Here is a 115,343-nt window from a genome sequence, read left to right on the forward strand (position 1 = left end):
AGTTTAGCCAGACGTTCAAAATCTTGTCTTAAAATGGGTTTGAGTAATTGATGAAATACGGTATTCTGATGTGACAAAACCTGAGTCCTTTATAGTTAAAGTGTTTGTTTGCACTCATATTTTAACTATTTAGACTCAGTTTTTTTATTTAGAGCAAACTATGGGACAGTAGTGGGCTTGACTCTAATACTTCAAGCATTTCTAAAAAGGTTGAGGGTTGTATTCCAATCAGTCGTTTAAACTGACTATTTGATAGCATCTTTACTTTTTCATATTTCATGTACTCATGATAGTAGAACATGACTTTTTAATGTGGATAAAAAACAAACAAAACGTTGATCGTTTTTTGATTTTTGCAAGAAGTCTACTGTTTGCCTTAAAACTAGCATTTAGTAAAAGATAATCAATCCAATAATGTATTTGTGGAACACACTCGACATAAAGCTAAATAGTTTCTAAAAACTTATTAATTTGTAACGCGACTTCATTGGCACATTTTTTTGCCAACTGATGATCACCACCCTCGACAATATATAAATTAGATTTTTCAATTAAATGATTTAGATACTTACCTACCTCAACGGGGCTAATTGGATCATGTTCACCCCAAATCAATAAGGTTTTGATATCTATCGAGGATATGAATTCCTCGTAATTGATGCTGGTTGTGATAAACCAGTTCGGATATTCTGCGTATTCTTGCTGATAAAATTCACGCCAATCTTGAACCTGAAACTGATCTAAATTGACCCCGCCCGAGGTTGCAATCAAGATTAAACCTTTTATTAAAGAGGTTTTTTCTAGTGCAGCTTTGATCGCAAAGATTCCACCCATTGACTGTGCAATTAAGATTGAAGGTTGTTGAATCTGCTCAACAACATAATCACTCAAATCATCAAAACTATTTATATCAGGATGTGCAGCCACACCATGGAAACTTGGATATGCAATCACTTGCTTTGTGTAAGTTTTGGGTAGTTGTGCAACTAAAGGATACCAAAATTGTGTATTACCTGAAGCGCCTGGAAGAAAAACCAAGTTATTCATTATTATCCTTGAGACTTATTATTCTTAGAGATAAACACCCTACTAAGTGCAAGGTGTTTATTTACCACTCAATTTAGCTTTGGAAATATCTTAAATCCAGACGCGCATCATAAACATGCGTGGTTGGACCTGTCATCCACACCACATCGCCTTCACGCCAAGCTATATGCAATTTCCCACCCGCTAACTGAACTTCAACTTCATTAGCGAGTAAACCACGGCGCATACCACTGACAGCAGCGGCACAAGCACCTGTACCACAAGCTAAAGTCTCACCTACACCACGTTCAAACACACGTAAGCGAATATGTTTTTCATCAACGATTTGCATAAAACCAGCATTTACTCTTGCTGGAAAACGAGCATGTGATTCAACTTGAGGACCGATTCCTGCAACATCAGCCGTTAATACATCTGGCACGATCGTAACCGCATGAGGATTTCCCATGTTAACGACATCAATGTTGATGCTTTTATTATCAGCAAGGCCCAGTTTGTAAAGACCTTCAGTGTCTTCGTGTTCATCCGTTAGGAATGGAATCTCAGCTGGAAGAAACTTCGGCGGACCCATGTTGACACGTACCCAACCATTTGCTCCCAATTCAGGCTCTACAATACCTGCTTTTGTTTGCACACGAATCTTAGTTTTAGTCGTCAGTTGGCGCTCATGTACAAATCGAGCGAAACAACGCACACCATTACCACACTGTTCAACTTCAGAACCATCTGCGTTAAAAATACGGTATTTAAAGTCAGCATCTGGAAAATCAGGCGGTTCAACGATAAGTAACTGATCAAAGCCCACGCCAAAATGACGATCAGCTAAACGCTGAATCGTGACTGTATCTAAATAAGCGCGTTGGGTGACAAGGTCAACAACCATAAAATCATTGCCCAAACCATGCATTTTGGTAAATTCTAAATACATCCAATTTACTCCTCAGGCAATAAACGTTCTTTTTCCCAAAGTGATTCGATGGTTTCACGCTCACGTATTAAATAAGCTTGATCACCACTGACCATCACTTCAGCAGCACGACCACGTGTATTATAGTTTGAGCTCATTACAAAACCATAAGCTCCAGCACCCAATACTGCTAAGACATCATTTTCTTGCAGCGCTAAATCACGCTGTTTCCCCAAGAAATCACCTGTTTCACAGATCGCACCAACCAAATCCCATGTTTTTACTTCAACATCTGAATGTGGGGCAACAGATTGGATATCCATCCATGCTTCATATAAAGCAGGACGAATCAAATCGTTCATTGCAGCGTCAATAATTGCAAAATTTCGATGATTCGTTGGTTTCAACAAATCAACCTTTGTTAATAATGCACCTGCATTTGCAGAAATACTACGACCAGGCTCCATATAAACTTTCAAACCTAGTTTTTCTAATACAGGGCGCATCGCATTTGCATATTCAGCAACGGTTGGCGGTATTTCATCTTTATAGCGCACACCTAAACCACCACCAATATCAATATGTTTGAGGTTGATGCCTAACTTTTTCAACTCTTCAATCATTAAAACCACACGATCAAGCGCATCAACGAATGGCTTGGTCTCAGTCAACTGTGATCCAATATGACAGTCGATCCCGACAATTTCTAAGTTTGGTAAAGACGCTGCGTATTGATAAGTTTCATACACTGTATCGCTTGGGATACCGAATTTATTTTCTTTCAAGCCTGTTGAAATATAAGGATGCGTCTTTGCATCAACATCTGGATTGACACGCAATGAAATCGGAGCTTTTTTTCCAAGTTTAGCTGCAACTTTCTGAATACGATCAAGTTCAGCATAAGATTCAACATTGAAACAAGCGATGCCAACATCTAATGCTTTTTCAATGTCTGCTTCTGACTTACCCAAGCCTGAAAAAACGATCTTCGCTGGATTACCACCAGCTGCAAGAACACGGGCAAGCTCTCCACCAGTCACAATATCAAAACCAGCACCTAGTTTTGCCAATACATTAAGAACAGCTAAGTTTGAGTTTGATTTCACCGCAAAACAGATTTGATGATCAATAAAATCAAAAGCACGATCCATATCTAGATAATGTTTTTCCAAAGTTGCTTTGGAATAAACATAGAGTGGCGTGCCGAATTGCTGCGCGAGCTGATCAAGTGAACATTGCTCAGCATGCAATACGCCATTAATGCGAGTGAAACTCATGAAGATGTCCTTATTTACAAACTTAAGGTGAGATGGTTTTGACTACTGTGATGATGATGTTGAGTTTTCAACTTGAGTATCATCATCCTTTTGATCAGATGAGCTTTGAGATTGCGATGCATCGTTTTTGTAAAGCAAATACTTTGCTCTTTTATCATGGTTTGGATCAGACGGTAACTGTAAAGCACCAGATTGACCACACGCTGTTAATACAATACTGCTAAACAATAAACTGATCGAACAAATGACTTTAAGCATCTGAGCACCTAATTTTTACAATTCGGAGCAGTATAGCGTGAACCTCAAATTGGCTAAAGTCCAAACATAAAAAAACGCCAACATAAGCTGACGTTTTCATATATCAAGGTTGATCTTATTTTTTCTTTGCGAAGAAATAACCAATGATCAGAATAATGAACCAAATTGGACTGACAATCAGAGATTTTCGAGTATCTTCATCCAATGCTAAAACGCCAATCGTGCATAAGAAGAAAATGATCACGATCCAGCATGTCACCACACCACCTGGCAATTTAAAAATTGACTGCTCATGAAGTTCAGGAGACCGTTTGCGGTAGTTCATATAACTCCACATAATGATGATCCAAACGCAAATAAACAAAATCGTAGATAAGGTCGTTGCCAAAACAAATGCTGTTACTTCATCGTTAGTTCCGCTTTGTAACTTATATACAAACTGAATCAATGCGCCGATGAAAATACAGATCGCTGAGAAAATCAATGCGTTTGCTGGAACAGCGGCTTTAGACAAACCTGCAAATAGTCGAGGTGCTTGTTTATCTGTTGATAAACCAAAAAGCATACGACTCGTTGAGAATACCCCACTGTTCATAGATGACATTACCGAAGATAACACCACCAAATTCATAATAATTGCAGCAGATGCAATACCAGCCTGAGAGAAAATATTCACAAATGGGCTGACTTTAGGATTGATCTGATCCCAAGGCGTGACACTCATGACGACGAAAAGAGCCAAGACATAGAAAATGATAATACGTATTGGAATCGAGTTAATCGCTTTGGGTAAGTTTCTCTGAGGGTCTTGAGTTTCAGCAGCCGTAGTTCCGACAAGCTCTACCCCAACAAATGCAAAAATTGCAATTTGGAATCCTGCAAGGAACCCTTCGAAGCCTTTAGGGAACATACCTCCATGCGTCCATAAGTTTGAAACGCTGGCTACAGTTCCCGATGTATTAGTAAAACCAGTGAAAATCATCCATAAACCTACAAGGATTAATACAATAATCGCTGTGATTTTCACCATTGCAAACCAGAATTCCATTTCACCAAATAACTTCACGGTAACGAGATTCAGACCCAATACGAATGCTATGGCAACGGTACTAATCAACAAACCACCTAAAGGCGTAAATGACTGTCCACCATTAAAAAATTCGAGGTAATAAATGATCGCGGACAAGTCAGCAATACCAATCGTGACCCAACATAACCAATACGTCCAGCCAACGAAATAACCTGCCCACGGACCAATCAAGTCAGTTGATAAATCAATAAATGATTTATAGTTTAGGTTTGAAAGCAATAATTCGCCCAATGCACGCATGACAAAGAACACCATCAAACCAATCAACATATAAATAAATAGAATTGATGGGCCAGCTAAACTAATCGTTTTACCTGAACCCATAAACAATCCTGTTCCAATTGCGCCACCAATTGCAATCAGTTGAAGATGTCGATTAGATAGACTACGGTGAAGCCCACTTTGCTCGTTGACCTCACCTAAATTTTGATTCGACATTTTTACAAAAACTCTCCAGTATCTTTCGTTCATTAGCTAATGATCAAATCAAAATGACAATTCGCACCATTTAATGGCATCTTCTTGCACTGTAAATTGTTTTGATGATGTTTTAGCTAACCAATTTTCTGTCTGTACAACTCAACATTTCAAGTTAAATACAAAAGGGCCTGATCATACGCACAAGGATGTACCAACTCAATGCACTTTTTTGACTCCATATTTTTCAATGGCTTAAAAATTAAGCAATAAAAAAGCAGCCTCTGAAGGCTGCTTTTTATCTAGATTTTTACTTTAATTTATTATGATATTACTTTTGTTTATTCTTAATACGATCTTCCCAGAACGTAGCATTACGAATACCAAGTTTTACTGGATCAAAAGTAAACTCTTTAACACCCGCTTTTTGCTGCTGTTCATAATCTCTTAATGCTTTAATCGTTGGTTTCCAAATGAAGTAAGTCACAATAATACCAATGATGTTAATCCAAGCCATTAAGCCCACACCGATATCACCAATTCCCCAAATATAGCCCGTCGCACTGATTACGCCATATGAAACAGAAAGAATGATGAAGCATTTGGTGATAAATAATAAAGATGGAGTTTTGGTAATATAACTTAAATAAGTAATGTTGGTTTCAGCGATATAGTAATAGGCAACAATCGTTGTAAATGCGAAGAAGAATACAGCTAACGCAACAAAGATTTGTCCAAAACCACCAAATACCGTGCTCACAGCCATTTGTGTAAATGCTGGCGAACCAATTTCAGCTGTAGCAGCAACGTTTTGTACAATAAATTGACCAGCTTCTAATGTACCTTGAACGTTATACATGCCCGTGATCAAAATCATAAACGCAGTTGCTGAACACACGAATAAAGTATCTACATAAATCGAGAATGCTTGTACTAAACCTTGTTGCGCAGGATGCTGTACCTCAGCTGCGGCAGCGGCATGTGGTCCTGTACCCTGTCCTGCTTCATTCGAATAGACACCACGTTTTACCCCCCAACCAATTGCAGCACCCAGACCTGCCATAGGAGAAAAGGCATCAGCAAAAATTAAGGAAATCACACCAGGTAACTTATCAATATTGATGAAGACAATAATTAAAGCCATCAAAATATAGCCTGCCGCCATAAATGGCACCACGAATTCAGCAAATTTTGCAATTCGTTTAATACCACCAAAGATAATGACCGCAAGTAATGCCACAATCACAACTAAAGCTAAAAGCTTATAAGTACCGACGTTTCCAAATACAATCGCACCTTCACCAGTAATTTGAGTGAATGCGTTACCAACCGCATTTGCTTGAATACCTGGTAAGAATAAACCACATGAAATAATTGCTGCGATTGCAAATAGAATCCCTAACCAACGTTGACCTAGACCACGGTCAAAATAGAATGCAGGTCCACCACGATATTGACCTTGATATTCAACTTTATAGATTTGACCCAAGGTTGATTCAACATATGCGGTACTTGCTCCTAGAAAGGCAACGACCCACATCCAGAAGACTGCACCTGGTCCACCAAAACCAATTGCGGCAGCAACGCCTGCAATATTACCTACACCAACACGACCTGACAGTGAAACAGCGAGTGCTTGAAACGAAGAAATACCTTGTGCTGATGAGCCTCCTTTAATGAGGAGCCTTATCATATCTTTGATCTGACGAACTTGAACAAACCTTGTTAGGACGGAGAAAAATAAACCTGCACCTAAACATAAATAGATCAGAGCTTTGCTCCAAATAATACTATTTATCCAATCAACAATTTCTGCTGCACTCATAAACACCAACCTTTTGTATAATTTAAAAATATATCAATTGATACATTTTCATTTGTCTGAGCATCAGCAATATTTATGCCATTCAATATAATTCTTATGACAACAAATGAGCAAATGCTCAAAGACCTTCCGTGGAAAAAGTGAATTTAAAGAATTTTTCGACTCAAAAACCTACTATATCTTACTTGTAAAAGTCTTATATCGTGTTATTTTTCTGAGCACTTCCCTTTAACCAGTCAATTACGAAAACACCGTTTACTCTTAAATCCTTATCAAGAAAATGAACGATATTGATCTTTTCCGTAATTACTCTACTTTTTAACTAATTTATCGCAAATTTTCAATTTTATATATGGCAAAAATTAAAACTGTTTATCGATGTGAACAATGTGGCGCCGATCATCCAAAATGGGCAGGACAATGCTCTGAATGTGGAGAATGGAATAGCCTCGTAGAAGTTCGCATAGAGCCAATCGTATCCCACAGAGCGCAATCAAAGATGGGAGGCGGTTATGCAGGTCAAGCAGCGAGCATCACAACTCTAAATAAAATTTCCGTTTCACATGAAACTCGTCTAGCTACTGGGATTGGCGAATTTGATCGCGTACTCGGTGGCGGTTTAGTGACTGGATCAGTCGTTTTAATCGGTGGTGATCCTGGTATCGGGAAATCTACCATCTTATTGCAAACAGCTACTCATATGGCAGCAGCTAAAAGTTCCGCGCTTTATGTCACAGGTGAAGAATCATTATCACAAGTCGCTTTACGTGCGCAGCGATTAGATTTACCTACTGACCAACTCAAAGTAATGGCTGAAACCTGTGTAGAAAGAATCTGTGAAGTATTGGCTCAAGAAAGACCAGCCGTTGCGATTTTAGACTCGATTCAGACCTTATATACAGAAACCTTACAATCTGCACCAGGTGGTGTCTCACAAATCCGTGAATCAGCCGCCCTGCTCACACGTTTTGCAAAAAATAGCGGAACAGCGTTATTTATCGTGGGGCATGTAACTAAAGAAGGTGCTTTAGCTGGACCACGTGTGCTTGAACATATGGTGGATTGCGTACTGTATTTCGAAGGTCAGTCGGATTCTCGATATCGTATGATTCGTGCCGTGAAAAACCGTTTCGGAGCAGTCAACGAGCTAAGTGTCTTTGGCATGACCGATAAAGGGCTACGAGAAGTCGCCAATCCCTCAGCTATTTTCCTCAGTCGTTATGATGAAGCCATTCCGGGTTCAATTGTGATGATTAGCCGTGAAGGTACTCGCCCATTACTCGTCGAAGTTCAAGCTCTTGTTGATGATGCACATGCTCAACCTCGGCGTGTTGCATTAGGACTTGAACAAAATCGTCTGAACATGCTGCTTGCAGTAATGCATCGACATGGTGGTGTTCAAACTGCGGGACAAGATGTTTATGTTAATGTCGTAGGTGGATTAAAGATCACGGAAACTGGTTCAGATCTAGCGGTATTACTCGCCTGCGCTTCAAGTTTGCGTGGTAAAGCATTACCACAACAACTGGCTGTTTTTGGTGAAGTTGGTTTATCGGGAGAAATACGCCCTGTTCCGAATGGTCAGGAACGCTTAAAAGAAGCGGCAAAACATGGTTTTAAATATGTGATTTTACCAAGAGCAAATGCGCCACAAAAAAGTATTGATGGTGTTCAAATCATTGCTGTAGCTCGTTTACATGAAGCATTGACTGAAGCAATGCAGCTTAGTGATGAACTGACATAAAAAAACATACTTTTTTAGTTGAAATTATCAACGAATACCTTCATAAATACACTTACATATTGGAATTAAATAGGAATTTTCGATGCAAGTACACCAGCGTGGCTTGATGGCAGCTTTATTGATGGCAACTTTGGTCGCAGCACCAGTTGCAGAAGCTAAACGTGCGGGCGGTGGCAAAAGTCATGGTATGACTCGTTCAACAACGACGACTCAATCTCAGCCAACTACAACTCAATCGTACCAACAACCTACAACTAAAACTACGACGACTCAAAAATCAGGTCCAGGCGTAGGTTCTATGGTTGCTGCTGGTGTAGCAGGTGCTGCTGTAGGTGCAGTTGCTGCAAATGCATTGGCAGATGACAACAATCCTACTTCTGCTGAGCAGCAAGCTGCGCAAGAAGAGGAAAAAGGTGGTATTCCAGGTTGGTTATGGGTACTCCTAGCTGCTGCAGTTGCATTCTTTGTATTCCGTAAATTCGGTGCAAAAAAAAAATTAGCCACAGCTAATCCATATGCTCCAAATAATAACGGTCAAAACAACTTTGGCCGTCCTGTAAGCCCACAACCAACTATGCGTCAAACTGCTGGTGACAACACCAATATTTTTGGTCAATCAGTTGGTGGTGGCGTTGCGACTCAGGCACCGTTTGGTGGTGCATCAATGAACAGTGGCAACCAATTACCTGATGGGACTGAACCTGCTGCTTTCCTTCGTATTGCACGCCAACGCTTCAATCACATTCAATCAGTAAATAGCGCAAGCAATATCGAAGAAATTCGTCGTTACTTGACTCCTGAGCTTTATAACTCAATGTATAGCGACATCATGGCTAACCAAGACCAAGATGTGGCTGAGTTTAGCAATCTTAATGCGATGGTTGCTGAAAGCACAACTGAAAATGGACAATATGTGGTTAGCGTTCGTTTCACCGGTACGGTAAGTGAAGATTTAAATAGCTTGCCACAACCATTTACTGAAATTTGGCACTTTGTTAAACCTGTTGGCTCGCAACAAGATTGGGTTGTGGCAGGAATCCAACAAGCATAATTGCTAATATCATTTAAAAAAGGAGCTATTCAATAGCTCCTTTTTTTTATTGGTGCAATTTTATGAGAAATAAAAAAAGCCACTCTCGATTTTTGAGAATGGCGGAGTGTAAACGAAATTTAAGTAAAACGTTGTTTACAATAAAGATAACCAAACATATAGGCATCTTCATAATAATTAATATTTATCAGGAAACATATTCCACATTTGGGGAATAGCCTTCACTTTCTTAATTTTTTTGATGCGCATGCTGTTGATTTAAATTTTATGGATAGTTTAGGTGCAAAGCTAAAATGACTAGTTACAACGTAAAAAAAAAGAGCTGAAATCAATGTTTAAAACAATCTATTGGTTCAGGTGACTAAGCCTTTGCTTAGCAACAGATATACTAATAGTGCAATCAGCTCAAAAGATTAAAGCAATAAAAAAGCCTTGCCGAAGCAAAGCTTTTATTTCTGTTCTAAATCTTCTAACTATACTTAAGACACAAACTGTAGGAATACCCAGTACAAACCACCTGACAAACAGATCGTTGCAGGTAAGGTAAATACCCAAGCTGAAAGTATGGTACGAACTGTTGCGAAATTCAAACCTGATTTATTTGCCACCATCGTACCTGCAACCGCACTGTTTAAAACGTGTGTTGTTGATACAGGCATACCTAAACCATCAGCAGCAGCAATCGTACTCATCGCAACTAATTCCGCTGACATACCTTGACCATATGTCATGTGGTTTTTACCGATACGCTCACCCACTGTAATCACGATACGTTTCCAACCCACCATCGTACCTAAACCAAGAGCAAGCGCGACTGCGACCTTCACCCAGTTTGGAATGTATTGTAAGAACGAATCTAAGTTACTACGATATTCTTTTACCAATTTTTCTTGGTCTTTATTCATTTCAGGCAAAGCATCTGCTTTATCTAAACGTTTAAATGTCGTTGTACTTAAATACATGTCATTACGAATTTCACTCACAGCAGCTTCAGGAATATCCTTTAAGTTGCCATAAGTCGCTACACGATCACCCAAATGAGAGGTCATGCTTGCAAGAGCAGGAACAACTTCTGGGGTTTGCTCTTTGGTTTGAATAAATTTCGTCAAAACTTCGCGAGCTTTTTCATCAGATAATTCATTCTGATTGACATTCAATACTGTCGCTGTTTGAGCCGAAAGCTGTTCGAATGATTGTAGATGTTGAGCATCTAAGTTTTTATTCAATGAATAAGCCAAAGGAACTAAACCAATCAAAATCAACATGATTAAGCCCATGCCTTTTTGACCATCATTTGAACCGTGCGCAAAACTTACACCCGTACAGGTAAAGATTAAAATCGCACGAATAAGTGGTGGTGGTGGTTTGTTACCAACAGGAGGTTGGAACAATTCCAATTGGCGCTTAAAAATTGTTTTAACCAGTAAGAATACAATTGCTGCAAATGCAAAACCGATCAAAGGTGAAAATAACAATGCCTTTCCGACTTTGATGACTTGATCCATATCAATGCCGCTGGTTGCGCCAGTTGATGCATTTAACAAGTGATTCATGATCCCCACACCCAAGATCGAACCGATCAAAGTATGAGAACTTGATGCAGGAATACCTAAGAACCAAGTTCCTAAGTTCCACAGAATCGCTGCAATCAACAGTGCAAAAACCATAGCAAAGCCAGCACCACTGCCGACATTCATGATCATTTCAACTGGAAGTAATGCAATAATTCCGTAAGCAACTGCTCCACTTGCCACCATAACTCCAAGAAAGTTACAGAAGCCAGCCCACATCACTGCAACAGGTGCAGGTAAGGCATTGGTGTAAATTACGGTTGCTACAGCATTCGCTGTATCGTGAAAACCATTTACAAACTCAAAACCTAAGGCAATGAATAATGCCGTAGACAAAAGAATAACTGAATATAAACTCAAAGGTGGTACATGCGCTAAATCAGCACTCACCTGAAATCCAATATATATAAGTGTTGAAACAATGATCGTCAAAAACACCGGCATAAAGAATTTCGGTGTAGGTACATGTACATTCGTCGATTTTGCCGAAGAGTTGGCAAGCGGTGAATCCGAAACAGGAGGAATATTAGAATTCATGTAGACGGTTAGAGGATAAAAAAATCCCCTGTATTGTTTAATTAAATTATGACAATTATATGACAAAGAGATGTCATATAAAGCTGATATTTCATCATTTCAGCTCATTTTGTGATGTTTTTTGTTCTAATCTTTAATCTATTAAATTAAATATCCCTTTAAATACAATATGATATAAAAACAAAAAGTCTTAAAAACTGTTTGTCTGATTTTGCAACAAATGCTACAAAATATGACATCAATTTGTCATATTTCAGTTCATTCGCTGGTTTTTGGAGCATTATTCCTCATAATTATTACAAATTAATGAAGGTTTTGTGACACATCAAAATTGAACTGAAGAATCAGTGCTCTGTGTTGTTGAAAATACGCGCTTTCTGTTCGCTTCTGTTACAATGCCTCAGCTTTTTATATTTGCCATATACTGGGGTTCCTTATGTCCACGCTTGCCACCCTGAAATCTCTTCTCGCCCAACGCATCTTGATTATTGATGGTGCAATGGGAACCATGATTCAACGCCATAAATTAGAAGAAGAAGATTATCGTGGTGAACGTTTCGCAGATTGGGCTTCTGATCTCAAAGGTAATAATGACCTTTTAGTACTGACTCAACCGCAGATTATTCAGGGTATCCATGAAGCTTATTTGGATGCTGGTGCAGACATTATTGAAACCAACAGCTTCAATGGTACACGTGTTTCAATGTCAGATTATCACATGGAAGATCTTGTACCTGAGATCAACCGTGAAGCAGCACGTCTTGCGAGAGCGGCTTGTGACAAATACTCTACCCCAGATAAGCCACGATTCGTGGCAGGTGTACTCGGTCCTACATCACGTACATGTTCGATCTCACCGAACGTCAATGATCCAGCATTCCGTAATATTACTTTCGATGAACTAAAAGAAAATTATATCGAAGCAACACACGCCTTAATTGAAGGTGGTGCTGACATTCTATTAATCGAAACAGTTTTCGATACATTGAACTGTAAAGCGGCAATCTTTGCGGTCAAAGAAGTCTTTAAGCAAATCGGTTATGAACTTCCATTGATGATTTCAGGTACGATCACAGATGCCTCAGGTCGTACATTGACAGGTCAAACTGCTGAAGCATTCTGGAACTCAGTGCGTCATGGTGATTTGCTATCAATTGGTTTTAACTGTGCATTGGGTGCAGATGCAATGCGCCCTCACGTTAAAACGATTTCTGACGTTGCAGATACCTTTGTTTCAGCCCATCCTAATGCTGGTTTACCGAATGCATTTGGTGAGTATGATGAAACCCCAGAACAAACCGCAGCCTTTATTAAAGAATTTGCTGAGAGTGGTTTGATCAATATTACTGGTGGTTGCTGTGGTACCACACCAGACCATATCCGTGCGATCTACCAAGCTGTTAAAGATATTCCACCACGTAAAATTCCTGAGACTGTTCATGCTTGCCGTTTGAGTGGTTTAGAACCATTTAATATTTATGATGATTCTTTATTCGTAAACGTTGGTGAACGTACTAACGTTACAGGATCAAAAAAGTTCCTTCGTCTCATCCGTGAAGAAAATTTTGCAGAAGCTTTAGAAGTCGCTCAGCAACAAGTTGAAGCTGGTGCGCAGATCATTGATATCAACATGGATGAAGGGATGCTCGATTCGCAAGGTGCGATGGTGCATTTCCTGAACCTTGTCGCTTCAGAACCTGATATTTCGCGTGTGCCGATCATGATTGACTCATCGAAATGGGAAATCATTGAAGCAGGTCTAAAATGTGTTCAAGGTAAACCTGTTGTAAACTCGATTTCCTTAAAAGAAGGTTATGACGAGTTTGTCGAAAAAGCTCGCCTCTGCCGTCAGTACGGCGCAGCAGTTATTGTCATGGCTTTTGACGAAGTTGGTCAGGCAGATACCGCTGAACGTAAACGTGAAATTTGTAAACGCTCTTATGACATTTTAGTCAATGAGGTTGGCTATCCAGCTGAAGATATTATTTTCGATCCAAACGTGTTTGCAGTAGCAACAGGGATCGAAGAACACAATAACTATGCCGTAGACTTTATTGAAGCGACTGGTTGGATCAAACAAAACTTACCACATGCCATGATTTCTGGTGGTGTCTCTAACGTTTCGTTCTCATTCCGTGGTAATGAACCTGTACGCGAAGCGATTCACTCAGTATTCCTCTATCATGCCATCAAACAAGGCATGACTATGGGTATCGTAAACGCTGGTCAGATGGCGATTTATGACGATATTCCAAAAGAACTGAAAGATGCGGTTGAAGACGTTATCCTCAATCAAAATCAGGGAGAAAGTGGACAGGAAGCCACTGAAAAATTACTTGAAGTTGCAGAAAAATATCGTAGTCATGGTGGCGCAGCCAAAGAAGCTGAAAATCTTGAATGGCGTAATGAGTCTGTCGAAAAACGTCTTGAATACGCTTTAGTTAAAGGTATTACCACGTATATCGATCAAGATACTGAAGAAGCACGTTTAAAATCAAAACGTCCGCTTGATGTGATCGAAGGCCCATTAATGGACGGCATGAACGTTGTGGGTGACTTGTTTGGTTCAGGAAAAATGTTCCTTCCTCAAGTCGTTAAATCTGCACGCGTCATGAAACAAGCTGTAGCATGGCTCAACCCATACATTGAAGCTGAAAAGTCAGAAGGACAATCTAAAGGTAAAGTCCTGATGGCAACGGTAAAAGGTGACGTACACGATATTGGTAAAAATATTGTGGGTGTTGTCTTGGGTTGTAATGGTTATGACATCGTTGACCTTGGCGTGATGGTACCTGCAGAAAAAATTCTGCAAACAGCAATAGATGAGAAATGTGACATCATTGGTTTGTCAGGTTTGATCACCCCTTCTTTGGATGAAATGGTCTTTGTTGCCAAAGAAATGCAACGTAAAGGTTTTAATATTCCTTTATTGATCGGCGGTGCAACCACATCAAAAGCACACACCGCAGTTAAAATTGATCCTCAATATTCAAATGATGCAGTAATTTACGTCGCGGATGCTTCACGTGCAGTGGGTGTCGCAACCACCCTACTTTCTCCTGAAATGCGCGGTAACTTTATTGCAGAGCATCGTGCTGAATATGCCAAGATTCGTGAACGTTTAGCAAATAAACAACCGAAAGCTGCAAAATTGAGTTATGCAGAATCAGTCGAAAACGGTTTTAAAATTGATAATAACTATGTACCACCAAAACCAAATGCTTTGGGTACACAAGTTATTAAGAATTATCCGCTTGAAACCTTAGTTGAATATTTTGACTGGACACCATTCTTTATCTCTTGGAGTTTGGCGGGTAAATTCCCGAAAATTTTAGAAGATGAAGTGGTCGGTGAAGCAGCGACTGATCTTTATAATCAAGCTCAAGCGATGCTGAAAGACATCATTGAAAATAAACGTTTCGATGCCCGTGCTGTATTTGGCTTATACCCTGCTCAGCGTACTGGTGCAGATACCGTCAGCGTATTTGATGAATCAGGTCAAAATCGTACTCACACCTTTGAGCACGTACGTCAACAATCAGACAAAGTGACAGGTAAACCAAACTTGTCTTTAGCGGATTATATTAAGCCTTCTGAACAACCTGAAGATTATCTCGGTGGTTTCACGGTGTCGATCTTTGGTGCTGAAGAATTGGCCAATGAATATAAAGCCAAAGGTGATGACTATTCAGCAATTTTGGTTCAGTCTTTAGCGGATCGTTTTGCAGAAGCATTTGCTGAGCATTTACATGAACGTATTCGTAAAGAGTTCTGGGGCTATAAAGCAGATGAAACGTTGAGTAATGAAGAACTGATCAAAGAGAAATATGTCGGTATTCGTCCTGCGCCAGGTTATCCTGCTTGCCCGGAGCATTCTGAAAAAGCAGTGCTATTTGATTGGTTAGGTTCGGAAGCGAAGATTGGTACGAAGTTGACTGAACACTTTGCGATGATGCCGCCATCTTCTGTAAGTGGTTTCTATTATTCGCATCCTCAAAGTGAATACTTTAATGTGGGCAAAATCTCTCAAGATCAACTTGAGGATTATGCAAAACGTAAAGGCTGGACACTCGATGAAGCAAAACGCTGGTTAGCACCGAATTTAGATGATTCGATTGGTTAAACTTTTGTAATAAAAAATCCCCCCGATTGAGGGGGATTTTTTGAATTGGATCTCGTTTGCCTTCTTTAAAAAGAGAGAGATATCATATGATTAATCGAATTAGGTGACTGCTCCTCCCTTTTCAAAGGGAGGTTGGGAGGGATTGAATTGATATTACAAAAACATATACTTAGAATATACACATCCTTGAAAATTAAAGTAAATGATGGCAATAATTAAAAATATTGATCTTGGTAGTCTAGAAAGTATTTGTAAAATTTTAGGTGATACATATCACGGGATTTCAGGAACTGAAATTTCCAAATATCTTGCTGAAACAAATATCAAAGACCCACAATTAAACTCTACAAAATGGAAGCGTTTGTATGATGCTCTTAGTATCAAGCAAAGTGAAGATCGCTGTTCTAACAATGTTCTAGCTTTTATCAAATATGTACTACGTCCATCCCGCAACATCCATAGAAAAGAATGGTTTAAAAATATAAGAACCGAACTAAATTATGTATTGTCATTTGAAGGCTTAGAACTAACTGAAAGTGGTGATATTAGAACAACAGCTAAAGTAAACACTTTTTCTGAGGCTGAGGAGCGAGCTCAAAATTTAAGAAAAACATTATTAGACCGAAAAATTCATTCTGACGTCCTTACTTTTTGTAAAGCTGAATTACTTGTCGATAATTATTTTCATGCTGTATTTGAAGCAACTAAAAGTATTGCAGAAAAAATTAGAATAAAAACAGACTTAACTACAGACGGTTCAGAATTAGTAGATCAAGCTTTTTCATATAGAGGTAAGATTCCTTATTTAGCACTAAATAATCTAACAAGTGAAAGTCATGAAAGTGAGCAGAAAGGATTCATGAATTTATTAAAAGGAGTTTTTGGAACTTTTAGAAACACTACAGCGCATGCTCCAAAAATAGCATGGGAAATCAATGAACAAGATGCTCTTGATATTTTATCAATGATTTCTCTTATTCATCGAAAACTAGATAAAGCAGTAGAAGCTAAAAAAATATACGAAGGAAGTTTTTAATCCTCCCCAACCCTCCTTTAAAAAGGAGGGAGTAGCACGAATCCGCGGTATTCATCCAATTCACACTAAAGTCCCCTTTTATCAAAGGGAGATTCTAATCTTTGCTCAGCAATACAATAAACCTGCTCTACTACTGCATCTATTTCGGTCAAAATCAGATGATTACTAAACCTTAATGTCACAAGTTCAAGCTCGTTTAAAGCACGGTCTCGACTTCTGTCTGCTTCCAACCCATCTTGGGTATAGTGTTGTCCACCATCACATTCAATAACTAAATTCACTGCTGGACAATAAAAATCCACAATATAATTTAATAAAGGTTTCTGTCGATAGAACTGTAACCCTAAAATCTGTTTACGGCGCAATCTTGACCATAGCAATTGTTCTGCATCAGTCATGTTGCTTCGTAAATCTCGTGATGGAAGTTTTAAGTTCTTATTGTAAGGCTTCATTATTAATTTAACTTCTAAGCACTCAAACGCTCTACAAACAACACACCATCTAAATGATCAACTTCATGTTGAACAATACGTGCAGGAAAACCATCAAATGTTGTTTCAATCACCTCACCTTGTAAAGTGTGATAACGGACTTTGATACTCTGTGCTCGTTGCACTTGCCCACGCTCATCAGGAACACTTAAACATCCCTCTTCCCCCAAACAAGTCGCATGAGAAAATTCCAAAATCTCAGGATTAACCATCACCACAGCATCCATTTCAGGGGCATCGGGATAACGAGAATTTGGACGAGATGCCACGATAATCACACGCTTGGAGATATAAACCTGTGGCGCAGCAATTCCAACACCATTACGCTCCAACATCGTCGCATGCATCGCAGAAGCCAGTTGCAACAACCATTCACTATTAAACTCTGCATCTGAGACTAAAGCTGCTTTAATTTTTAAAATCTCTTCACCGCGTTGCGCTATTGGCAAAATTACACTCATCATAGAACCTTATAATTTTTTAAATCGAACTTAGATTGATACTATTGGATAATGAATTTGGCTTCTATCATTTTCATTTAAGAATCTTGTCATAATATTTTCTTATTAAAAAACATAGGGAATTGGCATGAATGCACTACCACTTTATTTGAGTGTTCTTTTTAGTTCGATTGGCTTAGGCTATTTTATATATGGTAAGAGACAGAAAATGACTGTGCCTCTGATCTGTGGCTTATTGCTTATGCTATTTACTTATTTTATTGAGAGTACAACTATGATCAGTATGATTGGGCTAATACTTTCCATAGTTCCTTATTTTCTGCGCTTCTAGACAATAAAAAAACTCTCCTTCATCAAACCTTTCTTCGTTAGATCAGTCGATTCAGGGGAGTTTTATTTTCAGCTTAAATTAAAGTTGTTTCTTTAACTCATCTTCTACGATTTCAATTTCAAGTTGGCTAAATTTACGAATTTCGCCTTCAGCGTGCTTTTCAAGCATACCACCAATCAAAGGTACTTTTACTTTCACATTCCAAGTCAATGAAATATCTACTTTTTCACTATTACCTGTAACTTTGCGTTCAGCTTTTGCCTCTAAAGGAAGGTTTGCGCCAAGTTCAACAGTCGAAGTTAGATTTTTAAGATTAGTGATATCTGAACGTTTTAAGCGGAATGCATTTTTTAATAATTTTTTAGCAACATCTGGAATGCTGACGTCAAGATTATATTCACGACGCAAAGTATAAATGTCGCCATTTACATTTGACTCAAGAATTTCGAGGTTATCCCCAGGGATACGTTTACACACTGCTTCATGCAATGAGGTTTGAGCAACTAATCGTGTAAAATCTTCAATTGAAACACCGTGAATTGTTTCATTAACCGTAAATTGATGCGCCATTTTAAAATTTCCGTTTCGTTTTATTTGGGATTTCATCTCTGCTCGGAAGTATAACATTGAGATAAAAATCGCAAAGGCTGTTTACTCTAAAATAGATGACTGTTCGGATTAGTTATTTTTATTGTAGTCATGTCGCATGCCAAGTTTTACCGTGACCTTTTCAGTTCGACTGATATATAGATAGTGTCGCCCATACTCTATGATGGCGTAAAATTGCTCTGCCCCATCATCTAAGCCTGTCGCTGACCACGTCGTACCTTGCGGAAACTCATCCAACCATTCTGCTTTATAAAAATCCGAAACAGAATCAAATCCCAAATATTGATCAGGATCAGCCATGATTTTCGCAGCAACCTGATCAAACTTCTGCTGTTTAAATGCTTCTAAATTGAGTAACACTGAGATTCCTTTAGGTTAAAGTTTGATTGATAAAAAGAAGCAAACAGTCATGTGAGTTTTAAAGTAAATTACAAAAATACCGATATTTTGTTATATCTCTATTTTGCTGTGGAATTTACTGTATTGCAGCAATATTTTCAGTTTTATCATACATTTTTGATCATGGTCTAATTTGCTAGACGACGTTCAATATGCTATCTACATAATATAACTTTATCTTTTTACAACGATAAACAATAAGGAGCAAATATGTCTTATCAAAATATTTTAGTTGCAGTTGATGACTCTCCAATTTCTTATGCAGCCGTTGAGCATGCACTGTCTTTAGCTAAATTATCTGGGGCAAAGGTCACTGTATTGAGTGTTGTTGCGGTTGATCCATATGTGGGCGTGGATTTCTATCAAGTTGCACCCGCAATTACAGAGCATTTTATGCAAGCAGAGGCGCATGCTAAAACACAGTTGCAAGATATCGCTCAGTCATTTACCCGTGATGGAATTCAAGTAACCACCAAAATACATCATGGTCCTGCTAGCGAAGGGATTATCTTTGTCGCAGAGGAAGTCGGCGCTGACTTAATTATTATGGGTTCTCATGGTCGTACTGGCGTTAAACGTTTATTACTCGGTAGCGTAGCACGTGCTGTATTGACCGAATCACATATCCCTGTGTTGATCGTCAAACAGTAATAAACAAAGCTTCGAAAAAAAACCTTGTGATTTTGCACAAGGTTTTTTCATTTTTTAAATTTATTAAGGCTATTTGCATTACATGGTTGAAATCAATACATAATGATATTATTTTCACAATGAAATTGCTTATTAGGTGTAGTGTGCAAAGCAAGAAACAGAAAACAACTGAGTTTGGGCAATTTTATATCCTTAAAATTGGGACTAAATATATTCATGCTGAATTGCTTGGCAGTACCCAAAATTACCATGCTCAACTTGTTAAAAATTTAGTTGTAGCCGATGTAAAAATTGGGGAAACCATTTACTTACGCGTCAAAGATGAATCCATTCATAGCAAATATGGTATTGAAGTTAAATTTGAGCCAATTGAACGATTGACTGATCTAGCTGATATTGAAAACCACATCTTAGCGGATAGAAAACGAGTGGCTGACATCTATGTCAAGGCTGCACAGGATAATTTGGCTAAAGGTTGGCACAGCGGTGATGCTATTGAAAAAGCTCTATTCTTTAGTGCAAGTCATCCTGACTACAAGCAAATTAATCAGCAAATACGTCTCGGTCGATTAAAAAATATCATCCAAAGTTGCTGTAAGTATGAATGGAAGATGACCCAGCAATTTATGATTTTAAGTCGTTCTGCTTTGCAAATGTTCAATGAAGAAAAGAATCTAGGAGATTTGGATTTAACTCACTTTGAAAAAAATGTTAAAGCAATTCAATCTGATCTAAGTAAAGCGGAAAAAAATGTGGAGCAAAATGCACAACAATATTTGAATCAGCTTAAAGGTTTACTGAAGAAAGAATCTTGATACTCAACCTTGTAATGCAAATAGCCTTTATTAATTAACTTGCAGCTTGATAAAACGGTGCATCACCATTGATGGTGGCGCGGTGCATAATCCGATGCGCATCACCATAATCAAATAAAGCCTTATGCTGTGTGCAACGATTATCCCAAATCGCCACATCGCCTTCTTGCCATTGCCAACGTAAATGAAACTGCTCATGAGTCGCGTGGGCGAATAGATATTGCAATAACTCAGCACTTTCTGATTCATCTAGCTCATTAATACGTGTGGTGAAACCTTCGCTCACAAACAAAATCGGCTGTCCTGTCACAGGATGGGTTCTCACCACAGGATGAACAACGGGTGGATTACGTTTGAAGGTTTCCTCCAATTTCTTACGCTCAACATCATTATGCGCAAAACGTTCAATCGGGAAAGACTGACGAATATCGTGTGTAGCCGTTAAACCTTTTAACTTTTGTTGCAAGCTTTGATCCAATGCAGCAAATGCGGCTACCCCACTCGACCACAATGTATCACCACCTACAGGTGGAATCTTGATGGCTTGCAAGACACACCCTAATGGCGGATTTTGACTGAAAGTCACATCAGTATGCCAAAGCTCGTTGTCACGTAAATCTTGCTTCCAACTGTCTAGAACAATAATTTCAGGCACATTTTCTACTGTCGGGAAAATAGGATGAATATGTAAAGAACCAAAGCCACGTGCAAGTTCAGCTTGAGCCTGAGGTGCAAGCTGCTGATTGCGGAAGAAAATTACATGATGATCCAGCAAAGCCTGTTGAATTTGTTGTGTGGTATTTTCATCAACCGTATTTAAATCAACATCGTGAATAATTGCACCAATGGTTGGTTTAATAACTTCAATATTTAACGTCATCTTCTACTACTCACACTTATAACTGTTGACCATACCAAGGAGAGAGTTGCTTCTGTAACCAACGCAAAAACAACTCAAAACTCACTGCAACGATCGCAATAACAATAATGCCGAGAACCACAGTATCGGTAATCAAGAATTGAGCTGCTGACTGCACCATAAAACCAATACCACGATCTGCTGCAACTAATTCCGAAGCCACTAGAGTCGACCACCCCACACCTAAACCAATACGGATACCCGTTAAGATATGTGGTAAGGCTGTCGGCAGAATCACATGCCAAAACACTTGCGATTGGCTTGCGCCTAAAGATAAGGCTGCACGCTCACGATTGAGCTGATGACTGATTACGCCATGAGTGCTACTAATAATGACTGATGCAAGGATTGAAAAGAAAATCAAAAGCACTTTAGTGGTTTCACCAATCCCAAACCAAATCACCAATAATGGCAAATAGGCTAGAGGTGGTATCGGACGTAACAGCTCAACCAAAGGATCAAGTACCGCACGCACCCATTTGTTCAAACCCATCCATAAACCTAAAGGCACACCAATCCCAATTGCAGCAACTAAAGCCAATAAGACACGCGAAATACTGGCGGCTAAATGTTGCCATAAAGTCGCTTTCATAAAGCCTTGTTGACTGACTTCAAGAAACTTCTGCCATACCGCTTGTGGGCTTGGCAAAAACAAACTTGGAACAACTTTTAAAGCAGTGATCAAATACCAGATCACCAGCACACTGATAACGCTCGATAAACTCAGCACCAAACTACGATGACGCGCGAGAAAATCACCTATAGCATTTCGTCTTGAAGCTGATTTTTTCGGGTCAATTTGTGCAAACTCTGCTGTGTTACTTAGCTCATAGGCTGTATTTTTTGCTTGTCCCGTCATACAGTCACCTCATACCCTGCTTGTTTCTGTACACGCAAACGCTCAAACAATTGCTCACGTAATTGAATAAATTTTGGATCGGATTTAATTGTTCGAATCGATTCGCCTTGCTTATAGCGCTCTGCAAAGTCTAGTTTTAAAGTTTCAACAATCTTGCCTGGACGAGCTGTCATCAATACCAGTTGATTGCTGAGTAATAACGCTTCTTCAATATCATGGGTGATGAGGAAAAAAGATTTATTTTGTTGAATCCATAAATCCAACACCAACTGCTGCATGGTTTCACGGATAAATGCATCAAGCGCAGCAAAAGGTTCATCTAATAAAATAAAGGCTGCATGGCTAATCAAGGCACGTGCAATACCCACGCGCTGTTTCATACCACCTGACAGTTCCCAAATATTGGCTTGTGCAACATGGCTCAAACCTACTATCTTCAGGATGGATTCAACTTGCTGATGAATATGTTGTTCTTTTAAACCCTTAAGTTGTAAAGCAAAACCAATATTTTCAGAGACATTTAACCATGGTAATAGCGCATGATCTTGGAACACCACTGCACGGCGAGCATCAGGTATCGTTAATACTTCATCATCAAGTTTGATCTGTCCTGAACTTGGTTTTTGAAAACCAGCCAAAATATTCAGTAATGTGGTTTTTCCACAACCCGACTCACCCAAAATTACCGTCAAAGTGCCCTCTTCAATTTTGAGATTAATATCTTGCAATACAGGCACGGTCTGGTTTGGAAAAGTTAAATGAAGATGCTCAGCAGCTAATACGCTCATTTCGATCTCCTATGGTTGTAAGAATTGAGTGGTGACATTGGCTTGATAGTTAGGTTTTACTTGATCCACCTTGCCTTGGCTTCTTAAGAAAGTGGCTGTATCGAAAATGTTCTCTGCAAATTCACCTGATAAAGTGGCTTGTTGCTGCTGACGACCAAGGTATATATTTCCTGAAAGAAGCAATGGAATATCTTTGGCATCAGAACCCGTCAATTGTGCGATTTTCTGAATATTGTCTGTATTTTGCTCAAATGCTTTAGGATCTTGGTTATAGCTTTCAATCTGCTTTAAGCTGGTTCTCACGAAGGCTTTTAAGAACTCAGGACTTTTTTCAGCGAAATCTTTACGAACCACCCATAAATCATAGGTTGGTGCGCCCCACTCGCCGACTTGTTTCGAGTCTGTTAAGACATGACCAGTCGCTTTAACTTTGCTTAAGGCAGGTTCCCAAACATAGGTCGCATCAATATCACCACGCTCCCAAGCTGCTGTGATTTCTGGTGGACGTAAGTTAATAATCTTGACTTGGTTATCCGCAATATTCCAATGCTTGAGTGCTGACAATAAGCTGTAATGCGTGGTTGAAACGAATGGCACAGCAATGGTTTTACCAATCAAATCTTGCGGGTTGTTAATGCCTGATTTGTTGCTCACCACCAATGCCTCTGAACCACCTAATTTTGCTGTCACCAGAAAGACTTCAATCGGTAAATCACGACTTGCAGCAGCAGCTAGAGGACTAGAACCAATGTTGCCGATCACCACATCCCCTGAAGCCAAGGCATTAACTACATCTGAACCAGCATCAAATTTACGCCATTGAATTGCTTGATTAGTATCACGTTCATATTCTCCATTTGCCTGTGCAACCTTGGTCGGATCAACACCTGTTTGATAAGCAATCACTACTGCCTTGTTGTTTTTAGACTGAACAGGTGAAGCATCTTTTTGATTTTGATAGACAATAAAAGCAACAATCGCCACAAGGACGATCGCTGTTACAATCAATGGCTTGGTGTTCTTGATGCCCATAATTAGATGATCTTTCAATAATATAGGCTTATGGTATGCGTCACACTTTATGATTAAAAATAATAAAAAATGAGTTGTTTATGCAATTTAAAGATATATAAGCTAGATTCTTTGATCTTTAGACGTGAAATAAATTTAAGAAAAGTCATCAATTTGAATTATCAAATCAATAAAATATATAAAGAAATAAATTGGATTCATCTAGAATCATCAGCTTCATATGATGTGCCATAAACTCGCGATATTCAAAAAATAAACACTCTAATTGAGAATGATTATGCAACAATCTGATGCAACAACCACACCTGACCACGTTCCTTTTTGGCAAGCCTTTTTATTTTGGCTAAAACTTGGATTTATTAGTTTTGGTGGACCCGCAGGTCAAATTGCAGTGATGCATCAGGAGCTAGTTGAACAAAAGCGCTGGATCTCTGAAAAACGATTTTTACATGCACTTAATTATTGTATGTTGTTGCCTGGACCTGAAGCTCAGCAACTTGCCATCTACATCGGCTGGTTAATGCACCGTACTTTAGGTGGTTTAGTGGCAGGCATTCTATTTGTGCTGCCTTCGTTGTTTATCCTGATTGCCTTGTCATGGATTTATGTACAGTTTGGAGATGTCCCAATTATTGCAGGTTTATTTTATGGAATTAAACCAGCAGTCACAGCAATTGTCTTTCATGCAACTTATCGTATAGGTAGTCGTTCACTGAAGAATAAATTCTTATGGCTCATTGCAGGTGCTGCATTTATCGCAATATTTTTCTTTAATATCCCATTTCCATTGATTGTATTCAGTGCCGCAATACTTGGATATTTACTCAGTAAAAAGCAGCCACATTTATTTAGTCAGCAAGCATCTCATCAAAGTAATCAAAAAAATTATGGTGCAGCATTGATTGATGACAATACACCACCACCTGCCCATGCTATTTTTCGCTGGGCGAATCTCGCTAAAATTGTTCTTATCGCAGCATTTTTATGGTGTATTCCGATCTTACTGTTGACCTTCAGCCTAGGCTGGCAACACGCTTATACTCAGATGGCATGGTTCTTTACTAAAGCAGCCTTGCTTACCTTTGGCGGAGCATATGCTGTGCTGCCTTATGTCTACCAAGGTGCAGTGAATTACTACGGATGGTTAAACCCAACTCAAATGATTGATGGATTGGCTCTCGGAGAAAGTACACCTGGCCCATTAATTATGGTTGTCGCATTTGTGGGCTTCTTGGGTGGTTTTAATCAAGCTTTACTCGGAACTGAGCATCTGTTTCTTGCAGGTGCCGTGGGTGCAGTAATTGTTACTTGGTTTACCTTTCTCTTTTCCTTCGTTTTTATTTTCGCTGGCGCACCACTAATTGAATCTACACATAACGAGCTTAAGTTTACCGCACCACTCACTGCGATCACCGCTGCTGTTGTAGGTGTCATTCTTAATCTTGCTCTATTCTTTAGCTATCACGTGCTATGGCCAAATGGTTTTGATCATGCATTTAACTACGAAGCGGCAATCATTACCGTTGCAGCGATGATCGCACTCTTTAAATTTCAGATTAATGTTCTTTACGTGATCTTTGCTTCAGCAGTTTGTGGTTTGATCCTATATCTCTTTGTTTAAACTATTGAGCTAGAGTTGAATTATTCGACTCTAGCTTCAGTCTCAGAAATATTAAATATGATGAATTTCAACTGAGGCATGTACAATTTCTTCATGTATGGATAGCTCACGTTTGACTTGATCAGGAGTCAAATCAGCTATCGATGTTTCCAATCCTAAAATACAAGAGAATTTGCCTTTACCAACTTTCCATACATGTAGGTCTGTGATTTCTACGTGTGGAAGTTGGGCAATTACATCCTTTATTTCTTGTACCACGGGGTGCCCCATTTCAGCATCTAATAAGGTTTTACCTGTTTCTTGAATTAATCCCCAAGACCATTTGGCAACCAGTAATGCACCAATAATTCCAAGCAAGGCATCTAGAAAATTCCAGCTAAAATATTTTGCAGCAAATAAAGCAATAATTGCGAGCACTGAAGTCACTGCATCTGCCACTACATGCAAAAATGCGGCTTTTTGATTTAAATCATGGTGATGATGGTGATCGTGTGTATGCTGATGATGATCATCGTGATGATGTGAATGATGATGATGATGGTGATGGTGATGCTCATGTCCACCATCATGTAATAACCATGCACAGACCAAGTTTATAACTAAACCTACAACCGCGATTGGAATCGCTTCATTGAAATGAATCGTAACGGGATTAAATAATCGTTCAATCGACTGAATCCCCATCAGTAGCGCAACGACCATCAATAAAATAGCACTGCTATAGCCAGCTAAAATTTCTATTTTCCATGTTCCAAAACTAAATCTGGAGTCACTTGCATACTGTCGAGCCATTTGATAAGCAAAATAAGCCAAACCTAGTGCTAGCATGTGGGAACTCATATGCCAACCATCAGCCAGTAATGCCATCGAATTAAAAATCCATCCACATAAGATTTCTAAGATCATCATCACAGCGGTTAAAATTGTGGCGATCAAAATCTTTTTCTGGGCTAAAGGATTTCCCTGATCAAATTGATGAGAATGGCGTCTTTCTAGGTTAGTATGCTGCATTTGCTTTAACTTTAAAATATACTCCCCCTCAGTATATATTTTTTCAGGAAAAATGTATGTCTCATCTACACCATGACAAAAAAATTCTAAATCGAGTGAAGCGCATTCAAGGACAAATTACCGCGGTTGAAAAATCATTAACCGATCCAGAGAGTTCATGTATCGAAGTTTTACAGCAAGTCGCCGCGGTTAAAGGTGCTGTAAATGGTTTAATGAATCAATTAATTGAACAACACTTAAAAGAACACGTACTAAAGGATGCTGAACATATTAATGAAGAAGAAATACAAAAGTTTCTTGCTTTATTACAACGTTATTTATAGATACCAAATCTCGTGAGTGAGTTGTTCGATTTCTGATTTATCATGACTCACATACAGCATCGGAATTTTTATCTCTGCTTTGATTTTTTGAAAGAAAGGAATAATCTCTTTTTTGTGCGCGGAATCAAGAGCAGAAAGTGGTTCATCTAATAATAATAATTGTGGTGAGTACAGTAATGCACGACCAAGTGCAACACGTTGTTTTTCCCCTCCTGAGAGCTTAATCGGCATCCTTTCAGTTAAATGCTCCAATTTAAGCAATTCAACAATATAGTCGAGTTCAAACTGACGCTGCTCGGGGCGAATATGTGTGAAACCAAACAATAGATTCTGCATTACATTTTTATGAGGAAATAACTGCGCATCCTGAAATACCAAACCAATCCGACGCTGTTGTGTACTCAGGTTAATGTTCTGTGCCCGATCAAACCATGTTTGATTCTGTATTTTAATCCAACCTGATTGAGGTTTAATCAACCCAGCAATACTATGCAAAATCGTGGTTTTTCCTGAACCTGAAGCTCCAAATAAACCAATCACAGACTGATCGGATTGAAAGCGTTGATCTAGAGAAAATTGTCCTTGGCTAAGTTGGATATGACAATCAATCATGCTTAACGACCACGTTTATTTTTCTGATAACGATTGAACCATTGCGCAAACCATAGTGCAAAGAAAGCTACGGATAAGGATAAGATTATTAAACGCCAAACTGCTGCTTCAGTATCAGGTTGCTGCATCAAACTATACATGGCTAAAGGCAAAGTACGAGTTTCACTGGCAATATTCCCCACGAAGGTAATCGTTGCGCCAAACTCACCTAAACTTCGGCAAAAACATAAAATACTTCCCACCAAAATTCCGCTGCTTGCAAGTGGCAAAGTTACCTGCATAAACGTGCCGAATGCAGAAGCCCCTAAAGTTTTTGCAGCCATTTCTAAACGCTGATCCACCAGTTCAATCGCCAATCGAATTGATTGTACGAGTAAAGGAAAGCCCATTACCGCAGATGCCAATACTGCCCCTTTCCAATTAAACGCAAACTCCAATCCTAGTGGTGCTAGGTATTGCCCTAAGATGCCTCGATTGCCAAAAATTTGAAGTAACAAATAACCAGGTACAACTGGTGGTAACACTAAAGGTAAGAAAACCAGTGTTTCAAATAGTGATTTACCCCAGAACTCTTTCCTAGCTAGAATCAAAGCAATCAAAATTGCTGGAATTAAACTCACAATCAGACATGTTGCTGCCACTTTAGATGACAGTAGCAACACCTCAAGTTCTTCAGGAGTCAGAATCATCATTTAATTACTTAAGTACGCTAAAACCATATTTTTTAAATACTTTTGTTGCCTGACTGCTTTGTAAAAACTTATAGAAATTCATTGACTCTGTATTCTTCTTTACTAAACCTATTGGATAAATAATAGGTTGATGGGTATTTTCTGGAAATGTTCCAACGATGATGACATTTTTGCTGATCGCTGCATCAGTAGCGTAAACAATCCCTAACTGACATTCACCATGTGCCACAAAGTTTAAGGCTGCACGTACATCTTCTGTTTCCACTAGACGAGTTGAAACCTTATCCCACCAGCCGATCGACGTCAAAGCCTGCTTTGCATATTTCCCAACAGGTACACTCTTGGTATCACCTGTACACCATTTACCTTGAGCAACCCTAGTGAAATCAAAACTTTTATCTATTTTTAATTTGATTGGACGAGCTTTGGGAGCAATCACTATCAAACGATTACCCAATAAATTCACGCGATCATTTACCGATACCAACTGTTTTTTTTGCAAATAATCCATCCATTGAACATCCGCTGATATAAAAATATCAGCTGGCGCACCTGCTTCAATTTGTTTGGCTAAAGTTGATGAACCTGCATAAGATGTTTGGATTTGAACTTTATTTTTCTGCTCATAGATCACATCTAATTCATTGATCGCATTGGTTAAACTTGCAGCTGCATATACTGTAACTTTATCAACCGCAAATGCTTGTGTGTGGCTAAATAAGCCGACGCATACAGCCAAAGCATATCGGTATTTTTGTATCATCACCAATGGAACGACCTCATCCTCAGAATTCGATATATTCTTGCGAACATATCGCTTAATAAAGATACACTAAAAAAGAAAGATTGAGTAATCCTTAATTTTCTAATAGTTATATAAATTAAATACGAAATTGAGTTAATTTATAAGGATTAGATTTCTATATAAAATTAAGTAGCCGAAAAAAACCACATCGTGAGATGTGGCCAAAGGTGTAGCCATGCTTGAACTGTCATGCTGCATTTTTAGAATAAGCGAGAAAACTTAATTTAATATTAAGTCAAAAAATAATTTATTTAGCTTTATTCCGAATGTTTAAAATTCGATTGTTTGAATGAATCATTTTTAAACAACAAGTCATTCAAGGATCTTATATTCACAAGGATTTTACAGTACTGCACCTATATTAAAATTTTGTATAGGTGACAAGCTTATGCGGTACGGCTTAATCTTAGGAGATCAGCTTTCAGAGCAAATTGCCACACTCAAAGTGCTTGATAAAGATCAAGATCTCATTTTGATGGCAGAGTTGGTTGAAGAAGCTACCTATGTACAGCACCACCCTCAAAAAATCGCATTTATTTTCAGTGCAATGCGCCATTTTGCAAAATCATTAAAAGCACAAGGTTGGAAGATTCGTTATCAAACATTTGACCGTACACAAGCTGCTCAAGAATTTATTGATTTTATCCAAGCACAATTAGAAAAAAATCCAGCTGATGCATTGATCATCACAGAAAGTGGTGAATTTCGATTACAACAAGCGATTGCAACCACATGGTCTAAGCAACTTCAAATCCCAGTACAAATCCTTAATGACGATCGTTTTTTCTGTTCTCCCCAAGCCTTTCGCAACTGGGCTTCAAATACCAAAACCTTACGTATGGAATTTTTCTACCGAAAGCTAAGACAGCAAACCAGTTACTTAATGAATGGTAATGAACCAATCGGTGGGAAATGGAATTATGATATCGAAAATAGACAAGCTTGGAATAAGAATGACCCAATCCCCTCAACTCTAGAGTTTGATCGAGACCAAATTGACTTAGATGTCATTGAATTGGTTAAAACAGAATTTAAAGAACATATCGGTCAGATCAATCATTTCAACTGGGCAACGACTCGACAACAAGCCCTCGAAGCACTCCAATATTTTATTGATTATCAATTAATTCATTTTGGCCAATATCAAGATGCAATGGTCACTGGGAAAGATTACCTCTTTCACAGTCTGCTTTCTCCCTATCTAAATTGTGGTCTACTTTCTCCAAAAGAAGTCTGTGATGCTGCGCAACAAGCATACTTTGATCATCATGTTCCGCTAAACGCTGCTGAAGGTTTCATCCGTCAAATCTTAGGTTGGCGTGAATTTATTCGAGGAATATATTGGTTAAAAATGCCAACTTATCCTGATTTAAATGAGTTACAGGCAGATCGTAACCTTCCTGATTATTTCTGGACAGCTGAAACAAAAATGCTATGTTTGCGTGAAGCTTTAAGAAATTCTTTGGAAAATGCTTATGCCCATCACATACAACGATTAATGGTGATTGGGAACTTTACTTTATTAAATAGTATTTCACCTAAACAAGTGAATGATTGGTATCTCAGTGTTTATGCAGATGCTTTTGAATGGGTGCAGCTACCTAATACTCACGGTATGGTTTTGTTTGCAGATGGTGGTCTCGTGGCAAGTAAACCTTATGCAGCTTCAGGCAACTATATTCATCGTATGTCTAACTACTGTCAGAACTGCCACTACAATGTCAAAACCAAAACTGAACAAGATAGCTGTCCTTTCAATAGCTTATACTGGAATTTCTTAGCCAAACACCGTGTTTTCTTTAGCTCCAATCACAGAATGTCAATGATGTATAAACAATGGGATAAGCTTAGCCAAGATGATCAAAATACAATTTTGACTCATGCGAATGATCTACAAAAACGTATCGAAGAACTCTAATCATGCATAAGAAACTTCATTTACCTGAAAAAATTTGTGCTTATTGTTTACGCCCTTTCACATGGCGAAAAAAATGGGAAAGAAGCTGGTGTGATGTGAACTTCTGTTCCCAAAAATGTAAACAGCTTGCTAAGCGAAAAGCGAAGTCAGATGTAAACAATCACACCTGAATGAGTCGATTATGGTGAAGTATGAGTTGTTTTAATTAAATTACTTAAATCATAACCTTGCTGTTTGGCGGTTTGTAAATAGGATTGATAAGTCGCTTCATCGATAGTTGGAGTTTTTGAAAGTATCCATAGATACTTTGTTGATGGTCCGCCAACCAAAGCAACTTTATAATCTGGATCAACTCTCAATACCCAATAATCGCCTTTGGTAAATGGTAACCAACGTAATCCTTTTGGTAAAAAGCTCACTTTCAACTCACTTTTTCCCTGATTTTGTGGATAGGCTACGCCCTCTGAACTTTTCATTTCTCCAGAAGCAGTACGACAACTATTAAGTACCGATATTGTATTGTCAGCTTTGATTGCATATTTAGCGCTGGTATCACTCACACATTGACGTTGAAAATACATCGGTAAATGTGCAATTTCATACCATTTACCTTCATATTGATTTATATCAATTTTATCAACTGCTTTTGGTGTGTTTGCAAAGGTGGGAAAGCTTAAAGTGCTTAATGAAATAGACAATACAGATAGACTTAATAGCGTTTTTACTTTCATTTTATCCTCTTCATCGAAAACTATACTTTTCAACTATAAGTAGCTCAGCGTGAATAAAATGTGAGTCATCTCTAAAAGTAAGTTTTATTCTTTTTTATATAAAAAGAAAGTTGGAGATGTCACTCCAACTTTCCGATTAAGAAATTAATTTACCTGTTTATCTTTATAGAAAATCGCATAACTTGCATAACAAGCGATGATAAACAAAACACAACATACAAATCCAACTTGCATCGATGGATCAGTCACCATACTAATACATGTAATGACGCAGAATACCCCACCTAAAATAGGAGTTAATGGGAATAACGGCGCAGCAAATTTGAGATCTTTAACGGTGTTACCAGATTTAATCCATTGTCTACGGAAGTTAAATTGAGAGACACAGATCGAAATCCACACTACAACCATAGTGAATGCAGCAACACCTAATAAATTTTTGAAAATTGTTTCAGGTGCAAAGTGCTCAGACAATAAACCTGGTATTGCACCAAACATCGTCACGATAATTGCAATAATCGGTGTACCTGAACGTGTCAATTTTGCGAAAACTTTAGGTAACTGATTTTTAGTCGATAGTGACCACATCATACGTGAAGCAGCAAATAATCCAGAATTCGCAGCAGATAACAATGCAGTGATAATCACAAAACGAATAATATCTTCAGCATATGGAATACCGATGTAATTGAATACAGTTACAAAAGGACTATTACTTACCGAATTTGCATTTAAACCTGCCATGTCATAAGGCAATAAGGCACAGATCACGATAATCGTACCAACAAAGAAAATCAGGAGTCGCCAAATCGCGGCATTGATTGCTTTAGGAACCGTTTTAGCAGGTTCTTCTGCTTCACCCGCCGCAACACCAATCAACTCAGTACCTGAGAATGCAAAATTCACAATTAGCATAGTCGCAAAAATAGGAAATATTCCATTTGGAAACCAACCATGCTCTGTTAATTTACTAAATAAAGGCGCTGATTCATGCCCATGGTAGGAAATAGCTCCGAAAATAGCGGCTAGCCCCAAACCAATAAAGCAAATGATGGTTAAAACTTTAACCAATGATAACCAAAATTCAGATTCTGCAAATAAACGCGTTGAACTGACATTCAGTGAAAAAATTAATCCTGCAAATAACAGCGTCCATGTCCACATGGAAATAGATGGAAACCACTCCTGCATCAATAATGCTGCCGCAGTAAACTCCGTCCCCAATGTTGCGGTCCAAGTTAACCAATACAACCACGTAATCATGTAACCTGTACCAGGTCCAATATAAGTTCTGGCATATTCACCGAACGAACCTGATACGGGCATATGCACGGCTAACTCGCCTAAGCACAGCATGACCATGTAAGCAATTACGCCCCCAAGTAGATAAGATAAAATTGCTCCAATTGGGCCAGCTTGAGAAATAACATCTCCTGAACCAAGAAACAGTCCTGTTCCAATCGCACCACCTAAAGAAATCATGACCAAATGACGTTTTGTCATTGCACGTTTCAAAGGTTTAGTGACATCTACTTCTGACAACGAAGTATTTAAATGGCTTGATGTGTCTTGTTGCGGCACATATTGCTCACTCAGGAGTTCACCTGAAGGAAATGTTTTTTCATTATTGTTACTCATACACGATCACTCCAACGATATTCTTATGACAACCTGTCCTTGCTGTTTCACTTTCATAACAGTCAATATCCAACGGATATCTTTTTTCTGCGTATTTTTCTACTGAACATCCATATTCAAACTCCATATACATCATTTCCTTGAACCGCTTAAAATCTTTCGAATGGCGTTATCTACATTATTTCTTTGAGAATTAGCCCTGCTCTCAATCCTACTTTGACGTTCGGATTTGGAAATAAAATCCAAACTTGCTGATCGCTTGCAATATAATTTCCCGCCTCTTGAGTAGCGATTACATCGCCTTTTTCAAAGGTTGAAAAATTAGGTGCATTCGCATCTAATCGCAGTTGAAAATCCTCACTTTGTTTAACAATTGAATCTACAACCTTGAATTGACGAAGCGATGCTTTTTGTCGTTGAGGTAAAGCTTCACCTGTAATTACGGCACGAAGTACTTGATCAATTGCAGAAAATTCAGCTAAATCATTTTGACCAAATGGCTTTGCTTTACCTAACTCCAAAGTACTGCTGGCAGCCTGAAAATACTCAGTTGTAAAATAAGTAAACGTTTTACCAACAGCGTTGTGATACACCAAAGCATCAAGATCAGCAGCGTTGAGGCTATCTATGAGAAAATCATCGTAGGGTTGCGTCTGATAAGGGAATAAGGCAAATACAGCTAATAGTGATGTGCGTATAGCCGTATGCAAATCATAATGATAGCGTTGAGCATCACTACGACTTTGCTGGAAAAACTCTGCGGTAATTTGCTCTAAAAGCTGAGCACGCTTTGTTTCTTCATCAGAATTCAATTGTTGATAAGCTCCACAAAACATGCGGTTCATATCATTTTCTAGATAACGTACACCTTTGCGAATAGCTTGAGGATTACCGAAAACAAAAAGGACTCGCTCCGTCAAACGTAAACGAGAAGCGAACAGGTCTTGAACCATCTTTGCGAGCAATTCAATCGGTGCCGTTTCATTTCCATGAATACCCGCAGAAAATATGATGGCCTTGTTATAGCTTGTCTTAGGCGTGCATACTAATAACCCTTCACCTAGCCATTGCCAAGTAAATTCAGTTGTTTCACCTTGAGTTTGATTAGGTGCTTGCTGTGCAAGAGTTAATTCGAGTAGATCAACCATATGCCATCATTCCCTTGTTTAACCACTTCAAATCCGATGCCATAGTGAGCATTCGGATTTGAGGAAAATCCATATCAATCTTTTAACTACGATGATTAGCGTTGAAAGTGATAAACAGAACCTAAACCTAAAATTTTGGTTAATTCATCTAACGCTGTACGACTCTCAATCAACAAACTTGGATCAGCTAAATCATCCTGAGTTAATTCATCACGATAGTGTTGATCAACCCATTGGTTGAGGGTCTTAAACAAACCGTCATTCATAAATAAATTTGGATTAACTGCTGCTAACTCTTTTTCATTGACCGCGACACGTAAGCGCAAACATGCTGGTCCACCGCCATTACGCATACTTTCACGCAGATCAAACACCTTGATGTCATCAATCGGAGTACCCATCTGAATCATGTCATTCAAGTAGCTCCAAACCGCTTTATTTTGACGAGACTCTTCAGGTACAACGATACTCATCCCACCATCTGCTCGTGTCAAAATTTGGCTATTGAATAAATATGTCGCAACAGCATCCTCAACACTCACACGGTTTTCAGGCACTTCGATCGAAATAAATTCTTGCTCAATCCCTGCCATTTTCTGACGAATTTCATTCAAGGCTTGTGTTTGATTCAAAAACGCATGTTGATGATGAAAAAGTACCTGTTGGTTACTTACCGCAATCACATCGTTATGAAATACACCTTGATCAATCACGTCAGGATTCTGTTGAATAAATACCGTCCGTTTTGCATCTAAACGATGTAAACGTGCAATCGCCTCACTCGCTTCACGGGTTTGACGTGCAGGGAATTTCTTCGGCGCAACCGTACCACCGAGCTGTTGCTGTCCGTAAACAAAAACTTGCACGCCAGCTTGCTCGTATCCACCGCCCAGACGGTTATGATTGGCTGCACCCTCATCACCAAATAGTGCTGCGTCAGGTAAGGCTTCGTGATGCGCGAAATATACATCATTATCGAACATCGCTTTAAGGATTCGCGTTGTCGTATGATGCTCAATTGAGCGATGGAACTTATTATTTAGATTTGCGGCTGTAAAATGTACACGTCCATCCGCACTATCAGCCGATGGTGACACGGTGCATGAGTTTGCAGTCCACATTGAAGATGCTGAACTGAGTGAAGATAACAAGGCAGGTGCAGTTCGCATTGCCTGTGCAATGACATCAATATCACTACCTGTAAAACCTAAACGGCGTAAGGTCGGAACATGTGGACGCTCTTGTGGAGCAAACACCCCTTGTTTAAGCCCTAAATCCGCAAGGGCTTTCATCTTCATTAAGCCCTGTTTGGCTGCTAATTTAGGATTGGACGCATTATTACGGTTTTTTGTTGAAGCAACATTACCAAAAGAAAGACCTGCATAATGGTGAGTTGGTCCAACCAAGCCATCAAAATTGATTTCATAACCTGACATTTTTTTCTCCATATCGTCACGGCACGATTTAACTTAGAGCACAATGCCCGGTGATAATTTTGACGGCAGTGTAACGCTATCACTTTCCAGTGAAGCCATCGGCCACGCACTATAATCTGCTGCATAAAACGCGCTTGCACGATGGTTACCCGATGCACCCACACCACCAAATGGAGCAGCACTCGATGCGCCAGTTAATGGTTTATTCCAGTTCACAATGCCAGCTCGTGCTTCAATCAATACTCGATCAAATAATTCACGATCAGGAGAAACCAAACCTACAGCTAAACCAAAACGTGTGTTATTGGCGATTTTGAGTGCTTCATCAAAATCATGATAACGATAGATCGTCGTCAAAGGACCAAAATATTCATCGTCTGGGATTGCATTCACTTCACTGACATCTAAAATGCCTGCACTGAGTAATGAACTGTCAGCTTGAGGACGAGTCATTGCTAACAATGGTTTTGCGCCTAGTGCGATCAATTTGCTTTGTGCAGCCATCATCTGATCTGCCGCATGAGATGAAATCACCCCGCCCATAAATGGTTGTGGTTCAGCATCCCAAGCACCGATCACTAAGTTCTTTGCGACTTCAACAAAACGTTGAATGAATGCATCACCATTAACGCCATGTTTTACAATGATACGGCGTGCACATGTACAACGTTGTCCCGCAGACACGAAAGCGGATTGAATAGCTAGATTCACCACTGCATCAATATCAGTTGCTTCATCAATGATTAAAGCGTTGTTACCCCCCATTTCAAGGGCTAGGATTTTTTCAGGTGCGCCTGCCATTTGTTTATGCAAGTGATAGCCGGTGTTGGCACTTCCCGTAAACAGTAAACCGTCAATTTGTTCAGCAGCAGCTAAAGCCTCACCTGTCGTACGACCACCTTGCACAAGGTTGAGCACACCATTTGGTAACCCTGCCTGTTGCCACAATTTTGCAGTTTCTTCAGCTGTCCAAGGTGTTAATTCACTTGGCTTGAACACAACCGTATTACCTGCAATTAGTGCAGGAACAATATGTCCATTAGGTAGATGTCCTGGGAAATTGTACGGTCCAAAAACTGTAAGTACCCCATGAGGACGATGACGTAAAGAGGCGATGCCATCTTGCATTTCAGTTTCACTAAAACCTGTCCGTTGGTGATATGCACGGATTGAAATCGCGATTTTTCCAATCATCGATTGTACTTCTGTGAGTGTTTCCCACAGTGGTTTACTAGTTTCTTGACTGATGACTTGTGCAAGTTGATTTTTATTTTGTTCAAGTAAACTTGCAAAGCGTTCAATAATAGCTACACGTTGCTCTAAACCTAAGCGTGCCCATGCAGGAAAAGCTGTTCTAGCAGCATTACAAGCTGCCCCAACATCAGCAACATTAGCTTCATAACCAGACCAAATCTGTTGATTGCTCACAGGGTTGGTTTTAATAAAGCTTGTACCCTTTCCCTGTACCCAAGCACCATTAATTAATAATTCACCTTGCGACATTAGTGATTCTCCATTTTATCTAATGCTAAAACTCGTACTTCATCCTGTTCATTAACTTGGAGAGCCTGAGCTTGTGCAGATGTGATCATTAAGGTATCGCCATCACAGACTTTGTTATTGATCAACAGCACGCAGTAATTTTTGTATTGGTCATTTGCGACCAAATAGTGTGTATCAGTCGTTTCGATTTGCTCAGTGATTTTGACTTTCACTGTTCGACTTTCTTTGACCGCCCGCAAATCCGCAGTATTCGCTTCTAAAGTAGGTCCAGCATCAAAGATGTCGACATAACCTTGATATTTAAGTCCTTCTGACATCAAAACTTTTGCTGCAGGCAAGGTATGCGGATGCACTTCTGCAATTACCGCTCTAGCCTCAGCTGGTAATAGATTGACGTAAACAGGAAATCTTGGCATTAGTTCAGCGATAAAGACTTTTTGACCGATACCACTTAAATAATCGGCGGTCGCAAAATCCATATTGAAGAAGTGATATCCCAACGCATCCCAAAATGGTGAATGACCATTCTGATCTGAAAAACCTCGCATTTCTGCGATTAAGCGATCTTCAAAATACGAGCGAAATGCAGCAATAAATAGAAAACGAACCTTAGAAAGAAACTTACCGTTTTGATTTTTTCGATATTCAGGATCAAGGAATAAGGTACATAACTCACTACAACCTGTATGATCATTACTCAAAAATAAGGTGTCTAAAGCATTGTAAACATTGAGTGCTTTAGAAGCATGTACCTGTTTCGCCACACGAAAGTTATAGAATGGCTCTTTCAATCCAACCGAAACCTCGATGGCACTTACACCAACGATTGTCTGAGATACGGTGTCTTCTAAAACAAACAAATAGCTTGCATCACACTGCTCAGTCGTACCTTCTAAAGTACCTATCGTGCGTGCAATTCGCGCTGCCAAGATTTCTTTATTTTGCGGCAAGGAGGTCAGGCCGATACCTGACTCACCTGCTCGTTGCGCTAAACGATAAATGTCATCTAAGTCCCGATGCGCTGCATGTCTAACAATCATCATGGTTAGATGCTCACAGCAGATTTAGAGACGTGCTAATGCACGAGAAAAACGATTTAAACCTTCATCAATATCTTCCATTGGAATAATCAGTGAAGGCGTAAAGCGCACGACATCTGCACCCGCAACTAGAGCTAATAAACCCTCTTCACCCGCAAGTGTGACGATATTTTTAGCTTTACCTGCATGTTCATCTTTCAGTACACAACCAATCAACAAACCTTGACCACGAATTTCTTTGAATAATCCATATTGCGCATTGATTTTATTTAATGCATCTACGAAATATTGATGGCGTTGTTTCACACCCTCTAAAACGTCAGGCGTATTAATAAACTCAAAAACTGCACCTGCTACTGCGCATGCCAGTGGATTACCACCATAAGTCGTACCATGATCGCCTACGGCATACATATTGGCATAATGGTCTGTTGTGATCATCGCGCCAATTGGGAAACCACCACCTAATGCTTTAGCAGTCGTTAAGATGTCTGGGGTAACACCTGTATTCATATAGGCATACAAAGAGCCTGTACGACCGACACCTGTTTGTACTTCATCAAAAATTAATACTGCACCATTGGCATCACATAAGGCACGTAGACCTTTTAAAAACTCAAGATCCGCTGGAACTACACCACCTTCACCTTGAATCGGTTCGACAATCACAGCACATGTATTTTCATTAATTACAGCTTTCGCTGCTTCTAAATCATTAAATGCCGTATGTTCAATGCCTTCAGGTAAGGGTGCAAAGTCTTGAGAATACTTTGGTTGGCCGCCAGCGGTAACGGTAAATAAGGTACGACCATGGAAGGCATTTTTAAATGCAACGATATGATTTTTGTTTGGATTACCACTGAGCAAACCAATTTTTCGAGCTAATTTCAAAGCAGCTTCATTCGCTTCTGCACCTGAGTTACAGAAAAATACTTTGTCTGCAAATGTGCTATCCACTAATTGTTTGGCAAGGCGTAAAACTGGTTCATTGGTATAACCATTACCAATATGCCAAAGCTTCTGTGCTTGTTCAGTTAAGGCATTGACTGCAACAGGATGCGCATGACCCAAAGCATTCACCGCAATTCCACCCGCAAAATCAATATATTCTTTATCGTTCTGATCCCAAAGACGAGAACCCTCGCCACGGACTAAAATAAAGTTTGCTGGGGCAAAGACGGGAACCATCCAGTCATTAAAATGACTACGTGTAATAGCGACATCATTCATTTTATATACTCACTTCCTGTTTAATCTTTGGGCTTGTGTCAATACCACAAGCCCGAGGCCGAAGCCTGTTCTATACCCTTTATTAACCAGGGAAAATACCGCGTTCTTTACGTGCTTTTAAGATACGTTCACATGCCAAGATATAAGCAGCAGTACGCAAACTGCATCCTTTAAGCTCAGCCATATTCCAAACATCAGCAATTGCCTGAATCATTAACTTATCAAGGCGCTCATTGATTTCATCTTCACTCCAGAAGTAGCTCGCCATATCCTGAACCCATTCAAAATAACTGACGGTTACACCACCTGCGTTGCAGATAACATCTGGAACAACGGTAATATTGCGTTGAACAAATACATCGTCTGCTTCTGGATATGTCGGACCATTGGCACCTTCAAGCACAATTTTTGCTTTTAGATTTTGTGCACGCTCGACTGTAATTTGTCCTTCCAATGCTGCTGGGATGAGAATGTCCATCTCAACATTCCAGAACTCCTCATCAGCAATCACCGTTGCATCTGCAAAGCCCATTACTCCACCGTGTTCAGTGACATGTTTTTGTAATGCTTTAACATTCATGCCTTCAGCATTAAAAATCGTGCCTGTATGGTCTTGTACACAGACAACTTTTGCACCAGCATGGCTAAATAAGTAAGCGGCTTCATTACCAACATTACCAAAACCTTGTACAGCAACTTTACTGCCTTCAACCGCTAAACCAATGCGTTTCGCGACTTCCAAACCCGTCACGTATACACCACGACCAGTCGCACGTACACGACCCAATGAACCACCTAAATGCACGGGTTTACCAGTGACTACACCCGTAACTGTATGACCTTTGATACTTGAGTACGTGTCCATCATCCAACCCATAATGTTGGCATTGGTACCCACATCTGGTGCTGGAATATCAATTTGAGGACCGATAATTGGACTGATTTCACTAGTAAAACGACGAGTTAAACGCTCTAACTCGCGTGGAGATAGCTCTTTTGGATTAACACGGATACCACCTTTTGCACCACCAAATGGGAGATTAAGTACTGCAGTTTTAATGGTCATCCATGCAGATAGCGCCATGACTTCATTTAACTCAACGTCCTGATGATAGCGAATACCGCCTTTACCTGGACCACGTGATAAATTGTGTTGTACACGGTAACCTTCAAAATGACGGATAGAACCATCATCCATCACGATTGGAACATCAACGATTAATGTACGCTTTGGCGTTTTAAGGGTATTAATAAAATTACTTAAATCAGCATCAAGATAAGGTGCCACTCGATCAATTTGAGTGAGATAAGTTTGCCAAGCACCACCATGTTGACCCGTATATGATAAAGACATCATCTATTCCTTAATTAATCAGTTTTCCCTGTTATCTATAGATTCCCTTTGATTCAAAAAGAGAATCCTTTCACTCCATCGTTCCATGACTACATTAGTGACTTGCGCTGACAACATTAAAAATGTTTGGAGCTTCTATTAGCACTATTATTAATAATCAAAATGATTCACAAAATTCTTTAAAATAATTAAAATGAGATAATTTTTATCAATTTGCTAATAGAAAACATCAAAATGAATAATGTTGATCATATTATCTTAGGATTGCTTAAAGATAATGCACGGATGTCGATCACGGACTTAGCTGCGAAAGCACGCGTTTCACGTGCCACGGTTCAAAAGAGAATCGAGTACATGGAAAGCACAGGCATCATTACAGGCTATACGGTTCGTTATCGCCCAAATGTTGAAAAAAATATCATTCGTGCATGGATGAATGTCATGGTTGAAGGCACTAAGGCACAAGCAGTGATACGAGAACTCCGCTTAGAATCGGCAGTTGAACGTGTACATACCACCAATGGTAAATGGGATATTTTGGTCGAATTACAGTCCGATAGCTTAGAAAATTTCGACAAAGCATTGGAAAGAATTCGTAATATTTCAGGAATTTACAATAGTGAAACCAGTATTTTATTATCGACTTATAAAACTTAAACTTGATCTAGCTTTGTTTGGTTTTGACTAATCAGTTGAAGTAAGCTTTAGAGCAAATCTAATCCAAAATCGTGCTTGTTCCCTCCTTTAAAAAGCGGGAACAAACAAGGACTATTTTCTCATTCAAAATGATCATGAGTAGTTAAATCTTCTAGCATGTTTAAGTTTGTTTAACCCATTATGCTTAAAGCGTTATCCAATTTTTTTGATGTTTCTAAACTAAATTTAAGCACCGCATTAAAATTATTTTTTTCAGTGGATGTCACAAAGAAAATACTGCCATTTTTAAGCAAGTGCAAAGCCAACAATTTATTTGCAGTCCATAACAACATCATACGTGGCTCGGACTCTCCGATATAACTTAAAGCAGTTTCTGACTCTACAAACAAACTAGATGCACATGCTGCGGCTTCATCACCTGAGATTTGTCCATGCATCGCCAGAACCAAACCATCAGGGCTAGACAGAGCAGCTCCCGAAAAACCTATACATTGTTCACATTCACGTAAGGTTTTTTCAATAAACACCATTGCTGTTCTTGAAAATTGACCAATCATTTTTTTCTCTCCTATTCGACCATTCATCAAGTAAATTTTTACTGGATAATTGCTAAAGCTTTATCCATCACCGCATTATTTTGAACATGCTTTGCAAGCCAATTTTCCAAGACGCATATGAAATCTCACCACGGTGCCTTGCTCAATTTCCGCTTCACAATAATCACAAACTGTTGCTTCATCTAACTGACATTCTTCATATTTTTCAGTGTCTACTAATAAATCACCAACTTGTTTTAACCAAGCTTGGGATTTGACAATATCATTTTTAAATTGCAGCTCATAACGTTCAAATTGTTCAATCAAATCAGCCGATAGTTTGTGTTCTAATAAAGTTTGATGCATCAGCAACATACGGTGCTCAAATAACTCATCTGAGATCACCATCCAATGATGTGAATTTCTTGGTTGCTCACTAAAGAAAGTCGCCTCACCTGTAATTAACTGTTTTAAAAATGCAAATTGTTTTCCAATAATTCGATCTATAGTTACTCTTTCAAAAAATGGAGCAAGTTGCTGATCGGCATATACTTTTTTATAGAATTCGGTCAAAATTTTTCTGACTGTATGATCCCCGCCCAACGCTTCCCATAAGGCTGGATTGATCGCTACATCGTTTTCGATTATAACTTGAGGTGCGCTAATTGGGCCTTTCAGGTAGAACTCATTTCCTAACTGATCCAAGCCTTGCTCTTGAACCCACTCCATATATTTTTTAGCAATTTCAATACTCAGAGATGTTTCTTGCTCAGGATCACTCACTAATTTTGCTAAAATTGAGTGCTGTTTTGAGATGTCAGTTACATAAACATGCTGACCTTTTTGATAAGTCAGTTCTCTATAAGGCTCTGCTTGAATCAGACTATGATCTGCTTGTGAAATTGATGACAAAACCATACATTGCGTTATGCTGTCTTCGTCTGACTTCGCAACTAATTTCATATCCGTTGTTGGAACACACTGACACGCGAGTAAATAGTTTTGCCCTTGATGCGTGATGGGTAGCCTACGACTTGCCTGTTCTGGAATGTCACCAGAAATACATTTCAACATGCAACGATGGCATACACCGCTTTTACATGAAAAATCGATTTCTATACCTGAACGCTGAAAGCATGCTAAAACCGTTTCGTCAGCTTTACTTTCAATCGTATATCCTGCAAATTCAAGATGCGGCATCACGCTCACCTTTTTGAAAATTCATCATGAAGTTCATCGTTGTTTTAAGCAAAGTTAGACTTTGCTTAAAACATACGCATCGACTGAATTATGCGTGGAACGCGCGTTCAATCGTTGGTAAAGCAATACGAGCCTTAGTCAACACCATGCCTAAGTTCGCACCTTTACGGCAAACAAAACATACGATCTCGTTTTGATCTTTCGTGCGAATAAATACGTGGATCAAATTTTCGCTATTCACGATAATTTCTTGGAAATAGTGATAATTATCTTCATCCATCAAACCACGTGATTTTTTAAAGATTTTCTCAATTGCGACAACATTCGGCCCCTGAAAAAGATCAGCTGTAGCGGCAGCTAAAAAATCAAACACTTCCGAAGGATGTGAATCAACCGTTTTAATACTTAAAATCATTCCTGAATTTAAATCTACAAAACCAGCTGCGAGACAGTCTGGTACGCTGGTCATTGCACGTTGTAAAGCATCATCTAACATCTTATTTCCCCTTGTATGGCGAGTTACGCCTTGCTAACCAACACATTAGAGTCAATGTGTTTTTCTAAAAAAATTGAAAAATCATACAAAAAATCAATCTGTTGCTCAGATTGAATCATCAAGTAATTCAGAGAACGTATATATTCGATTGCCTCAAGTGCAGTCTTTTGAAGCCTTGCTTTCCATAAAAAGTAAACAGCCAACATCGTTCCTGTTCGCCCCAAACCTGCTTTACAGTGCAACGCAATGGATTTGCGATGAGATATTTTTTGATCAATAAACAGACAAAACTGATAAGTATCCTGCAAAGATGGAACAGACATATCGTCAATCGGGAAATGTGAAACGGTTATGCCAAATTCAGCGGCTAGATCAGGGTTAAAACTTTCCTCGGTTAGTGATACCAAATCAGTAATTCCAACATCCTGTAAATACTTCAAATCAAGTGCCGTCTCTCGAACTACCCCAGGACACGGACAACCAGCAAGCAGTCCTCGAATTAGCCAAACAAACCCCAAGGGGCCTCTAGCTTGGTTTTTTGCATCCGCTTTGTGTTCTCAAAAATCAACGTGTTGCAGATTTGTGTCTGTTTCTTCACGACTTTGGATTTTCTGCGAGCACTCTAAAATTTGCTCATTTGATATTTGATCAACGTCTACTAAAGGTTTAGCTAAACTCAAATGTTTTGAAGTCGCTACTTGGAGATTCATCAACGATTGCTCTTGTCGATCTAACTCTTCAGCAGAAAGCTCCGCACAGGACCCGGTTCTCAGAAATTGTTTCGTCATCTCGTGTTGAGGATGTTCAAAAAAAGCTTCTGCTGAGCTAATTTCTTGTATGCAACCATTTGCTAATAAACCAACGTAATTGGCTAATTTTTTAGATCGCTGAATATGGTGAGATATAATCAAAATCGGGATTTTTTTGGCAATTTTACGGATTAAATCATGCACAAAAATCGCATCGGAATCAGATAACCCCACCGTTGGTTCATCAATCATCAACAGTGCTGGCTCTGACAACAAGGTATATAAAATTGCTAAATTCTTTGCTTCATGGCGTTCTAAAGTTGCCGTCGATTGGTGAAGCTTTGCCAGAATCCAAGTTTGATCATACTGATCGCATAACTGCTGGATTAGACTGAGTTGTTGTTGTAAATCTAGGCTCGAACGATTAGGTAAATGTGAAAGAATATTTTCTTTAACAGTCTGTGTAATATGAATTAATTTTTGCTGAACTAAGGCAGGTTTTTTATCAGACTCAAATAATGAATAGCCATTATAAGTGATCTCACCACTGAACTTGAGTTGAGGATTTCCTTGATTCAGACCCGCAAGTGTACGCAGTAAAGTCGATTTACCTGTTCCGGAAGGTCCCATTAAAATAGTAATCCCATGGCTTAAAACCTTTAAATTTAAAGATCTTAAAATTTTCTTCCCTGAGATTTCTAAATTAAAATTTTTTATCGAAAGTGTTGAATCCTCATCCACTTATCAACCCCAATAACCATCAAAAAGCAAATGCAAAAAATAAAAACAATTAAGATACAATTTATAACACAAATAACATAATTTATCACGGTAATAATTAGTCTAATTTTCAAAACATTTTTTCTCAATTTTATTCTTTGATTTCCCCCCGCTTTCACAGTAAATTTTTTCTTCCAAACTACAATATGATGTATTTTCAATCAAATTCTTTGTTTTATTTCAATTTAAGTAGATGACTTGACTGCTGTAGCGAGTTTATTGTCCGTTGGGTTAATTGAAGTGCAAGAATCTATTAATCGATCAAATTACATAGAAATTAACGTTCAAATCCATAATATTTGTGCTATGATGCTCGTTCATATATGGGGGTGTTATTGGCTTCGACGCTGGTGATGAAGCTCATAGATGCATGCCGAGAGCGCATTTTCTCTCGTAAATAAAATTTGCATTTAAATAGTCGCAAACGACGAAACTTACGCTCTAGCTGCCTAAGGGCAGCTTGTCCGCTTCCTAGAATACTTGTGGTTTAGGAACCCGACCGAAGCGCACGCACACAAGTCCGTATAGAGCCAAGCCTCGGGGCTTTATACCAAACTTAGAGGATCGCACCTTGTACCCTGTTCGTCGGGTCACATGGTGTTAAAACAATAGACGATATCTAAGCATGTAGTATTCTCGAGTGTAGTGCTGGCGGACGCGGGTTCAACTCCCGCCACCTCCACCAAATACCTTTAATAAAAAAGCCACTTACATAAGTGGCTTTTTTATTGACAAGATTTTTATATTTTTTTAAATTGGCAAGAATATCAATAATGTACAAAACAAAAAAAGATTCATTTTTTGAGTAAATATAGAATAAAACCCTCAAGCAACTGATTTAAATATCAATTTCATCATGTTTATTTTAAAAATAGATTTCACTTCGATATTTACATAGTGAGTACTTGACCTTCCTATAATGGTAAGGTCTATGCTTTAAGCAATCAAAGAATATTTATAGGTAAATCCCATGGGAACCGAAATAAATCAAAGATTAAGCTTACAAATTGAAGGTATGACTTGTGCAAGCTGTGTAAGTCGTGTTGAAAATGCTATTAAAAAAGTTGATGGTGTGCGATCAGCCTCAGTAAATTTAGCCACTGAGCGTGCAGACATTACACTTAATAAGCCTTTAGATCGTCAATTATTAATTCATGCAATTGAACAAGCAGGCTATGATGTTCCCCAAAACAGAATTGAATTATCAATAAAAGGTATGACCTGTGCCTCATGTGTTGGTCGTGTCGAGAAAGCACTCAAAGCCATCTCTGGTGTCACTGAAGCGAATGTCAATCTTGCAACTGAACGAGCAACAGTAAGTGGTTCGGCAAGTGTAGAGGCATTGATCGCAGCAATAGATAAAGCTGGATATGATGCTGTAGAAATTCAAGCTTCAATTGCCGATCCATCTGAGCAGCTTCAGAAAAAAGATCAAGAACGCGCTGAACTTAAACGTGATTTAATTCTTGCCACGCTTTTTGCTATGCCTGTGTTTATTCTTGAAATGGGCTCTCATCTAATTCCAAGCTTTCATCATCTGATTGCTCAAACCATTGGGATGCAAAATAGTTGGTACATACAATTCGTACTGACTACCCTTGTTTTAACGATTCCAGGTAGAAGATTTTATTTAAAAGGCATCCCCGCTTTATTTCGTCTCGCACCAGATATGAATTCTTTGGTAGCCGTTGGAACATTAGCTGCATATCTATTTTCTATAGTGGCTACCTTCATTCCAGACACACTCCCTTCGGGAACAGTCAATGTTTATTATGAAGCTGCTGCGGTTATTGTTGCTTTAATCTTACTTGGTCGTTTTCTTGAAGCAAAAGCAAAAGGACGTACTTCAGAAGCGATTCAACGTTTAGTCAGTTTACAAGCTAAAACAGCTCATGTTCACCGTGATGGACAAATGCTTGAGATTGCAATTGATCAAGTTATTGCTGGTGACACGGTGATTGTAAAACCTGGCGAAAGAATACCTGTTGATGGAAAAGTGACTGATGGAAATAGTTTTGTCGATGAATCCATGATTACAGGTGAACCGATACCTGTTGAGAAAGTGATTGGTAGCGATGTGGTAGGTGGTACGATTAATCAAAATGGAACTCTCACTTTTACAGCATTAGCTGTTGGTGGTGAAACCATGCTAGCGCAAATAATTCGCTTAGTTGAGCAAGCACAAGGCTCTAAAATGCCGATTCAAGCGGTAGTCGATAAAATTACCTTATGGTTCGTACCAGCAGTAATGATTGCAGCAGTGCTGACATTCTTAGTTTGGTTAATTTTCGGCCCATCTCCTGCCCTAACTTTTGCCTTAGTAAATGCAGTCGCAGTACTGATTATCGCTTGTCCATGTGCTATGGGTTTGGCAACACCTACATCGATCATGGTGGGTACAGGTCGTGGTGCAGAATTAGGCGTGTTGTTCCGTAAAGGCGAAGCTTTACAGCTATTAAAAGATGCAAAAATTGTAGCTGTTGATAAAACAGGTACTTTAACTGAGGGACATCCAGAATTAACTGATTTTGAAGTCACATCTCAGTTTGAACGAGATCAAGTTTTGGCTGCTGTAGCTGCTGTTGAATCCCGATCAGAACATCCTATCGCAAAAGCGATTGTTGATCAGGCCAATCTAGAGAACTTGGTTCTTCCTAAAGTTGATCGCTTTGATTCGGTTACGGGTATGGGTGTATCTGCAGTGATCAATGATGATATTCAAATTAATATCGGTGCTGATCGTTATATGCAGCAGCTCGGTATTGAAGTACAACCCTTCGCAACAACTGCTTTACGTTTAGGTGATGAAGGTAAATCACCACTTTATGTTGCGATGAATGGTCAACTAGCAGGAATTATAGCGGTTGCAGATCCAATTAAATCCACGACTCCCGCAGCGATTCATGCTTTACACCAATTAGGACTGAAAGTCGCAATGATCACTGGAGATAATGCACGTACTGCTCAGGCAATTGCAAAACAATTAGGAATTGATGAGGTGATCGCTGAAGTCTTACCTGAAGGAAAAGTTAATGCAGTCAAAGAGCTAAAATCCCAATATGGTCATATTGTCTTTGTTGGTGATGGCATTAATGATGCCCCTGCATTGGCTGAAGCCGATGTAGGTGTAGCGATAGGTACAGGTACAGATGTTGCAATTGAATCGGCAGATGTCGTGCTCATGTCTGGCAATATGCAAGGTGTAACAAATGCAATCGCCTTATCCAAAGCCACAATCGGCAACATTCATCAAAACCTGTTTTGGGCTTTTGCTTACAACACCATGCTAATTCCTGTTGCCGCTGGAATATTATATCCAAACTATGGAATTTTAATGTCACCCATCTTTGCTGCAGGAGCTATGGCATTATCTAGCGTCTTTGTATTAGGAAATGCACTACGTCTACGTCGTTTTCAACCACCTTCAGTACATCTAGGTTGAGGAGAATAAGATGAATATTGGTAAAGTATCTCAAGCTTCAGGGGTCTCAACCAAAATGATTCGATACTATGAGCAGATTGGTTTGATCCCGACTGCGGGGCGTAATAATGCAGGTTATCGCTCCTACTCAGTGACTGATGTTGAACGTTTAAAGTTTATCAAGCGAAGTCGAGAATTGGGATTTTCAGTTGTGGAAATCTCAGATTTGCTTGATCTATGGAATGATCGCAATCGACAAAGTGCTGATGTAAAACGCTTAGCACTCGGACATATTGAGAAATTAGAACAACGCATAAACGACTTACAGCAAATGGCGAATACGCTGAAAGATTTAATCAATTGCTGCGCAGGTGATGATCGACCTGAATGTCCGATTCTTGAGGGTCTCAAAGAACCGAGCAATGAAAATAAGGAACAGCATCACCATAATGATCTGCTATCAATTTCACCATTAGCGAAGAAAAAATAAGGTATTAAAAAGGGCTACGAAAATGTAGCCCTTAAACTTTGTCTAAATGATTTTAGCGCGGTGGGAAACCTGCTTCAGTCAATGCTTCAGCAACCTGCTCTTGTGTTGCTGTTGTTTCAACTGTCACTTTACGACTTGGTGGATCAGCAATCACTTTAGCATTTGCATCCAAAGCTTGAATTGCTCGAGTAACACCGCGAGCACAACCACCACACGTCATATTCTCTACATGAAATTCCATGATATCTCTCCAATAAAATAGATGGTTAATAGAATATATTCCTTCCCATCATTGTAAGGTCAAGCGATTTTTTACTTGATCTTCTTTAGAGTTAGGTTACACCTTAGCTACTAGAAAAAACTCGGAGAACAACTCCAAGTTTAATTCAATGATTTCCACCTAAATCATGCGGTTAATGTGGTGCAGGGCCACCTACTATCGGCTTAGGTTTAGGACTTAACCAAATTAATAGACTCGCAAACACAAACACCAAAGCCAAAATCATAAAGACATGATTTGCTGAAATCGTAATTGCTTCTTTATCGACAAGATTGGCGATCGTTGCCAAAGTAGCATCAGAAGAAAACCCATTTTGCAGCAATGTATTTTGAACCTCTTGTGGATGCAATGAATTAACCATTTCACTACGCGCCACTTTGGTGTGATCATCCCAAATCGTAACTGCAATCGAAGCACCGATTGCCCCTGCCATGGTTCTTAGAAAATTCATCAAACCTGCAGCAGATGCCATTTCTTGGGGAAGAACCGAGCCCATTGCAATATTAGACAACGGAATAAAGAAAAATGGGACAGCAAAACCCTGCAATATCTGAGGCCAAGCCAATGCCATAAAATCTGCATCAGTTACCCAAAATGCACGCATTAAGGTTACAACACCCAGCAAAGCCAAACCAAAACTCGCTAAAGCACGTGGATCATATTTGGTTGATAATTTGGCTACAATTGGAGACATAGTCAAACTACCAAAGCCCATAGTTGCCGTTAGATAACCAGCCCATGTTGCGGTATATCCTAGATTGATTTGCAACCACTGTGGGATCAATACAATACTGCCAAAAAATGCCCCAAACCCAAATGCTAAGGCAGTGACAGAAACTGCAAAACCTCGATGCCTAAAAACATATAAATTTACAACAGGGTGTTTTTCGGTTAACTCCCAAATCATAAAAACAATAAAACCAATCACGGCAATTAAAGCTAAAACGATAATACTACTACTGTTGAACCAGTCTTTTTCATGCCCAAGATCAAGCATGAGTTGTAACGCACCAATCCAAAGTACCAGCAATCCTAACCCAATGGCATCTATGCGTAATTTTTCTGTTTTGGTTTCAGCTACTGACAACAAACGCATCGCAGCGAGAACACAAAATATTCCGACAGGTATATTGATAAAAAATATCCAATGCCATGATAAATTATCGCTAATCAAACCGCCTAAAATAGGACCTAGAATAGGTCCAATCACCGTTGTCATTGCCCATAGCCCCATCGCTTGAGCATGTTTTTCAGGTGGGAAAATACGCATCAATAATGTTTGACTCAGTGGCATTAACGGTCCACCACAAAGCCCTTGTCCGATACGAAAAAAGACCAACATTTCTAATGAAGTCGCTAGACCGCATAAAAATGAAAAGACCGTAAAGCCAATCAAACCAAAGACAAAGACACGAACCGTACCAAATCGCCCTGCCAACCATCCAGTTAAAGGAACACAGATGGCTTCAGCCACTGCATAAGACGTAATCACCCAAGTTCCTTGAGAACTTGAAACGGCGAGGTTACCAGTGATATGAGGAACAGAAACGTTAGCAATCGTCGTGTCTAACACCACCATAAAGTTAGAAAGTGCAATTACAAAAGCTGCAAGCAATAATCGCCTACCACTGAGTTCTGCAAAAGGATTCTGAGTCTTCATGATGAATTACTTCGATGCGAGATCAATATCTACTTGCATTGAAAGACCTACTCGCAGAGGATGCTCAGCCAACTCTTTAGGATCTAAGGTAATGCGCACAGGTAAGCGCTGAACCACTTTAATCCAATTTCCAGTCGCATTTTGTGCAGGAATCAATGCAAAAGCAGCACCTGTTCCACCTGAGAAACCTTGAACTTTGCCGTGATAAACGACTTCATCCCCATATAAATCAGATGTTAATGTCACAGTTTGACCCGCTTTCACTTTTGCCAATTGGCTTTCTTTGAAGTTGGCATCTACATACAACGCTGAAACTGGTACGACAGACATCATGACTGTTCCAGGTGCAGCACGCTGTCCAATTTGAATATTTTTACGTGTTACAACACCATCTACAGGGGCACGTATAACCGTTCTTTCCAAATCTAATAATGCTTGATCAACATGTGCTTTTGCCACTAAAACATCTGGGGTTGAAGCCTCATTGACACCTTGAATCAAAGCATCGTTTGCTGCCAAAGTACTTACCGCAGCATTACGACTCGACATAGCTTGAGCAAGTCCTGCTTGAGCAAGCTCTAAACTGGCTTTTGCAGTCGAAACAGCACTTTGTGATTTACTTAATTCTTCTTTAGAAATTGCACCTGAAGCAGCAAGTTCGTTACGACGTTTTAACTCTAAACTCACTCGATCATATTCAGCTTGGGCTTTATTGACTTGAGCTTGAGCACTTGTGATTTCATCTTTAGTTACAATCACTTGTGAATTCAGAGAGCTGCTATTTGCTTGGCTTTGTTTGTATTGACGTTGTGCTTTTGCTAGCTCCGCTTGAGCCTGTGCAAGTTGAATTTGTGCATCTCGTTGGTCGATTTTAACTAAGATATCGCCACGTTTAACCTGCTGTGTATCCTTCACTAAAACTTCAGCAACTTGTCCACCGATCATAGAGGTCACTTGTGCTGTTTCAGCACCAACATAGGCATTATCAGTGCTTACAGAATGATGAAAAAATAATGCCCAAATCCCATACAAAATTGCAGCTATGATAAGAATCAGGGCAAATAGTCCTAAAAACTTTTTACGCTTTGCTTTCATTGCATCATCAGATAAAGCTTGCTGTTCGTTGGTTTGGGAGTCAGTCATAAATTATTCCTGAAAATTAAATAGATCATTTACTTCTGTTTTAATCAGCCGATCAGTCTATGTATCGAAACTTAACCGAAAGTTAAAAACAAAAGATAAATATGAACAAAAATTCCAGAGCATTCTACCGACAAATAATCATATTACGAGAATAAAAAAAATAACTGATGCGTTCAGTTCTAGCATTTTGATAATAATCAAAACTATTTATTTTCAGAAATAAAAAAAGCGCCGAATGGCGCTTTTTTGAAATTTTTCAAAAAATTAGAAAGCATATGATGCGATTGCAGTCGCTATTGGCTTATCGTCATTATTGACCATCGTCATGCGCATCGTGCATCCCTTACGCCCTAAGCGCAAAGTTTCTGCACGAGCGATAAAATATTTACCACGACCAGGTGCAAGATAATCTACACGCATATCAACAGTAGCCAAACGAGAAACTTTTTTAATAGTATCGGGTAAATCCTCTGGCGTTGCATGGCGATATAGCTGTTCCATTGCAACCACTCCACCAATACTATCCAACATCGTTGCAGCAACACCACCATGCAAAATCTGGAACGCAACATTACCAATCAACTCTGGTTGCATCTCAATGTAGCCTTCAATTTGATCATCAACTACACGCATGACCATGCCACAATGCTTAAAAAATGGTGAAGAATTAAATGCTTTACAAAGCTGTTTTAATACCACGCCATGATCGGCTTTAGCACCTAACTGAATATTACCTGTCCAGTTTTTCTTTACATCATTCATACGCTGCCTGAATCCATAGATCGAAGCTGATGAGCATTGATAAATGCCTGCAAATACTTATGACTTATCATAAATACTGCACCACATGATCAAAATTTCAACAGCCCTTTTGAAACATCCCATAATTTTTACAAAACCAAAATTATAGGGCTACAATAGTGAGGACATCGAATTGACCTAAGCCGCTAAGTTCTCCCCTAGCATGACTTAAATGATTCAATTATTCCTATAGTGTAATACTGAACATCGAGATTGTTATGACTTATACGTTCAATCGTCCTGCTTTCCCTGCGACTCGCATGCGCCGTATCCGTAAAAATGACCAATTACGAGCGATGGTAAGCGAAACACAATTGACAGCTAATCACTTGATTTATCCAGTTTTTGTACTACCAGGACAACAGCAAGTTCAAGACATTCCGAGCATGCCAAATATACAGCGTTTATCTGCTGATTTATTGCTCAAAAAAGCAGAACAACTTCTTGAGTTAGGTGTTTCAAAGCTTGCATTATTTCCCGTTACCCCTCAAGAAGACAAAAGTTTAACTGCTGAAGCAGCATGGCATGAAGATGGATTAGTACAAACCACTTGCCAATTACTTAAAAAAGAATTACCTGAAATGGTACTCATCACAGATGGTGCGCTTGATCCTTATACCACTCATGGTCAAGATGGCATTATCGATGAAACAGGCTATGTGTTGAACGATGAAACTGTTGAATGCTTAATTAAACAAGCATTGAGTCATGCTGCGGCAGGTGCAGATGTTGTTGCCCCAAGTGACATGATGGATGGTCGTATCGGAGCAATCCGTCAAGCACTTGAACAAAACGGTTTTATTTATACCAATATCATGGCGTACTCTGCTAAATATGCATCAAGTTTCTATGGTCCATTCCGTGATGCAGTTGGTTCTGCTAGCAATCTAAAAGGTGGCAATAAATATAATTATCAAATGGATATCGGCAACCGTGCAGAAGCATTACATGAGATTGCTTTAGACATCCAAGAAGGTGCGGATATGGTCATCGTTAAACCCGGAATGCCATATCTAGACGTTGTTCGCGAAGTAAAAGATACTTTTGGCGTACCAACCTTTGTCTATCAAGTTAGCGGTGAATACGCGATGCTTGCAGGAGCTATCCAAAATGGCTGGTTATCGGACAGCGTTATCTTAGAATCATTAATGTGCTGTCGTCGTGCAGGTGCAGACGGTATCTGGACTTATTTTGCTGAAGAAGCCGCACGTAAACTCAAAGAGATGAAATAACTCTCCGAAGCTACAACACTCCTCACCTCTTTAATAAGGAGGGAGGGATCTTTAAATTGGTTTGACGTTAATATGCATATTGCCATCATTGGTGCAGGGATCAGCGGCTTAATGACAGCTCTGGAACTTGCTGAACAAGGCTGTTTTGTTGATATTTTTGATCAACAGCAAGCAGGTCAAGCTGCATCTTGGGCTGGTGGTGGTATTTTATCGCCTATGTATCCGTGGCGATATGCACCCGAAGTTAACCAATTAGCTCAGTTTGGAAAATCGCTCTATCAAATGTGGAATGAAAAACTCTACCCAATCACAGGGATTGATTTTCAGATTCACGATACAGGCATGCTAATTTTCGATCAGGATGATTTTGATATTGGGTTGAGTTATGCAGCTAAGTTCAATGAGCCGATGCAACAATCAGAATATTTAAATCAGAATCAACTCAATCAGATTAATCCACGTGTTTCAGCAAAATTCCGAGAAGCCATTTATTTTCCTCATCTATCCAATGTGCGGAATCCTCGCCTACTTCAATCTCTGATTAGTTATTTGAAACAACATCCTTTGGTTCGTTTTTCTGAACATAGTCCAATCGAAAAGTTAATCATTCAAAAACATAAAATTAAGGGCTTGCAAAGCGAAGATGGTCACCAACACTTTGCTGATCATGTAGTTTTAACTTCAGGTGCGTGGACAAAGCATTGGGAAGAACAGTTACAACTGAATATTCCTGTTCGTCCTATCCAAGGTCAAATGTTGTTATTCAAAACACCTGAAAATTGGCTTCCAACGATGTGCATGAATCAAGTGATGTATCTGATTCCACGTCAGGATGGTCATATCGTCTGTGGTTCAAGTATGGCGGACTGCGGTTTTAATACCACTGTAGATGATCAAACTCAGCAAGACATTTTGACAGCGTGCCTAGAAATGGTTCCCGAGCTAGCTCAATTTCCAATCGTAAAACGTTGGGCAGGCTTGCGCCCTAGCTCACCACATGGCATCCCATACATTGGGGCGATTCCAGAGGTTGAAAATTTGTGGGCAAACTTTGGACATTTCCGCAATGGATTATGTATGGGAGCAGGTTCAGCACAACTACTGCGTCAGCTCATTCTAGAGCAACCGACATGTGTTGAACCAAACGCGTACTCTCCAACCCAACTACGAAAGAAACTCTTAGTCGTCGAGTAAAATTTCACCTAATGCGATATCTAAAGTTGGATATTGAAACTCAAAACCAAGAGCTTGTATGGCTTTAGGCTGTACATATTGACCATTTAAAATCAATTGTGATTGTTCGCCTAGAGCAAGCTCAAATACGAACTTTGGCAATGAGATAAAGGGTTTCCGCTTTAAGATTTTGCTAGCAATCTTAACGAATTGCTGTTGATTTGTTTGCTCAGGTGCAACGAGATTGTAAACCTTCTGCGCACTATTGGAGTCAAATAAAAACTCTATTGCACTTAACACATCTTGGATATGAATCCACACTACTGGTTGTTGCCCTGAACCAATCTTACCCGCGGCATTTAATCGAATCGGCAACAACATTTGCGGCAAAATTCCACCACCTTGACCAAATACAATCCCCAAACGAATAATCTTCGTATTCTGTTGGGAAAACTTTAAAGCTGTTTGCTCCCAAGCTTGGCAAAGCTCAGACATAAAAATCGCCTGCGCTGGGGTGTTTTCATCACAACTGGTATTCCATTGCTCTTGTGGATCAATACCATAGTAGCCAATCGCTGAGCCAGAAATAATGCATTTAGGAAAAATCTGTTGCTGTTGCAACCACTCATAAAGTCGTTGGGTGGTATTGACACGACTATTAATTAATTGCTGTTTACGCTCACTACTCCAGCGTTTTTGACCAATATTTTCACCCGCAAGATTGATGACATAATCAATTTGTTGGGTTTGAATCTGCTCAAATGAAGTCACCCATTGCAGATCAGGGTGTTGTGAGGATTTATTCGTTTGTCGTGTTAGCGCAATGACCTTGTACTGTCTTTTCAACAAAAAAGGTAAAAGATGAGAACCAATAAATCCACTCGCCCCTGTTACCAATACAGTCAATTTTTGCATCGCACTACCTATCAAAAATCATGTCTATAGATAGTCTTAACAGAACAAGGGTGAATTACAAGTGAACTTTATTAACCTAGTTAAACATCTTGTTCGCCATTCGTTGTGCTTGTGCGCCATAGAACCACAATGTGATCAAATATAGAGGTATTGCAAGCATCAACCACATTACTACAACGATCACAAGAAAATTTGGCTGCTGTAAATACGCAATAAAGTTCTGCCAAACTTCAGGATCATTGCGACTAAAAATGAATAACCCGAGTAATAATCCAAATAAGTTGTACCCCCAAAAAATTAAACTAAACATCAAAGTGAGTTTCTTTTTTTCAGTTGCAGTTGGGGCACGGCGTTGCTGTTTTAAAAATTTGAATAAAACAAAAATAATAGCAATCAAATACGGAATTGCTGTAAGTACACCTGCAATATTATTTGGTAAAATAGCAGCCAGCACGCCTGCTACCAAAGTTGAAACCAAACAAATAATAAAAAACCATAAATAATATAAACGAAGTGAAATCATGTATTTAAACCCAATTTGAGTGGTTTCATTAATTAATTATAAATTTTTTTCACTTTTTTTTCATTTTTATGTCAACCGATCAACATTCTTTAGCGTTATATAGGGTACAAGGTCGCAGCAACCGAATCTAAATTGCACGGCATCCGCAACGATTTTCGGTGACCTTTCATTATGACTCTCCATCTTTAGCATTTGTTTTGTTAGCAGCCAAAACTTTTGATAAAGATTTTGACCGACGATTTATCATCACTCGAATCGTCGGTTTTTATTTTTCTAATGATACAAAAATAAAAATATAGGATTAGCCATGAACTCGATTATCTATTTTGAAATTCAATCCTCCAATCCCAAACGCGATACTCAATTTTATCAAAATGTCTTTGGTTGGCATTTCGAGCATGTTGATGGCTTACCCATCGAATATTATCGTATTGAAACGGAAGGAATTCATGGTGGATTACTGCAACGTCCAATCGCAATCCTCTCAACTGAATGCGGTACCAATGCTTTTACCTGTACGATTGAAGTAGACAATTTTGATGAAACAGCAGCCAAAATTTTAAGCTTGGGCGGTCTTATAGCGATGGATAAATTTGCGATTTCTCATCGTTGTTGGCAAGGCTATTTTCTCGACCTAGACAATAATGTCTTTGGTATATGCGAAATAGATGAGAATGCAAAATGACAGTGTTATACTAAATTTTCATAAAATTAACATAGTTAATTCAAATAAAAATGAAATGTCCAAACTGTCAAAACGAAGTTCTGAATGAGAATATCAATATCCAAACGGATATGGGGAAATGTCAAAACTGCAATCATCTATTCAGAGTATCTGAAAATTTTGATTCATCGCCCCAATTCGCTTTTGATATTAATCAACCACCCAAAGGTGCTTGGTATAAAAATGACATGCAAGAAATTAAACTTGGTGCAACCTTAAGAAGTCCAATCGCCTTTTTCTTGGTTCCATTTATGCTGATATGGTCAGGTGGTTCATTGGGTGGGATTTATGGTACCCAAATAGCAAACCAAGAATTTAGTCTTTTACAAAGTTTATTTGGTATCCCATTTATCATCGGTACATTAATCTTTGGTTTTTTTACTTTACTCGTCCTGTTTGGAAAAGTTGAACTCACCATAGATCGTCAAGGCGGAAAGGTTTTTACAGGCATTGGGAAATTAGGTAAATCCAAATCTTTTATGTGGAATGAAGTGAGTCGAATCAGAGAAAATCATATTCAAAATGCTTCCAACAAACAACAAGGACAAATCTTTATAGATGCCGCGCAACCCATTCGCTTTGGTTTGGGCTTATCTCCAGAACGTCAACATTATATATTTCATACATTAAAACGAATACAAATGCAGTATAAACCTGAAAGAAGATAATTCATGGCTTTTCCAATTGAGGAACAATATATTTTAGAGGCTGAGAAAGAACTCAATCTTGTATTTCCATCATCTTTTAAAAATAAAATGATGATCGAAAATGGTGGCAATATTTTTGTTGAAGATGATGATTGGCAAATTTTCCCATTTTTCGATCAATCCAATCAAAAAAGAAAAATACGTACATGCAACCATATCTTGCATGAAACAAAAATTGCGAAACAATGGACTGGCTTTCCATTACATGCCATTGCGATCGCCCGTAATGGATGCGGAGATTATTTAATTTTTCTTCCGCAGAAACACGACCCACATACGCTTTCAGATCTAGTCCATATTTGGTTTCATGGCACCAATGAAATTCAACCCGTTGATTTAGATTTTAAAACGTTGGTATAGAGCCTATTTAAAACGCTAAATCAATTTATCGCATCAGTATTTGATGATTAAAATAAAAATTTGGAATTATTTACCCTGAAACTGTGGCAAACGTCTTTCAAGCATGGCTCGAACACCCTCTTGAGCATCCTCAGATTCAAATAGTGGTTTAAGGTAGTTATCCATTTTATCAAACGCAACTGTATGCCCTAAAGTCACTCCATCGGTTGCAGAAGCTAATAGAGCCTGCACAGCAAGTGGCGCAGCAATACAAATCTCTTTAGCAACTTCGATCGCACGCTCAAGTTGCTTACCTTTTTCTACAACCTCAGAAACAAGATTCAACTCATTGGCTTTTTGGGTATCAAAGGTTTTACCTGTCAATAAATAAGGCATAGCTTTTTGCCAACCTGCCGCCTGTACAAAACGCACAGTTGCTCCTCCAAAAGGCATAATTCCGCGTAGCACTTCAAGCTGACCAAATACCGTATTTTCACTGGCAATCACCACATCAGCATTCAGCATCAACTCCACACCAGCGGTATAACAAATCCCTTGTACTGCGACAACGACAGGCTTTGTTCTGTGCCGCCCACCAACACCCCAGGGATTAATTTGGCTTTCCTCAAAATTAAAAATGCCCTGCGGAATTTTGGGTTGTAATTCAACCAGGTCCAGACCTGCCGTGAAATGATCACCATGTGCAAAAATCACGGCGCAACGTAATGCAGGATTGTTCTCATATTCGGTTAAAGCCAGAGATAAATCCTCAATCATATGACTATCAAAGGCATTTCGTTTTGCGACCCGATCCAAACCAATCAACATCATGCGATCAATAATTTCGCGGCTTACTTTTCCTGAACTCATTTTTGTATTTCCTCATTTTTTTAATAACTTCGACTCTACTGTCAAATATAAATTTATCCAGTCATTGCTGATTCGTTCCTGTTCCAGTCGCTTATTTTTATAGCAATTCTTTCTTAAAGCATGAAACAAACTCAACTCTTCTGCTGTTAAATATTGCGGTTCGCTAAAGACAGAATCAGGTTCATCGACCATTTTATCCTGAAATTGCAGTACTGTGGCTTCATCCATCATTAAAGGAATAACATCCGGAATTTTTTGGCGTACCATGCTCAGGATATTTAAACCCTCTGAATCCAGATCACCCCAGTAATAAACTTTTTTATGTTGTAGCCAAGCCGCATTGAGCCATTTGATATTTTTACCGCCGCCACAGACCACGATACTGTTTTCCAACATAGGTAAGGCTAAACCTGACTGAATATTTTCAACCACAATAATATGTTGGGCAGGCAATTCAAATTCTGTCAATACATCAGTCGAAAGCTGAAAGACTGGAAATCCACCCAATGATTGTTGCACTTTGGCACATAAGGGTTTGATCATTAGCCAGCCTTTAGGATGATCCAGACAATTAAGCCAACTGAGTAATCCACCTGTTGCTTGTATTTCGCCTTGATGCAAGACATCACAAATAGCTTCCACAAAAATCAGATTTTTTTCTAAAAATTTGGTATCGACATGCTGTAAAGGCAATGCTCTTAAATAATGCCCTGCGCCCATATTTGCTTTAAGCTGGGCAATCAAGTGGATCAGTAATTGCCAATCATGTTCAGGGTATTGTTCAATCTGTTCTAAATATTCAATTAATGTAGAAAATAGTGCATATTCTATATGTGGCTCTACAAATAGCTGTTGCAACAGAAAGGAAATTTTGTCTGAAATTTTTTTAAGTCTCTGTTGCTGTCCTAACAACTCCACCATGACATCTAATGTAGGAATGACCAGTTTGACAGGGACATGCTGTGTTGCCAACTGTTTAAATTGACGTTGTTGCCATTCCACCAGATCAGGATAGGCAAAATTTTTCCATGTCTTAAAAAATGTATGGAAATGATCTATATCTGCAAATGCCTGCTGACCTGTCGGGGCTTTGAGTGAAAGTACAATCGGGAATGGACGTTGATGGCGCAAACGTTGTTTTAAATGCCGTGGATGATCCCATTCTTTCTTGCGTAACTGAGCGATGGCATCATCAGGCAAAATTCCCCATGCTACTGTTTTAGCCATGAAGCTCAATTCCAAGTTGCTGCGCCTCGGTGGCTATGGTCTGTTTGCGTTGCTGCATCCGTTCATCAATCTCTTGCCATGTGACTTCACATAAATGACTTTCATGTTGGTCAATATCACGTTCAGCAATCAGTAATGATCGGGCAGATTCACGTGCCAGATTCAGGTTTTTATAGGGTGTAATCAGATTGACATGTATTTTCAGTGCCTTAAATACTTTTAGCACACGACGACTAACTGCTTCAGCGGTATTGGAAAAAGCTTCATCTAAAAATACAGTGCTATAAATCGGGTAATCATAACCATCAGGTGTCAATACATAAGCTAAACTTGCTGCGACAATGGTACCTGCAAAGGATTCTTTTTCACCGCCTGATTTTCCACTAGAGGATTCCAACACATCCCTTATTTCACTTGTTTGCGCATCCACTTCTTCGGCATGGAATGACATTTGATAACGAGGATCAAGCAAACGTAAACTTTCCTGATTATTGGCAGTTGCCGAGCTACTGGCTCTGTCCAAAATCGCCATTAACTCCGCCAAGTGTTTAAAACGACGTTCATATTCTTCACTATTCACGCCAGATAAAACCTGTTTTAAACGTTGTTCGAAATCGTGTACATGTGGATATTTTTCTTTCTTATAGCCCAGTCTTAAATAGCTGCCGAGCTTAAATTCCGTGCGTTGTAATACCTGATTAATCATGTCAATTCGGTCAATGATTTCTTCCCGATTTGCATTCAATTTATCCTGAATCACACTTAAAGACTGAGCGGTGTGTTTATGCAAACGTTGCTGGAATTGCTCAACCAGATTCGGCAAACCCTCCTGCTGTAATTCCTGCAAATAGGCAACATAATCTTCTAAAGCAGCCAGCCCTGTCGCCCATTCTCTTTGTAAAGGAATATGTGCCCATTTATCTTTACTGCGGAATGACACCATAATGCCATTGGCTGTATTGCTAAGCGTCGTTTTTTGGTCATTTGCCTGCTCAATTAAACGCTCAAGTTTTCGTTCGGCTTCTGCCTGCAACGCATCATCTAGTTGTTTGACTTCGCCTATCCGTTGTTTCAATAACTGTCGAGCATCATCACTGATTCCGTGCTCGGCTGCTTGTTGTGCTTTTTGCTGTTTTAACTGGGTATCACGATGTTGCTGTTCTAACTGACCTCGGATTTTTTGTGACTCACCTTTTTGTAAGCGAATCTGTTTGAGCTCATTTTTTGCATCTTCCCAACGCTGGCGAGCCTGTTCAGCATCAGAATCTGCCTGCTGTAAACGCTGCAAGTCCTGTTGGGTTTGTTGCTGACGTTGTTGCCAATACGGTAAATTAATAGTATCCCATTGATAACGCTGCAATCTTTCCCACAAGCCTTTTTGCTGATTCACATTATTAAGTAACTGCCGAGCCTGTTCAATCTGTTGGTATAGCTGTTTAAGCTGTTGTTCTAACTGACTATATTCATGCTTAAGCAAGCTCAGACGAGAGGTATTGGAAAAGCCCAGACACCATGCTTTACGATCATCAACACGTTGTTGGTCTTTTTTCTCAAAGCGTCCTCGTTCTAAATGAATTAAGCCCTGTTGAGTCATGGAAAATGGCATATGATCCAGTATTTGGGTATCACTCACGCAATTTAAATCAAAACGCTGTAAATGCTGTTTTAACCAGTCACGATAGGCGTGTTCTCGCCAAAGCAACTTCCCAAGAAAACCATTGTCCTTAAAATGGACATGCTCCACTTGTTCTAGATTAACCACCTGTAAACGCACATGGGTTTTATTATTACGCGCATTAACCCATTTGGTCACCATCGAATAACGATCCTGTGGCACAAGTAATGCAGTTTTGAGTCCACCTAATGCTCGCTCAATCGCGCCTTGCCATGCTTTTTCGTGCTCTTTAACATCAATCAATTCCCCAATAAACATCAGTTCATGTTCATCAAAAGATAAATGCTGTTTTAATTCATCACGTAAACGCAATAAATGCACATCATGAATATTACTATCGGGTCTGGCTTCAATTTCCTGAATATCTTCCTGAATATCTTTGAGCTGTTGTTGGGTTTGTGCGTATTTTCCACTGATTTCAGCAAATTCATCCTGACGTTGCTTGGTATCCTGTTCAGTATTGACCAATTTTTCAGTCGCAATGCCCTGATTTTCCAGCAAAGCATGCTCGGTTAAATCATCCGCAAGTTGTAACTGTCGGGCATCGTCCTGATAACGAGATGCTTCTATAACCAGACTTTTGAGTTTATCTGTAATAAAACCCAGTTCTTTGTGCAGATTTTCAATCTGATGACCACCCAACTGTAAATATTCCTCATGACGACGTTCCTGCCGTGTCTCTGCATCCTGTTCCAGTTGTTCAATCTGCTGAAATTGTTGTTTGAGTTGTAGCAATTCCTGTTCAAGCTGCTGTAACTTTTCAGTCCATAATGCGGCAAATAATTCACCAAAATAAGCAGCAATCGATTGTTTTTCCAAATGAAGCTGCGCTAAACGCTGCGTCAATTCGGCAATTTGTTCAGCACATTGTGGCAAACGCTCTAAATGCTCCACCTGTTCACGCGTATCCACCAGATGCTTATAATTGGCTTCTAAATCAGCAAATTCATTCACCGCCGTTTGTGCAGTTTCTCGTAAATTACTCGGCTCTAATACCAATTCCCGAATCAGCTTGGTTAAATCATCAATTTTCTTTAAACCCAATGCTCGGGAAAGTAATGCAGGTGCATTCTGATTGTCCATAAATAAATATTTACGGTACATATCCTGATAGCTTTTAAAATCACTTTCAAAATAATGAATACGCTGATCTGTCTTGGGATTAAAATGCTGTTTCAGTTGGCGTGTATTACCATCGGCAAAAATCTCTAATACTTCAGTCAGTAAGACATTGCGACTGGCTATCATATATAAACGATTGACATCACTGAGTGAATTTTTGCCTTGTCCAAGCCAAAACAAGCCAATCAGTGTAATCTGAGAACCATCCTCTGCAATATACAAGGCTCGTAGTGCCGTGGTTACAGCTTTTTCTCGTTTACTTTTGACTTTGGTACTGGAACCATCATGTTCAGAGCCGTAACTGCCGCGCATATAGGTCACTAAAGAACGATCTGAACGGTCACCCTGTGCGGCTGCTACGTTAAAACTGGCTTTGCTGGCAGGTTGTAACAATGCCATCAGTCCATCAATAAAGGTAGATTTACCAGCACCATTGTCACCTGTAATCAACGTCCCTTCAGGATCAATTCGGGCTGTATGTAAATTATGGAATGAGCCCCAGTTAAACACGGAAATCTCAGCCAGACGAATTTGTCCCTGAGCAAATAAAGTATCCAAAGTCATTTCTTGCATTATACCTTTCCTTTATTCTGCTCGCATTGATGCATAGCTGCTTTATCTGCCAGTTGCTCATATTCGGTCAATAAACTTTGTAGAAATTCAGCATTGACCACATAACGGATAATCGGTGTAATTTCATAACGCCCATCCTCACCTCGTATTACACTGAGAATTTTCTTTTCACTGAATTTATCTAGTGTGCCACTTAGTTTTTTACGGTCTTTACTGTCATGATTGGTAATCGGAATAAAAGGAATCAAACTTGCCTGAATTCGTTCCAGATCAATAATAATTTTTTGCTCACCTGCGGTTTCCCGCTCCTGATAATATTTCCGTAAAATGAGTAATACCAAAGTGTCATATAAGGTTAAGGTACGCTTTCGAATCAGCGTAGGGAAATCATCTGATAATGCTGTATCGTCATTTTCATCATTGATGTTTTCAGTATTAATAATATACGCCACGCCCTGTTTGGCATCTAAAACCAGTTGAATATATACTTCGGCAAGATGCTGGCGAATCACTGTTTCATAACGACATAACACATCAAACAGTTTTAGATTTTCAGCTGCCAGAATCGTTCCCTGTCGCATCAAATAGACCAAAACCCGTCTGGCTTCATGCGGCATACTAGATAGTTCATCACTTAACTGTAAATCGCTCTCCACCTCTTGATCTGCTTCAACTTCTATCAGTTCTTCTTCGACTTCGACTTCGACGATGCGCTGCGGTTGAATATCATGATTTTCGTCTGATGTTGGGCGACGCACCCTATCAAAAAAACTGCTCTCTTGTGGTTGCATGTCTCTACACTCTTATAATGCCAATTCATCTAAATTTTCAGGGAATAATTCTGCACTTAAATAATAGGTCGGGATACGGGCTTGTAGATTCACGCCATGTTGATCCTGAAATTGAATCTGCTCATTTTGTTCTGTTAATTGCGGCGCTTTAATGGCTTTGGCAATTCGTAAGTATGCCACCAATTCCTCCAGACCTGCCTGTAATGGATGTTCTTGGGTTAAATGTGCAATACTCATAATCCCTTTTTTCAGCAATGTATGGCGTGCTTTCTCAGCAACCTCTCGTACCTGCACACTGTCCAGATAGTGCAGCATTTGATTACTCGGTTCTTTACGATTTTGTTGTTGCTGTACGCCACGTGTATCCATGTGTTCATTCGGACTTTTCAAAGCAAAATTTTCAGGTGAGCTGATCTGAACCGAACCGACTGCCAAATCCACCTGCATTTCGGTTTTTAAATCACACTGCTGTTCCAGTGTTAAATTCACTGCCTGTTTTTCCAGTTGCGATAGCAAACGCTCGATCATACGATTTTCCAGTGCAGCTCCACTTTCAATATATGCCCGCAATCCCTCTTCAGTACGGCGACGCACCTGAAATACCCGACCACTTTCCCGCGCCAGTTCACGCATGAGCTGTCCTAGATATTTCTTTTGTGCTTCACTAAGTTGCTGTGCTACAGGGTGATTGAGAATACTGCGTAGTTGTTCCCGAAACTCAGTGGAACGATCCTGATCCTGTAATAATTGACAGAAACCATCAAAAGCACTGCCAGCATCGCTCTTGGCAAGTAATTGCTCTTTTTGCATCAATGCCAGTAACACTTCACCTCGTGAAGCGTTGCCCTCAATCATATCAATTCTTAACTCTTTATCTAACTGACGAATTTCATCTTCGACTCGCCTAAAATCACCTGTTAAAATAGAAGCCAGTTGATAAATTTCCCGAATCCGTTCTCGTTGCTCCGTTTCATTGAGCTGCGTAACCACCCCTGCATGCAAGTCATCAATTTCTTGTTGAATCTGGGCTTTCTTTTGTTCTAATAAGTTGACACGATCATCAATACTGTCGCTAATGGCAACCACGAAATCCCGTACTGCATCCTGTACAATTCTCAAATGTGATGCAGTAGTACTGCTATGACGCTCGTCCAGATTGCGACAAAAACGCAATACTGTTTCACTGGCATCAGTCTTGCTGAGCATGTCGTCCATTTCACGCAACCAGCCTGCCTTAATCCAGCTATTTAAATAATAGGCTGCATTATTTTCGGTTTGCCACAATCCCTGTTCGCGACTATATTTAATAAATTCATCCAGTAAGCTTCGGGCACGACCATAGGGAACTTCGGTTTCTTCGACAAATAAATCGGCAATAAATGCTAAAATGTGTGGTGCATTTTCTGCTCTTGATAATTTCCAGACTGGACTTTCATGATATAAACGGCGGTAAGTTGCCTGTATCCCCTGAATATTCATATTTTCTCATACATCATGAATATAAAAACTTATCATATCAATAATTCAGTCAACTCTATAGTTGACTGAATAAACTCAACGACTCAAGATGTCGTAGTTATAAAAAATACATTTTTAAGCATCACTTTTAGGACTTACGCACTATTATTTATAGATTCTCTGTGGTAGCAGATGATTTTTATCGAGAATAAAGTCATCAATGAAGTTTTTGATCATTGGTCTAAATAATTTCTTCTGCCAACGATATACATTTTCAAAGATCCGCTCAAACTGGTTCTTTTGTATCTCCACGTAGGCCATCAAGGCTGAAAAAATATGATTCAAAATCAGTTTAGACCGTCTTACTTGAAACTTTTCAATATGACAAACCTGTTTAATCACTCGGTGATATTGTTCTATTTTCCAATGACTTGAATGTAATTCATGAAAACCCTCAAAGGACAATAAATCATCTTCATCTTGATACACAATATAAAACCTCTGCTGTTCTTTTAACTGAGTCTTAAATAATTGTACAAAGCCAAAATCTTTGAGCCAGACTACTTGACCCTGATGGAAATCTGGCAATAAACGCAGTTGAAACCATTGTCCTTTTTCTGGGGAAACCTTACGGTTACAGTCGATACCAAACATAAATCGAATACCATATTTTCTTATGGTTTTTAGATTTCCAGTCGATGAATACCAACTATCACCTGTAATAAATTGAATCTTTGCACCCCAACTGAGTACTTCACTTAACATATCCATAAAGTAATCATTCTTGGTTTTACTTTCAGATTTGTCATAAATTCGGAAATTAATTGGAATATTTTGACCATTTTGATCTGTCGCATACAAGGTAATGAGATTAATACCCTTGACGGATCGGTGGTGTTTGCCTGACCAAAAATAGCTAACTAAGTCCATATGTTGACTATATGGTTTATCTAAAACAGTATCATCAATACTGACTATAAGTTTGTTATTATCAATATGTTGAATTGCTTCTTAATATAGGTCGTGAGGTGTGTAGTCTTCACGCTCTAGAAAGCGATTTACACTATCATGCGAGATATTATAAGTCTCGGCAAGTTGTGTGCAGCTAATAGAGTTCGGTTCTTTCATGAGAAAGCCCATATAAATGGGTAATGTACATGTTGCTGTAGAAGCATGTTTAGTTCGTCTGATCACAGATACTTTATAAACTATTTTAATACTTTTTTGAATTCGTCAATGCGTAAGTCCTAACTTTTATCTTTAACCATTCTTTTGCAAATTGTCATGTACAAATTTATGCTACCTTATTCCCATACAAAAATAGGGATTTTCTATTTCATGACCGTGCGTTTTTTTCATACGTCTGACTGGCATTTGGGGCAATTCTTTTATAATCATTCCCGCCATTATGAACATGAACAATTTCTGACATGGTTACTTGAACAAATCAAACAGAAACAACCGCATGCCTTGCTGATTGCAGGCGATATTTTTGATGTGATCAATCCGAGCTCACAAGCACAAAAACAGCTTTATCAATTCCTTGCTGATGCGCATGATCTTGCACCACAGATGCAAACATTGATGATTGCGGGAAATCATGATTCAGGCTATCGCATTGAACAAGTTGAACCCTTACTTGAAAAGTACAATGCTAAAACAGTCGGAGTAATTCGCTGGAATGAAGATAAAAGCTTAGATTTAGATCGATTAATTTTGCCGATTTATGATGAGCAAAAACAGATTGTCGCATGGTGCATTGCCCTGCCTTTCTTACGTTCAGCCGAAATCACAGGTTTCAATGAAAACACCACAAACAGTCAAAATGCGATTGCTTATTTACATCAACATTTAATCGCAGAAGCAAAACGCCGTAAAACCGATGATCAAGCTTTAATTCTGATGTCACATGCACATATGCAAGGTGGTGAAACTTCAGATTCTGAACGACCAATTATTATTGGTAATGAAGAAGCACTTTCAACCACGCTGTTTGACGATGAGATTGACTATGTGGCTTTAGGTCATCTGCATAAGCCACAGAAAGTTGGGCAAGATCACATCCGTTATAGTGGCTCTCCAATTCCTTTGTCATTTAGTGAAATTAACTATAAACACCAAGTGCTTGAAGTCACGATCGATCCTATTGAAACTGGAAATCAAGTTGAGTTTGAAGCAATTGCCATTCCACGAGCGATTCAATTACACAAAATTAAAGGTGAACTCAATGACGTCATACAGCGACTCAAAAATCTGCCACAGGGTGTCATTGAATGTATAGATCATCGTGAATATGTTGATATTGAATATCACACAGCCACGCCTCCTCAACCGAATCTCAGACAACAATTTGAAGATGCCCTGCCTAAAGATCGTTACCGTTTAGTGCGGATTTCACGACAATATTTATCCAATCAAACCAATGCAGAAATTGAATCAAAAATTAATTTAGAGCCACCAACACCCGAAAAACTGTTTCAACAAATTTGGGAGAAAAAAGGCTATAGCGCTGATGATGAAGTCACCAAAGACTTTTTAAGCTTAGTTGCTGAAGCACAGAAAAAACTTGAAGATGATCAAACAGTTTAAGGATTTGCCATGAAAATTTTATCCATTCGACTAAAAAATCTGGCATCTCTTGCAGGTGAGCATTTTATTGATTTTGAAAGTGAACCTTTAGCACATGCTGGATTGATTGCGATTATAGGAAAAACAGGTGCAGGTAAATCCACGATTTTAGATGCGATGTGCCTTGCCCTATTTAATCAAATCCCACGACTAAAAGGCAGTGATGGCAAACTAATCGATGTAGATGGATCAGAATTGCTGACAAACTCTCCTCTCACTGTATTACGTCGTGGTACTGGACACGGTTTTGCCGAGCTGTGTTTTGTCGCACAGGATCAAAAACATTATTTAGCGCGTTGGGAAATTAAACGTGCACGTGAAAATGCCAGTGGCAAACTGCAAAGTGTACAACGCTCATTGAAATGCCTCACCGATGGCGTGGTTGTCGCAGATAAAACCAAAGCCGTCGAAACTCATATTCAACAAATTACGCAGCTCAGTTTTGAACAATTCACGCGTGCCGTGTTACTGGCACAATCCGAAGTCACCGCCTTTTTAAAAGCACGGGATAATGAACGTGGTGAATTATTGGAATATCTGACCAACTCCAGTATTTTTGCCAAGATTGGACAGTTGGCTTTTGAAAAAACCAAAGAAGTTCGCTTACAACGTGAAAAATTAGAAAGTGTTTTAGGACACATTGAAATTCGCTCTGATGAAGAAATCGCTGAGTTACAACAGCGATTCCAACAGCTACAGCAACACGTGCAACAACTTGAAAATGAAAAAAATCAATTCAGACAACAACAACAGTGGTTTGAACAACGCGATAAAATTAATAAAGACATAGCGTTAAAAAAACAAGACTATGATTTGCAACTTAAAGCCCAAGAAAACATTGCCAAAGATCGGTACTTACTGAGTCAATTAGAGACATTCGCTGAGATACGTCCTATTGTTTTTCAACAACAACAGTTGCAAAAAACATTGCAACAACTCGCGCCACAAATTCACCAAAAGCACAATGAATTTAGCACTTTAACCACTCAATTCGAGCAGCAAAAAACGCTTTATGCACAAGCAGAAACAACACTCAATCAATTTCAAGATTTCGAGCGAAAGCATCAAACTGAACTGACACAAGTTCGCAAGTTTGTGCAAGAACGTGACTATATTGCTGAAGAATATAAGAAAACCAAAATTCGACTGACTCAATTGGAAAGTCAGCAGCAACCACTCATCGAGCAACAACAACAGCTAGAACAAAGCATTCGAAACTTGAGTGCGCAACATACGGCTTGCTTAGAACAATTAAAACACAGTGCTCAATACGCCCCTTTGGATAAAGGCTTAAATGCCCATATTCAACAACTCAAGCAATTTATTCAGCAATATCAAAAAGTAGAACATACATTAGGCTCTATTCAACAAGCACAGACTCAACTTGAGCAAGATCAAAACACATTCAACAATTTAGTTACTCAATTTGGTGTCACCCAACAAATTGAACAGCGTATTGAGCAACAGTCGAAACTAAAAGAAACCCAACAAATTCGCATCAATCAATTGGATGCAATTCAACAAAAACTTCAGCATTATTTTGAATTAAAAAATGAAGTGCTTACGCAGCAAAACAAATTTGAAGCTCTACAAAAGCAAGTTCAACAGCTAGAACAATGCAGCAAAAAAACTGAACAAGATTATCACGCTGCTAAAACTGAACGTGAGAAACTACAACTGGTTTTGCAACAACAACGTCTATTACATGCTGAAAATATTGAACATCTACGTGCAGAACTCAAGCACGGTGAAGCCTGTCTAGTCTGTGGCAGTACTGAACATCCTTATCGTGATAACGAGAGCCAAATCTCTAAAACGTTATATGCCTTACAACAACAACAAGAACAGCAAGCGATTCAACAGGAACAACAGCTTTTCCAACTTTGGCAAAAAGCTCAACAACAATTCACTCAAAGCCATACTGAACACAATCAATTGCAACAGCAGTTGCAGCAATTGCATGACAAATTAAAAACCCACGATCAACTGTTACAGCAACATTTATCACAGTTGAATATTCAACTCGATTTCAATCTCACTGAGCATGACATCACGACTAAGATGCAATCATTGGTTTTAGAAACGTCACAAACTCAACAGCAGCTTGAAAAGGAATTATTACAACTTAATCAAGCCAATAAAGATCAGCATGTGCTTCATCAAAACATTCAAAATACACGTCATCAACTAGAAACCGTAGAGCACTTACAACAACAGATTCAGCATATCGTGGATTGTCTCAATGCAGACGATAAAATGGCTTGGTCTAAACATGACATGTCAATCTCACAACACATATTGCAAGCATTGCAGCAACGTAGCCAACAACTAGAGCATGCAGAATCGCTCATCAAACAGAAAGAACAAATTGATCAGCAGTTAAATGTATTAAAGACCAATTTGACAGGACTCACTACACAACAAACAGAGTGCGCACAACATTTAAAAGACATCGAGATTAAAGGCAAACAAAATACGGATGCTGCTAACCAACTGGTTATAACGATGACAGGTTCAGCTGAAATCAAAGCCAATGAATGGTTACAACAACATGATCAACAACGTCAGCAATTGCAGAGTAAATATCAGCAAGTGAAGCAAAGTTTTGAACAAGCTCGTCAACATTTTGAGCAGCAGAAAAATGTGCTCGAACAACTCAAAGCACAGCAGCAACAAAATCATGATTCTCTTGAACGATGTAAAACTGAAATCACTAATTGGTTAGCCCAGCATCAAAATTTTGCAGAAGATCAACTCAGTGAATTACTTGCGTTTTCATCAACTCAGGAACAGCAGATTCGAAATGCAATACAACAAGCGGACCGTGCTTTGAGTGAAGCAAATTCTGCATTGAAAACTATGCAAGAACAGTTAAATACACTTCTTCAATCTGAACCCAACATTCAGGTTGAACAACTGACTGAATTGATAAATGCCAATCAAGAAATTTTGCAACAGACAACAGATCAACGAGATCAACTTAAACTGCAATTGGAAGTTCATCAGCAAAATTTAGCCAAACAAAAGAAATTTGCTGATCAGATTCAACAGATCCAGCAACAAGAGCACCGCTGGAATAAGATTTCTAGTTTAATTGGTGATTCAAAAGGTAAAGAATTCCGTGATTTAGCCCAACAGTACAATCTCGATATTTTACTTGAATATGCTAATCAACAATTGGCGATGCTGTCTCAGCGCTATACCCTAAAACGTTTGGATAATTCACTCAGTCTTGCGATTATTGATCATGATATGGATGGCGAAACCCGTTCGGTTGCTTCACTGTCTGGTGGGGAATCATTCCTCACTGCCCTTGCCATTTCATTGGCGATTGCCAATATGGCATCAGGTTCGATGAAAATCGAATCGCTGTTTATTGATGAGGGCTTTGGCACCTTGGATGCATCTTCTCTGCATATGGTGATGAATGCGCTGGATCAGTTACAGAGCCAAGGGCGTAAAGTCATTTTAATTTCACACATTCAGGAAATGCATGAACGCATTCCTGTTCAGATTCAGGTACAACCGATGGGATCAGGTTCGAGTCGAATTGAAGTAGTGGGTTAAAGTGAATAATCCCTTGCCCCAAACAATGCAGTCCCAACTCTAACCATGGTTGAACCCGCAGCAATTGCTGCATCCAAATCAGCAGACATACCCATACTCAAAGTATCCCAAACTTGAGGCTGTGCATGTAATGATTTCACTTGATCAAATAAATTTTTAGCATCAGCAAACGCAGCAACATTATTAGGCGCTGGAATCACCATCAAACCACGTAAACGCAAATTTGGTAGTCGGCTGATTTGCTCTACTAATTCAGCGACCTCATTGGGTTCACAACCATCTTTAGAGTCTTGTCCGTCAATATTGACTTGTAAACATATATTTAATGGCTTTTGATTTTCTAAACGTTGGCTAGATAGGCGCTCTGCGATAATTAAGCGATCAACACCATGTACCCAATCAAACTTTTCAGCTAAATGTTTGGTTTTATTACGTTGTACATGACCAATAAAATGCCATTCAATATCTAAATCTTGTAACTCTTCAATTTTTGGCAACGCTTCTTGTAAATAGTTTTCACCAAAACTCCGTTGACCAACCGCATACATTTCGCGCAAGCTTAAACTAGGATGTGTCTTCGATACAGCCAACAATTGCACAGTATTAGGATCGCGTTGTACACGCAGACACGCCTGCTCAATTTGACTTAATACTTGTAAGCGTGATTGTTCTGATTGATTCATTGACACAGTTCTCATTTACGAAATGTTTTTTTGCTTTCACATTCTATAATGTGTTGGTAACACAGAGTGAAAGCCGTATATTATTCTACAAAATAATGAGACATTTTTTGATTGTTTCGGGGAAATTATGGATATTACAGAATTACTCGCGTTTTCAGTAAAAAACGGTGCTTCGGACTTACACCTTTCAGCGGGTATGCCACCAATGATTCGCGTGGATGGTGAAGTTCGCCGTATCAATTTACCAGCATTAGAACATAAAGATGTACACCGTTTAGTGTACGACATTATGAATGACAAACAACGTCGAGATTACGAAGAAGATCTAGAAACGGACTTTTCATTTGAAGTACCAAACATTGCCCGTTTCCGTGTAAACGCATTTAACCAAAACCGTGGTGCAGGTGCTGTATTCCGTACCATTCCATCTAAAGTCTTAACCATGGAAGACTTGGGTTTAGGAACAATTTTCAAAGATATTTGTGACTACCCGCGTGGTATTGTTCTGGTCACTGGTCCAACGGGTTCAGGTAAATCAACGACATTGGCTGCAATGATTGATTATATTAATGAGCATCGCTATGACCATATTTTAACGGTTGAAGACCCAATCGAATTTGTACATCAATCAAAGAAATGTTTGATTAACCAGCGTGAAGTACATCGTGATACACATGGCTTTAACGAAGCACTTCGTTCAGCCCTTCGTGAAGACCCTGATATTATCCTAGTCGGTGAGATGCGTGACTTAGAGACAATTCGTCTTGCTCTAACCGCAGCAGAAACAGGTCACTTAGTATTTGGTACTCTGCATACCACCTCAGCAGCAAAAACCATTGACCGTGTGATCGACGTATTCCCTGCCGAAGAAAAAGATATGGTTCGCGCGATGTTGTCCGAATCATTACAAGCAGTTATTTCACAAACATTGTTGAAAAAGAATGGCGGTGGTCGTGTTGCAGCGCATGAGATCATGATCGGTATTCCTGCGATTCGTAACCTTGTTCGTGAAAACAAAGTTGCACAGATGTACTCTGCGATTCAGACAGGTGCTAACTACGGCATGACCACACTCGATCAAAGTCTTAAAAACTTAGTTTCGAGAGGCATCATTAGCCCTCAAACAGCTCGTACTGTTGCTAAACAACCTGAATCATTCCTATAAAAACTAAAATTAATGGGGAAAGCATATGGATTTTAATGATTTACTCAATCTAATGATTGAACAAAGTGCTTCGGATTTATTTGTTACCGCTGATGTTGAACCTTCAATGAAAATCAACGGTCAGATTGTTCCTGTGGCTAAAGCAAAACTTTCAGGTGAGATTGTAGGTCAGTTATTACACTCAATCATGAGTGATAAACAACGTAAAGAATTCGAAGATACTCGCGAGTGTAACTTCGCAATTATGAACCGTGAGAAAACAGCGCGTTTTCGTGTGAGCGCGTTCCAACAACGTGATATGCCAGGCATGGTATTACGTCGTATCGAAACGGTTATTCCAACAATGGATGAATTAAAACTACCTGCAATCCTCAAAGATTTAGCGATGACCAAACGTGGCATCATTATCTTTGTTGGTGCAACAGGTACAGGTAAATCAACCTCGCTCGCGTCAATGATCGGATATCGTAATCAAAACTCTAAAGGTCATATCATCACCATTGAAGACCCGATCGAGTTTGTACACCAACACGCGGGTTGTATTGTGACTCAACGCGAAGTCGGTATTGATACAGACTCTTTTGAAGTAGCTTTGAAAAATACACTTCGTCAAGCACCCGATGTGATCTTGATTGGTGAGATTCGCTCTCGTGAAACAATGGACTATGCGATTGCTTTCGCAGAAACAGGTCACTTAGTACTTGCTACACTTCACGCGAATAACGCTAACCAAGCATTAGACCGTATTATTCACTTCTTTGAAGCTGACCGTCATGCTCAGCTGCATATGGATTTATCGCTCAATCTAAGAGCAATGGTCGCTCAACAGTTAATTCCAACGCCTGATGGAAATTCACGCCGAGCAGCTATCGAAATTCTAATTAATACACCGTTACTATCAGATTATATCCGTAAAGGTGAAATTCATGAGATTAAAGACCTCATGAAACGCTCGCGCGAATTAGGCATGCAAACATTTGACCAAGCGCTTTATGATTTATATAAAGCTGGTGAAATCACGTATAAAGATGCGCTTAAACATGCAGACTCACCAAACGATTTACGTCTCACCATTAAACTTTCTGAAGAAGGTGCAGATCAATTGTTAAGTGCAAGTCGCAACATTACATTTGACGGTCAATAAGCTTTCTTAAATCATTAAAAAAAGGAAGGTTTTTGTAACCTTCCTTTTTTTATTTGTTTTATTTCAGTGAAAATTTCTATCTTTACTAAAATGACACTTATTTCTTACGATAGGCATCCTTGCATTCTTGATTACTACAGTACCCATATAAATTTAATGAGTGTCCTGTCAAAGTAAAACCATGCTGATCAGCTACAGAATGTTGTTCTTTTTCAATAACATCATTAGTAAATTCAATAACTTTGTTACAGTTTAAACATACTAAGTGATCATGGTGATCTTCTTGCATGATTTCAAAAACTGAATGATTATTTTCAAAATGATGACGTTGAATAATTCCTGCAGCTTCAAATTGTGTTAATACACGGTAAACTGTCGCTAAACCAACATCTTCACCTTGTTCAAGCAAAGTTTTATAAATATCTTCTGCACTTAAATGATGTTGTTTCGAATTTTCTAATAATTCCAAAATCTTAATACGAGGAAGGGTAACTTTAAGTCCAGCTTTGCGTAAGTCTTGGTTGGAAATAGGCATGAAAAAAGGTCTCTTAACAAATCTTAAGTTGGAATAGGCAATAGAGTTTAGATGCAGTATGATCTATCCTTGAATCAAATGCATCATCATTTATCAGGATAGTGTAGCAAAATGCAAAAAATCATGCTGGCGTTATTCGTCACTTCAGTACTTAGCGGTTGTTCAGTCTTTGGTGTTTATAAAGTTGATATTCCACAAGGAACACCGTTAACCAAAGCACAAGCATCTCAAGTACAAGTAGGCATGAGCTTTCAGCAAGTTCGCTTCTTGTTGGGTAGTCCAACGGTTACTGATCCACTGAATCCATTACGTTGGGACTATATTTACAACTATATCCCTGGTACATATGCCAAAAAGGCAAAAATACCTGCAGCACATGGACAACATTTAAAAATTTACTTTGATGCAAATGGTAATGTTGAACGCATTGAAGGTTTAGATACAATTCCAGAGTCACAACCTGGTTTACCAGCATCTAAAGAAGCGATCTTAACAGCGCCGCCACTATAACGGCTTTAGGTTATAAAAATAAACCCCTCATGGATTGATCCTTGAGGGGTTTTATTTATGAACTTGATGGTCTAAATCGATTACCTTTGGCAAAACGCCCAACTGGATTCTTTGCAGCGCGTTTGCGACGAATGTCTTTAGGATTAATTGTTAAAGAACGATAGATTTCAACCCGATCTCCGATCTGGAGCTGACTGTCTGGCTGTATTTTGATACCAAACACGCCCAAATGAAGTTTCTCAGGTAAAGTCACCTGCTCGGCTAATCCGCTAGCAATAATCGCTTGTTCAGCCGTCATTCCTTCTAGGAAATCAACCTCTAAATGAAATTGTTGCTCAGGTGTCGCATAAGCGACCCATACACATGCAGTAGATTTCATTAGATCCATTGTCCAATTACAGCAACAATAGCAATTACAATCGACAGTGGTAGAACTAAACGAACAGCGATACGCCAAAAGTTATAGAATAGCTCATTACTGAAACCCATAGATTTACGCAAATGGCTAATTTTCATAATCCAACCTGCAAAAATTGCATAAATCAAACAAACAATTAATCCCCAAACAATCAATAGAAGATTGAAAATCGAACTTAGCTGAGGTGCAGCCCAAACTGCAATTGCAGCAACGATGATCACCCATTGAATTGCTTGAGCCAGTTGACGTTGAGCAAGTTGTTCTTTTGCAAGTTGAATTAATAAAGCAGCAGATACCAATGCAGCAAATAACCATGCAAAAGCAGGGATTTCAACTTTGAGAGAGAAGAATCCGAACGCTACAACTGCAAGTAATTGAGCTAACCAGATCGGTAATACAACTGAAGTTGCGGCTTCTTGTTGACGAACTGTGGCAAGGCTGTTTTGCCAATACAATCCTAATCCTAATCCACTCGCCACAAGCGCAAGAACAGTTGCATTGCCCCACTCTTTAAATTCAATACCAGTCCAATGCCACGCTTGTAATTGAGTTCCAAATACATTTGCCAACACTAGAGATGCAATTACACCCAAAGTCGTTAAAGCAATTAGGAATTGACGTGGAATAAAAGATAATCCGAGTGCAATCAAGGCAAGCACAGCGAAAATGATCTGATTAGATACGCCAAATTGTTTTTGGACTAAAATATCAGATGCTGAAAATAAAATACTACCAGCAAAAAATGGCACTAATACTACAGCCAACCAACCAACTACACGCCATTTTGGAGATGCATCAGCCTCACGTGTTAGATTTGATAAAGCCTGCAAAGCGGTAACTTTAGAACGTTTTGCTAAAGCAATTTCAAGATAGCCAATCGGTAGTGCCAATAAAATCATCGTTCCCAACCAAAGCAACCAAAAATCAAATTGGCGCTCAATTTGAATACCTAGAGTTGGTGCTAGTGTTGTGATCATGACAAAAGATAAGCAAAACGCCATCACTGGTGCAAACCAGCGTGACAGAGTTGTGTCCTGCATAATGCATTCCTTGAAAAATCTTTGAACTCATTGCGTTTTATGGAGTTTGCAATGAAATATTCAATCTATTTTGCCTTTCTCCTGTCTGAAAATCAAAACAAAAGATGTCGAAATAAAAAGGCAAATCACCATCTCAGATGATTTGCCGCGCACGAATTGTTATTGTTTTTATAAGACTCTCTATTTTCACTCATATTTGCCTTATTGTTTTTATCATCTAGAGAGTCGTTTTTTATTATTATGAGAAAAATCTAGAAAACCAGTTTTTTCCCTTTTTCTTTTCATTTTCCTTAATAATTCCCATCATATTTTCTTTGACAGCACCCACATAATCCGCATCATCATGACGAATATGATTAATTAACCATTTTGACAAAGCCTCATGTAATTCTTTATCAATTTCATGCCCTAATTCAAAACGTTCACGATAAGTTTCTATTTTTTTGATAAATAAATCATGAACTCGTTTATGCGGTACACGATATTTGTAGTTTGCCTCTTCTTGTAAACTTTCTTCAAAAGTAAAATGAGATTGCGTATAGTCAATAATATTGTCCAAAACTTCTTTCATTTTCACTCGATCATGAGAGTGTTTTAAATCAGCTATTTCATTAATATAATCTAGAATACGGCGATGCTGATCATCAATAACATCTATTCCTGTATTATATTCGACAGACCATTTCAAACCCATATCGAACCCCAAACTCAAGCATATTTATTGAATAAGAACATAATATCGGTAAAAAAATTAAATAAAAACACAGCATTTTTGTCAGATTTTTATTTTTTTCAAATAAATAATTTAACTCATTGTTTTACATTTAATTTAATATTTTCACCCATTAAAACACTCAAGTATTTTTTAACCAAAGTATATAAATTAGCTAAAAACCTGATTAAAATTATCGACTTTAAAAGCCTTAAATATTATATAAATAAATTAAATACAACTATTTATTATAAGCATATTATTCTAATATTGATCTGCCTTGGTTATTCTTTTTAAGCTCGGATCATTCGCTTCACGGATTAGACGATCTACGCGAGTCAAAGCATGTTTAATTGGCTTACCTTCTTTAAATAAAACCATTTCCCCAGCTTGATACGCAGTCCATGTTTCATTATGTGTTAATGGTTCAGTAGTAATTACCGCAACACGATCTTCTGGTGTGGTGACTTGACTAAAATCAACCTCTACATCCAAATCAATCAGATGAGCATGTTGGAAAGGATATTCTCGAACTAACCAATGTAACTTTGTCGTGGCATAAGTATATAACGCCTGTCCATTAGACAAACAAAAGTTAAATGTACCGTGTTCAGCGATCTGAGGAGATAAGTGTTCTAATAATGCAAACAAATCATCAAGTGAAGGTTCAACATATCCAAATGTCTCTACCATTTGATCGAGCAAATAACAAAAAGCTCTTTCACTATCCGTATTTCCAACAGGTTCAAAGCGTCCACTTAATCTAGGGGAAAAATCATGCAAATCACCATTGTGGGCAAAAATCCAATGTCTGCCCCACAGCTCTCTTAAAAAAGGATGAGAGTTCTCTAGAGTAATTTTACCTTGGGTGGCTTTGCGAATGTGCGCAATCACATTTCGAGATTTGATTGGATAATTACGAACAAGATCTGCGATAGGTGACTCAACTGCCGACTGATTATCGACGAATAAGCGACAAGCTTTATCTTCAAAAAAAGCAATACCAAAACCATCACAATGGTCTGATGTCACACCTGCTCGTTGGGAAAAACCACGAAAAGAGAAAGTGATATCAGTGGGTGTAGCGCAATTCATTCCTAATAGCTGGCACATATCTTTGAACTATTTAACATCTATGCCTATTGTGCATGAGGTACGGATGTATTGTAAATCTCAATATGTGCTCACTATTCGAAGATGAATGCTAAATCTAGTTAGCGCTGAACCATTTTATTCATGACAAATGAGGTTGCGATCTTATTTACTTCAAGAAAAACAAAGTAATCTAAGCACTTAAATTCCTCATCAAAAAATGCTTCTTTTGACAACTTTGATTGCATGCCTAAATAAGTCTGAAATAATTTCGGCATACGTTCATCTTGCGGAAAACTATAATCAGGACGCTCAGGTTCAAATGCTCGCTTTGAGCGAATGTCGATAGTTTGATGATCCGCAAGCTGTTGAATCTGACGGTGCGTGTAATAAGTACGGGCTAAGTTATCTTCGAGATGAATACTTACGCAACCCATCAAATATTTTGCACGCATCGACCAAAGAATTTTTGGTGCCATGTTTAGCCAAAGCATCGACAAAGCTTTACCAGAGCGGAATTGTGGATGCACGCAAGTACGTCCGATTTCAACAATACTCGGTAAATGTGATAAATGTGGAACGATCTCGAACTCTTGAGCACTATAACTCTGCCCAATCTCATATCCTTGAAATAATTTAAGTCGTGTATAGGCAACAATTTCACCCGACCATTTATCTCTCAATACCGCATGTTCACAACCAAAATCATAAAGATCTTGATCAAGATCATCTTCAAAAGTTAAGCCAAATTGATGTGAAAATTGTTTTGCTCTAAAACGCTGTACGTCTTGTAATTCTTTTAAAGTGTCAACCCATTCAAAGCGATACTGATTTTGAGCTGGTTTTTGACGTAAAGGTAAGGTCAAATTTTGACGATACTGATTTAATTTTTCTAGCATAATGAAAGCTCCTTATGACTAGAATCACCTTAAATCCTATTAATGACATTTTAGTGAATGAAAAATGAAGAGATGATGACGGTCATTTACGCTGACCTTTTTAAAAGAGTCTTTGAGACGGAGAACAAAATTTGAATTGAAGAACTATAAATAAAATCCTCCCTTCACGACTAAAAGGGAGGATAAGAAAGATTTAAAACTTAATGCTTCGCACGATTGGTAATTAAGGTACCTACCCCATGATCAGTAAAAATTTCTAACAAAGTTGCATGCGGTACACGACCATCAACAATATGCGCACTAACCACACCACCTTTTACTGCATCTAGTGCACAACCTACTTTCGGAATCATACCGCCATAGATCACACCTGTTTCAATGAGACGATCAACTTCTTGAGTGGTCAAACCCGTCAATAAGTTTTTATTTTCATCTAAAACGCCAGTGATGTTTGTTAATAAAATTAGCTTCTCCGCACCTAAAGCTTCAGCAACCTTACCTGCGACCAAATCGGCATTAATGTTATAAGTATTACCTTCTTCATCGACACCTAATGGTGCAATCACAGGAATAAAATCACCTTGCGTAAACATTTCTAGAACATCTGTTTTAACGCCAGTGACTTCACCCACCATACCTAAATCAATTTGTGAAACCGAACCATCAGCTTCTTGTTTTTCCATGAGCAGTTTACGCGCACGAAGTAAATTACCATCTTTACCGGTTAAACCAATTGCACGTCCGCCATGTTGATTGATCAAATTCACGATTGATTTGTTTACACTACCGCCTAAAACCATTTCAACAACTTCCATCGTTGCTTGGTCAGTTACACGCATGCCATCAATACGATCAGATTCTTGCCCAAGACGTTTAAGCAAAGAGTCAACTTGTGGACCACCTCCATGTACAACAATTGGATTAAGTCCGACTGTTTTTAATAACACGATGTCACGAGCAAATGAGCTTTCCAACTCAGGATCTGTCATTGCATTGCCACCATATTTAACAACCAACGTTTTACCTGCAAAACGTTGGATATACGGCAAAGCTTCAATTAAAATTTTAGCTTTATCAATGCCGATATGCTCATGTGGCATATGCCTCTCCTTTTAAGCCTGTGCTAGTTCTTGTGCAATTTGTGGATATCGAGTTTGCAACATAGAAACAAATTTATCGCGAATTTCAACTAACCGATCTGGATGATCTGCATCAAAACGAACAGTAAAATACTCGCCTGTATTGGATGCTCGAATAATGCCAAAACCATCATTAAAATCAAGTCTTACACCATCAATTTTACTTAACTGTGCGCCTAAATCCTGACTTAAAGTTTCAATTTCATTTAAAACACTTAATGGATTAATATCATGGGTACTAATATAAGTATCTTCGGTACAGCAACGCTCAGGATATTGTTTTAGCAATGCAGATAAATTTGCTGAACTTGAATGGGTGAGATATTCCATAACACGTAGTGCAGCATATAGACCATCATCATAACCAAAACCACGACCATCATTGAAAACATAATGCCCAGCATATTCACCACCAAATACAGCAGCACCATTTGATTGCGTTAAATAAGTTCGTAAAAAACTACTTCCCGTGCGAATCATTTTGGCTTGCCCACCTAATTGTTGGACTGTATTAGCAACCATTTGTGAGCATTTGACATCAAATACAATTTCTTTTTGGGGATGATTTTCTAAGCACATTTGTGCAAATAAAGAAAGCAAACGATCAGGACTAATAATCGTGGCATTTTCATCTAGCAAAACGACTCGATCGCCATCACCGTCTAACGCAATTCCAATATCTGCTTGATGTTCAATAATAAATTGTTGTAGACGTCTCAAGTGTTCAGCATGCGATGGGTCAGGTGCATGATCAGGAAAATGACCATTTGCGTCACAACGTAATGCAATCACGTCGCAACCAAGCTTTTCCAGTACAACTTTAGCACATCGTCCAGCTGAGCCATGTAAGCCATCCAAAACAACCTTCAATGGTCTCGCAAGTTGAATATCATCGAGCAAAGATTGTTGATATTGTAAACAATAATGAGGAATTACTTGATGAGTAATTGTCTCATCTCGAATTTGATAATCTACTTTAATAGGTATATTTTGAGCAAACAGCCCAACTTCTTGAATCACTTCTGGACTAGGTGGCTCACCTTTTAAAATCCATTTAATTCCATTATCAGACTTCGGATTGTGACTTGCCGTCACCATAATACCGTTACCACCAAAATCACGAGCAATGTAATACATCATTGGTGATGAGCAGCACCCGATATTAATAACTTCAAAACCTTGTTTTTCCAATATATGCTGTAGAATATCAGCATACGTTGGACTAGTTAATCTTGCATCATATCCAATAACAATTTGATGTTGATCATATTTTTTATATTGAAATGCTAATGCATGCGCAATTGAACGAATTATCGTAGGCGTTAGATTAGAAAGCTTTCCACGGATGTCATAGGCACGAAAAATATTCAGAGGAAACGTATGTTTTATATTCACAGCAAGCCCCTATTCTTATAATCATTCGATTATTAAAAAAAACTTAAACTATTAAGAAATTAATTAACCCTTGTTCAGAAAAATTAAAATAATTAATCAGCTGCTTTTTAATATAAATTCAAATAACAATCAATATGAAAAATGCAATGTTTTTCAGTTAAACATTGCATTTAAAATAATAAGGCTTGGGAATTACTGTTGACCAGTATGTCCAAAACCACCTGCTCCGCGCTCTGTAGCAACAAATTCATTCACTTGTTCAAACTCTGCTTGAACTACAGGAACGAGTACATATTGCGCCAAACGCTCGCCTGGCTCTAGGCGGAATGTATTTTTTCCACGGTTCCAAACAGAAACCATCAGTTCGCCTTGGTAGTCTGAATCAATCAAACCGACTAAATTACCTAATACAATACCATGTTTATGCCCAAGACCCGAACGCGGCAAAATTAATCCCGCAAAGTTTGGGTCTTCGATGTAAATTGCCAAGCCTGTTTTAACTAAAACCGTTTCACCCGCAGCAATTTCAATTGCTTCATCTAAACAAGCACGCAAATCTAAGCCAGCTGAACCTGTTGTTGCGTACGATGGCAATGCCCATTCTTGACCTAAACGTGCATCTAATACTTTAACTTGAACTTTCATTACAACTTCCTACAAATAATCTTTAACGTTTCAATAATGCTTTTAAGTTGGCAAGATACTGTTGAGCCTGTTCTTTAGGGTCAACATTTGGTGCTAGTTTCTTTTTACGACCATGCCACTCTAAATCATCTTGTGGTAATTCATCTAAAAAACGACTCGGAGTCATTTGTCGCATTTGACCGCCATTCTTACGTTGCTCTGCAAGCGTTAAAGTTAGACCTTGACGCGCACGAGTAATCCCTACGTACATCAGACGGCGTTCTTCTTCAATGGTTTCAGACGCAATCGAGTTCTTATGCGGCAATAACTCTTCTTCTAAACCAATCATGTAGACGTATGGAAATTCCAAACCTTTCGCAGCATGCAATGTCAACAAATTGACTTTATCTGTATCTTCTTCTTCCTGTTGCTGCTCCAACATGTCTAGAAGAACCAATTTACGAATGACACTTTCAATATTTTTTTCATCGACATCGTCTGTACGATTAATTAAGTTTTGGATACTTGTGTACAGACTTTCAATATTATCGATCTTCGTTTTTTCTTGAGCTGGCGTTGCAGCTTGCTCACGAACATAATCAATGTAGCCTGCTTCGTTGATCATTTGACGTACTTTGGGTACTGGTTCGTCATCATCTAACAGTTCACGTGTAAAAGTCGCAATAAAGTCTGCAAACTCATGTAATTGAGTCGCCGCTTTTTTTGGTAAAACCATTGCAAGACGTTGATCAGAAGAAGCCGTCAATAAAGATAGGGTATTTTCTTGAGCAAATAGACCTAACTTTTCTAAAGTGACAGGACCAATTGCACGTTTCGGCGTATTGATAATACGTAAAAAAGCACTGTCATCTTCGGGATTGATAATGAGACGTAAGTAACTCATTACGTCTTTAATCTCAGCGCGGGCGAAGAATGATTGACCACCTGACAATTTATATGGAATTTGCATCTGACGCAGTTGTGTTTCAAGAACACGTGCTTGGAAATTACCACGATACAGAATCGCGTAATCTTTCCAATTTTTTCCATTCATCAATTTATGCGTGATTAAATCTTTGACTACGCGTTCAGCTTCATCATCATCATTTAAACACGTGATTACACGAATGGTTTCACCGTGCCCTTTATCACTCCATAACTTTTTATCAAAGATATGAGGGTTATTTTCAATGACAGCATTCGCCGCTTTTAAAATTCGACTGGTAGAACGATAGTTTTGCTCAAGCTTAATTACTTTAAGATTATGGAAATCATCTTTTAATAAAGCCATGTTTTCAGGCTTTGCACCACGCCAAGCGTAAATCGACTGATCGTCGTCACCTACCGCAGTAAACTGCCCCATCACCCCAACAAGCAATTTCACTAAGGTATATTGTGCTGTATTGGTATCTTGATATTCATCTACGAGTAAGTAACGAACACGATTTTGCCATTTATCACGAACCTCAGCATTTTCCTGAAGCAATCGTGTCGGCATTACGATCAAGTCATCAAAATCTACAGCGTTATAAGCTCTCAAATTACGTTCATAAAGTTGATACAAATGAGCAAGCTGAACGTCTTCAGGTGTTTCACATGTTGAATGAGCTTGCTCAGGTATGACCAGATCATTTTTCCAATCCGAGATTTTCTTCATGGCTTTCGCGATCAGTTCTTTACTTTCTGCTCCAGATAGGTTGTCACGCTGCATTAGATCCATCAGGATTCTTTTGCAATCATCTGCATCCAAAATCGAAAAATTCGCTTTTAAAGGTAAATGTTTTAACTCTATTCGAAGCAAATTCAAACCAAATGTGTGGAATGTAGAGACTGAAAGCCCTTTGGCTTCTTCACGTGAAAGCAACTTACCGACACGCTCTTTCATTTCACGTGCAGCTTTATTGGTAAAAGTCATCGCAGTAATACGATGCGCAGGAATACCACATTGTTGAACCAGAAAAGCGATCTTTCGAGTGATTACAGAAGTCTTACCCGAGCCTGCACCTGCAAGCACCAACAATGGCCCCTGAACATATTTCATGGCTTCAAGTTGCTTGTCATTGAGTTGACTGGCAGATGACATCGTTGTAATACCTCTCACGTTTTCGAGCATGATTATAGACATCTATTTTTTAGAATCCCAATAATAAATCTGAGGATATGTATAAATTATGATGTCTTACTCCAAGATGGCGTCACTATTTGTCGTACTAAAAACTTGGCAATAAAAAAACCACCCGAAGGTGGTCTTTTTACAGCAATATTAATTACTGTTTAGCATAAATGCTGATTTCAACACGGCGGTTTTGTTCTTTACCTGCCGCAGTTGCGTTTGAAGCGATAGGATTAGAAGAACCTAAACCTTGTGCATCAATACGGCTGCTTGAAACACCTTGGCTTGCTAAATAGTTTTTAACTGATTGAGCACGTGCTTGAGACAATGGGATATTGATTGAATCATTACCAGTATTGTCTGTGTAGCCAGTAACTAAGATTGCGCTCTTGTTATCTTCAGCTAAAGTTTGTGCCACTTTGTTTAAAGTGCCGTAGAAGTTTGGTTTGATGTTTGATTTATTTGTATCAAACGTGATGCTACCAGGCATGATCAACTGAACAGAACCATCTGGGTTACGGCCAACTTCTACACCAGTACCTGCCATTTGAGCACGTAATTTTTTCTCTTTATTATCGAGATATAAACCACTCGCACCACCAAGGATTGCACCAATCGCAGCTGCGCGGTTGTTTTGTGAAGAAGAGTTAGCATTACCTTTTGAGATACCATAACCTGCAGCTGCACCAATTAATGTACCTAAAGCAGCTTTGTCGTATGAAACACCGCCGATATCATTACCTTGTCCGCTCATTGTTTGGCAACCAGAAAGTACCAATCCAGCCCCTACGAGTGTTGAAATAACTAATGCACGCATCGCGTAGCTCCTGTCTATGTATTTTGTTGTCTGAACAGATAATGAATGAGAAAATTCAGCTAGACCATTGATATTTTGTTAATAATAAATAGTTTATTTGTATTTTTGTAATATTTTGATGCACTTTACATTTCCACTTAATCATAGTTTCTTCATGTTTATCCAATTGTGAAGAAATCAAGGAAATTTATAAGTTAGAATAAGCTTCGCAAACAAACTAAAATTTGTACATATGCGACAGATTCACGTTTTCTGCACAGAAAAATTAATTCAAATGGTTTAAATATATAAAAAAATGTCAATATTAATAAATATACAGTTGTATTTAAACCACTGTTGTTTATAGTTAATCCATCTTTTCAAAACATCTGCCTCAAGGTTCGATTTATGTCTACCGCGAATAAGAAAACATCATTATTGCGAAAGGTCAGTAAAGGTCTTACTGTTAGTTCTGTGATCACAGGAAGTACATTTCTACATGGACCTCCTGTTCTGGCTTTAGGTCTCACTAAATTATTCAAAAAATCTGCCAAAGTAGACGAAACCAATATTCAACTAGCCAATAGCTGGATTGGGGTAAACAACCAACTGATTGAGAAAGTTTTACCAAACCTAAAATGGGACATTACCATTGATGAAAAATTAGATCTCAATCTACAAGGTCGCTATATGATGATTTGTAATCATCAAAGCTGGGTAGATACAACGGTAAATCAATATTTTGGTCTGAATCGAATGCCTCTTACTCGCTTTTTTACGAAGTGGGAGCTGATCTTTATTCCATTTGTGGGTCAGGCTTTTAAAATCTTGGGTTTCCCAATGATGAAACGCCATACCAAAGAACAAATTGCTAAAAATCCTGAACTCAAACATCGTGATTTGCTAGAAGCACGTAAGGCATGTGAACAACTATTAAGTCAGCCATTCACCCTTCTCAATTATTTAGAAGGTACTCGATTTACGCCTGAAAAACATTCACAACAACAATCACCTTATAAGAACCTACTTAAACCCAAAGCTGGTGGCTTAGCCCTAGCATTAAACATACTTGGTGACAAGATTGATGCATTAGTGGATATGACGATTGTCTATCCTGAAGGTGCGCCAGGTTATGGCGACTTTTGGTTAGGTGACGTTTCAAGCATTGCTGTTGATTTACGCAAAATTGAAATTCCTGATTGGGTTTTGGGTGGAAATTACGAAGATGATGCAGTTTATCGTGAACGCTTTCAGAAATGGGTAGATCAAATCTGGACTGAAAAAGATCAACTTATTAGTCAACTCAAATCAAGATATAATTCATAATCTCTTCAAGGATTGAGCAGAAAGATGACCCAGCAGGACACCGATAAAAACTCTAAATATAACTATGTTAATCCGAACAGTAAGTTCTTCAAGCTGTTTCTTATTTATGACATTTTCATGGTTTTTATTATTGTTTTCAATTTGTTCTGTCTTGGAATGAACTTTTTCCTGATGAGTAATATTGGTGAATGGTTTTTTAACACCATTCACCTCTATAGCGTTTTAGAGTTTTATCGTAGCTATCTACATCCATGGGTTATCACAACCGAAGCTTGGTTTATTATCTTCCTGATTGTTGAGCTTGCGATTCGTTGGCTACTATCAATCATACAAAAGCATCACGCGCGTTGGTGGTTCTTTCCATTTATTCACTGGTATGAAATTGTTGCAATTATCCCCCACTTTCGCTTTCTGCGTTTATTCCGTGCGGGGATTATCGCGTATCGTTTACATGAGCTTGGATATAAAGTTGTACCCGATAGCATCCGCTTAAAAGCAATTTTTTATTATCGTGTTGTCATGGAAGAACTTTCTGATCGGGTTGTGATCACTGTAATCGATGGCATTAAACACGAACTGGATACTAGCTCAAGTCATAAAAAAATTATTCATGATCTAGTCGATCATCATCGTCAATTATTTACTGTGACACTATCTTCAATGTTGCAAGAATCGCTCGCAAAAGCTTTACAACAGCAACAACCAATCATTACTCAAAAAGTAGGTCATATTGTTAATCAAGCAATCGAAGATACACCTGAACTCACTCAACTATTACGTCTGATTCCTATTGTTGGCAGTCGCATAGAACAACAAATTCAAAGTATCGGACAACGTTTGGGTGAAAACATTACCGCGGGTTTAATTGAACCGTTCACAGCTAGCTCATTTGAACGTCCAAATGAAAACTATTTACTGATCGCAGAAAAAGTCAGTCAATTAAATATTGATAACCAATACTTAGAAGAACTTGTAGAATCAGTAGTCTATGAAAGCCTCGAAGCGATTCGAAAACAAGTCAAAGTTAAACAATGGCAACAAACATTAAATGAATATGATCAATTGGATAAAAAAGCAGTGTGATTACAAGAAAATTTACTAATCAAGCTAGAGAATTCGTGTAATTTGTTCTAGCATTTGCTTTTATTTACAACATGCTTAAACACAATAGAGTGCTTAAAAAGCCCTGAAGGATAAATTATGGCTGACATACGGATTACGGGCAGAATGGTGAATTTTAGTCGACTCACGTTCGACACAAATGACCACGATGCAATCCGACAGCAACTTACTAGCACACTAAACGAAGGTTCCTATTTAGGAACTTTAGTCATTCTAGACAGTACCGTTGAACAAGAATTGATTGCTCTTATACAGCTACTGATTGATATTGGTTTACAACCTATGGCTGTAATCGATGGAATCTTAGGTGATGAAGCACGTGCAATCCAATTCCCTGTATTGCCCGCAGATCAACCTTTACAGCGGATCAAAGCATCTAAAGAACAAGTCATCGAACATGTTGTCGAAAAACCAGCAGATCAGGCTGCAAAAGAAATACCACAAAAAGCTACATCAAGTCCGCATATCACCTCATATCATGATGAAATTTTGCGAACTGGACAATGTTTAGTGCAAGATCAGGGTGATATTATCTTGAATGCTGGCATGAATAGTGGTTCTGAAGTAATTGCATCTGGAAATATTCACATCTACGGGAATGCTCGTGGTAGAGTCATTGCTGGTGTGGGTGGACATATGTCCGCACGAATTTTTTGCAATTCGCTTGAAGCAGAATTAATTTCTATTGCGGGTACTTATTGTGTAGCAGATGATATTCCTAAAGATATGATCAAAAAGCCTGTACATATTTATTTAAATAACAAGCAAGAGCTTGAATTTGAAGCCTTGCAGTTTTAAGTTATCACATTAAACACCAAAAAAGCCCTTTTAGGGGCGTATGACCATAAATAGGAGTGGATTCGGTGGCCAAAATTGTTGTCGTAACGTCAGGCAAAGGTGGTGTAGGTAAAACTACAACAAGTGCATCTTTTGCAACAGGTTTAGCCCTACGTGGTCATAAAACTGTTGTGATTGATTTCGATGTGGGTTTGCGTAATCTTGACTTGATTATGGGTTGTGAACGTCGTGTAGTCTATGACTTTGTCAATGTCATCAATAATGAAGCTCGCTTACAGCAAGCACTGATCCGTGATAAAGATATTGAAAACTTATATATTCTTCCTGCATCACAAACACGTGATAAAGATGCCTTGAGTGATGAAGGTGTTGCACGAGTTATTGATGAACTTTCTCAAGAGTTTGACTACATCATTTGTGATTCTCCAGCAGGTATTGAGCGTGGCGCTATCCTTGCCATGTATCATGCTGATGAAGCAATCATCGTAACAAACCCTGAAATTTCATCTGTTCGTGACTCTGACCGTATCATCGGAATGTTAGACAGCAAAACTAAAAAAGTTGAGCAAAACGAAGGACGTATTCGTAAGCATCTTTGTATTACTCGCTTCAATCCTGAACGAGCGGATAAACAAGAAATGCTCACGATTGACGATATTTCAAAAGACATTTTACGTGTACCAACACTAGGTGTTGTACCTGAATGTCCAAGCGTACTTCAAGCATCAAACGAAGGTAAACCTGTTATTTTGTACTCTGAAGCAAAAGCAGGACAAGCGTATGATGATTTAGTTGCTCGTTTCCTTGGTGAGGATCGTCCATATCGACACATCACAGTACAGCCAAAAGGTTGGTTAGCTAGACTATTTGGAGCGTAATTATGGCAGGATTCTGGAGTAAACTTTTTAGCAGTGATGAAAAACCATCAAGTGCACAAACTGCCAAAGATCGCTTAAAAGTTATTGTTGCGTCTGAACAAGGTCTTGGTCGTCGTTTAAGCCAAGACAAAATTGATCAAATGAAAAAAGAGATCATGCAAGTGGTAAGTCGTTATGTTCGTGGTGTAGACGAACAGCACATCCAAATGCAAGTTCGTTCAGAAGCTAACATCGAAATGCTGGAAATGAATATCAATTTACCTGAAGATCGATAGAAGTTTTTCAATTAGCGATTTTTTGTAAATAAAGGCAAAATACACAACAGAATTTGAAAAGTTTGAGTTTTATTTTCACAGTTGTTTTGAAATACTTTTTTCGAATAAATTGAGAGAATTAACGCTTTTCTGATCCTGCATCGTATTTTGCCTTTATTATTTTTAAATTCAGGAGATTGTCATGGCATTATCACAGCCAGCAACTTTCAATGAAGAATGGTCAGATGAGCGTGTTTTTGCCTACCTCAACCAACTTCCTCCAGCAGGCGTAAATGCTGACTTTCACGTTCTATATCATGCGTTTAAACATATGCGCCCAAATGATTATGAACGATTAATTACTAAATTCTTAGCAGATGGTCGTGACTTAAATGCAACCAACCCTGAAGGGCAACGCATTCATGATGTAATTGCACAATTTCCTCGTCAAAAAGATGGATTCTTAGAAGTCCTAGCGAAATTTGCATAATAAAAAAGCCTGCTTCAAGCAGGCTTTGATTTCTCTGTTATCGGCTACCAATCAAATAAACACCGAGCAAAGTAAAGATCCCACCAGAAATACCATCAATCCATTTGGCAAAGTTCTGGTAAGCATTTCTGAATGTAGGTAGCGAAAATACAAAAGCCACAAGTAAAAACCATACCAATGTTTCAACAGCTATTATGATAAACAATAAGAAATGATGTTGATCAAAAAGTGGATTAGCAAGAAAGAGCGAGAACACACTACCAAAATAAATGACTGCTTTAGGATTGGATAAATTAGTGAGCAAACCTTTTATAAAAAACAACCATGCTGATTGAGGTAAGGTAATTTGTTTGATTTCCTGCTTTTGTTTAGAAAATGCTGAACGCAGCATCTGATAACCGAGCCAACACAGATATAAACCACCAGCAATCAAAAGTCCTTGTTTAAGCCAAGCCATTTTCTCAAAAATGATATTCAGTCCCATTAATGCCAACAAAGACCACAGCATCGCGCCCATGCATATTCCAACTGCAACTAATACAGCATCTTTACGTGAACGACTTACTGCTGTTTGCGACACAAGGAAAAAATCTGGACCAGGTGTAATCAGTGCACAAAAATGAATGAAAATGAGCGTACTTAAAGCGATGAACATAACTGATCTCTATGATGAGACGATGGTCTATCAGCTTAATTAAAAAACGTGATTTTTACCATATTTAATCTATAAAAATGAAAATAAAAAAAGCCTCGAAATTGAGGCTTTTTAAATGATCATTTAGTTTAAACCAAAATATCTCGTTTTCCGTTTGCTCCCATTGAGCTCACAATTCCATTCTCTTCCATCTGATCGATAATTCGTGCAGCTCGGTTATAACCTAAACTAAATTTACGTTGAAGTGATGAAGTTGAAGCTTTTCGGGTTTCTAAAACAAAAGAAACACATTGGTCATATAGAGCATCCCGACTAGGATCACCATCGCCATCTTCAAAACCACGTGATGTAGGTTCTTCATCGAACGGCGTCAAGATTTCATCCACATAATTTGGCTCACCACGTTCACGCCAAGCATCACATATACGGTTCACTTCATCATCACTGATAAATGCACCGTGAACACGCTCAGGCTCGATTTTACCCGGTCCAAGGAATAACATATCACCATGTCCAAGTAAGTCCTCTGCACCACCCGCATCAAGGATGGTACGTGAATCGATCTTACTGTTCACACGTAAAGCCACACGCGTTGGAATATTGGCTTTGATGAGACCTGTAATAACATCGACAGATGGACGTTGTGTCGCAAGTAAAAGATGAATCCCAGCGGCACGTGATTTCTGCGCTAAACGCGTAATCATTTCTTCAGCTTTTTTACCCACCTGCATGATCATGTCTGCAAATTCATCGGCAACAATAACAATCGAAGGTAATGGTGTTAATCGAGGTGCTCTTTCTTGAGTCGCTGAATCACTAGGTTTCCAGGTCGGATCAATTAAATCCTCGCCATTTGCAATCGCTTCTTCAACTTTACGGTTATAGTCACTTAATTTACGAATCTTCAAGAATGACATTAACTTATAACGACGCTCCATCTCATTTACACACCAATTTAAAGCACTAACAGCATCCTTCATGTCTGTTACTACAGGTGTCAATAAGTGAGGAATATCACTATAGTTTGCCAACTCAAGTTGTTTTGGATCGATCAAAATTAAGCGCAATTGATCAGGGGTATACTTTAATAACATCGATAAAATCATCGAGTTTACTGCAACCGATTTACCTGAGCCTGTTGTTCCCGCTACGAGCATATGTGGTGCTTTGGCTAAATCAGTCAGTACTGGATTGCCTGAAATATCTTTACCCATCGCCATACTAATCAAGTTATTTGGATCACGATAAGTTGGAGTTTCCAATAATTCGATCAAGCGCACCATTTCACGAGAACTATTAGGTACTTCAATCCCGATATATGGTTTACCAGGAATAACCTCAACGACACGTACGGAAGCCATCGACATTGAACGCGCTAGATCGCGTGAAATATTAGTAACTTTTGATGCTTTAACACCTGGTGCAAGATCAAGTTCAAAACGTGTCACTACTGGTCCAGGCTGTGCTTCCACTACTTGTGCTTTGACATTAAATTCTTGCAGTTTGATCTCAAGCAATTCAGATAATCTAGCCAATTGATCGGCTGTAAAATTCACTTTCTTATTTGGATCAACACGATCTAATAACTCCAAACCAGGCAAGGTAGGTAAGTCACGTCGCTTTTGGGCAACTTGCATTGCTCGTGACATTGGTCGTCCGAAAGCATCAGTTAAAGGAGCATCTAGATCAAAATCATCATCCAAATCGATTTCTAATTCTGGTTCTGCTTTACCAGCTGTTTCCTGCCATGCTTCGATAAATGCTTCCTTAGATAATGTTTCTTTTGGTGCTTCAACTTCAATTGGTGCTTTTACGAAAGCAGATGACTGTTCATAACTCGTGCTTATCGAAGGTGTCTTAAACTCATCTTCGTCTATCAATAAATCATCGAAGTCATCAAATTCAGATTTCTGAGTTTGTTTCACCTCATCATGAGCACTTATCGGGGAATGAATATTTTCTTCAACGACTACAGTATTCTCTGGCTTTGCAGCGAATTCAAATTCATCAATATCTTCATCCACCTCAAACTGTTGTTTTTGTTGCAATGAAGAAGTCTGCAACTCTTGATTGAATGGTGAATGAACATCTGTCGCTGTTTTGCTATTTGGAACAGCAGCGAGTAATTCATCAAAAATTTCATCATCATTCCAATCTAAATCAAGATGATTAGTTTTCTGAACAACATTAGAATGTGATGATGTATTTAACATCTGATGATCATCAAGCTCGTTACGATCATCTGCAGCTTTCAGTAAAGCATCTATTTCTTGTTTATGGCTTTGTTCATCATGTTGCAGTGCACGCCAAACCTCACCAGTTTGTATGAGTCTTTGACTTTCAGCCTCGAATTGGTGCGCACGTTTTAATGTTTGCTCGAAATCGTCCTCTGTTTTTGTTTCTTGGACATTCATGCGTTGTTGTTCTTTTGCGGCTACATCGGCAAATAATCGCTCAGCCAATACCTGATGATGAGAATCATCAAATTTAGTTTGAGTCTCTTGGTTTATAATATCGTGAGTAGAATGATTGGCTAATACTGGTTCTGTACCTACAGCAGTAGCAGAATTCTGAGCATTGGTTTTTAACGGTGTTTCAGTCATCGTAATTTGTTCAGTACGATCATACGCTGACTCTTGTTGAGGTACATTCTTATAAAATAGATCCTGCAAATATGCGGGTGTTTTCTTTAGAGTAATCCATGTTTTATCCCATTGGATTCCAAAGGCTAAAGTTAATAACAAAATACTGAATGCGAGTAAAAATAACGTTGCACCATATATTGTCAGCAAGCCAGTTAGACTTTGTCCCAACTCATAACCAATAATTCCACCAGCTGCATTATCTAGAGTGTCCGCAGGAGTATTCCAGTGCAGATAGAACAAACTCGCCACAGATAACACGAGAAAGAATTGTGCCGCATAACGAAACGGACGATTAAGGAAACTTCTTGGCCACCATACTTGGATTGCTTCAATAAACAAAAAAATCGGGAGTAGCAAACTCGCCCATCCTAAGAATCCAAATAACAAATCTGCAATCCAAGCACCTGCAACGCCGCTCGCATTGGAAACCTGTTGGGTATCACTAGATATATGCATCCAACCTGGGTCAAATGGAGTATAAGTTACTGTGGCAAGAAATAGATAAATGCCAAAAGAAATCAAAAATAATGTCATTAAAAAGCGTTGTGCATAAACACTTGACACCGCAGTCATATACAGTCCTGTAACCCAATTTCGTTATTTGTTTGTCTATTATTTAAGGTCTAAACAACCCTAATCAATAAGTCTAATATTATGCACGTGTTCTTACAAAAAAGATGCACGATTGTTTACTGTTGTTGTTAACATCCTGATCGGATATAGCGCAATTCGATTGAGTTAATCAATATTATCATCATCGATTTAGCCCACTCCCCTACGGATTCACGTATAATTTTAGCATTTTCAATATAAAAAGGATGTTCTTTAATGAGCGCTCGTCACTCACGGTTAATTATTTTGGGTTCTGGTCCTGCGGGTTACAGTGCAGCAGTTTATGCAGCGCGTGCAAACCTTAAACCAACACTCATTGCTGGCTTACAACTCGGCGGTCAATTAACAACGACGACCGAAGTTGATAACTGGCCTGGTGACCCTGAAGGATTAACAGGTCCTGTACTTATGGAGCGTATGCAAGCCCATGCTGAACGTTTTGGTACAGAAATCGTATATGACCATATCAATGAAGTTGATTTAAAAACACGCCCGTTTGTTTTAAAAGGCGATATGGAAGAATACACCTGTGATGCTCTCATTATTGCAACTGGTGCGACCGCTCAGTATTTAGGTCTTGAATCAGAAGCAGCATTCATGGGACAAGGTGTAAGCGCTTGTGCTACATGTGATGGTTTCTTCTATAAGAACCAAAATGTCATGGTTGTGGGTGGTGGTAACACTGCAGTTGAAGAAGCACTTTATCTTTCAAATATCGCAGCTCATGTCACATTAGTTCACCGTCGTGACAGCTTGCGCTCTGAAAAGATTCTGCAAGATCATCTTTTTGCGAAAGAAAAAGAAGGTAAGATCAGCATCATTTGGAACCATCAAGTCGATGAAGTATTGGGTGATAATACTGGTGTAACATCTGTACGTATCAAATCTACCCAAGATTCAAGTACACAAGATGTTCAAGTACAAGGTCTATTTGTTGCGATTGGACACAAACCAAATACAAATATGTTTGAAGGTCAATTGAACTTACGTGATGGTTATATTCAAGTTCAAAGTGGCACTTCAGGTAATGCAACAGCAGCATCAATTGAAGGCGTCTTTGCTGCTGGTGACGTAGCTGATAGTATCTATCGTCAAGCGATTACCTCAGCAGGTTCAGGCTGTATGGCAGCATTGGATGCTGAGAAGTATCTTGATAATTTAAACTAATTTACATTAAGTTTAAAAAGCCACCATCTTTATGGTGGCTTTTTTTGTTAAATGATATATACAATCAAAAACATGGCTTTATTTAACAACAATTATATTTTGGATGAATGCATGACAACAACATGGACCAATGGCTACCAAACTGAAGTCAATTACACCTATGGGTATTATCGTGATCTTAGCCCTAACTTCCAAAAATTCTGTTTACTTTTAAATGGGATAGATAGTCCAGATATTTAGACAAATCAAACACATTGTGAACTTGGCTTTGGGCAAGGTGTCAGCATCAACATACATGCAGCAAGTACTGATGCCAATTTTTACGGTACTGACTTTAACCCCGCACATGCAGCTCATGCCAACCAATTAGCACAACATAGCCAAACTAAGCCATATTTTTTTGATGATAGCTTTGAAGAATTATTAAATCGAAATGATTTACCCATGTTTGATTCAATTAGCCTACATGGAATATGGAGCTGGATAAGTTATGAAAACCAACACATCATTTTGAAATTCATTCGTAAATATTTAAAACCCAATGGTATTGTCTATATCAGTTATAACTGCGTGACAGGTTGGGCTGCCAATATGCCTATACGCGAGTTATTTCATAGCAATTTTAAATTTAATAGCAAAAGTACAAACCCACTGCAAAAAGTAAATGAAGCATTAAATTTTAGCGAAGAACTACTTAAACAAAATCCAATCTTTGCTCAAAGAAATCCCAATGCTTTGCAAAAAGTAATCGATCTCAAACAACAAAATCCAAATTACTTAATTCATGAATATTTGAATCAAGATTGGCAATGCTTTTCATTTCAGCAAGTAGTCAGAATCCTAGATGAAATTAAATTATCTTATGCTGGGTCTACAGACTTAGGAACGCATCTAGATAATATTAATTTTTCAGAAGAACATCAGCAATTTCTAAATGCGATTGAACACCCGATTTTCAAAGAACAGTGCCGAGATTATTTTGCCAACACACAATTTAGACGGGATTTATTTATTCGAGGCAAGAATAATTTAACCCCATTACAAGTCCAAGCAAAACTCCGAAAAAACAGCATTTGTGCTTCTAACAGCCAAAGAGCAATTACCGAGTAGCATTACAGGACTATTAGGGACATTCAATTTGATAGAGGAAATTTATCAACCAATTGGCAATCGATTTGCTGAAGTTAACTATCAACCGCTCACTATTGCAGATTTAGAAGCTAGTTTTCCCGAGCTTCACTATGCAAAAATCTTAAATGCGCTCGTTATCCTGTGCCATCTTGGACTAGCTCAACCATGTCAAAATAATGAGCCATCTCAAAAAATATTCGAGCATTGCCACAATCTAAATCACTACATTTTAAAACAAGCGAGTTTTCATCAAAACTATGGCGTTTTAATTAGTCCAATCACAGGCATTGGTATACCGACTGAACATTTTCATCAATTATTTTATCGCGCTCATTTTATAGAGGGTTTAACGACTGCAACAGATTTTGCTTACTATGTGCAAGATGTCATCCAACAACTTGGGTGGTTAGTTTTAGATAAAGATGGTCAAACGGTTTCAGATCAGGTTAAAAGCATTGAAATTATCCAATCTAAAGCCCAAATATTTTTAGGAAGTAAGAAGTTGGAGATCGCGAAACAATTACGTTTATTTAATTAAATATTGATGATCGAATGGCGAAGTACTAGATTTGCCATTCGACCTTTCTTAGATTAGTTTAATCTGAATCCTTTCCATATTCATTTTATTATGCATCAACTTCCACCCTCTCAATATATTTTTCCTGATCCTATTGAAGCAGACCCTGAGGGACATGGTTTCATCTGTATTGGTGCAGATCTTTCACCGTCTACATTATTTGAAGCCTATACACATGGATTATTTCCATGGTTCAACGAAGATGAACCTATTTGCTGGTGGAGTCCTGAACCACGTTGTATTATCGAACCACAGGCATATAAACCTAGCAAATCCTTACTACGAAATATGAAAAAACATGATTATCGAATTACGATTAATCATGCATTTGAACACGTCATTCGTGCCTGTTCGTTACCACGAAGTTATGCAAATGAGACATGGATTAGTGAAGATATAATTGAAGGATATTCAGCTCTATTTAAAGCAGGATATGCCTATAGTGTCGAAGTCTGGAATAATGAACAGCTTGTAGGTGGCCTGTATGGTGTCACTATTGGTAAAGGATGTTTTGGTGAGTCCATGTTTAGCACCGAAACAGATGTCTCTAAAATGGCATTTTATACACTGATGTTAATTGGACAGGAAAATCAACTGCCTTGGATCGATTGCCAATTGGTCAACGATCACCTTTTAAGTCTTGGAGCACGTACACTTTCTCGCCAAGCCTATTTAAAATCGTTACAAGATGTAATTATTACCCCCTCTATCAATTGGAAAAGTTATCAAGAACGTGTATTTTCAAGTAAAACAATAGCTCTTTTTTCAAAATTAGACGGTTAACGGATTAACACCTTGGAGGGACAGATTAATGAAATCATACCAACCCAAGTCCCTTTTAAATGACTTACAGTATTACATTACTCCACCACATGACTGCAGTTACCTCGATAACAAATCAGCTCGAATGGTGTTCTTAGATCCAATTCATCGCATTGATGTGGTGACATTATCTGAACTGTCACGTGTTGGTTTTCGTCGCAGTGGTGACTTTGTTTATCGCCCAGAATGTCATTTATGTCGTCAATGTTTGTCGTGTAGAGTCCCTATTCAAGAATTTCAAATGAATAGCAGCCAAAAAAAGGCATGGAAACGCAATCAAGATTTAAGCATGAATATCTTGCCTACCTCGCAAGCGACAGAACAACATTATCAGCTTTATGAGAGATATATAAACGAGCGGCATTCAGATGGTGATATGTATCCAGCCAACTATGATCAGTTTGAGAAGTTTCTCGTACACAGTTGCACAGAAAGTTTTTTTATCGAATTATGGAAAGACCAAAAACTAATTGCGGTCTCTACTTGCGATTTGATGGATGATGGTTTATCTGCGGTTTATACATTCTTTGACCCAGATGAACAACGTCGCTCCTTGGGCGTTTATGCCATTCTTAAACAAATTGAATATGTAAAAACTCTAAATCTTGATTATTTGTATCTTGGTTATTGGGTGCCACACTCAGCGAAAATGAACTACAAGTCACAATACACACCACTTGAACTATTACTAGATGGTCAATGGCGTAGACTCAATCGCCCATTATCTGAGAAAGAAATTCATCAACTCGGAAACTCACTCATGAGTACACTACCTTCAGAGTGGGATGATCTAATCATTAAATAATTTAGGATTTAAATAAAGACGCGAAATCATCAGTGCATGTTTTGACCATAATCACAGCATGCTCTTTTGTACCATCCAAATTGGGATAATAATTTTTGCGTAAATCTATTTGATGAAAATCTATTTTTTCATACAAACGAATTGCAGCATGATTGCTTTGACGTACTTCTAAAAAAATTTGGATAGGATTATTTTTTAAAAGTTGAATTGAATAATCTAACAACTCGTATCCAAGACCTTTGCCCTGCTGGCTTGGATGGATCGCCATCAGTAACAAATTAGCTTCATCTAACACAGGCTGTAAAATACAGAATCCTACTATTTGATTTTTAGTTTCATAGACTGTGCATTGGTAAGAAAGCAAAGACTCCTGAAATTGTTTTTTAGACCACGGATGTGTTTGAACTAAACATTCAATCTCAGCAACTTTATCCAAATCCTTTTCTTGCATCAATCGAATCACGAGAATACCTTGTCAAAAACCTAATTGGCAGATTATCGACAATTTAAAACCAAATTTAAATAAAAAAATGGGCAATCTGATTGATTGCCCATTTTATTTAGTGGGGATTAAAACCCAACTCGGCACGCCATTTATTTAATAATTCAGTGGTGTCGTAGTCATTTGGATGAAATTTAGGTCTTAAAAATGCCAGTAAAGTTGGTATCTGACGGGTCATAAAACCTCTATAACCATACATAAATTTCAGCATATATTTCGTGTCACGCCACGTTAGTTTTCCATCAGTTTTGAGTAGTTTTGCAGTGAAATAGGATTGGGTAATAAAAATCAGACCCATTGCAATCACAAGTGCTAGTGATCTCATAAAATAAGCTTTAGCACCTTGACCATACATTGCCTCGTACACATCAAAGGTAACAGCTTTATGTTCATTTTCTTCAACAGCATGCCACATCCACAAATGATACATGGTTTCATCCATGAACATCGATTGGATATCTGGATTACTTAATAATTCCTCAGCAATCGTCGAAGTAAAATGCTCTAAAGCACATGTTCCAGTTAATCCAATCATTTCTTTGTTGAAACCAAAAGGTTTAAGTAATGTACTGATTACATTAACACCGTAATTGATCACTTTGCCTGTTTGCTCTTCCATCTTACGAACATCATAACCATAGGCTTGAGCAGATGCATTGAACGCTAAATGCTCTTTAGAATGCATCGCCTCTTGACCAATAAAAGCACTAATTTCTTTCTGCAAACGAGGGTCAGCTAATTTAGGATCATTTCTAACTGCACGAGTACTGTTTACAAAAAATTGTTCACCTTCAGGAAATAGCGCTGATAAAGCAGTCATAAAATGTGTGAGTGCAGCATCACCATTTGCCCAATATCGAGGCACATCACCAAACTCAAAATCCATTCGACGTACAGGGAAACTAGCGCCAGCACGATTTGAAATATTGACTTTAGCATTCATACCTTATTCTCCTTAATGATGAATCCATTCTTTGTTTTTATCCATTCTTATTTTATACGCTGTTTATCATGCTTTAATTAAGTGCAGATAAGGTCATAAAAGCATCATCTTAGGACATGTCTTCAAGTTTTTATGAAAATATTTAAAATAGAAAAAGGGCAAATTCATGCCCTTTAAAAACAAACAGTATTGAAGAAAATAAGGCTTACAAACCTAATTTCGCTTTCCAATCTTTTAATAATTGAACTGTATCTAAATCATTCGGATGGAACCGTGGTTTAAAGTACGCCAGCATTTCTCCTGCCATTCCTGCGATGATCCCTTTTGATGGACTATAACCATACTTATAAATCATTCCCAACTCTTTAAGATTTAGCTTTTTATCTTGTTTAAGCAAACGTAAAGTGAAGTATGACTGAAGAATAAAAATTAAAGTCATGGCAAATATGAGCGCTGTTGTACGTAAGCTGTATGCTTTAATTCCTGTGCCAAAAACAGACTCATATACATCATATGCAACTGCTTTATGCTCATTCTCCTCAACCGCATGCCAGAACCACATATAAGACATTGTGTCATCTGTCATCAAATCTTGGATATGCTTATTACGCAATAATTCAGATGCAATCGTCGCTGTAAAATGCTCTAGAGCAGTCGTAGCTGTGAGATCAACCATCTCACGTGTCATACCAAAAGGTTTTACGATTTTCGAAAAATTATTTAAGGCAAATTGAATGTAACAACCTGTAATTTGTTCTAAGGCTCTTACATCATGACCGTATTTTTGAGCAGAAGCATTGAAATTAACATGCTCTTGAGTATGCATTGCTTCTTGACCAATAAACGCACTAATCTCTTTTTGCAGCTCTTCATTCTCTTTAATCGCTGGGTGATAACGCACAGCACGAACTGAATCAATAAATAATTTCTCACCATCTGGAAATAAAGCAGATAATGCAGTCATAAAATGTGTAAGACCTGCTGAGCCACTCATCCAGTATTCAGGTACTTGATCAAAATCAAAATTCATACGACGTACTGGGAAACTTGCACCTGCACGATTTGAAATATTTACTTTAGCATTCATGCCGCCTACTCCTTTTCAGTGAACTTTTTTCACTGAGCACTTTTGTTCGTTTTCTTGAGTTTTATATTAGGTTTTTATATGGATTAATTAAATGCAGTTTGGGACAGCAAAGTATCAGTTTGGGACACTATTCAATAAAATTGTCAAACAATTGATATAAAAAAACACCCCATAAGGGGTGTTTTTTTGATCACTCTAGGCGATTATGCAGTTACTTTAGCAACAACACCAGCACCTACAGTACGACCACCTTCACGGATCGCAAAACGTAGACCTGGGTCCATTGCGATCGGGTGGATTAACTCTACTGACATTTCTACGTTGTCACCAGGCATTACCATTTCTACGCCATCTTGTAATTTGATCGCGCCAGTTACGTCAGTTGTACGGAAGTAGAACTGTGGACGGTAACCGTTAAGGAATGGAGTATGACGACCACCTTCTTCTTTAGAAAGTACGTATACTTCTGCATCGAATTTAGTGTGCGGCTTGATTGTACCTGGTTTAGCAAGTACTTGACCACGTTGTACGTCTTCACGCTTAGTACCACGAAGTAAGATACCACAGTTCTCACCCGCACGACCTTCGTCAAGAAGTTTACGGAACATTTCAACACCAGTAACTGTAGTCGTTTGAGTATCACGGATACCAACGATTTCAACAGACTCACCAACTTTGATGATACCAGCTTCTACACGACCAGTTACTACTGTACCACGACCAGAGATAGAGAATACGTCTTCGATTGGCATCAAGAATGCTTTATCGATTGCACGCTCTGGTTCTGGGATGTAAGAGTCAAGCGCTTCTACAAGTGCAAGAACAGAAGCTTCACCGTAAGGACCGTCGTTACCGTTTAATGCTTGAAGAGCTGAACCACGGATGATTGGAGTGTCATCACCTGGGAAGTCATAAGTAGAAAGAAGTTCACGAACTTCCATTTCTACTAATTCAAGTAATTCTTCATCATCAACAAGGTCACACTTGTTTAAGAATACGATGATGTAAGGTACACCTACCTGACGAGAAAGAAGGATGTGTTCACGAGTTTGTGGCATTGGACCATCAGTCGCAGCACATACAAGGATCGCGCCGTCCATCTGAGCAGCACCAGTAATCATGTTTTTAACATAATCGGCGTGGCCCGGGCAGTCTACGTGAGCGTAGTGACGGATTGGAGAATCGTATTCTACGTGTGATGTATTAATTGTAATACCACGTGCTTTTTCTTCAGGAGCAGAGTCGATTTGTGAGTAATCTTTCGCTTCACCGCCGTAAGTTTTTGCACAAATTGTTGCAATCGCAGCAGTTAAAGTTGTTTTACCATGGTCAACGTGACCAATTGTACCCACGTTTACGTGTGGTTTATTACGTTCAAACTTGGCTTTAGCCATGATGATCTTCCTTTATAAACTGCTCATGAGGGTCGCTCATGAGCGCTTGGTTTTTAACTAAATTTTAGTTGGGTAATATAGTAATCGAAAGATTACTCGTCGTCACCTTTTTTACCGCCAGCTTGGAACTTAGCGATGATGCCTTCAGCCACGTTACGTGGAGTTTCAGCGTACTTAGCGAATTCCATAGAATAAGTAGCACGACCTTGAGACATAGAACGCATTTGAGTAGCGTAACCAAACATCTCAGCTAATGGAACTTCTGCTTTAATTGCTTTTGTTCCACCAGGAAGATCGTCCATACCTTGAACCATACCACGACGACGGTTTAAGTCACCCATGATATCGCCCATGTAGTCTTCTGGAGTTTCTACTTCAACTTTCATGATAGGTTCAAGAAGAATTGGATCTGCTTTCATGAAACCATCACGGAACGCATAAGAACCAGCCATTTTGAACGACAATTCATCAGAGTCGACATCGTGGTAAGAACCGTCAAAAAGAACAGCTTTAACGCCTACAACTGGGTAACCAGCCAAGACACCATTCTTCATACGCTCTTGAATACCTTTATCAACTGCACCGAAGAATTCTTTTGGTACTACACCACCAACAACTTCTTCAGCGAATTCGTATTCTTTACCAGCAGCTTCAACATCAAGTGGCTCTAAACGAATATATACATGACCGAATTTACCTTTACCACCTGTTTGACGTACGAATTTACCTTCTTGCTCAACAGTTTTCTTAATCGTTTCACGATAAGCAACCATTGGTTTACCGATATTCGCTTCAACACCGAACTCACGTTTCATACGGTCAACGATGATGTCAAGGTGAAGCTCACCCATACCAGCAATAATTGTTTGACCAGATTCTTCGTCAGTACGTACACGGAACGATGGATCTTCTTTCGCCAAACGACCTAAAGCAATTGACATTTTTTCTTGGTCAGCTTTAGTTTTTGGTTCAACAGCCAATGAAATTACTGGCTCAGGGAATTCCATACGCTCAAGTGTAATGATGTTTTTCTCATCACATAATGTATCACCAGTTGTAACGTCTTTAAGACCTACACACGCTGCGATATCACCTGCACGGATTTCATCAAGATCTTGACGCTCATTCGCATGCATTTGCACGATACGACCGATACGTTCACGCTTAGACTTAACTGGGTTATATACTGGGTCACCTTGTTTAAGAACACCAGAATAAACACGTACGAAAGTTAAGTTACCTACGAATTTGTCGTTCATGATTTTGAACGCAAGCGCAGAGAACGGAGCTTCGTCAGATGCTTCACGAGATGCTTTAGTTTCAGCTTTATCGTCAAGGATACCTTCGATCGCTTTAACTTCTGTTGGCGATGGTAAGAATTCAATCACAGCATCCAACATACGTTGAACACCTTTGTTTTTGAATGCTGAACCACAAAGCATCACTTGGATTTCAGATGCTAATGTACGAGCACGTAGACCTGCAACGATGTCTTCTTTAGAAAGATCACCCTCTTCAAGGTACTTGTCCATTAACTCTTCAGAAGCTTCAGCAGCCGCTTCAACCATGTTAGTACGCCATTCGTTAGCAGTATCAACTAGGTCAGCAGGAATCTCACCATATTCAAACTTCATACCTTGAGATGGTTCATCCCAGATAATCGCTTTCATTTCGATAAGATCTACAACACCTGCAAATGTATCTTCTGCACCGATTGGTACAACGATAGGTACAGGGTTACCGCCTAAACGAGTTTTAACTTGCTCTACAGCACGGAAGAAGTTTGCACCAGTACGGTCCATCTTGTTCACGAATGCTAAACGAGGCACTTTATATTTGTTAGCTTGACGCCATACAGTTTCAGACTGAGGTTGAACACCACCAACAGCACAGTAAACCATGCACGCGCCGTCAAGAACACGCATAGAACGCTCAACTTCAATTGTGAAGTCAACGTGTCCCGGTGTATCAATTACGTTGATACGGTGTTGTTCGAATTGGTTGCCCATACCAGACCAGAAACAAGTCGTAGCAGCAGAAGTAATGGTAATACCACGCTCTTGCTCTTGTTCCATCCAGTCCATTGTTGCTGCACCGTCGTGTACTTCACCAATTTTGTGAGATACACCTGTGTAGAACAAGATACGTTCAGTTGTAGTTGTTTTACCTGCGTCAATGTGCGCAGAAATACCAATGTTACGGTAACGAGTAATCGGGGTTTGGCGAGCCATGATGTCTTACATTCCTAAATGTTATCTTTAAAACAGGACGCATCAATTAAATTGATGCGCACGAATATCCAAGCAGGCAACTTAAATACCCGCAAAGCTCCCACTTTGATAAAGAGCAATGTTGAATCGAGCTGCTGTACGCATGAATATTCTCCTGATTAGGGACTGTTTTATCCGTTTAGAAACGGTAGTGAGAGAAGGCTTTGTTGGCTTCAGCCATACGATGCACGTCTTCACGTTTTTTGATCGCTGCACCTTTACCTTCAGCTGCATCAAGCAACTCACCAGCAAGACGTAAAGCCATCGTTTTTTCAGAACGCTTAGCAGCAGCATCTACTAACCAACGCATTGCTAAGGCAGTACGACGGGATGGGCGTACTTCCATAGGTACTTGATAAGTAGCACCACCAACACGGCGTGCTTTTACTTCGACCATAGGACGAACTTTTTCAAGAGTAGTCTCGAAAAATTCAACTGGGTCTACTTTGTTTTTTTCTTGAACACGCTCTAAAGCACCGTAAACGATACCTTCAGCTACAGATTTTTTACCATCTTGCATTACGTGGTTCATGAATTTAGCGATTGTTTGGCTGCTAAATTTTGGATCTGGAAGGATCTCACGAGCAGCGACTACGCGACGTCTTGGCATTTTAATACACCTAATATTATGACACTTCAGGATGATCCAGCAGTTTGTACAAGTGCCATGTACGCTACGCTGGCCTTACTATACGTCGCTTGAATTACAAATCTATGAAGAATTCAAACAAGCGAAACGCTAAAGGGTTGTTTGGGCTGGTTGCCTAGAATTACTTCTTAGGACGTTTAGCACCGTATTTAGAACGTGACTGGTTACGATCTTTCACGCCAGCACAGTCTAAAGAACCACGAACGGTATGGTAACGTACACCTGGTAAGTCTTTAACACGACCACCACGGATTAGAACAACACTGTGCTCTTGTAAGTTATGACCTTCACCACCGATATAGCTTGATACTTCAAAACCAGAAGTTAAGCGAACACGGCAAACCTTACGCATTGCTGAGTTAGGTTTTTTAGGAGTAGTCGTATATACACGTGTACATACACCACGACGTTGTGGACAAGCCTTCAACGCAGGAACTTTTGATTTTTCAATCAAAGTTGTACGACCCTTACGGATCAACTGATTTGTTGTTGCCATTTGGCAATTCTCCCGTTATTAAACAACCTTAAAAAGAAAAGCACCTCTTTTTAAGGGCACACAATTGTAAGTCAAGAAGTAAAAATGGTCAACATTGCAGGCTAAAGCAAGTGTCGACCATTTCTAGATTTTTGTTAACTTTTAGATGCTTTTATACATCACATATATATTAGCTATGCTTTGTTGATGCAGGCTCAATATCTATTGCCTTTTGTTCGGATAACTGTTCCGTCTCATCAGCCAAGGTGTCATCACCATCTGTCGCTTTAATCGCTGGTTTTTGTTGAGAATATTCATGTTCTGTTACATGTTGTTCAGCAAGCTTCTGAATACCCTCTTCAACTTTTTCATCTTTTGTTGAATTTTCTATGAGCTCATCTTTTATCTGAACAGCCACATGAGTGATAACATCATTTTTTAGATTTTCGGCTGGAGCTATTTTACTTGCGACATCAAGTTCTGTTGCCTGTAAAAGTTTCGGACTTGCTTTTCTTAATAATGCTTCAGCTTTGTAATACGCCTCTAATGGAGAAATCTTTTCATTAGGATGCTCATTTATATAGAATCGCGCCGCACCAAATACTGATTGTGATTTATGCCCCACATCTTCTAGAAGTTTCCAGCTATAAAAACCACCGACAACTGCACCCGCGATCGGTGTTAGTTTCCCAATCACTGAAGCTTGTGGAATATGATTTAACCACCCCCACTTAAATTGCCCATCAACATCAACCAACCACTTCTTCAACAATTCAACATCATTATTAGAGCCTAATAACTGTTGGAAATGTTGCAAATCATGTGTGTCTAACATTGATTGTAAAGCTTTTAAAGCAAGTAATAATGTTTGTTTTTCTGCGACAAGACCTAAATCAATTTCTTTAAAAATAAAGGCCACGATATCTTGATCAACTTCTTCAGATAAATCGAAACCATGAGAGCGACCAGTTTGGTAAATCGTGCGTAATGCCAAAACGATCGAAGCAGGTATATCGATTGCAGCACCCCAAACTCCAGTAGCACCAGTAATTAATCCCTGAGCAGCTGCAAGTAATTTATTTTGCTCAATGAGTGCCTGACTTAAACGTTGCGAGCGCCCAGTATCCTGTGTCAACTCAGCAAGATCTTTAACTCCTGCTTCTTCGAGAATCTTTTCAGTCAAAGAACTATTTGAACTAAATTCATTCAACCATTGAAATAAATAATCTGAAACTTTTTCACCTAAATCAGGTGAAACAAAAGTCGCCACATTATTTACCTTCGTATAATGCTTACCTAGCAATTGATGTGACAATTTAGGAAGTTGTTGACGCAGCATCTGTTGAGGGCTTTCATATTTCTCCACTTCAAATGGACTTTTGAAACGCGCATTTCCTTCAACAATATTAGATGAATTGGAAAGTTTCGCACCAGATGTTATCGGGGCAACTTGAAGTTTTTGCAATTCAGAGCTGAGCTTTTTAGCCACTCCAAATGCTTGGGCAAATAAACCTGAAGTTTGCTTATTTTTAGAATTTGTCATCAAGTACCTCTATTCTTTAATCTGTGCATTTCTAGGTAAATACTAGGTTGAATACAGATTTATCTCAACTTGAATCTGTATAATTTCATTAGCTTTCACCTTAAGTCGTTCTAAACTTACTAATCTTTACATAACTGAAAATAGACATAATATTTGCCATAAGAAATAAAAAACCTTTCTGCTATCATGGTGTCATTCACTCATGAGCCGATTTGATCGTTATTTTCTCCTGATTTTAACTATAGCGATGTTGTACAAGGCTTAGTATTACCATAAAAGGGAACTGTAAATGAAACGTGTTGTAATCACTGGTATGGGCATCAACTCATGTATCGGTAACTCTTTGGAAGAGGTTACTCATTCTCTAAAAAATGGAATCTCTGGGACACGTTTTAACCCAACTTATGCTGAACTTAATTTCAAAAGTCATGTGAGCGCAGCAGCTGTTCAAGATTTTGATGGCATTGATCGTAAATTGAAACGCTTCATGGGCGTGTGTGCAATGTATGCTTACAATGCCGCTATTGCAGCCGTAGAACATGCAGGTCTCAAACAAGAAGACCTAGCTAACAACCCAAGATACGGTATTGCTGGTGGTAGTGGCGGTAACTCAACTGCTTCTGTTGCAGAGATGGTTAAATTACTGGAAGAAAAAGGTGCACGTAAAATTGGACCTTTCTTTGTTCCACGCAACATGAGTAATACGATTACTGCAAACGTTGGTGTTGCATTAAAACTACAAGGTATTGCTCACTCTATTACTAGTGCATGTGCAACTTCTGCTGATGCAATTGGTTATGCTTACAACCTGATTCAATTAGGTAAACAAGATTTAATGCTTGCTGGTGGTGGTGAAGAAGATCACTGGTCTCAAAGCTTACTTTTTGATGCTATGGGTGCATTGTGTTCTAAATATAACGATACACCAGAAACAGCATCTCGTCCTTATTCAGCTGACCGTGACGGTTTCGTGATCGCGGGTGGTGGTGGCTTTGTGGTTCTTGAATCACTTGAGCATGCTCAAGCACGCGGTGCGAACATTTTGGCAGAAGTAGTCGCTTATGCTGCCAACAGTGACGGTGCAGATATGGTTGCTCCATCTGGGGAAGGTGCTACGCGTTGTATCCTCATGGCACTTGATGAAGCAAAACAACATGGCATTGAACAAATCGATTATGTCAATACTCACGGGACTTCAACACCTGCAGGTGACGTAACCGAATTAAAAGCAATGGAACGTGCTTTTGGCGAAGGTAATGTACCTGCACTAAGCTCAACCAAATCAATGACTGGCCACAGTTTGGGTGCAGCAGGTGTACAGGAAGCAATCTACTCTGTACTAATGATGCAAAATGACTTCATCGCACCGAACATCAACGTTACAGAACTAGATGAAGGCGCGAAAGGTTTCGATATTGTACTTGAAAAACGTGATGCAAAACTGAATACTGTCATGAGTAACAGTTTTGGCTTTGGCGGTGTTAACGCTTGCCTTATTTTCAAGAAGTGGGATGCATAATCCCACATAGGATTATCGATGGATGCACCTTCTGATGCTTTCTTGTGGGTAAAAGCATTACATATTATTGCTGTGGTGTGTTGGTTCGCTGCGTTGTTCTATCTACCACGGCTTTATGTTTATCATGCGATGAGTGAGGATGCTGTAAGTCATCAACGCTTTGAAGTAATGGAACGTAAGTTATATCGTGGCATCATGTGGCCATCAATGATTGCCACGCTTGTGACTGCCCATTTCCTTGTGGATTGGGGTGATGCCACTCGCCATTATCATGAAGCCTTATGGTTTTATCTTAAAGTGGCTTTAGTCGGACTCCTAGTCATTTACCATCTTGTATGTGGCTATTACCGAAAGAAACTCATCGGGAATGCACATTATAAATCTCATAAGTTTTGGCGCTTCTTTAATGAAATGCCAACAGTGATTTTATTTGCAGTTGTCATTCTCGTTGTTGTAAAGCCTCAGTTTTAACTGGGGCTTTTTTTATTTGAATTGAGGTCATATTTTTAATCAAATACAATTATAGAACTCAAATGAACAAACTTCTAAAGCATCGTATTGAATGGTTAAGATCTCGACTGATCTCTGAACTGATTTCCTTTCTCAACATACAAGAATTTGAGTATCGTGGCTTAACTAATGATGAAATTTCGATTGCTCAATCTGTATTTGGTGAACTCATTCATTATTCAGAAGTAAAAATTTTCAATATCCCCTATCTACCTTGGCAACCTGAAAACATATTTATAGCGCCAAATGGCAACCTGTACGTTCATCAAAAATATTTTAGTAAAGATTACTCAAAATGTTCAATCGGATTGCAAAGTCTCTTCATTCATGAACTTGCACATATTCTGCAGTTTCAGCAAAACACAAATGTGATTGTAAAAGGCGCAATATTGCAACTTGGTTATTATCTAAGTTTTAAACAATACAACCCTTACCGGTATCAATTTATAGTTGGAAAGAAATTCAATGAATATAACATTGAACAGCAAGGTGACATCGCACGTGATATTTTTCTAAAAAAAGTTCCAAATATTATTCTTCAGAAATAAAAAAAGCCCTGTCGTTTATTTACAGGGCTTTTCAGCTTGAAACATCATTAGCAATTCTATGCTGCTGTGTTTTTACTGCTCTCTGAGCTAAGTTCATGACTATCATCCATTTCAGTCGTAAAATCTACACGCATCGCATCTTTAACAATTGTACCGATACGTCCCACACCAATTGCCAATCCAAAAGCAATTACTGGATATAAGATTGTTGGAATCACCATAACTTATTACCTCTCATCAAAAGTTTAATTAATCAAACTTACTCTGACTCTTGTACTTGCTCTTGGAACATTAAAGTACCAATACGACCAACTACAACAGCTAAACCAAACGCAATTACTGGAAAAAATACAACTGACATAATCATTACCTCTCTTAACAGACCATTATTTATAAAACTATTTATTTATCATCTTGGTTTAACAAGATAGTTCCCACACGACCTACTGCGATAGCAGAACAAGACGCAACAACTAAAACTAAAAGTACTGACATTTCTATTTCCTCTTTTTATATGCGAAATGCATATTTTTACTGTTACATCTAGTGTACAGATGTTCACATTAATTAGGATAATAGCAGTGCACATTTGTACACTCAAGTGTAGCAAAAGGATTCCCGACGAACGGTCAAAAAAGACTCAATTCAATAAAATTATGTTTTTGATAGATTTAAATTTTACGAAAACTCTAATTTTTTGTATTTTTTTATCCCAATACCGAAATAATCGAAAAAAGAGTGTTTCTATTCATGTCATTGAACTGTCATTTCGGTATGCGAAAGTGACACGAAAAAAAAGAATAAATGACAATGCTAAGTTTATTCATAGTCATGCACCATCACTACGCAACCATTTAAAAATGTTGCTCTTTAAAACAGAAAAACTTGTTATTTTTACGCAGAAAAATGTGCAATTAGTATATATTAGACACCTTGTCATTTTTCTTTAAGATATAGAATGTTTGGCGCTATGATATACAACGTTCTTTAAAATTATACTTACACAAATCAAGAACTTGTATATCAACACATGTTAAGACTCAGGATTAAGTTTGAATGAAAAATTTTAAAATTGCCCTTGCCCAGTTCTCTCCGCATATTGGCAATATTGACGCAAATACTCAAAAGATGGTTGAGCAAGCAAATTTAGCAAAACAGCAGCAAGCCGATTTAATCATCTTTCCAGAATTATCAACAATCGGATATCCAGCTGAAGATTTATTGATTCGACCTAATTTAAGCAAACGCACTCAGAAAGCATTTGCACAATTAAGTGAAGTCAAAGATATCGTCATGGTATTTGGTTTTGTTCATCAAACCGAAGATGGCTACCGCTATAACTCAGCAGCCGTGATGAAAGATGGACAAGTTTTAGGGATTTATAATAAGCATAACTTGCCAAATTATGGTGTTTTTGATGAAAAACGCTACTTCCAAGAAGGTCATCAGCATCTAATTTTTGAATATTTAGGTCATAAATTTGGTGTACTTATTTGTGAAGATGTTTGGTCATTGAATACTGTTAAGCAATTAAGCCAGCTCAATGTAGAAACAGCATTGGTTCTTAATGCTTCACCTTACGAAGTAGGTAAACCGCAACATCGCATCCAAACTTTAAATGAATTAGCTAAACAGTTAAATCTCCATCTAGTTTATGTTAACCAAGTAGGTGGTCAAGATGATCTAATTTTTGATGGTTCAAGTTTTGTAACCAACAAAAATGGAGAAATCGCACTACAAGCTCCAAGTTTCCAAGAATCAATTTATTTTGTTGAATATGATGCAGAGCAAAAAGAATTCAAAAAAACTGAATCAGCCCCTGCACTTGAAACCTTTGCTGAAATTTATCAAGCACTCGTAATGGCAACTCGTGATTACGTTCAACGTTCAGGCTTCCCAGGTGTCATTTTAGGTTTATCTGGTGGTATTGATTCTGCATTAACACTTGCAATCGCAGTGGATGCGATCGGGGCAGATAAAGTTCAAGCAGTTATGATGCCATATACATACACGTCACAAATGAGTGTGGAAGATGCGACCGAGCAAGCTCGTCGTATGGGCGTAACTTTTGGTATTGCTGAGATCCACCCTATTGTAAATAGCTTTATGCAAACGCTTTATCCATTCTTTGGAAACACACCAGCTGATGCAACTGAAGAAAACTTACAAGCACGTACTCGCGGTACGCTATTGATGGGCTTATCTAATAAGTTTGGTAATCTCGTATTATCGACTGGTAACAAATCTGAAATATCAGTTGGTTACTGCACCCTTTATGGCGATATGGTTGGTGGTTTTTCTGTATTGAAAGATGTCTACAAAACCATTGTATTTGAATTAGCAAAATATCGTAATACTTTAAGTGAAACCCCTGTAATTCCAGAGCGCGTGATCAGCCGACCTCCTTCTGCCGAGTTACGCCCTGATCAAACCGACCAAGACTCTTTACCAGCTTACGATGTGCTTGATGCGATACTTTATGCATACATCGAAGAAGATCAAAGCCAAGCAGATATTATTGCGAGAGGATTTGAAGCAGAGGTGGTAGAAAAAGTGATTCGATTGGTTGATCGCAACGAATACAAACGTCGTCAAGGTGCAATCGGACCACGCATCAGCTCACGTGCTTTTAGCCGTGAACGACGCTACCCTATCGTCAACGGATGGACAACGAATGACTGAAAAAATTGTTTCTGAAAAGTCACAATTACTTGCTCAAGCACTTATGCTTGAGCAAGTGGCCTTTTATAAAAACCAACTCACGACACAACTCTCACCCGAGTTTTTCCAACAGTTTATTCAGCTTTTTTTACAACATGCTCCGAATATAAAACTGAAAGAAGTTGTAGAGCTTGATCAAATTCAAGCTGTAGTTAAACGCTATGCTTTTGAAATGCAATTAGGTGCTGGACTATTAGAATTCATTGGAGAAATTGCCCAACGTCTTCATGTTTTTTCCCTGCAATCCTCAGCACAACTCCAAGATGTATTCTCAGATCATCAATTTGAAATGTGGCTATCTAAAATCTTAGAATTAGATAATATTCGACAATATTTGAATAAATTTCTAAAAGAAAGCCCATCCATTGAGCAGCTCTGCTTATATATAGCAACCTCTACACTACAAAATAAATTACCCAAACTATTTGCTACAGCTGATGAAGAAAAAGCTCAAGATAGTAAATATGAATGGCAGCAGAAATTAAAAACTTTTTCCTATCGCCAACAACAACGTATTGAGCAAAAAATAGAAGAAAGTATTGCACGCTTTATTCAAGAACAACTTGTTGATTTGAGTCTATTATCAAATGATGATCTA

104 protein-coding genes, 1 other RNA gene and 2 pseudogenes (1 of these 107 only partly in view) are annotated in these 115,343 nt (G+C 38.8%); 40 read left to right on the forward strand and 67 right to left on the reverse strand.

All coding sequences use genetic code 11. The features are described 5' to 3' along the window. Window positions 1–444: 444 nt before the first annotated feature. From F948_RS03115 to F948_RS03140, 6 genes are all read right to left on the reverse strand, one after another. A complete protein-coding gene (locus F948_RS03115; RefSeq protein WP_004959896.1) occupies window positions 445–1,047 on the reverse strand; it encodes an alpha/beta fold hydrolase in 603 nt (200 codons plus the stop codon). Between the two features lie 73 nt (window positions 1,048–1,120). Further along, on the reverse strand, window positions 1,121–1,975 hold the full coding sequence (dapF, locus tag F948_RS03120; RefSeq protein ID WP_004913683.1) for a diaminopimelate epimerase: 855 nt from the start codon (window positions 1,973–1,975) through the stop codon (window positions 1,121–1,123). Between the two features lie 5 nt (window positions 1,976–1,980). Then, a complete protein-coding gene (lysA, locus tag F948_RS03125; protein ID WP_004959899.1) occupies window positions 1,981–3,231 on the reverse strand; it encodes a diaminopimelate decarboxylase in 1,251 nt (416 codons plus the stop codon). Between the two features lie 42 nt (window positions 3,232–3,273). Next, window positions 3,274–3,489, reverse strand: coding sequence for an LPS translocon maturation chaperone LptM (gene lptM / locus F948_RS03130; protein WP_004913686.1), 216 nt, complete (start codon window positions 3,487–3,489; stop codon window positions 3,274–3,276). Between the two features lie 115 nt (window positions 3,490–3,604). After that, window positions 3,605–5,017: an amino acid permease gene (locus F948_RS03135; protein ID WP_004959901.1), complete on the reverse strand. Its 1,413-nt coding sequence runs from the start codon at window positions 5,015–5,017 to the stop codon at window positions 3,605–3,607. Between the two features lie 310 nt (window positions 5,018–5,327). Continuing rightward, entirely contained in the window at window positions 5,328–6,821 is a 1,494-nt protein-coding gene (locus F948_RS03140; protein ID WP_004952886.1) for an alanine/glycine:cation symporter family protein, read from the reverse strand. A 352-nt stretch (window positions 6,822–7,173) separates the two neighbouring features. Between F948_RS03140 and radA the strand changes: the two genes are divergently transcribed. Then, window positions 7,174–8,565 carry a DNA repair protein RadA gene (radA, locus tag F948_RS03145; RefSeq protein ID WP_004959906.1) on the forward strand — a complete coding sequence of 464 codons (1,392 nt, stop codon included), beginning with the start codon at window positions 7,174–7,176 and terminating at the stop codon, window positions 8,563–8,565. 82 nt (window positions 8,566–8,647) lie between these two features. Beyond that, window positions 8,648–9,616, forward strand: a complete 969-nt coding sequence (locus F948_RS03150; protein WP_004959908.1) for a Tim44 domain-containing protein — start codon at window positions 8,648–8,650, stop codon at window positions 9,614–9,616. A 479-nt stretch (window positions 9,617–10,095) separates the two neighbouring features. On the opposite strand, the gene F948_RS03155 is transcribed toward F948_RS03150, so the two are convergent. Next, window positions 10,096–11,724: an inorganic phosphate transporter gene (locus F948_RS03155; protein ID WP_004952882.1), complete on the reverse strand. Its 1,629-nt coding sequence runs from the start codon at window positions 11,722–11,724 to the stop codon at window positions 10,096–10,098. 436 nt (window positions 11,725–12,160) lie between these two features. Here F948_RS03155 and metH point away from each other — a divergent pair, with 436 nt between their 5' ends. Further along, a complete protein-coding gene (metH, locus tag F948_RS03160) occupies window positions 12,161–15,847 on the forward strand; it encodes a methionine synthase (protein WP_004959911.1) in 3,687 nt (1,228 codons plus the stop codon). Window positions 15,848–16,049: 202 nt separating this feature from the next. Next, window positions 16,050–16,883 (forward strand): TIGR02391 family protein, encoded by an 834-nt coding sequence (locus F948_RS03165; RefSeq protein ID WP_004959914.1) that lies wholly within the window; start codon window positions 16,050–16,052, stop codon window positions 16,881–16,883. Between the two features lie 65 nt (window positions 16,884–16,948). Here F948_RS03165 and F948_RS03170 read toward each other — a convergent pair whose 3' ends face one another. Beyond that, window positions 16,949–17,335: an endonuclease domain-containing protein gene (locus tag F948_RS03170; protein ID WP_017397291.1), complete on the reverse strand. Its 387-nt coding sequence runs from the start codon at window positions 17,333–17,335 to the stop codon at window positions 16,949–16,951. Between the two features lie 14 nt (window positions 17,336–17,349). Continuing rightward, window positions 17,350–17,835, reverse strand: coding sequence for a peptide deformylase (gene def, locus F948_RS03175; protein ID WP_004959920.1), 486 nt, complete (start codon window positions 17,833–17,835; stop codon window positions 17,350–17,352). 127 nt (window positions 17,836–17,962) lie between these two features. On the opposite strand from def, the gene F948_RS15905 reads away from it, so the two are divergent. Beyond that, entirely contained in the window at window positions 17,963–18,166 is a 204-nt protein-coding gene (locus F948_RS15905; RefSeq protein WP_004913706.1) for a hypothetical protein, read from the forward strand. Window positions 18,167–18,244: 78 nt separating this feature from the next. Here F948_RS15905 and F948_RS03180 read toward each other — a convergent pair whose 3' ends face one another. After that, window positions 18,245–18,736, reverse strand: a complete 492-nt coding sequence (locus F948_RS03180) for a DUF2505 family protein (RefSeq protein WP_004913708.1) — start codon at window positions 18,734–18,736, stop codon at window positions 18,245–18,247. A 108-nt stretch (window positions 18,737–18,844) separates the two neighbouring features. Then, on the reverse strand, window positions 18,845–19,135 hold the full coding sequence (locus F948_RS03185; protein WP_004913710.1) for a hypothetical protein: 291 nt from the start codon (window positions 19,133–19,135) through the stop codon (window positions 18,845–18,847). A 249-nt stretch (window positions 19,136–19,384) separates the two neighbouring features. On the opposite strand from F948_RS03185, the gene F948_RS03190 reads away from it, so the two are divergent. After that, on the forward strand, window positions 19,385–19,825 hold the full coding sequence (locus F948_RS03190) for a universal stress protein (RefSeq protein WP_004913714.1): 441 nt from the start codon (window positions 19,385–19,387) through the stop codon (window positions 19,823–19,825). 143 nt (window positions 19,826–19,968) lie between these two features. Continuing rightward, a complete protein-coding gene (locus F948_RS03195; RefSeq protein WP_004959923.1) occupies window positions 19,969–20,640 on the forward strand; it encodes a hypothetical protein in 672 nt (223 codons plus the stop codon). A gap of 34 nt (window positions 20,641–20,674) precedes the next feature. On the opposite strand, the gene tauD is transcribed toward F948_RS03195, so the two are convergent. From tauD to tauA, 4 genes are read right to left on the reverse strand one after another with little or no spacing between them, the layout of a single operon-like run. Further along, window positions 20,675–21,520, reverse strand: a complete 846-nt coding sequence (gene tauD, locus F948_RS03200; RefSeq protein ID WP_004959926.1) for a taurine dioxygenase — start codon at window positions 21,518–21,520, stop codon at window positions 20,675–20,677. Between the two features lie 16 nt (window positions 21,521–21,536). Further along, window positions 21,537–22,418, reverse strand: coding sequence for a taurine ABC transporter permease TauC (tauC, locus tag F948_RS03205; protein ID WP_004959929.1), 882 nt, complete (start codon window positions 22,416–22,418; stop codon window positions 21,537–21,539). Next, window positions 22,415–23,206, reverse strand: a complete 792-nt coding sequence (locus F948_RS03210) for a taurine ABC transporter ATP-binding protein (protein ID WP_004959932.1) — start codon at window positions 23,204–23,206, stop codon at window positions 22,415–22,417. The genes tauC and F948_RS03210 overlap by 4 nt, the downstream gene beginning before the upstream one ends. 9 nt (window positions 23,207–23,215) lie before the next feature. Further along, window positions 23,216–24,256, reverse strand: a complete 1,041-nt coding sequence (gene tauA / locus F948_RS03215) for a taurine ABC transporter substrate-binding protein (RefSeq protein WP_171057510.1) — start codon at window positions 24,254–24,256, stop codon at window positions 23,216–23,218. 259 nt (window positions 24,257–24,515) lie between these two features. On the opposite strand from tauA, the gene chrA reads away from it, so the two are divergent. Continuing rightward, the gene (gene chrA / locus F948_RS03220) at window positions 24,516–25,859 is read left to right on the forward strand and encodes a chromate efflux transporter (protein WP_004959937.1); all 1,344 of its coding nucleotides are present in this window, start codon (window positions 24,516–24,518) and stop codon (window positions 25,857–25,859) included. Between the two features lie 51 nt (window positions 25,860–25,910). Here the strand turns inward: chrA and dmeF are convergent, their stop codons facing one another. After that, on the reverse strand, window positions 25,911–26,870 hold the full coding sequence (gene dmeF, locus F948_RS03225; protein WP_004959940.1) for a CDF family Co(II)/Ni(II) efflux transporter DmeF: 960 nt from the start codon (window positions 26,868–26,870) through the stop codon (window positions 25,911–25,913). 56 nt (window positions 26,871–26,926) lie between these two features. Between dmeF and F948_RS03230 the strand changes: the two genes are divergently transcribed. Continuing rightward, complete coding sequence (locus tag F948_RS03230) at window positions 26,927–27,193, forward strand: metal/formaldehyde-sensitive transcriptional repressor (RefSeq protein WP_004952847.1); 267 nt, start codon at window positions 26,927–26,929, stop codon at window positions 27,191–27,193. Here F948_RS03230 and F948_RS03235 read toward each other — a convergent pair. The 3 genes from F948_RS03235 to modA are packed head-to-tail and all read right to left on the reverse strand — an operon-like array spanning window position 27,188 to window position 29,260. Further along, a complete protein-coding gene (locus tag F948_RS03235) occupies window positions 27,188–27,805 on the reverse strand; it encodes an ATP-binding cassette domain-containing protein (RefSeq protein ID WP_004959942.1) in 618 nt (205 codons plus the stop codon). The genes F948_RS03230 and F948_RS03235 overlap by 6 nt on opposite strands. A gap of 2 nt (window positions 27,806–27,807) precedes the next feature. After that, window positions 27,808–28,497: a molybdate ABC transporter permease subunit gene (modB, locus tag F948_RS03240; protein WP_004913742.1), complete on the reverse strand. Its 690-nt coding sequence runs from the start codon at window positions 28,495–28,497 to the stop codon at window positions 27,808–27,810. Between the two features lie 4 nt (window positions 28,498–28,501). Further along, window positions 28,502–29,260 (reverse strand): molybdate ABC transporter substrate-binding protein, encoded by a 759-nt coding sequence (modA, locus tag F948_RS03245; RefSeq protein WP_004959946.1) that lies wholly within the window; start codon window positions 29,258–29,260, stop codon window positions 28,502–28,504. 430 nt (window positions 29,261–29,690) lie between these two features. Between modA and F948_RS03250 the strand changes: the two genes are divergently transcribed. Then, window positions 29,691–31,220: a cryptochrome/photolyase family protein gene (locus F948_RS03250; RefSeq protein ID WP_004959948.1), complete on the forward strand. Its 1,530-nt coding sequence runs from the start codon at window positions 29,691–29,693 to the stop codon at window positions 31,218–31,220. A gap of 2 nt (window positions 31,221–31,222) precedes the next feature. Then, a complete protein-coding gene (locus F948_RS15910; RefSeq protein ID WP_075696245.1) occupies window positions 31,223–31,390 on the forward strand; it encodes a DUF2256 domain-containing protein in 168 nt (55 codons plus the stop codon). 9 nt (window positions 31,391–31,399) lie between these two features. Here F948_RS15910 and F948_RS03255 read toward each other — a convergent pair whose 3' ends face one another. The 8 genes from F948_RS03255 to F948_RS03290 form a co-directional block, all read right to left on the reverse strand. Continuing rightward, the gene (locus F948_RS03255) at window positions 31,400–31,951 is read right to left on the reverse strand and encodes a lipocalin family protein (protein ID WP_004959951.1); all 552 of its coding nucleotides are present in this window, start codon (window positions 31,949–31,951) and stop codon (window positions 31,400–31,402) included. A 144-nt stretch (window positions 31,952–32,095) separates the two neighbouring features. Continuing rightward, a complete protein-coding gene (locus F948_RS03260) occupies window positions 32,096–33,589 on the reverse strand; it encodes an amino acid permease (RefSeq protein WP_004913820.1) in 1,494 nt (497 codons plus the stop codon). Window positions 33,590–33,762: 173 nt separating this feature from the next. Continuing rightward, a complete protein-coding gene (gene astE / locus F948_RS03265; protein WP_004959954.1) occupies window positions 33,763–34,737 on the reverse strand; it encodes a succinylglutamate desuccinylase in 975 nt (324 codons plus the stop codon). A gap of 95 nt (window positions 34,738–34,832) precedes the next feature. Continuing rightward, window positions 34,833–36,173: an N-succinylarginine dihydrolase gene (astB, locus tag F948_RS03270; protein ID WP_004959956.1), complete on the reverse strand. Its 1,341-nt coding sequence runs from the start codon at window positions 36,171–36,173 to the stop codon at window positions 34,833–34,835. A gap of 33 nt (window positions 36,174–36,206) precedes the next feature. Continuing rightward, window positions 36,207–37,676, reverse strand: a complete 1,470-nt coding sequence (astD, locus tag F948_RS03275) for a succinylglutamate-semialdehyde dehydrogenase (protein WP_004959958.1) — start codon at window positions 37,674–37,676, stop codon at window positions 36,207–36,209. Then, window positions 37,676–38,719 carry an arginine N-succinyltransferase gene (astA, locus tag F948_RS03280; protein ID WP_004913833.1) on the reverse strand — a complete coding sequence of 348 codons (1,044 nt, stop codon included), beginning with the start codon at window positions 38,717–38,719 and terminating at the stop codon, window positions 37,676–37,678. Before astA ends, astD begins: the two co-directional genes overlap by 1 nt. Before the next feature lie 21 nt (window positions 38,720–38,740). Further along, window positions 38,741–39,946, reverse strand: coding sequence for an aspartate aminotransferase family protein (locus F948_RS03285; protein ID WP_004959961.1), 1,206 nt, complete (start codon window positions 39,944–39,946; stop codon window positions 38,741–38,743). A gap of 82 nt (window positions 39,947–40,028) precedes the next feature. Beyond that, window positions 40,029–41,303, reverse strand: a complete 1,275-nt coding sequence (locus F948_RS03290) for a Glu/Leu/Phe/Val family dehydrogenase (protein WP_026057356.1) — start codon at window positions 41,301–41,303, stop codon at window positions 40,029–40,031. 231 nt (window positions 41,304–41,534) lie between these two features. Here F948_RS03290 and F948_RS03295 point away from each other — a divergent pair, with 231 nt between their 5' ends. Beyond that, the gene (locus F948_RS03295) at window positions 41,535–41,957 is read left to right on the forward strand and encodes an Lrp/AsnC family transcriptional regulator (RefSeq protein WP_004913839.1); all 423 of its coding nucleotides are present in this window, start codon (window positions 41,535–41,537) and stop codon (window positions 41,955–41,957) included. A 170-nt stretch (window positions 41,958–42,127) separates the two neighbouring features. Here F948_RS03295 and F948_RS03300 read toward each other — a convergent pair whose 3' ends face one another. The 5 genes from F948_RS03300 to F948_RS16660 form a co-directional block, all read right to left on the reverse strand. Continuing rightward, complete coding sequence (locus F948_RS03300) at window positions 42,128–42,514, reverse strand: roadblock/LC7 domain-containing protein (protein ID WP_004913841.1); 387 nt, start codon at window positions 42,512–42,514, stop codon at window positions 42,128–42,130. A 75-nt stretch (window positions 42,515–42,589) separates the two neighbouring features. Beyond that, a complete protein-coding gene (locus F948_RS03305) occupies window positions 42,590–43,693 on the reverse strand; it encodes a globin domain-containing protein (protein ID WP_004959965.1) in 1,104 nt (367 codons plus the stop codon). Between the two features lie 88 nt (window positions 43,694–43,781). Next, window positions 43,782–44,189 (reverse strand): hypothetical protein, encoded by a 408-nt coding sequence (locus F948_RS03310; protein WP_004913846.1) that lies wholly within the window; start codon window positions 44,187–44,189, stop codon window positions 43,782–43,784. Between the two features lie 23 nt (window positions 44,190–44,212). Beyond that, window positions 44,213–44,707 (reverse strand): protein-tyrosine phosphatase family protein, encoded by a 495-nt coding sequence (locus tag F948_RS16655; protein ID WP_004959968.1) that lies wholly within the window; start codon window positions 44,705–44,707, stop codon window positions 44,213–44,215. A gap of 39 nt (window positions 44,708–44,746) precedes the next feature. Next, window positions 44,747–45,679, reverse strand: a complete 933-nt coding sequence (locus tag F948_RS16660; protein ID WP_004959971.1) for an ATP-binding cassette domain-containing protein — start codon at window positions 45,677–45,679, stop codon at window positions 44,747–44,749. Between the two features lie 364 nt (window positions 45,680–46,043). On the opposite strand from F948_RS16660, the gene ssrA reads away from it, so the two are divergent. From ssrA to cueR, 3 genes are all read left to right on the forward strand, one after another. Further along, window positions 46,044–46,403: a transfer-messenger RNA gene (gene ssrA, locus F948_RS15920) on the forward strand. Between the two features lie 285 nt (window positions 46,404–46,688). Then, window positions 46,689–49,160 carry a heavy metal translocating P-type ATPase gene (locus F948_RS03325; protein WP_004959974.1) on the forward strand — a complete coding sequence of 824 codons (2,472 nt, stop codon included), beginning with the start codon at window positions 46,689–46,691 and terminating at the stop codon, window positions 49,158–49,160. A 10-nt stretch (window positions 49,161–49,170) separates the two neighbouring features. Beyond that, window positions 49,171–49,629, forward strand: coding sequence for a Cu(I)-responsive transcriptional regulator (gene cueR / locus F948_RS03330; RefSeq protein WP_004952770.1), 459 nt, complete (start codon window positions 49,171–49,173; stop codon window positions 49,627–49,629). Between the two features lie 52 nt (window positions 49,630–49,681). On the opposite strand, the gene F948_RS03335 is transcribed toward cueR, so the two are convergent. The 4 genes from F948_RS03335 to F948_RS03350 form a co-directional block, all read right to left on the reverse strand. Beyond that, window positions 49,682–49,870 carry a heavy-metal-associated domain-containing protein gene (locus F948_RS03335; RefSeq protein ID WP_004913856.1) on the reverse strand — a complete coding sequence of 63 codons (189 nt, stop codon included), beginning with the start codon at window positions 49,868–49,870 and terminating at the stop codon, window positions 49,682–49,684. A gap of 172 nt (window positions 49,871–50,042) precedes the next feature. Next, the gene (locus tag F948_RS03340; RefSeq protein WP_004959978.1) at window positions 50,043–51,569 is read right to left on the reverse strand and encodes a DHA2 family efflux MFS transporter permease subunit; all 1,527 of its coding nucleotides are present in this window, start codon (window positions 51,567–51,569) and stop codon (window positions 50,043–50,045) included. Window positions 51,570–51,575: 6 nt separating this feature from the next. Beyond that, on the reverse strand, window positions 51,576–52,712 hold the full coding sequence (locus F948_RS03345) for an HlyD family secretion protein (protein ID WP_004959982.1): 1,137 nt from the start codon (window positions 52,710–52,712) through the stop codon (window positions 51,576–51,578). A gap of 264 nt (window positions 52,713–52,976) precedes the next feature. Next, window positions 52,977–53,474, reverse strand: a complete 498-nt coding sequence (locus tag F948_RS03350) for a thioesterase family protein (RefSeq protein ID WP_004959985.1) — start codon at window positions 53,472–53,474, stop codon at window positions 52,977–52,979. A gap of 257 nt (window positions 53,475–53,731) precedes the next feature. Between F948_RS03350 and hemB the strand changes: the two genes are divergently transcribed. Beyond that, window positions 53,732–54,745: a porphobilinogen synthase gene (gene hemB / locus F948_RS03355; RefSeq protein ID WP_004913864.1), complete on the forward strand. Its 1,014-nt coding sequence runs from the start codon at window positions 53,732–53,734 to the stop codon at window positions 54,743–54,745. A gap of 72 nt (window positions 54,746–54,817) precedes the next feature. Next, window positions 54,818–55,939, forward strand: coding sequence for an NAD(P)/FAD-dependent oxidoreductase (locus F948_RS03360; protein WP_004959989.1), 1,122 nt, complete (start codon window positions 54,818–54,820; stop codon window positions 55,937–55,939). On the opposite strand, the gene F948_RS03365 is transcribed toward F948_RS03360, so the two are convergent. Continuing rightward, window positions 55,925–56,833, reverse strand: a complete 909-nt coding sequence (locus F948_RS03365; RefSeq protein ID WP_004913868.1) for a TIGR01777 family oxidoreductase — start codon at window positions 56,831–56,833, stop codon at window positions 55,925–55,927. The two genes, F948_RS03360 and F948_RS03365, sit on opposite strands and share 15 nt — an antisense overlap. Window positions 56,834–56,909: 76 nt before the next feature. Further along, window positions 56,910–57,356, reverse strand: coding sequence for an ABZJ_00895 family protein (locus F948_RS03370; protein ID WP_004913870.1), 447 nt, complete (start codon window positions 57,354–57,356; stop codon window positions 56,910–56,912). 307 nt (window positions 57,357–57,663) lie between these two features. Here F948_RS03370 and F948_RS03375 point away from each other — a divergent pair, with 307 nt between their 5' ends. From F948_RS03375 to F948_RS03385, 3 genes are read left to right on the forward strand one after another with little or no spacing between them, the layout of a single operon-like run. Next, on the forward strand, window positions 57,664–58,041 hold the full coding sequence (locus tag F948_RS03375; RefSeq protein WP_004959993.1) for a VOC family protein: 378 nt from the start codon (window positions 57,664–57,666) through the stop codon (window positions 58,039–58,041). A 50-nt stretch (window positions 58,042–58,091) separates the two neighbouring features. Continuing rightward, window positions 58,092–58,748: a hypothetical protein gene (locus F948_RS03380; RefSeq protein ID WP_004959995.1), complete on the forward strand. Its 657-nt coding sequence runs from the start codon at window positions 58,092–58,094 to the stop codon at window positions 58,746–58,748. Between the two features lie 3 nt (window positions 58,749–58,751). After that, window positions 58,752–59,147 carry an SMI1/KNR4 family protein gene (locus tag F948_RS03385; protein ID WP_004959998.1) on the forward strand — a complete coding sequence of 132 codons (396 nt, stop codon included), beginning with the start codon at window positions 58,752–58,754 and terminating at the stop codon, window positions 59,145–59,147. Window positions 59,148–59,213: 66 nt separating this feature from the next. Here F948_RS03385 and F948_RS03390 read toward each other — a convergent pair whose 3' ends face one another. From F948_RS03390 to F948_RS03415, 6 genes and pseudogenes are all read right to left on the reverse strand, one after another. Further along, window positions 59,214–59,996 (reverse strand): crotonase/enoyl-CoA hydratase family protein, encoded by a 783-nt coding sequence (locus tag F948_RS03390; RefSeq protein ID WP_004960001.1) that lies wholly within the window; start codon window positions 59,994–59,996, stop codon window positions 59,214–59,216. 12 nt (window positions 59,997–60,008) lie between these two features. Further along, a complete protein-coding gene (locus F948_RS03395) occupies window positions 60,009–61,223 on the reverse strand; it encodes a Wadjet anti-phage system protein JetD domain-containing protein (RefSeq protein WP_004799659.1) in 1,215 nt (404 codons plus the stop codon). Next, entirely contained in the window at window positions 61,216–64,593 is a 3,378-nt protein-coding gene (locus F948_RS03400; protein WP_004960005.1) for an ATP-binding protein, read from the reverse strand. The genes F948_RS03395 and F948_RS03400 overlap by 8 nt, the downstream gene beginning before the upstream one ends. Further along, window positions 64,593–65,384, reverse strand: coding sequence for a DUF4194 domain-containing protein (locus F948_RS03405; RefSeq protein WP_004960007.1), 792 nt, complete (start codon window positions 65,382–65,384; stop codon window positions 64,593–64,595). The genes F948_RS03400 and F948_RS03405 overlap by 1 nt, the downstream gene beginning before the upstream one ends. Window positions 65,385–65,396: 12 nt before the next feature. Further along, window positions 65,397–66,863, reverse strand: coding sequence for a DUF3375 domain-containing protein (locus tag F948_RS03410; RefSeq protein WP_004913884.1), 1,467 nt, complete (start codon window positions 66,861–66,863; stop codon window positions 65,397–65,399). A 144-nt stretch (window positions 66,864–67,007) separates the two neighbouring features. After that, window positions 67,008–68,036, reverse strand: a pseudogene (locus F948_RS03415) (IS701 family transposase). Between the two features lie 144 nt (window positions 68,037–68,180). On the opposite strand from F948_RS03415, the gene F948_RS03420 reads away from it, so the two are divergent. Continuing rightward, window positions 68,181–69,431, forward strand: a complete 1,251-nt coding sequence (locus tag F948_RS03420; RefSeq protein WP_004960013.1) for an exonuclease SbcCD subunit D — start codon at window positions 68,181–68,183, stop codon at window positions 69,429–69,431. 9 nt (window positions 69,432–69,440) lie between these two features. Further along, window positions 69,441–73,037 (forward strand): AAA family ATPase, encoded by a 3,597-nt coding sequence (locus F948_RS03425; protein WP_004960016.1) that lies wholly within the window; start codon window positions 69,441–69,443, stop codon window positions 73,035–73,037. Here F948_RS03425 and F948_RS03430 read toward each other — a convergent pair. Continuing rightward, entirely contained in the window at window positions 73,034–73,720 is a 687-nt protein-coding gene (locus F948_RS03430) for a YggS family pyridoxal phosphate-dependent enzyme (RefSeq protein ID WP_004960018.1), read from the reverse strand. The genes F948_RS03425 and F948_RS03430 overlap by 4 nt on opposite strands. A gap of 127 nt (window positions 73,721–73,847) precedes the next feature. On the opposite strand from F948_RS03430, the gene F948_RS03435 reads away from it, so the two are divergent. Continuing rightward, a complete protein-coding gene (locus tag F948_RS03435; protein ID WP_004960020.1) occupies window positions 73,848–74,885 on the forward strand; it encodes a type IV pilus twitching motility protein PilT in 1,038 nt (345 codons plus the stop codon). Window positions 74,886–74,910: 25 nt separating this feature from the next. Further along, window positions 74,911–76,029, forward strand: coding sequence for a PilT/PilU family type 4a pilus ATPase (locus F948_RS03440; protein WP_004913902.1), 1,119 nt, complete (start codon window positions 74,911–74,913; stop codon window positions 76,027–76,029). A gap of 97 nt (window positions 76,030–76,126) precedes the next feature. Here F948_RS03440 and fur read toward each other — a convergent pair whose 3' ends face one another. Continuing rightward, entirely contained in the window at window positions 76,127–76,564 is a 438-nt protein-coding gene (fur, locus tag F948_RS03445; protein ID WP_004952725.1) for a ferric iron uptake transcriptional regulator, read from the reverse strand. A 111-nt stretch (window positions 76,565–76,675) separates the two neighbouring features. Between fur and F948_RS03450 the strand changes: the two genes are divergently transcribed. Next, window positions 76,676–77,074, forward strand: coding sequence for an outer membrane protein assembly factor BamE (locus tag F948_RS03450; RefSeq protein ID WP_004913908.1), 399 nt, complete (start codon window positions 76,676–76,678; stop codon window positions 77,072–77,074). Window positions 77,075–77,129: 55 nt separating this feature from the next. On the opposite strand, the gene F948_RS03455 is transcribed toward F948_RS03450, so the two are convergent. From F948_RS03455 to F948_RS03500, 10 genes are all read right to left on the reverse strand, one after another. After that, the gene (locus F948_RS03455; RefSeq protein ID WP_004960024.1) at window positions 77,130–77,453 is read right to left on the reverse strand and encodes an RnfH family protein; all 324 of its coding nucleotides are present in this window, start codon (window positions 77,451–77,453) and stop codon (window positions 77,130–77,132) included. After that, on the reverse strand, window positions 77,453–78,532 hold the full coding sequence (locus tag F948_RS03460) for a hypothetical protein (RefSeq protein ID WP_004960027.1): 1,080 nt from the start codon (window positions 78,530–78,532) through the stop codon (window positions 77,453–77,455). Before F948_RS03460 ends, F948_RS03455 begins: the two co-directional genes overlap by 1 nt. A 238-nt stretch (window positions 78,533–78,770) precedes the next feature. Continuing rightward, a complete protein-coding gene (locus tag F948_RS03465; protein WP_004913914.1) occupies window positions 78,771–79,226 on the reverse strand; it encodes a bacteriohemerythrin in 456 nt (151 codons plus the stop codon). A 282-nt stretch (window positions 79,227–79,508) separates the two neighbouring features. Further along, window positions 79,509–80,357, reverse strand: coding sequence for a class II glutamine amidotransferase (locus tag F948_RS03470; RefSeq protein WP_026057434.1), 849 nt, complete (start codon window positions 80,355–80,357; stop codon window positions 79,509–79,511). Window positions 80,358–80,458: 101 nt separating this feature from the next. Then, window positions 80,459–81,235, reverse strand: coding sequence for a GNAT family N-acetyltransferase (locus F948_RS03475; protein WP_004952716.1), 777 nt, complete (start codon window positions 81,233–81,235; stop codon window positions 80,459–80,461). 200 nt (window positions 81,236–81,435) lie between these two features. After that, entirely contained in the window at window positions 81,436–82,335 is a 900-nt protein-coding gene (argB, locus tag F948_RS03480) for an acetylglutamate kinase (RefSeq protein WP_004913920.1), read from the reverse strand. Window positions 82,336–82,347: 12 nt separating this feature from the next. Then, window positions 82,348–83,769, reverse strand: a complete 1,422-nt coding sequence (locus F948_RS03485; protein ID WP_004960035.1) for a phosphomannomutase/phosphoglucomutase — start codon at window positions 83,767–83,769, stop codon at window positions 82,348–82,350. A 192-nt stretch (window positions 83,770–83,961) separates the two neighbouring features. After that, window positions 83,962–84,414: a dUTP diphosphatase gene (gene dut / locus F948_RS03490; protein WP_004913924.1), complete on the reverse strand. Its 453-nt coding sequence runs from the start codon at window positions 84,412–84,414 to the stop codon at window positions 83,962–83,964. 22 nt (window positions 84,415–84,436) lie between these two features. Continuing rightward, the gene (gene rep, locus F948_RS03495) at window positions 84,437–86,476 is read right to left on the reverse strand and encodes a DNA helicase Rep (protein WP_004960037.1); all 2,040 of its coding nucleotides are present in this window, start codon (window positions 86,474–86,476) and stop codon (window positions 84,437–84,439) included. A gap of 184 nt (window positions 86,477–86,660) precedes the next feature. Next, window positions 86,661–87,323, reverse strand: a complete 663-nt coding sequence (locus tag F948_RS03500; protein ID WP_004952706.1) for a YiaD family glycine zipper/OmpA-like lipoprotein — start codon at window positions 87,321–87,323, stop codon at window positions 86,661–86,663. A gap of 387 nt (window positions 87,324–87,710) precedes the next feature. Between F948_RS03500 and F948_RS03505 the strand changes: the two genes are divergently transcribed. The 6 genes from F948_RS03505 (at window position 87,711) to F948_RS03530 (ending at window position 92,170) form a co-directional block, all read left to right on the forward strand. Further along, window positions 87,711–88,628, forward strand: coding sequence for an acyltransferase (locus F948_RS03505; protein WP_004960040.1), 918 nt, complete (start codon window positions 87,711–87,713; stop codon window positions 88,626–88,628). A gap of 24 nt (window positions 88,629–88,652) precedes the next feature. Beyond that, on the forward strand, window positions 88,653–89,711 hold the full coding sequence (locus tag F948_RS03510; protein WP_004960043.1) for a hypothetical protein: 1,059 nt from the start codon (window positions 88,653–88,655) through the stop codon (window positions 89,709–89,711). A 117-nt stretch (window positions 89,712–89,828) separates the two neighbouring features. Next, a complete protein-coding gene (gene minC / locus F948_RS03515) occupies window positions 89,829–90,548 on the forward strand; it encodes a septum site-determining protein MinC (RefSeq protein WP_004913931.1) in 720 nt (239 codons plus the stop codon). A gap of 65 nt (window positions 90,549–90,613) precedes the next feature. Beyond that, window positions 90,614–91,426 (forward strand): septum site-determining protein MinD, encoded by an 813-nt coding sequence (gene minD / locus F948_RS03520; RefSeq protein WP_004913932.1) that lies wholly within the window; start codon window positions 90,614–90,616, stop codon window positions 91,424–91,426. A 2-nt stretch (window positions 91,427–91,428) separates the two neighbouring features. Continuing rightward, complete coding sequence (gene minE / locus F948_RS03525) at window positions 91,429–91,701, forward strand: cell division topological specificity factor MinE (protein ID WP_004663449.1); 273 nt, start codon at window positions 91,429–91,431, stop codon at window positions 91,699–91,701. Between the two features lie 181 nt (window positions 91,702–91,882). Further along, the gene (locus F948_RS03530; RefSeq protein WP_004952694.1) at window positions 91,883–92,170 is read left to right on the forward strand and encodes a PA4642 family protein; all 288 of its coding nucleotides are present in this window, start codon (window positions 91,883–91,885) and stop codon (window positions 92,168–92,170) included. A 37-nt stretch (window positions 92,171–92,207) separates the two neighbouring features. Here the strand turns inward: F948_RS03530 and rhtC are convergent, their stop codons facing one another. Further along, complete coding sequence (gene rhtC, locus F948_RS03535; protein ID WP_004960048.1) at window positions 92,208–92,825, reverse strand: threonine export protein RhtC; 618 nt, start codon at window positions 92,823–92,825, stop codon at window positions 92,208–92,210. Between the two features lie 128 nt (window positions 92,826–92,953). Next, window positions 92,954–96,043: a DNA translocase FtsK gene (locus tag F948_RS03540; RefSeq protein ID WP_004960050.1), complete on the reverse strand. Its 3,090-nt coding sequence runs from the start codon at window positions 96,041–96,043 to the stop codon at window positions 92,954–92,956. Window positions 96,044–96,298: 255 nt separating this feature from the next. On the opposite strand from F948_RS03540, the gene trxB reads away from it, so the two are divergent. The 4 genes and pseudogenes from trxB (at window position 96,299) to F948_RS03560 (ending at window position 100,584) form a co-directional block, all read left to right on the forward strand. After that, window positions 96,299–97,249 carry a thioredoxin-disulfide reductase gene (trxB, locus tag F948_RS03545; RefSeq protein ID WP_004960053.1) on the forward strand — a complete coding sequence of 317 codons (951 nt, stop codon included), beginning with the start codon at window positions 96,299–96,301 and terminating at the stop codon, window positions 97,247–97,249. Window positions 97,250–97,360: 111 nt separating this feature from the next. Continuing rightward, a pseudogene (locus F948_RS03550) lies at window positions 97,361–98,918 on the forward strand (class I SAM-dependent methyltransferase). Window positions 98,919–99,008: 90 nt separating this feature from the next. Continuing rightward, window positions 99,009–99,740: a leucyl/phenylalanyl-tRNA--protein transferase gene (gene aat, locus F948_RS03555; protein ID WP_004960067.1), complete on the forward strand. Its 732-nt coding sequence runs from the start codon at window positions 99,009–99,011 to the stop codon at window positions 99,738–99,740. Window positions 99,741–99,768: 28 nt separating this feature from the next. Then, window positions 99,769–100,584: an arginyltransferase gene (locus tag F948_RS03560; RefSeq protein ID WP_004960069.1), complete on the forward strand. Its 816-nt coding sequence runs from the start codon at window positions 99,769–99,771 to the stop codon at window positions 100,582–100,584. Between the two features lies 1 nt (window position 100,585). Here F948_RS03560 and rimI read toward each other — a convergent pair whose 3' ends face one another. The 8 genes from rimI to F948_RS03600 all read right to left on the reverse strand — a co-directional run bounded on the left by rimI (window position 100,586) and on the right by F948_RS03600 (window position 109,447). Further along, on the reverse strand, window positions 100,586–101,047 hold the full coding sequence (gene rimI / locus F948_RS03565) for a ribosomal protein S18-alanine N-acetyltransferase (protein WP_212749321.1): 462 nt from the start codon (window positions 101,045–101,047) through the stop codon (window positions 100,586–100,588). 97 nt (window positions 101,048–101,144) lie between these two features. Continuing rightward, on the reverse strand, window positions 101,145–102,029 hold the full coding sequence (locus F948_RS03570; protein WP_004960074.1) for a metal-dependent hydrolase: 885 nt from the start codon (window positions 102,027–102,029) through the stop codon (window positions 101,145–101,147). 205 nt (window positions 102,030–102,234) lie between these two features. Next, window positions 102,235–103,116, reverse strand: a complete 882-nt coding sequence (locus F948_RS03575) for a metal-dependent hydrolase (RefSeq protein ID WP_004960077.1) — start codon at window positions 103,114–103,116, stop codon at window positions 102,235–102,237. Between the two features lie 203 nt (window positions 103,117–103,319). After that, entirely contained in the window at window positions 103,320–104,510 is a 1,191-nt protein-coding gene (gene tuf, locus F948_RS03580) for an elongation factor Tu (RefSeq protein ID WP_004913952.1), read from the reverse strand. Window positions 104,511–104,602: 92 nt separating this feature from the next. After that, a complete protein-coding gene (gene fusA / locus F948_RS03585; protein ID WP_004960080.1) occupies window positions 104,603–106,741 on the reverse strand; it encodes an elongation factor G in 2,139 nt (712 codons plus the stop codon). A gap of 178 nt (window positions 106,742–106,919) precedes the next feature. Further along, window positions 106,920–107,390: a 30S ribosomal protein S7 gene (rpsG, locus tag F948_RS03590; RefSeq protein WP_004638185.1), complete on the reverse strand. Its 471-nt coding sequence runs from the start codon at window positions 107,388–107,390 to the stop codon at window positions 106,920–106,922. A gap of 160 nt (window positions 107,391–107,550) precedes the next feature. Then, on the reverse strand, window positions 107,551–107,925 hold the full coding sequence (rpsL, locus tag F948_RS03595) for a 30S ribosomal protein S12 (RefSeq protein WP_004638184.1): 375 nt from the start codon (window positions 107,923–107,925) through the stop codon (window positions 107,551–107,553). Window positions 107,926–108,094: 169 nt separating this feature from the next. Further along, complete coding sequence (locus F948_RS03600) at window positions 108,095–109,447, reverse strand: EcsC family protein (protein ID WP_004960083.1); 1,353 nt, start codon at window positions 109,445–109,447, stop codon at window positions 108,095–108,097. 289 nt (window positions 109,448–109,736) lie between these two features. Here F948_RS03600 and F948_RS03605 point away from each other — a divergent pair, with 289 nt between their 5' ends. The 3 genes from F948_RS03605 to F948_RS03615 all read left to right on the forward strand — a co-directional run bounded on the left by F948_RS03605 (window position 109,737) and on the right by F948_RS03615 (window position 112,024). Further along, window positions 109,737–110,966 (forward strand): beta-ketoacyl synthase N-terminal-like domain-containing protein, encoded by a 1,230-nt coding sequence (locus tag F948_RS03605; RefSeq protein WP_004952669.1) that lies wholly within the window; start codon window positions 109,737–109,739, stop codon window positions 110,964–110,966. Between the two features lie 18 nt (window positions 110,967–110,984). Continuing rightward, window positions 110,985–111,437: a CopD family protein gene (locus F948_RS03610; protein WP_004952667.1), complete on the forward strand. Its 453-nt coding sequence runs from the start codon at window positions 110,985–110,987 to the stop codon at window positions 111,435–111,437. A 62-nt stretch (window positions 111,438–111,499) separates the two neighbouring features. Then, window positions 111,500–112,024, forward strand: coding sequence for a hypothetical protein (locus F948_RS03615; RefSeq protein WP_004960087.1), 525 nt, complete (start codon window positions 111,500–111,502; stop codon window positions 112,022–112,024). 56 nt (window positions 112,025–112,080) lie between these two features. Here the strand turns inward: F948_RS03615 and F948_RS16480 are convergent, their stop codons facing one another. After that, window positions 112,081–112,245 (reverse strand): hypothetical protein, encoded by a 165-nt coding sequence (locus tag F948_RS16480; RefSeq protein WP_004913964.1) that lies wholly within the window; start codon window positions 112,243–112,245, stop codon window positions 112,081–112,083. Window positions 112,246–113,080: 835 nt separating this feature from the next. Here F948_RS16480 and F948_RS03625 point away from each other — a divergent pair. Together F948_RS03625 and F948_RS03630 are read left to right on the forward strand one after the other, a co-directional pair. Then, window positions 113,081–114,706, forward strand: a complete 1,626-nt coding sequence (locus F948_RS03625; protein ID WP_004960091.1) for an NAD+ synthase — start codon at window positions 113,081–113,083, stop codon at window positions 114,704–114,706. After that, a protein-coding gene (locus F948_RS03630) for a hypothetical protein (protein ID WP_004960094.1) crosses the window boundary here: on the forward strand, window positions 114,699–115,343 show its 5' portion. Its footprint extends 387 nt past the window's final position; 645 of the gene's 1,032 nt are visible here — the first part of the coding sequence; the start codon lies at window positions 114,699–114,701; its stop codon lies off the right edge, out of view. Before F948_RS03625 ends, F948_RS03630 begins: the two co-directional genes overlap by 8 nt.

This window comes from Acinetobacter junii CIP 64.5, from assembly GCF_000368765.1.
In the GTDB taxonomy this organism is placed as follows: Bacteria; Pseudomonadota; Gammaproteobacteria; order Pseudomonadales; family Moraxellaceae; genus Acinetobacter; species Acinetobacter junii.

What these genes read in the sequence shown, in the direction of transcription:
- F948_RS03180 (WP_004913708.1), bottom strand. Translation starts at nt 18,736, where the DNA reads ATGGCGCATCAATTTACGGTTAATGAAACAATTCACGGTGTTTCAATT.
- F948_RS03380 (WP_004959995.1), top strand. Translation starts at nt 58,092, where the DNA reads ATGAAATGTCCAAACTGTCAAAACGAAGTTCTGAATGAGAATATCAAT.
- tuf (WP_004913952.1), bottom strand. Translation starts at nt 104,510, where the DNA reads ATGGCTAAAGCCAAGTTTGAACGTAATAAACCACACGTAAACGTGGGT.
- rhtC (WP_004960048.1), bottom strand. Translation starts at nt 92,825, where the DNA reads ATGTTCATCGCTTTAAGTACGCTCATTTTCATTCATTTTTGTGCACTG.
- F948_RS03500 (WP_004952706.1), bottom strand. Translation starts at nt 87,323, where the DNA reads ATGCGTGCATTAGTTATTTCAACACTCGTAGGGGCTGGATTGGTACTT.
- F948_RS03285 (WP_004959961.1), bottom strand. Translation starts at nt 39,946, where the DNA reads ATGAATGATGTCGCTATTACACGTAGTCATTTTAATGACTGGATGGTT.
- fusA (WP_004960080.1), bottom strand. Translation starts at nt 106,741, where the DNA reads ATGGCTCGCCAAACCCCGATTACTCGTTACCGTAACATTGGTATTTCT.
- lptM (WP_004913686.1), bottom strand. Translation starts at nt 3,489, where the DNA reads ATGCTTAAAGTCATTTGTTCGATCAGTTTATTGTTTAGCAGTATTGTA.
- F948_RS16480 (WP_004913964.1), bottom strand. Translation starts at nt 112,245, where the DNA reads ATGGTGATTCCAACAATCTTATATCCAGTAATTGCTTTTGGATTGGCA.
- astB (WP_004959956.1), bottom strand. Translation starts at nt 36,173, where the DNA reads ATGTCAGGTTATGAAATCAATTTTGATGGCTTGGTTGGACCAACTCAC.
- modA (WP_004959946.1), bottom strand. Translation starts at nt 29,260, where the DNA reads ATGATACAAAAATACCGATATGCTTTGGCTGTATGCGTCGGCTTATTT.
- F948_RS03295 (WP_004913839.1), top strand. Translation starts at nt 41,535, where the DNA reads ATGAATAATGTTGATCATATTATCTTAGGATTGCTTAAAGATAATGCA.
- F948_RS15905 (WP_004913706.1), top strand. Translation starts at nt 17,963, where the DNA reads ATGAATGCACTACCACTTTATTTGAGTGTTCTTTTTAGTTCGATTGGC.
- F948_RS03510 (WP_004960043.1), top strand. Translation starts at nt 88,653, where the DNA reads ATGACCCAGCAGGACACCGATAAAAACTCTAAATATAACTATGTTAAT.
- F948_RS03230 (WP_004952847.1), top strand. Translation starts at nt 26,927, where the DNA reads ATGTCTCATCTACACCATGACAAAAAAATTCTAAATCGAGTGAAGCGC.
- F948_RS03475 (WP_004952716.1), bottom strand. Translation starts at nt 81,235, where the DNA reads ATGCTAGAAAAATTAAATCAGTATCGTCAAAATTTGACCTTACCTTTA.
- hemB (WP_004913864.1), top strand. Translation starts at nt 53,732, where the DNA reads ATGACTTATACGTTCAATCGTCCTGCTTTCCCTGCGACTCGCATGCGC.
- F948_RS03340 (WP_004959978.1), bottom strand. Translation starts at nt 51,569, where the DNA reads ATGAAGACTCAGAATCCTTTTGCAGAACTCAGTGGTAGGCGATTATTG.
- chrA (WP_004959937.1), top strand. Translation starts at nt 24,516, where the DNA reads ATGCAACAATCTGATGCAACAACCACACCTGACCACGTTCCTTTTTGG.
- argB (WP_004913920.1), bottom strand. Translation starts at nt 82,335, where the DNA reads ATGCCACATGAGCATATCGGCATTGATAAAGCTAAAATTTTAATTGAA.
- F948_RS03325 (WP_004959974.1), top strand. Translation starts at nt 46,689, where the DNA reads ATGGGAACCGAAATAAATCAAAGATTAAGCTTACAAATTGAAGGTATG.
- dmeF (WP_004959940.1), bottom strand. Translation starts at nt 26,870, where the DNA reads ATGCAGCATACTAACCTAGAAAGACGCCATTCTCATCAATTTGATCAG.
- F948_RS03365 (WP_004913868.1), bottom strand. Translation starts at nt 56,833, where the DNA reads ATGCAAAAATTGACTGTATTGGTAACAGGGGCGAGTGGATTTATTGGT.
- metH (WP_004959911.1), top strand. Translation starts at nt 12,161, where the DNA reads ATGTCCACGCTTGCCACCCTGAAATCTCTTCTCGCCCAACGCATCTTG.
- rpsG (WP_004638185.1), bottom strand. Translation starts at nt 107,390, where the DNA reads ATGCCAAGACGTCGCGTAGTCGCTGCTCGTGAGATCCTTCCAGATCCA.
- F948_RS03235 (WP_004959942.1), bottom strand. Translation starts at nt 27,805, where the DNA reads ATGATTGATTGTCATATCCAACTTAGCCAAGGACAATTTTCTCTAGAT.
- F948_RS03430 (WP_004960018.1), bottom strand. Translation starts at nt 73,720, where the DNA reads ATGAATCAATCAGAACAATCACGCTTACAAGTATTAAGTCAAATTGAG.
- F948_RS03310 (WP_004913846.1), bottom strand. Translation starts at nt 44,189, where the DNA reads ATGTTAGATGATGCTTTACAACGTGCAATGACCAGCGTACCAGACTGT.
- F948_RS03345 (WP_004959982.1), bottom strand. Translation starts at nt 52,712, where the DNA reads ATGACTGACTCCCAAACCAACGAACAGCAAGCTTTATCTGATGATGCA.
- dut (WP_004913924.1), bottom strand. Translation starts at nt 84,414, where the DNA reads ATGAAAGTTCAAGTTAAAGTATTAGATGCACGTTTAGGTCAAGAATGG.
- F948_RS03615 (WP_004960087.1), top strand. Translation starts at nt 111,500, where the DNA reads ATGAACAAACTTCTAAAGCATCGTATTGAATGGTTAAGATCTCGACTG.
- rpsL (WP_004638184.1), bottom strand. Translation starts at nt 107,925, where the DNA reads ATGGCAACAACAAATCAGTTGATCCGTAAGGGTCGTACAACTTTGATT.
- F948_RS03625 (WP_004960091.1), top strand. Translation starts at nt 113,081, where the DNA reads ATGAAAAATTTTAAAATTGCCCTTGCCCAGTTCTCTCCGCATATTGGC.
- trxB (WP_004960053.1), top strand. Translation starts at nt 96,299, where the DNA reads ATGAGCGCTCGTCACTCACGGTTAATTATTTTGGGTTCTGGTCCTGCG.
- minC (WP_004913931.1), top strand. Translation starts at nt 89,829, where the DNA reads ATGGCTGACATACGGATTACGGGCAGAATGGTGAATTTTAGTCGACTC.
- F948_RS03605 (WP_004952669.1), top strand. Translation starts at nt 109,737, where the DNA reads ATGAAACGTGTTGTAATCACTGGTATGGGCATCAACTCATGTATCGGT.
- astD (WP_004959958.1), bottom strand. Translation starts at nt 37,676, where the DNA reads ATGTCGCAAGGTGAATTATTAATTAATGGTGCTTGGGTACAGGGAAAG.
- F948_RS03610 (WP_004952667.1), top strand. Translation starts at nt 110,985, where the DNA reads ATGGATGCACCTTCTGATGCTTTCTTGTGGGTAAAAGCATTACATATT.
- F948_RS03140 (WP_004952886.1), bottom strand. Translation starts at nt 6,821, where the DNA reads ATGAGTGCAGCAGAAATTGTTGATTGGATAAATAGTATTATTTGGAGC.
- F948_RS03405 (WP_004960007.1), bottom strand. Translation starts at nt 65,384, where the DNA reads ATGCAACCACAAGAGAGCAGTTTTTTTGATAGGGTGCGTCGCCCAACA.
- F948_RS03260 (WP_004913820.1), bottom strand. Translation starts at nt 33,589, where the DNA reads ATGAGTAACAATAATGAAAAAACATTTCCTTCAGGTGAACTCCTGAGT.
- tauC (WP_004959929.1), bottom strand. Translation starts at nt 22,418, where the DNA reads ATGACGGGACAAGCAAAAAATACAGCCTATGAGCTAAGTAACACAGCA.
- tauD (WP_004959926.1), bottom strand. Translation starts at nt 21,520, where the DNA reads ATGACGTTAAATATTGAAGTTATTAAACCAACCATTGGTGCAATTATT.
- F948_RS03470 (WP_026057434.1), bottom strand. Translation starts at nt 80,357, where the DNA reads ATGTGCCAGCTATTAGGAATGAATTGCGCTACACCCACTGATATCACT.
- F948_RS03600 (WP_004960083.1), bottom strand. Translation starts at nt 109,447, where the DNA reads ATGACAAATTCTAAAAATAAGCAAACTTCAGGTTTATTTGCCCAAGCA.
- F948_RS03360 (WP_004959989.1), top strand. Translation starts at nt 54,818, where the DNA reads ATGCATATTGCCATCATTGGTGCAGGGATCAGCGGCTTAATGACAGCT.
- F948_RS03375 (WP_004959993.1), top strand. Translation starts at nt 57,664, where the DNA reads ATGAACTCGATTATCTATTTTGAAATTCAATCCTCCAATCCCAAACGC.
- F948_RS03385 (WP_004959998.1), top strand. Translation starts at nt 58,752, where the DNA reads ATGGCTTTTCCAATTGAGGAACAATATATTTTAGAGGCTGAGAAAGAA.
- F948_RS03305 (WP_004959965.1), bottom strand. Translation starts at nt 43,693, where the DNA reads ATGCCGCATCTTGAATTTGCAGGATATACGATTGAAAGTAAAGCTGAC.
- def (WP_004959920.1), bottom strand. Translation starts at nt 17,835, where the DNA reads ATGAGTGTAATTTTGCCAATAGCGCAACGCGGTGAAGAGATTTTAAAA.
- F948_RS03410 (WP_004913884.1), bottom strand. Translation starts at nt 66,863, where the DNA reads ATGAATATTCAGGGGATACAGGCAACTTACCGCCGTTTATATCATGAA.
- F948_RS03560 (WP_004960069.1), top strand. Translation starts at nt 99,769, where the DNA reads ATGAAATCATACCAACCCAAGTCCCTTTTAAATGACTTACAGTATTAC.
- F948_RS03395 (WP_004799659.1), bottom strand. Translation starts at nt 61,223, where the DNA reads ATGGCTAAAACAGTAGCATGGGGAATTTTGCCTGATGATGCCATCGCT.
- F948_RS03440 (WP_004913902.1), top strand. Translation starts at nt 74,911, where the DNA reads ATGGATTTTAATGATTTACTCAATCTAATGATTGAACAAAGTGCTTCG.
- modB (WP_004913742.1), bottom strand. Translation starts at nt 28,497, where the DNA reads ATGATGATTCTGACTCCTGAAGAACTTGAGGTGTTGCTACTGTCATCT.
- F948_RS03465 (WP_004913914.1), bottom strand. Translation starts at nt 79,226, where the DNA reads ATGGGTTTGAAATGGTCTGTCGAATATAATACAGGAATAGATGTTATT.
- astA (WP_004913833.1), bottom strand. Translation starts at nt 38,719, where the DNA reads ATGATGATTGTTAGACATGCAGCGCATCGGGACTTAGATGACATTTAT.
- aat (WP_004960067.1), top strand. Translation starts at nt 99,009, where the DNA reads ATGCATCAACTTCCACCCTCTCAATATATTTTTCCTGATCCTATTGAA.
- F948_RS03450 (WP_004913908.1), top strand. Translation starts at nt 76,676, where the DNA reads ATGCAAAAAATCATGCTGGCGTTATTCGTCACTTCAGTACTTAGCGGT.
- F948_RS03400 (WP_004960005.1), bottom strand. Translation starts at nt 64,593, where the DNA reads ATGCAAGAAATGACTTTGGATACTTTATTTGCTCAGGGACAAATTCGT.
- lysA (WP_004959899.1), bottom strand. Translation starts at nt 3,231, where the DNA reads ATGAGTTTCACTCGCATTAATGGCGTATTGCATGCTGAGCAATGTTCA.
- F948_RS03290 (WP_026057356.1), bottom strand. Translation starts at nt 41,303, where the DNA reads ATGATGTCTTTATCATATACGGGTCAACATGGTGGTGCTTGGCAAACT.
- minE (WP_004663449.1), top strand. Translation starts at nt 91,429, where the DNA reads ATGGCAGGATTCTGGAGTAAACTTTTTAGCAGTGATGAAAAACCATCA.
- F948_RS03255 (WP_004959951.1), bottom strand. Translation starts at nt 31,951, where the DNA reads ATGAAAGTAAAAACGCTATTAAGTCTATCTGTATTGTCTATTTCATTA.
- F948_RS03370 (WP_004913870.1), bottom strand. Translation starts at nt 57,356, where the DNA reads ATGATTTCACTTCGTTTATATTATTTATGGTTTTTTATTATTTGTTTG.
- F948_RS03300 (WP_004913841.1), bottom strand. Translation starts at nt 42,514, where the DNA reads ATGATTGGTCAATTTTCAAGAACAGCAATGGTGTTTATTGAAAAAACC.
- F948_RS03115 (WP_004959896.1), bottom strand. Translation starts at nt 1,047, where the DNA reads ATGAATAACTTGGTTTTTCTTCCAGGCGCTTCAGGTAATACACAATTT.
- F948_RS03170 (WP_017397291.1), bottom strand. Translation starts at nt 17,335, where the DNA reads ATGAAGCCTTACAATAAGAACTTAAAACTTCCATCACGAGATTTACGA.
- F948_RS03455 (WP_004960024.1), bottom strand. Translation starts at nt 77,453, where the DNA reads ATGAAATCTACTGCATGTGTATGGGTCGCTTATGCGACACCTGAGCAA.
- F948_RS03530 (WP_004952694.1), top strand. Translation starts at nt 91,883, where the DNA reads ATGGCATTATCACAGCCAGCAACTTTCAATGAAGAATGGTCAGATGAG.
- F948_RS03190 (WP_004913714.1), top strand. Translation starts at nt 19,385, where the DNA reads ATGTCTTATCAAAATATTTTAGTTGCAGTTGATGACTCTCCAATTTCT.
- F948_RS03335 (WP_004913856.1), bottom strand. Translation starts at nt 49,870, where the DNA reads ATGGAATTTCATGTAGAGAATATGACGTGTGGTGGTTGTGCTCGCGGT.
- astE (WP_004959954.1), bottom strand. Translation starts at nt 34,737, where the DNA reads ATGGTTGATCTACTCGAATTAACTCTTGCACAGCAAGCACCTAATCAA.
- F948_RS03150 (WP_004959908.1), top strand. Translation starts at nt 8,648, where the DNA reads ATGCAAGTACACCAGCGTGGCTTGATGGCAGCTTTATTGATGGCAACT.
- F948_RS03350 (WP_004959985.1), bottom strand. Translation starts at nt 53,474, where the DNA reads ATGAATGATGTAAAGAAAAACTGGACAGGTAATATTCAGTTAGGTGCT.
- F948_RS03460 (WP_004960027.1), bottom strand. Translation starts at nt 78,532, where the DNA reads ATGCAGGACACAACTCTGTCACGCTGGTTTGCACCAGTGATGGCGTTT.
- F948_RS03425 (WP_004960016.1), top strand. Translation starts at nt 69,441, where the DNA reads ATGAAAATTTTATCCATTCGACTAAAAAATCTGGCATCTCTTGCAGGT.
- radA (WP_004959906.1), top strand. Translation starts at nt 7,174, where the DNA reads ATGGCAAAAATTAAAACTGTTTATCGATGTGAACAATGTGGCGCCGAT.
- F948_RS03155 (WP_004952882.1), bottom strand. Translation starts at nt 11,724, where the DNA reads ATGAATTCTAATATTCCTCCTGTTTCGGATTCACCGCTTGCCAACTCT.
- F948_RS03250 (WP_004959948.1), top strand. Translation starts at nt 29,691, where the DNA reads ATGCGGTACGGCTTAATCTTAGGAGATCAGCTTTCAGAGCAAATTGCC.
- cueR (WP_004952770.1), top strand. Translation starts at nt 49,171, where the DNA reads ATGAATATTGGTAAAGTATCTCAAGCTTCAGGGGTCTCAACCAAAATG.
- F948_RS03505 (WP_004960040.1), top strand. Translation starts at nt 87,711, where the DNA reads ATGTCTACCGCGAATAAGAAAACATCATTATTGCGAAAGGTCAGTAAA.
- F948_RS15910 (WP_075696245.1), top strand. Translation starts at nt 31,223, where the DNA reads ATGCATAAGAAACTTCATTTACCTGAAAAAATTTGTGCTTATTGTTTA.
- F948_RS03210 (WP_004959932.1), bottom strand. Translation starts at nt 23,206, where the DNA reads ATGAGCGTATTAGCTGCTGAGCATCTTCATTTAACTTTTCCAAACCAG.
- F948_RS03540 (WP_004960050.1), bottom strand. Translation starts at nt 96,043, where the DNA reads ATGACTGCGGTGTCAAGTGTTTATGCACAACGCTTTTTAATGACATTA.
- fur (WP_004952725.1), bottom strand. Translation starts at nt 76,564, where the DNA reads ATGCCTATTTCCAACCAAGACTTACGCAAAGCTGGACTTAAAGTTACC.
- F948_RS03570 (WP_004960074.1), bottom strand. Translation starts at nt 102,029, where the DNA reads ATGAATGCTAAAGTCAATATTTCAAATCGTGCTGGCGCTAGTTTCCCT.
- rep (WP_004960037.1), bottom strand. Translation starts at nt 86,476, where the DNA reads ATGTCATCTGCCAGTCAACTCAATGACAAGCAACTTGAAGCCATGAAA.
- F948_RS03165 (WP_004959914.1), top strand. Translation starts at nt 16,050, where the DNA reads ATGATGGCAATAATTAAAAATATTGATCTTGGTAGTCTAGAAAGTATT.
- dapF (WP_004913683.1), bottom strand. Translation starts at nt 1,975, where the DNA reads ATGTATTTAGAATTTACCAAAATGCATGGTTTGGGCAATGATTTTATG.
- F948_RS03435 (WP_004960020.1), top strand. Translation starts at nt 73,848, where the DNA reads ATGGATATTACAGAATTACTCGCGTTTTCAGTAAAAAACGGTGCTTCG.
- F948_RS03135 (WP_004959901.1), bottom strand. Translation starts at nt 5,017, where the DNA reads ATGTCGAATCAAAATTTAGGTGAGGTCAACGAGCAAAGTGGGCTTCAC.
- F948_RS03390 (WP_004960001.1), bottom strand. Translation starts at nt 59,996, where the DNA reads ATGAGTTCAGGAAAAGTAAGCCGCGAAATTATTGATCGCATGATGTTG.
- F948_RS03420 (WP_004960013.1), top strand. Translation starts at nt 68,181, where the DNA reads ATGACCGTGCGTTTTTTTCATACGTCTGACTGGCATTTGGGGCAATTC.
- F948_RS03575 (WP_004960077.1), bottom strand. Translation starts at nt 103,116, where the DNA reads ATGAATGCTAAAGTAAATATTTCAAATCGTGCAGGTGCAAGTTTCCCA.